This is a genomic window from Reyranella sp. (genome assembly GCF_052439685.1).
Lineage (GTDB): Bacteria > Pseudomonadota > Alphaproteobacteria > Reyranellales > Reyranellaceae > Reyranella.
The window spans coordinates 134,132-245,724 of sequence record NZ_JBQVQG010000006.1 but is presented as its reverse complement, the minus strand read 5'-3'; the positions used below and the strand labels follow the sequence as shown (position 1 = coordinate 245,724).

The window sequence follows — 111,593 nt, the reverse complement described above, 5'->3', positions numbered from 1 at the left end:
GTGGATGGGTTCGAGCGGCGTGAGGCCGGCGCTGCGCAGCCAGCCCTGCACCTGATTGTCGGCGAACCCCAGATGGACGTGGGCATGCTCGCGCTTCAGCTCGACCAGGTCGTGCGGCGAGAAGTCGACGACGAGGACCGAGCCGCCGGGCTTCACGACGCGCGCCGCCTCGGCCAGCGCCGCGGCGGGGTCGTCGGCATAGTGCAACACGTGGTGGATCGTCACGACGTCGAAACTGTCGGACTCGAAGGGCAGGGCGTACATGTCGCCCTGGCGGATATCGGCATTGTCGATGCCGGCACGCGCCAGGTTGGCACGGGCCAGTGCCAGCATCTCGCGGCTCTGGTCGACGCCGATCGCCTGCTCGACCTTGGGTGCCAGCACCTCCAGCAGCCGGCCGGTGCCGGTGCCGACGTCGAGCAGCCGGCGGGCGCCGAGCGGCAGGTGATGGCTGAGCGCCCGCTCGATCTCGCGGTCGGCGACGTGGAGGGCGCGCAGCTCGTCCCAGCGCTGGGCATTGTCGCGGAAGAAGCGGGCGGCCGCGGTCTGGCGGCGCTGCTGGACGGCATCGAGCCGAGCCCGGTCGGTCGCGATCCGGGGATGCTTGGGGTCGAGGCGGCGCACGAATTCGCGCACCAGGGCGGCATCCTCGCCGCCGCTGGTCAGGCGGAAGCGGGTGAACTGAGCCTCGCGGAAGCGCTCCAGCAGACCGGCCTCGACCAGCAGTTTCAGGTGCCGGGAGACGCGCGGCTGGCTCTGTCCCAGCACGTTCACATAGTCGCTGACCGTCAGATCCTCGCGTGCGGCCAGCGCCAGGATGCGCAGCCGCGTATCCTCGGCGGCGGCTCGCAGCAGGGTGAGGAGGTGTTCCATGGAAAGAATGATATAAGCATATCTTTATGTATGCAATGATTTGTTGTGGTGTGGGTTGTGGCGCCTGAAACACAAGAAACAAAGGAAAGCCGAGGCCGGCAGGAATGGGCCCGGAATTGCTTCAAACCACAGCGTCCCTGTGCAACACTCCGCGCGGTGCGACGAATGACCGTCGCGTCACGCTTTTTGGCCCGGCGTCCCGGGTCAGCGGAACGATCCGGGGTCGGCGTTGATGATCGGTGTGACGAGAGCCATTGCTGCCAGCCTTCGCCGCTCTGTGGTCGCGGTCGCCCTTGCCGGCACGGTGCTCGGAGGCTGCGCCTCCGGAGATACGGGCACCGCGGAGGTCTGGGATCCGATGGAGACCCCGAACCGCTTCATCTTCTCGATCAACCGCGCCGTCGACATTATCGCGTTGCGCCCGCTGGCGGTCATGTATCGCGATCTGGTGCCCGACCGGGCACAGACGGGCGTGCGCAACGTGCTCGACAATCTCGGCGAGCCGGTGACGGCCATTAACGAGGTCTTCCAGGGTGATCCCAATCGCGCCGCGACGACAATGGCGCGCTTTCTGGTGAATTCGACCATCGGCGTCGCCGGCATCTTCGACGTGGCCTCAAGCTTTGGCCTCGAGCGCACCAAGGAGGATTTCGGCAAGACGATCGGCCTGTGGGCCGGCGTCGAGCCGGAGAATGGCGGCTTCTATCTGATGCTGCCGGCCTATGGACCGTCCAATGCACGTGACGCCACCGGCCTGATGATGGATTACCTGGTCGATCCGTTCCGCATTCTGACTTTCAACCTCGCCATCGACTGGGACGTCTGGCAGATCGGTCGCTACGGCCTCAACGCCATCGATTACCGCTCCCGCACCATCTTCGCGCTCGACGATCTCGAGAAGAACAGCGTCGACTATTACGCGGCGCTGCGTTCGGCCTACACGCAGAATCGTGCCGACCAGATCCGCGAGAAGCGCGAGAAGACCAACGCCCGCGCCGAGCTGGAGCGTCGCGACAACCTGGCACTGGTCCGCTAGCGCAACGCACCCGGCGGAGGGTGCGTTGATCGGGCGTCCGCGCTAAAACGCTTCCCCCAAAATTCGTCAAAGGAGTGCACGGTGCCGAAGCTCGCCTCTCGTCGTGTCGTGTTGCAGCTTGCCGCCACTGCCGCGATGGTCGCCGCCGTTCCCATGGTTCGGCCGGCGCTCGCCGCGGACCCCGCACAGCTCGTGCAGAACACTGCGCAACAGGTCATCGAGATCGTGAAGACCAAGACCGGAGCCGATCGTCAGGCCGCGATCCTGAGCGTTCTCCAGACCAGCTTCGACATGCCGGCCATGGCGCGTTCGGCGCTGGGCACCCATTGGAACCAGGCGACCGAGAGCGAGCGCGCGCGCTTCCAGAAGGCCGTCGCCACCGCCGAGGCCAAGGCCTACAGCGAGCGCTTCGGCCAGTATGGCGGCCAGACCCTGACCATCGGCAAGCTAACGCCGCGCGCCAACGGCGTGACGATCGTCGACAGCCGTCTGAACCAGGCGACCGGCCAGCCGATCAAGCTTGAGTGGGAAGTCCGCAACGACCGCATCACCGACGTGAAGGTCGAGGGCGTCAGCATGGTCATGACTAGACGTTCGGATTTCAATTCCTACATCCAGAACAACGGCGGCAAGGTCGAGCCGCTGGTCCGGGAACTGGAAGCCCGCGCGGCTCGCTAGCCCGGATTGCACGCCTGAGGCGCGCGGCGTAGTCTTCCCTCAGGGAGGCGAGCAGCGCTCCGTAAGCGTCGCAGGGGCGGAAGCGGAGCGGAGGAGAGCGCCATGGACAGCGCAATTGCAAAGAACCCGGCTGAACTGCGGTCTGCCGATCTGAGGTCGGTCGACCCGGTGTGGGACCGGATTCGCGAGGCCGCGCAGTCGGCCGCCGCCGCCGAGCCTGTTCTCGCGGGAACCCTGCATGCCACGATCCTGAGCCAGCCGCGCTTCGAAAGCGCGCTCAGCTATCATCTGGCGCGGCTCGTCGGCACCACCGAGGTGCCGGCTGCGCTGATCCGCCAGACCTTCGACGAGGCCCTCGCGGCCGACCCCGACATTGGCCTTGCCGCCCGTGCAGACATCGTGGCCGTCGCCGACCGCGATCCGGCTTGCACCTCCCATCTCGATCCACTGCTCTGGTTCAAGGGCTATCACGCGCTGCAGACCTACCGGGCGTCGCACTGGCTGTGGGCGCAGGGGAGGCGCACGCTTGCCCACTTCCTGCAGAGCCGGTCGAGTTCGCTGTTCGCCCTCGACATCCATCCCGGCGCGGTGATCGGCAAGAGTATCTTCATCGACCACGGCACCGGTGTCGTCATCGGCGAGACCGCCGTCGTCGAGGATGGCGTCTCCATGCTGCATGGTGTGACCCTGGGCGGCACCGGCAAGGAGCGCGGCGATCGCCATCCCAAGGTGCGGCGCGGCGTGCTGCTGGGCGCTGGTGCCAAGGTACTGGGCAACATCGAGATCGGCGCCTGTGCAAAGATCGCCGCCGGCAGCGTCGTGCTCGACCCCGTCCCGGCCGGCTGCACCGCCGCCGGCGTCCCCGCCCGTATCATCGGCTGCGTCGACGTCCCGGAACCGGCGCTCGACATGGATCATCGTATCTAGTCATGGCCGCTTGAGCCTCTGTCCCCGCCGTCCATAATCAGACGGGGGGATCAGATCATGCATCACGAGTTCCGCGGCCTCGCGCTTCATCTCTGGACGGTCGACACGACGCCATTCGACGAGGCGCTGGCCGCTGCTAAAACCGGTGGCTTCGAGGCGGTCGAGTTGCGCCGCGTCGATTTCGAGCGGGCCGGAAAGAGCGGACTGTCGAACACCGAGATTCTGGGGCGTGTGCGGGCGAGCGGGCTTCGCGTCAGTGCCGTCGGCTGCGAGTATGGCTGGACCTTCGCGGCCGAGGCGGATCGCGAGCGGCTGTTCGCCTCGCTGGAGCAGGCCTGCGAGCGCGCGGTCATGCTCGATTGCCCGACGGTGATGAGCGGCATCGGGCCCGGTTCGGCGTCGCTGGAGGAGGGCGTCGCCAACATCCGGCGTGCCGGCGAGATCGTGGCACGCCACGGGCTTCGGCTCGCCCTCGAATACCAGTTCCAGCATCCGATCGTAAGCCGCCTCGAAATCCTGCGCGAGTTGATTGCCAAAACTGGACAGAAACACGTGGGGCTACTGCTCGACGCCTATCACCTGCAGCGGGGCGGCCGCCCCGGACGCGGCTTCGAGGACGTGCCGGGCGCGGAGATCTTCTACGTGCAGTACAGCGACGTGCCCGATGCGCCGCCCAATGCCGTGCCGCCGGTCGACCGCCTGCCGCCGGGGCAGGGCGTGGTGCGCTGGAGCGAGCTGTTCCAGCTTCTTGGCGAGAAAGGCTACGAAGGCTGGCTGAGCTACGAGGCACCCAATCCCGCGCACTGGACTTCACCGGCTGTGGAGGTCGCGCGCGAGGGCGCGACGGCGACGCGGCGCGCCCTCGCGGCGGCCTTCGCCTGATCCGCCTGCGACCAGTGGCGGGATGGATGGCGCGGGCCGGACGCGCTACGTGTTCGCTCGATGGCGCAGAAGAAGAAGTCCCCGAGCAAGCCGAGGAAGAGCGCTTCTTCAGGCGCGAAGCCCCCTTCTTCCGGCGTCAGGCCGCCCGCGTCAGGTCCGAAGCCGAGAACCCGTAAGCCGGCAACCCGGGCCTCGGCGCCGCGGCCGCTGCCGCCGCCGACCACGACCCTGCAGCAGGAATTGCGCATGATGGCGCACAGCGGTGTCGAAACCCTGCAGAGCCTGATCGTGTTCCTGGCGGTCGTGGTGGTGATCGTGGCGGCCGGGATCGGCGCCTGGGCGATCCGGCCGGTGCCGAGCTATGCATCGGAAGAGCAGAAGGCCGGCTCGCCCTTCGACGCGACCTTCACCGCCGAGAACCCCAGTCCCTGGTTTTCGATGAAGGGCCTGAAATTCTCCTGCGTGCTCGATTACGTGCGCGCCTCGGGCCGCGAGCCGACCCTGATCGAGGCGACGGACGTGCGCTTTCCCGCGGGCTCGGCCGGCGAACTGAAGCCCGGCGAGCAGGCGACCTTCAAGTGTCCGTTCCGCGCCCTGTTCGGCCTGCCGCCGCTCAACGAGGACTACGGCGTGGTGCAGCGCTCGCAGATCTACTTCCACGCCTCCTACGACCTGCCGTTCATCGGCACGATCCGGCTGAGCGACAACAGCGTGCCGTTCGTTCTCAACACGAGGCTCTTGCCGCCGCGCTGGACGAGCCGGCCGGAGGGTTAACGCAGCCCCGCGAAAGCCTTCATCCGACCCGGCGCGAAGTGCCTCAGTGGGATATGGCGCGTCGTGCCATCGAGAATCAGTTCGGCCATCGCCTCCCCGGTCGCGGGCGCGTTGAGCATGCCCCAGACGCTGTGGCCGCTCGCGACCCAGGCGTTGGCGACTCCGGGCACGGTGCCGATCAGCGGCAAGCCGTCCTCGGTGACGGGCCGGAAGCAGGCCTGGCGTGCCACGATGGGCGCCGCGGCGAGGGCCGGGGAGACGGCGCGGCACAGCGCTTCCAGCCGTTCATGTGCGCCCGCGTCGCCGGCGATGTCGGCCGGATCGACCGGTAGCGACGCGGTACTCGAGACCGCGCAGGCCCAGGCCGTGCCGTCGGCCCGCGCAAAGATCTCGGGCGTCAGCGTCTCGCCGCTCGCCTCCTCGTATTCGAGGAACAGCGCTTCGGCCGGGATCGCATCGCCGGTCCGGAAGACCAGACTGTGGCCCTTGAACCCGTACACGGCCGGCAGCGGCAGCCAGCGCGAGGCGAGGATCGACCACGGGCCCATCGCGATGACGACGCCGTCGCCTTCGACGGCTTCGCCGCTTTCGAGCGTGACCCCGCCGATCGTACCGGACGTGGTCTTCAGCAATCCCGCGACGGTGCCGCACCGCAGTTCGGCGCCGTTCGCTTCGGCAGCTCGCATCAAACCTGTCGTGAAGGCACGCGGCTCGACCAGGGCTGTCGTCTCGGGCGAACCGATCTGGCCCGTCAGTGTCACGTCGGCCGACAGCCACGGCCGTCCGGCAGTCCCGTGGGCGCGACGCCCCTCTGCGGCGTGTCCGGCAAAGGTCGTGAGCCGTCTGTAGCCCCACGGATTGCCAAGCTCGTCGGCCAGGCTCGCATGCAGGGCGAAGCTGCGGCGCGCCAGCCGGTCGAGTGCCGTGCCCTGGCACCAGTCGAGCGCCAGGAAGCCGCCCGATTTGCCCGAGGCGGCGCCGCCGACTTCGTGGCGCTCGACTACAACCGGTCGCGCCCCACGGCGGCTCAGGAAGTAGGCGATGGCGACACCGATGGCGCCGCCGCCGCAGATGACGATCCGTTTGTCGCTGTTCATGTCCGTTAAACCCGAGCCGCCTCTGGAGGCTGCGCCGCCGGTGCAATATGTTGCGGAGAAATTCAGGGGGGAACGTACATGAAATGTAAATCGTGGGGACTGGCCCTTCTGGCCGGCATCGCCGGCTGGCTGTCGCTTGTGGCCGGCGCGTCGGCGCAGGCGCCGGTCGGGCAGAAGCCGATCAAGGTGGCGGCGGTGGATTTCGTCCCGGCCTGGGGCGACCTCGACGGCAATGTCGCGCGCCTCGTCCAGGCAGCCGAGCAGGTTGCCCGGCAGGACGTCAACTACGCAGTGTTCCCCGAGACGGCCGTCAGCGGCTACCTGTTCAGTGGGCCGAAGCAACTCGCACCTTTCCTCGATACGATTCCCGGCAAGGCCACGGCCGCGCTGCTGCCCGTGCTTCAGCGCACCGGTATGTACATGAGCGTGGGGATCGCGGAGCGCGATGCCGCGACCGGCCTCGCCTACAACACCGCGGTGCTGCTGGGGCCGAACGGCATCGTCGGCAAGTATCGCAAGAACGGGCTGAACCCGCAGGACCAGAAGGTCTTCGCGCCCGGCACGACCGGCGTCGAGGTGTTCGAGACGCCGATCGGCCGCATCGCGCTGCTCATCTGCTACGACGATACCTACTGGCAGTATGGTCGTCTCGCGGCGCTGCGCGGCGCCCAGATCATCGCCTGGCATTCGGTGTCGGATCGCGTGATGCCTGGCACGCCGCCGGCCGAGGCGACGGGTAATCATTCGACCGTGTCCAACGTTCAGTATCTCAGCGCGCAGAACGGCGTGTGGGTGGTCGGTGCCACGCGTAGCGGCATCGAGACCAACCCGGTCACCGGCGGCAAGCTCTATTACAACGGCGGTTCGAGCATCTGGTCGCCGAAGGGCGAGAAGCTGGTGCAGGCGCCGGTCGTGCCGCCCGAGATCCTGCCGCCCGGCCTCGCCGGCGTTTTTGCCACGAGCATCGTTCCGGCCGAAGCCGATGCCGAGCGCACCGCCCGGCTGGCGCGCCGCCGTCCGGACCTCTACGTGCCGTTGCTGGCGCTGCATCGCAGCCCGACCGACGGCAACGCGACGATGTCGGTGCGCGCCGTCGCGCTGTCGGCCGCGCAATGGCCCGACGGACCGTCGCTGCTGTCGTCAGCCCGTCCCGAAGCGGGCGAACTGCTGGTCCTGCCGGAGCTCTCCGCCCTGCCGTCGGGGCTTTCCGCGGCCGACATCAAGGCGAAGGCCGAAGCGCGCGGCGGCGCCTTCGAGCAGGCCCTGTCGGCGTCGGCCAAGGGGGGCGGCGGCTTCGTGGTCGGCTCCTATCCCGAGCGCGACGGCGACAAGGTCTTTCACACGGTCGTGCTGGCCGGCCCGGCCGGAACGGTGCTCGGCCGCTATCGCGCCACGCACCTGTCGGCTGAGACCGCCGCCTGGGCGAGCGCGGGCGAGGAGCCGGTCGTGATCGACACGCCGCTCGGCCGCATCGGTCTCGCGACCGGCGAAGAGCTGCGCGTGCCGGAACTCGGCGGTCTCTACGGCGCGTTGCGGACCGACATCCTGGCCGTGCCGGCGGGACGGCCGGAGCCGCTCAAAGTGCAGATCGATGCCAAGCTCTTTGCGGTCAACGACCCGCCGACCGGCCGCGCCGATTTCTTCCCCTATGCCTCGGCCAAGCAGAACCAGCTGTGGCTGGTCAGCGGCGGACGCCGCGTCGGCAATGCGACGGCCGCCGGCATCTACGGGCCGGAACCGGTCGTCGACACGCCGACCGTGACGGCCCCGGCCGGCGAGAGCGTCGTGCGCTACCGTACGCGCGTGCCGGCGCCGGGCACCTGGATCAATCAGCAGCAGCTCATCGCCGGGCAGCAGTCCCTGCTGTTCGTGCCGCTGGTGATGAAGGACGACAGCGACTGCCTGAAGCTGTGGCGGACGCAGGGGACCGGCGCGCCGCCCTGCCGCTGATCGCTTCACCACGGGGTAAAGCCGCGGTGTTTGGGTTCGCACCTTGACGCTGCGGCTTCCGTTCGACTTGCCTAGAAATCCGCCTGAAGAGAGATCCACGCCATACGCGGCATGCCGCTGATGACATAGCCCGTCGGATTGGCGATCCAGTAATTGCTGTCGAGCAGGTTCGTCACGTTCGCCCGCAACACGATCGGCGTCCTCGCGACGGTCGTGCGATAGCGCGCACCGATGTCGAGCGTGGCCCAGGCTGGAACCTGCTGGGTATTGTCGGAACTCACGTAAGAGGCGCTCGTGTAGAGGCCGCGGGCAATGGCGGTGAGGCCCGGCACGAAAGGCAGGTCGTATTCGAGACCGAGATTGGCCTGGAAGGGAGGGGCGCCGACGGCATAATTTCCATTGAACCGGCCGCCCGCTGTCTGGGTCAGTCGCGCATCGAGCACCGCGAAGCCGCCGAGGACGCGGAAGTCGTTCCAGAGCTGGCCGAACATATTGAACTCGATGCCCTGGTTCCGCTGCTCGCCGTTGATCCCGTAGACATTGGTCACCGGGTTCACGATGCCGTTGGGCTGGTTGATCTGGAAGGCCGCCAGCGTCGCGCCGAACGTGCCGAAGTCGAGCTTCGCGCCGATCTCGAACTGCGTGGTCCGGAACGGCGGGAAAACCTGCCCCGGGTTGGCGACGCCGGGGGGCGGCGCGAAGCTCGGCGACAAACCCTGGATGTAGCTGCCGTAGAGGGTCAGTTCCTTGATCGGCTTGACCAGCAGCGCGACTGATGGGGTGAGGGCCGAGTCGGTGTAACGGAAAGTCGTTGCGCCGCTTGCGGCAAAGCTTGCCGACTCGATCTGCTGGCTGCGGCCGCCGAGGATGAGCTGAACCTTGCCATCGATCGCCTGGAGCGTATCGGCGACGGCGAAGCTGCCCAGCAGATTGGTGCTGGCCAGCGAAAACGGGGTGTAGGCCGTCTGGGTGAGCGGCACGCCCAACGTCGGCGCATAGATGTTGCTGAGATAGCTGGCGTTATTGGTTTGGCCGAGCCAGTACTGCTGGCGCATCAGGCTCGCCGACACAGCGACCTCGTGGCTGATCGGACCGGTGGTGAACCGGGTGCGGAAACCCGCCTCGCCGGTGAAGTTGCTCGACTGGCCGACCTGGAAGGTCGAGGTCGAACGCGCCGCGCCAGCGTAGCTCAGGATAGTGGCGCCCGGTGCTTCGCGCTTGTCGTAGTTGAAGAGGTTCCCGCCGAACGCTGCATAGGCCACCGTGGCCGGCGAGATGTCGTACTCGAAGCGTACGATGCCCGTCGTGCTCTGCTGGTGTGCGTAGTCGTAATACTGGGCAAGATTGATTCGCGGGTTGGGCGCCGCCGGGACCTGGATGCCGGTGATGGGAGTGTAGCCTCGAGCCGCTCCCGCCATATAGTCGTTTTGGTAGAGCACATCGGCGGACACCCGCAGGTTCTGGTCACGATAGTCGAAGCCCAGCGACAGGGACCCGTTCCGCACCCATTGCCGGTCGATCGGGGTGTCGCCGTCCGTGAACGTGCCGTTCACCCGTATTCCGTATTGCTTGTCGTCGCCGAAGCGGCGGGCCACGTCGGTGACCAGGGAGAATGTCGAGTTGGAGAAGTAGTCGATCGCCGCACGCGTCAGGGGCTCGTCCTCGGCGCGCTTGGTGACGATGTTGACGTTACCGCCGACGCCGCCTTGCGGTGCCATGCCATTCAGGAAGGCCGCCGGCCCTTTCAGGAGTTCGATGCGCTCCGCCGGTGCGGGATTGATGCGGAATTCCGGCACGAGGCCATAAAGACCGTTGATCGCGATATCGCCGTTGGCGACGCGGAAGCCGCGAATGGTCATCGCATCGTACCGGTTGCCGATGCCGATCGCGGCGCGGACCGACGGATCGTTGTTGGTCAGGACTTCGGCGACACTGCGCGCCTGCTGGTCGCGAACGGTCTTGGCCGTATAGCTCGAAATGCTGAACGGCGTGTCCATGTAATCCTTGTCGCCGAGCAGTCCGACGCTGCCGCCGCGAGCAACCTGCCCTCCGGCGAATACGGGCGGCAGGTTCTGTCCAAGTTGTGCGCCGACCATGACTGGCTGCAACTCCAGCGCACCGCTGGGGGATCCCGGCGTGGGTTCAGGAACCACGGTCACGATGCCGCCGGCACTCACGCTGCCGGCCAGGCCCGAGCCGGAAAGCAGGCGCCGCAGGGCTTCCTGGGGCGACATCGTTCCGCTCACGCCCGGCGTCGTCCGCCTGTCGAGCAGCGCGGCACTCACGGATACCTGCAGGCCGCTCTGCTGACCGAACAGGGTGAGGGCGTCCGCCAGAGGCTGGGCCGGGATGCTGAACGAACGCGCCGCCTGGGCGATGAGCGTGGCATCGGGTTGGCCCTGTGCCATCGCGCCGGAGATCGGACCGCCGAGCATCGCGCCCACACATGCCGCGACCTTTGCGAGCTTCATCGCCGACGCGCGTCTGCGCGCGCGCCAAGCCGTCGTGACCATTCGTATCTCCGCTTTTGTCGAGTGGCCGAAGGCTTCTCGAGATCAGTTCTTGCAAACGAAGACGAAATGAACGGCAGGCATTTCAGAAAAGAATCGTGACTTTGCTCAGCGGCTCGAAAGGATCAGGATCCACGGCGAGACCTGGACGACGCTCGCCCCTTGTGCTCGCGCAATGGCGTGTACGGCTTCGACGGGATTCGACAGGTCATACACGCCGGTAAGCCGTTCGCGCGCAATGGTCTCGTCCCTCACGAAGATGAAGCCGTCGAAGTACGGCCGCAGCGCATCGACGATCTCGGCCACCGGCTGGTTCTTCACGACGAGGCGCTTGCGGGTCCACGCGGCGACTTCCTCGACAGGCATGCGGCCGCGTTCGGCCGGTTTGTCGGCCACGGCGCGCATCCAGTCGCCGGCCTGCAGTCTCTCGCGAACCGGCGGCGTCGAGCTGGCGGACGTCACTTCGATCACGCCCTCCAGGACCGCAACGTCCATGCCGCCGGTCCTGCGGCGAACGTCGAAGGCGGTGCCGATGTCCACGACCTCGACGCCGTTGGCCTCGACCGAGAAGGGGCGCTCCGACTGGTGCAGGACGTTGAAGAGGGCCTCGCCCTTCAGAAGCCGGACGAGCCGATGCCGGTGGTCGAAGGCGACGTCGATGGCGGTCTCCGGTGCCAGCTGGACGCTGCTGCCATCGGGCAGCGTGACAGTCCGTTGTTCGGCCACGCTGGTCCAGTGGTCGGCCTGGATACGCGTCATGAGTCCCGGTGCTGCGAACGCGATGGCGGCAGCCATGGCCGTCATGACGCCCAGCGCTGCCCATCGTCCACGACGTCCGGGCGGAGGAACGTCGGCCTTGGTCCGATCGCTTCGCTCCTGCCGGAGGTCTTCGAGAGCCGTAATCGTCGTGGAGACCTCGTTCCAGTCGACGGCATGTGCCGGATCCGCCGACAGCCAGGCCTCGAAACGGCGCCGAAGATCCGGGTCGTCCGGCATCTCCAGCAACGCCACCATCCATTCGCTGGCCTTGCGCGGTTGCGGAAGCGCAGGACCGCCAGCTTCGTTCATTGCCATCCTCCGGACTGCGGCCTGCTCCGGGCGGAGGCGCGGCGGCTACGACGGTACACCCGTAGCCAACCGACGAATCAAACGCGTGGATTTTCAGTTCTGCCTAGTTTGGCCGCGGACGATGCAGTTTTGCCCGGCAGTGTTCGAGTCCTCCGATCACAAGCGTATGGGCCGTGCCCAGCGAGATCCCGAGACGTTCGGCAATCTGCTTCAGGGTAAAGCCGCCGAACCGATGCATCTCGAGCGCCGTCCGTGTGCGCTCCGGAAGATCGGCAATGGCCGCCTCCAGGGCGCGGAGGTCGGCTCGTCCGGTCGCCGCAACCTCCGGCGAGCGATTGTCGGGAACCGACTGGATGGCCAGTTCGCCATTTGCAACGAAGCGACCTGCCTGAACGACGACCCGGCGGCGACCATCGATCGCGAGGTTTCGGACGATGCGATAGAGGTACTTGACCGGCTCGTCGATCAATCTGCCTTTGGCAGCATCGGCGAAGCGCAGATAGGCTTCCTGAACGACGTCCTCTGCATCCGCATGATCGCCCACGATCCGGCGGGCATAGGCCAGCAAGTCTGTGCGGTGGTCCAGGAAAAGACCAAGATGACTCTGCTCGGAATGCACGAACCGAATTCCCTGAGCCGCGCCTGCGGCCGCCAACTGATCGGCCGGACCATTGCAGAAGTGCGAGTGACTCGCAATAGCATCCACGGAAGGCCTGACGACAGGATTGTCGGGACCGAGGGAGAGGACCGCGCCCCTTCGGTCCGGACCCCCGGCTCGGGGCCGTTCTTGCGACCGCCCCGCCCGGGCGGCACCATGGCTCCGGATCGCAGCGGGGACATGGACCATGGACGACTATTACGATCTCGGCGCCTACAAGCGGACCGTCACCACCTCGTCGCCGCGGACGCAGCTCTGGTTCGATCGCGGCCTGAACTGGCTCTACGGCTTCAACCACGCCGAGGCGATCAAGTGCTTCGAGAAGGCGCTGGAGACCGATCCCGGATGCGCCATGGCGCATTGGGGTATCTCCTACGCCGCCGGGCCGAACTACAATCTCCCCTGGCACCGCTACGATCCGGCCGGCAAGAAGCGCGCGCTCGAAGCCTCCTACGACGCCATGCAGCGCGCGCTGGCCGCCGCACCCGGCGCCTCGCCGATCGAGCAGGCGCTGATTCGCGCGCTGCCGGCGCGCTATCCGCAGCGTGAGGTGATCGAGGACCAGACCACCTGGGACAAGGCTTTCACCGTCGAGATGCGCAAACTGTTCCGTGCCCATCCGCACGATCTCGACCTGCGCTCGGTCTATGCCGAGGCGATCATGAACGAGACGCCGTGGCAGATGTGGGACCTCAAGACCGGTCAGCCGACGCCGGGCGCCGGCACGGAGGAGGCGGTCGAGGTGCTGGAAAGCGCCTTCCGCGACATGCCGGCGAGCTGGGACCATCCCGGCCTGCTGCACCTCTATGTCCATCTGATGGAGATGTCGCCGTTCCCGCAGCGCGCCCTGCGCGCCGGTGACCGGCTGCGCGATCTGGTGCCGGACTCCGGCCATCTCGTGCACATGCCGACCCATATCGACGTGCTGTGTGGCAACTATCGCGACGTCGTCGTCTATAACCAGAAGGCCGTCGTGGTCGACCGCAAGTACCTGGCGCGCGAGGGCGCCCTCAACGTCTATTCGATGTATCGCAGCCACGATCATCATTTCATCGTCTACGGCGCCATGTTCCTCGGCCAGTACACGCCGGCGATCACCGCCGCGCAGGAGCTGATCGACACCACGCCCGAAGAACTCCTGCGCATCCCGTCGCCGCCGATGGCCGACTTCGTCGAAGGCTATCTCTCGATGAAGCAGCACGTGCTGGTGCGCTTCGGCAAGTGGCGCGAGATCATCGCGCAGGAGCTGCCCAAGGATCCCGACCTCTACTGCTCGACCACGGCGATGACGCTCTATGCCAAGGGCGTGGCGCATTCGGTGCTGGGCGAGATCGAGCAGGCCGAGCAGGCGCGCGCCGCCTTCCGCGCCGCCAAGGCGCGCGTGCCCGAGAGCCGGCGCCTGCACAACAACACGATGGTCGACCTGCTGGCCATCGCCGAGGAGATGCTGACCGGCGAGCTGGAATATCGCCGCGGCAACTTCGATCTCGCCTTCGCCCATCTTCGCCGCGCCGTCGAACTCGACGATTCGCTGCCCTACGACGAGCCGTGGGGCTGGATGCAGCCGACGCGCCACGCGCTGGGCGCGCTCTTGCTGGAGCAGGGCCATCTCGCCGAGGCCGAAGCGGTCTACCGCGCCGATCTCGGCTTCGACGGCACGACCAACCGCGCCTGCTGGCATCCCGAGAATGTCTGGAGCCTGCACGGCCTGCACGAGTGTCTGGTCCGCCGTGGCGAGAAGGTCGAGGCGCCGCTGATCAAGGCGCGTCTGGATCTGGCCTCGGCGCGAACGGAGTTTCCGGTGCGGGCGTCATGCCTCTGCCGGCGGGAAGCGGCCTGAAGCGAAAGGTCCCTCGCTGCGCTCGGGATGACATCACTTTTTGAATCGGCGCACGGCGCGAATTCCAACAACGGTGTCATCCCGAACGAAGTGAGGGACCCTTATTAGTCCGTCAGCGCTTCGCCGTCGGCAGCACCCTCTGGATCATCGCAAAGAGAAACGCCGTCGTCAGGCCGAACAGCAGCATGCCGTTCACCGCTTCCAGCGCGCCCAGCATCTTCCACTGGTGGGCGAGGTGGATGGTCGTGTCGCCGTAGGTGGTCAGCGCGCCCAGCGAATAGAGCATGGCCGAGCGGTTGTCGGGGATGGCGCCGAGATAGCGGAAGGCCACCGCCCAGATGCCGCCTTCGAGGATGTGCAGCGTCGTCACCAGGGTCACCGCCATCACCATCACCAGGGAGAAGATGAGGGTGACGTGGCGGCCGCGGTCCCGCATCGTGTCGAGGAGGTGGTCGACCCGGGTAGAGAAGACCGCCAGGCAGAGAATGTGGATCACGCAGGTCAACGCGACCAGGGGCACGCCCCAAACCCAGTCGTGGCCCCACTGGACCTCGTCGATCGGGTTCATGCCGCGCTGCCGTTCCCGTGTCCGCCGGCCTAGCGGACCAGCGGCTTGTACTTGATGCGGTGCGGCTGGTCGGCGTCGGTGCCCATCCGCCGATGCTTGTCGAGTTCGTAGTCCTGGTAGTTGCCCTCGAACCACTCGACATGGCTGTCGCCCTCGAAGGCCAGCATGTGGGTGGCGGTGCGGTCGAGGAACCAGCGATCATGCGAGATCACGACGGCGCAGCCGGCGAACTCGAGCAGTGCTTCTTCGAGCGCGCGCAGCGTGTCGACGTCGAGATCGTTGGTCGGCTCGTCGAGCAGCAGCACGTTGGCGCCGCTCTTCAGCATCTTGGCGAGGTTGACGCGGTTGCGTTCGCCGCCCGAGAGCTGGCCGACCTTCTTCTGCTGGTCGGCGCCCTTGAAGTTGAACGAGCCGCAATAGGCGCGGCTGGACACTTCCTTGGTGCCGAGCTTGATGATGTCGAGGCCGCCCGAAAGCTCCTCCCACACGCTCTTGTTGGGATCGAGCGTCTCGCGGCTCTGGTCGACATAGCCCAGCTTCACCGTCGGGCCGACGGAGAAGGTGCCGGTGTCGGGCTTGTCCTGGCCGGTGATCATCTTGAACAGCGTGGTCTTGCCGGCGCCGTTGGGGCCGATGACGCCCACGATGCCACCCGGCGGCAGGCTGAAGGTGAGGTTGTCGATCAGCAGCCGGTCGCCGAAGCCCTTGGAGATGCCCTCGGCGCGGATGATGTGGTCGCCCAGTCGCGGGCCGGCGGGAATGACGATCTGCGCGCGGTCGAGCGTCTGCTGGCTGTCCTCCTCGACCATCTGCTCGTAGGCCGCGATTCGCGCCTTGCTCTTGGAGCGGCGGGCCGACGGGCTGGTGCCCATCCATTCGAGCTCGCGCTGCATGGTGCGGCGGCGGGCGTCGGCGGTCTTCTCTTCCAGCTCGAGGCGCTTGTCCTTCTGCTTCAGCCAGGACGAGTAGTTGCCTTCCCACGGGATGCCGGCGCCGCGATCGAGTTCGAGGATCCAGCCGGCGACGTTGTCGAGGAAGTAACGATCGTGGGTGACGGCCACGACGGTGCCGGGGAACTCCGCGAGATGGCGCTCCAGCCAGGCCACCGACTCGGCGTCGAGATGGTTGGTCGGCTCGTCGAGCAGCAGCATGTCGGGCTTGGAGAGCAGCAGGCGGCACAGCGCCACGCGGCGCTTCTCGCCGCCCGAGAGCTTCTCGACGTTGGCGTCCGACGGCGGGCAGCGCAGCGCGTCCATGGCGATCTCGACGGTGCGGCCGAGGTCCCAGCCGTTGCCGGCGTCGATCTTCTCCTGCAGTTCGCCCTGCTCGGCGATCAGCTTGTCCATGTCAGCGTCGGGGTCGGAGAAGGCGTTGGACACCTCCTCGAAGCGCGCCAGCATCCTGGCCATCTCGCCGGCGCCGTCCATGACGTTGCCCAGCACGTCCTTGGAGGGGTCGAGGCCGGGTTCCTGCTCCAGCAGGCCGACCTTCACGCCCTCGGCCGCCCAAGCCTCGCCGGTATAACTGTCGTCGCGCCCGGCCATGATCTTGAGCAGGGTCGACTTGCCCGAGCCGTTGAGGCCGAGCACGCCGATCTTGGCGCCGGGCAGGAACGAGAGCCAGATGTCCTTCAGGACCTGCTTGCCGCCGGGAAAGGTCTTGTTCAGACCCTTCATCACGTAGATGTACTGGTAGGATGCCATGGGGCGAGCTTTTAGCGGCCCCGTCCGGACGGTTCAATGACGCCCGGGGAAACCCGCCCACCCGCGGAATTGCCATTTCATACGCGATTGCGTATTGATGATTTAGATACGCGATACCGTATATTGCGTGTGAATACGCGTTCGCGTATGATGTCGTCATGGAAATCATCGCCAGGGATCCAAAGCAGCTCGGGATCGCCGTTCAGCGCCGTCGCAAGGAGCAGAAGCTCACGCAAGGCGAGCTGGGCGCCCGCATGAACGCCCGTCAGGCGACCGTCTCCAAGTTGGAGAAGGGAGAGCCGGCCACGCAGCTCCAGACCTTGATGAATTCACTGGCGGCGCTGGGGCTTGAGCTGGTGGTTCGACCCCGTACCACGAGCCGCCTGGAGGAGCTCGAGGCGCTGTTCTGATGGCTCGTTCCCGCGCCACGCCACCGCTCGACGTCTTTCTGAACGGAAAGCGCGTTGGACAGCTGCGCCGCGAACCGGGCGGCGCCATCGACTTCAAATACGCAGATGAGTGGCTCGGCTGGAACAATGCCATTCCGGTGTCGCTGTCCCTGCCGTTGAGCGAACGTCGCTATGCCGGCACTCCCGTCGTCGCGTTCTTCGACAATCTTCTTCCCGACGATGAGGACATTCGCCGCCGCGTCGCCGAGCGCACGCGGGCACAGGGATCCGATTTCTTCAGCCTGCTCGGCGCCATAGGCCGCGATTGTGTCGGTGCCCTGCAGTTCCTCGCCGAGGGCGAGGAGGCGGCTCCTCCCGACCGTCTGGACGCGCGGCGCATCAGCGATGCCGACATCGCGGACCTGCTCGGCAACCTCGCGCGCAACCCGCTGGGCATCGACGAAGCCGGCGACCTGCGGATCTCGTTGGCCGGGGTGCAGGAGAAAACCGCGCTCCTGTTCTGGAAGAAGCATTGGCACGTGCCTCATGGCACCACGCCGACGACGCACATTCTCAAGCCCCAGATCGGCGCGCTGCCGCAGGGTCTCGACCTGTCGGATAGCGTCGAGAACGAGCATTTCTGCCTCCGGCTGATGGAGGCGTTCGGCCTTCCCGTAGCGCACTCGCAGATCGCCGATTTCGAGGGACGGCGCACCCTGGTCGTCGAGCGCTTCGATCGCCTGTGGACCCGGGACAGGCGTCTGCTGCGGGTGCCTCAGGAGGATTGCTGCCAGGCCCTGTCGGTTCCTCCCAGCCTGAAGTACGAGCAGAGCGGCGGACCCGGCATGGTCGCCATCGCGCGCCTGCTGAAAGGGAGTGACACGCCCGACCTCGACCTGCGGCGCTTCTTCAAGACACAGCTCCTGTTCTGGCTGCTCGCGGCAACGGACGGACACGCAAAGAACTTCAGCATCCGCCTCGCGCCCGGCGGACGGTTCGCCCTTGCCCCGATCTATGACGTCCTTTCGGTGCAGCCGACCTTCGATGCGGGCCAGCTTCGCCGCACGCAGATGAAGCTTGCGATGGCGGTGGGAAGCAACCGCCACTATCGCCTCGACGAGATCACGCCGCGCCATTTCCTGCAGACCGCCAAGCTGTGCGACATTCCGCAGGCCACCGCGCTCGCCGTCCTCGACGAGGTCGCGCAGACCGCGGAAGCGGCCTTCGACAGGGCGCAGTCGGCAATGCCCAGGGAGTTCCCCGAGCCGCTGGTGGCCTCGATCGTCAACGGCGCAAAAAGTCGGTTGAAGTTGTTCGGTCCAGTCAGACAACGCTAGCGTCGTCGGCCTGGTGCGCCGCGCCGCTTGTCCGCGCCCGGCCAACACGGTTCAATGACGGCGGGGAGAAACGCGCACGCATGCTGGTCGAACCGGCTGTCCTGGCCCTGTCGCTGGCCTATCTGGGGCTGCTCTTCGCCGTGGCGTATTTCGGCGACCGCTATGCGCGTGACTGGTCAAAGAACTCGGTGGCGCCGGTGGTCTATGGCCTGTCGCTGGCCATCTACTGCACCTCCTGGACGTTCTACGGCGCGGTCGGGCGGGCGGCGACCTCGGGCATCGACTTCGTCCTGATCTATACCGGGCCGGTCCTGGTGGTGACCCTGGGCTATCCGGTGGTCGCCAAGATGGTGAGGCTGGCCAAGCAGCACAACGTCACCTCGATCGCCGATTTCCTGGCTTCGCGCTACGGCAAGAGCCGCGCCGTCGGCGTCACTGCTACCTTGTTCGCCACAGTGGGCGTGCTGCCCTACATCGCGCTGCAGCTGCAGGCCGTGTCCTCGTCGTTCCGCACCATCGCCGCACCCCTGCCGTGGAGCGGCGGGGCGCCCGGCGTCGTGCATGCCGACACGTCGCTGATCGTGGCGGCGCTGATGGCGCTGTTCACTATCCTGTTCGGCGTGCGCAACGTGCAGGCCTCCGAGCAGCATCGCGGCATGATGCTGGCCATCGCTTTCGAATCGGTAGTGAAGCTGCTGGCGCTGCTGGCGGTCGGTCCCTTCGTCGTCTGGTTCCTGTTCGACGGGCCGGCCGACATGGTGGGGCGCCTGGCCGAGGTGCCGGCGGTGGCGGAGCGGCTGACGCGCGAGGCCTCGCCGCTCACCTGGGTGGTGATGTCGCTGCTCTCGGGCATGGCCTTCCTCTGCCTGCCGCGCCAGTTCCACGTCGCCGTGGTCGAGCACGACCATCCCGCCAGCCTGCGGACGGCGCGCTGGCTGTTCCCGGCCTATCTCGTACTCATCAACCTGTTCGTCATCCCGATCGCGGCGGCCGGCCTGCTGCTGCTCGGGCCGAATGTCAGCCCCGACCTCTACGTGCTGCAGCTGCCGCTGATCGGCGGTGAGAGCTGGCTCTCGGCCTTCGTGTTCATCGGCGGTCTCTCCGCCGCGACCTCGATGGTGATCGTGGCCTGCATGGCGCTGTCGGGCATGATCGGCAACGAGCTGCTGATGCCCTACCTGCTGCGCCGGCAGGCCGGCGTGGTGCGCGACATGGGTCCGCTGGTGCTGCTGGTGCGCCGCGCCGCCGTCGTGCTGATCCTGATGGCGGGCTACGCCTACGAGCGCATCATCTCGGGCTATCTGCCGCTCGCCTCGATCGGCCTGATCTCCTTCTGCGCCGTCGCCAACTTCGCGCCCGGCCTCGTGCTCGGCCTCTACTGGCAGCGCGCCCACCGGTTCGGCGTGGTCGCAGGCCTGGTCGGCGGCTTCGTCGTCTGGCTCTACGCGCTGCTACTGCCGACCCTGCGCCAGGGGCTGGGAGCGAGCGAATCGCCGGCGGCGCCCTTCATGCCGTGGCTTCCGGAGTCCCTGGCGACCCTCGATCCGGTGTTGCAGGGCTTCCTGGTCTGTATTGCCGTCAACACTTCGCTGCTGGTCGGCGTCTCCCTGCTGGTGCGGCCGGTGGGCCGCGACCGCGAGCAGGCGGATGCCTTCGTGCTGGGCGCCGAACCCGCACCGCCGTCGCGCCGCACGCCGGCCGACGCCGCCCGCATCGAGGAGTTGCGCCAGCTGCTGGCGCGCTTCGTCGGTGTGGAGCGGGCGGCCCGCCTCCTGTCGGGCGAGCTGTCGATGGAGACCGCGCTCGCCCGTACCGAGCGCATGCTGTCCGGCACCCTGGGTGCGGCCTCCGCGCGCGTCATCGTGGCGGCCTCGGTGCGGCGCGGCCGGCTGCTGACGCGCAGCGCCCGTGCCATCATCGACGAGGCGTCCGAGGCGATCCGCTACAATTACGAGATCCTGCGCAATACGCTCGATCATGTCGGCATGGGCATCGCCGCCTTCGACCGCGAGGGGCGGCTGGAGATCTTCAACGACCGCTTCACGTCGCTGCTGGCGCTCGACGACGATGCCGTGGCGGTCGGCGCTGCACCGCGCGAGTTCGGCGCCACCGCCGATGTCGTCGAGCTGCTGCGCCGGCCCGACTCGCCACAGACGCACGAGATCGCCACGCGCGACGGCCGGGTGATCGAGCTGCGCCTCGATCCGCTGCCGGAGGATGGGTTCGTCGCCACCTGCAACGACGTGACGGCGCGGGTGCGTACCGCCGAGGCTCTGCGCGACAGCGACGGCCAGCTGCGCCGCGCGGCGGAGACGCTGGAGCAGCGCGTCGCCGAGCGCACGGCCGAACTGGAGGCGAGCCGCGCCGAGGCGGAGGCGGCCAATCTCGGCAAGACGCGCTTCATCGCGGCGGCGAGCCACGACCTGTTGCAGCCGCTGCATGCGGCGCGCCTGTTCACGGCGGCGATGATTGACCGCGATCCGCGCAACGATCTCGGCGGCAAGATCGATGCGAGCCTTGGCGCCGTCGAATCGCTGCTCGACGCGCTGCTCGACATCTCCAAGCTCGACGCCGGCGCCTTCAAGCCCGAGAAGCGGCCCTTCGCGCTGCAGCCGCTGTTCGACTCGCTGGCCACCGCCTTCGCCCCGACGGCCGCCCGGCATGGCGTCGAGCTCGCCGTCGCGCCGACGGGCGCCTTCGTCGACACCGATCCGGCGTTCCTGCGCCGAATCCTGCAGAACCTCCTCTCGAACGCGTTGCGCTACGGCCGCAGCGAGGGAAGGCCGGCGCGGGTGCTGCTGGGCTGCCGCCGAACAGGCGATTCATTGCGCATCGAAGTGCGTGACAACGGGCCGGGCATCCCTCCCGACAAGCAGGTGGTGATCTTCGACGAGTTCGTACGGCTGCAGCCCGAGGATGAAGGGCTGAGGGAGGAGCGGGGGCTGGGCCTCGGCCTCGCCATCGTCGACCGCATCGCGCGCATGCTCGATCTTCCGGTGGGCCTTGCCTCGGCGCCGGGGCGAGGCTCGACCTTCTCGGTCACCGTGCCGAGGGTGGCCGCGGTGGCGGCCGCGCCCAGTGCCGCGCCGGCGCCGCAGCCGATGCCCTCGATCGAGGCCGAGAGCTTCGTGCTCTGCCTCGACAACGAATCGCGCGTGCGCGAGGCGATGGCGGCGCTGCTCGGCGGCTGGGGCTGCAAGGTCGCGACGGCGGCCAGCGCGAGCGAGGCGCTCGAGGCCGTGGCCCGCGCCGGCCGTCTGCCGGACCTCGTGCTGGCCGACCTCCATCTCGATGAGGGCGCCGACGGTCTCGAGGCCGTGGTCTCGATGCGCGCCGCCTGGGGACGGATCGTGCCGGCGGCCCTGGTAACCGCCGACCGCGATCCCACGCTGCGTCCGAGGACGCGGGCGCTGCAGGTTGAACTGCTGCACAAGCCGGTCAAGCCGGCATCCCTGCGCGCGCTGCTCAGATTGCGCAGCGCGGCGGCAGGACGGATTACGGTCTGATCGTCTCCGGGATCGGCAGCGCCAGCCCACGGGCCTCGATGACGGCCTGGGTTCGAGAGCGTACGCCGAGCTTGCGCAGGATCACCGTCACATGCGCCTTCACGGTGGCTTCACCGACTCCGAGCTTGTGGGCGATCTGCTTGTTCTGGTCGCCGTGGATCATGAGCGCGAGCACGCGCCACTGCTGAGGCGTGAGCTGGGCCGCGCGCTGGGCGAAGCTGTCGCCGGGCACGGCGTCGGGGGGCGTGAAGATCTCGCCGTCGAGCACGGCGCGCACGATGGCGGCGATCTCCTCGAGCGGTGCGGACTTGTCGATATAGGCCGAGGCACCGAACTCGTAGGCGCGGCGCACCACCGAGGCGTCACGCGCGGCGGAGACGACGACGATCGGCGCGGTGGGATGTTCGGCGCGCAGGCGGGCGAGGCCGGTGAGCCCGTCCATGCCCGGCATGTCGAGGTCGAGCAGGACCGCGTCGGGCTCGCTCTCCCGGTCCAGCACCGCCTTCGCCTGGTCGAGCGTGCCGGCCATCTCGAACCGCGCACCGGCAAACGACTGGGCCAGCGCCGAGGCCAGCGCGTCGCGGACCATGGGATGGTCGTCGGCGATCAGGAAGGAGAGCGTTTCCCCGGACATCGATTCTATCTTTGTTGCGAAACGGTAGAAAATGCTGCGGTGCACTCTACGCGCCCTTGGACCTTGGTCGAATTGCAGCACACGGGACGTGCGATTTACACAAGAATCAAGAAGGGGTCCGTATCAGGAAACCCGCATTGGGAGAAACGCACATGGCCGTAGCAGGCAGAGTAGACGACCATTCGCGTCCGATGACGCGCGAGGAGAGGAAGGTGATCATCGCCTCCTCGGTCGGCACCGTCTTCGAATGGTACGACTTCTATCTCGCGGGCTCGCTGGCCGCGAACATCGCGGCGAACTTCTTCACCGGCGTCAACCCGACCGCCGCCTTCATCTTCACCCTGCTGGGCTTCGCGGCCGGCTTCGCGGTTCGTCCGTTCGGCGCGCTGTTCTTCGGCAGTCTCGGTGACCTGATCGGCCGCAAATACACCTTCCTCGTCACGATGACCCTGATGGGTCTCGCGACCTTCGTGGTCGGTCTGCTGCCCGGCTACGCCTCGATCGGCATCGCGGCGCCGATCCTGTTCATCGCCTGCCGCCTGCTGCAGGGTCTGGCGCTTGGCGGCGAGTATGGCGGCGCGGCGACTTATGTGGCCGAGCATGCGCCGCAGAATCGTCGCGGCTTCTACACCTCGTGGATTCAGACGACGGCGACCGTCGGCCTGTTCCTCTCGCTGCTCGTCATCCTGGCGCTTCGCCTGTCGCTGACGCCCGAGCAGTTCGCGGCCTGGGGCTGGCGCGTGCCGTTCCTCGTCTCGATCCTGCTGCTGGCGGTGTCGATCTGGATCCGGCTGCAGCTTCAGGAATCGCCGGCGTTCCAGCGCATGAAGGCCGAGGGCAAGGGCTCCAAGACCCCGCTGCGCGAGGCGTTCGGCGTCTGGAAGAACGCCAAGATCGCGCTCATCGCGCTGTTCGGCGGCACCGCCGGCCAGGCGGCCGTCTGGTACACGGGCCAGTTCTACGCCCTGTTCTTCCTCACCCAGACGCTGAAGCTCGACGGCACGACCTCGAACATCGTGATCGCGGTGGCCCTGGCCATCGGCACGCCGTTCTTCATCTTCTTCGGCTGGCTGTCGGACAAGATCGGTCGCAAGCCGATCATCCTGGCGGGCTGCGCGCTGGCCATGGTGACCTACTTCCCGCTGTTCCACGCGCTCACCAATGCGGTGAACCCGGCGCTCAATGCGGCGATCGAGAAGTCTCCGGTCACCGTGATCGCCGATCCGAACGAGTGCTCGTTCCAGTTCAATCCTACGGGTACAGCGTCGTTCACCAGCTCGTGCGACATCGCCAAGTCGTTCCTCGCGCGCAACTCGGTAAACTACGGCAATCAATCCGCTCCGGCTGGTACGCCGGCGCAGATCAAGATCGGCGACAAGGTCATCACCTCCTTCGACAAGACGAAGGCGGGTGCCGAGGGCGCCGCCAAGGAGCGGGCTTTCAACGCCGAGGCGACCGCGGCCATCCGCGCCGCCGGCTATCCGGCCTCGGCCGACAAGAACCAGATCAATATGACCATGGTCATCGTCATCCTGACGATCCTCGTGATCTACGTGACGATGGTCTACGGCCCAATCGCGGCCCTGCTGGTCGAGCTCTTCCCGACCCGTATCCGCTACTCCGGCATGTCGCTGCCGTACCATATCGGCAACGGCTGGTTCGGCGGCTTCCTGCCGCCGACCGCCTTCGCCATCGTGGCGGCGACCGGCAACATCTACTCGGGCCTCTGGTACCCCATCGTGGTGGCCGGCATGACCCTGGTGATCGGCCTGCTCTTCATGCCGGAGACCAAGAATCGCGACATCTATGCCGACGACTGACGCGGCCTCTGCGACAAAAAGGAACCGGCGGCCCGCAAGGGACGCCGGATTCTTTTTTGGATGTTTGGTGCGGCTCCGGTAAGTATCGCGCCATGAAACTCGAAGCGATTGCCATCGGCCACCAGCCGCCCGAAGACGTGAACGCCATCATCGAAGTGCCGATCGGCGGCGAGCCGATCAAGTACGAGATGGACAAGGAAGCCGGCACCCTCGTGGTCGACCGCTTCCTGTACACGCCCATGCGCTACCCCGGAAACTACGGGTTCGTGCCGCACACGCTTTCGGACGACGGCGACCCGATCGACGTGCTGGTCGCCAACACCCGCCCGATCATTCCCGGCGCCGTTATCAACGTGCGCCCGATCGGCGTCCTGCGCATGGAGGACGATGGCGGCGGCGACGAGAAGATCATCGCCGTGCCCTCGCCCAAGCTGACCAAGCGCTATGTGCACGTGAAGACCTACACCGACCTGCCCGAGATCACCCGCCAGCAGATCGAGCACTTCTTCATCCATTACAAGGATCTCGAGCCGGGCAAATGGGTGAAGCTGCTCGGCTGGGGCGACGTGGACGAGGCCAAGCGGCTCATCGTCGAAGCGATCGAACGCGCCAAGCAGAAGCGCTGACGTCGCGCGCCTTCCCGGCCCCTTGCCGGCCGCATCGTTTTTCCTATATCCAGCGCCGGAAAATCCAGCATGAGGACTGCAAGGCAATGAACGGAGACGGTTCGGCGGCCCAGGGCGGCCCGGAGAAGCACCAGTTCCAGGCCGAGGTGGCCGAGCTCCTCAACCTCATGATCCATTCGGTCTATTCCGAGACCGACGTCTTCCTGCGCGAGCTGGTGTCGAACGCCTCCGACGCCTGCGACAAGGTCCGCTACGAGGCCATCGCCCGGCCGGAGCTGCTGGCTGGCGACGAGCGCCTGGCGATCCGCATCAAGCCCGATGCGGCGGCCAAGACGCTGACCATTGCCGACAACGGCATCGGCATGGACCGGCAGGAGCTGATCGACAATCTCGGCACCCTGGCGCGCTCCGGCACCAAGGCGTTCCTGAAGGGATTGAAGGACGCCAAGGACGGGCTCGGCCTGATCGGCCAGTTCGGCGTGGGCTTCTACGCCGCCTTCATGGTGGCCGACCGCATCGAGGTGACGAGCCGCCGCGCCGGTTCGGCCGAGGCCTGGACCTGGACCTCGGCGAGCGGCGCCGGTTTCGAGGTGGCGCCCTCCACGGAAGAGCAGGCCGCCCGTGTCGCGCGCGGCACGGAGATCATGCTGCACCTCAAGGATGACGCGGCGCGCTATCTCCAGCCTTATGAGCTCGAGCGCATCGTGCGGACCTATTCCGATCACGTGCTGTTCCCGATCGAGCTGATCGACGACAAGGGCGAGGCCCGTCAGGTCAACGCCGCCAGCGCACTGTGGCAGCGCTCGAAGTCCGAAGTGACGGCGGAAGACTACACGCAGGCCTATCGCTCGCTCGCCATGGCCTTCGACGAGCCGGCGCTGACCTTGCACTACAAGGTCGAGGGGCGGCAGTCCTATGCGGTGCTGCTGTTCGTGCCCAGCACGCCGCCGTTCGACCTCACCGATCCGGCCCGCAAGGGGCGGGTGAAGCTCTACGTCCGCCGGGTCTACATCACCGACGATGCCGAGCTGCTGCCGGCCTATCTGCGTTTCGTGCGCGGCGTGGTCGACAGCGAGGATCTTCCGCTCAACCTGTCGCGCGAGATGCTGCAGAACAATCCGCAGGTCCGCCAGATTCGCTCGGGCCTGGTCGGCCGCGTCCTGTCGGAGCTGGAAAGCACCGCCACCAAGGACGCCGAGGCCTATGGCAGGATCTGGGAGACATTCGGCCCGATCCTCAAGGAGGGGCTGTACGAGGATCAGGAGCGCCGCGCCCAGCTGCTCGGCCTGGCGCGCTTCGCGTCGACCGCCGGCGATGCTCCGCGTTCGATCAAGGAGTACGTGGCCGAGCTGAAGCCCAACCAGACGGAGATCTACTATCTGGTGGGCGACAGTCTCGACCGGCTGAAGTCTAACCCCAAGCTGGAGGCGGCGAAGGCGCGCGGCGTCGAGGTGCTGCTGCTGACCGACCCGGTCGACGCGTTCTGGACGACCATGCCGCAGGAGTTCGAGGGCAAGCCGCTGAAGTCGCTGAGCCAGGGCGAGGTCGATTTCGGCCTGATCCCCATCGTCGACGAGGAGAAGGCCAAGGACGCCGGTGCCGATGACGTCGAGGACGATGCCGCCGTGCTGGAAGCCGCCAAGCAGGTGCTCGGTGACAAGGTTGCGGACGTCAAGGCCTCGACGCGCCTGACCGACAGCGCCTCCTGCCTGGTGGCGAGTGCGCAGGGCCGGGATCGCGAACTGGAGCGGCTGCTCGAACGCCAGAACCGCGGCAGCGGCACCAAGCCGATCCTCGAGCTCAACATGAAGCACGCGATGGTCAAGGCGCTCGGCGCCGCGAAGAAGGAAGACCGCACGCGCGACGTCGACGACCTCGCGAACCTGCTGCTCGACGAGGCCTGCATCCTCGACGGCGAGATCCCGTCCGATCCGGCGGCCTTCGCTCGGCGCCTCAACGACTATGTCGTGCGGGCGTTGCGGGGCACTGAAACGGTTTGAGGGCCAGCTTCACGTCCCGCCCATCGTCATCCTGGGAAGGAAGGTTACGATCCCGGGAAAGAGCGTGAACAGTCCGACGCAGGCGAAGTCCATCAGCACGAACGGCCAGACGTTACGGAAGATCGCCTGCAGCGGGATATCGGGCCGGACGCCGCCCACCACGTAGCAATTCAGACCGACCGGCGGCGTCAGCAGACCGACTTCGACCATCTTCACGACGATGATACCGAACCAGATCGGATCGAAGTCCAGCTTCATCATGACCGGGAAGATGACCGGCAACGTGAGAAGCAGCATGCCGATCCCGTCCATGAACATGCCCAGCACGGTGTAGAGCACGATCACGAACAGCAGCACGAGGTAGGGCGACACGCCGATGGCGACGATCCAGTCCGAGAAGGCGCTGGAAACGCCGGCGAAGGCGAGGAAGCGCACGAAGATCAGCACGCCCCAGATGATCGAGAAGATCATCACCGTGAGCTTGACCGTGTCGAGCAGCGAGTCGAGAAGGCCGCGGCCCGTCAGCGACCGCTTGAGAAGCGCCATGACGAAGACGATGAAGGCGCCCAGCGCTCCCACCTCGGTGGGGGTGGCCCAGCCGGTGTACATGCCGCCGATCACCGCGCCGATCACGAACACGATGGGCAACGCGTCGGGCAGCGTCACGAAGCGCTCGCGCCACGGGATTCCGTGCACCGATTGGCCGAGCGCCGGATTGATCTTGAAGCGTACGACGATGATCGAGGCGTACAGCGCGGCGGAGATGACGCCGGGAATGAAGCCGGCCAGAAGCAGGCCGCCGATCGAGGTCTCGGTGATGATGCCGTAGACGACCATGATCGCCGACGGCGGGATCAGGGACGCGAGGGTTCCGCCCGCAGCGACGACCGCGGCGGCAATGCCGGGCTGATATTTGTAGCGCAGCAGCTCGGGGATCGAGATGCGGGCGAACACGGCCGCTGTCGCCGTGCTGGCGCCCGAAACCGCGGCGAAGCCCGCCGCGGCGAAGATCGTCGCGACCGCCAGTCCGCCGGGCATCCATCCCAGCCAGGCGCGTGCGCAACGATAGGCGCCCTGCACGATCCCGGCATGGTGCGCGAGATGGCCGATCAGGATGAAAAGCGGCAGGACCGACAGCGCATAGTTCGTGGTGTCCGAGTAGGGGATGTGGCCGGCTATGCCGACCGCTTTGTCGAAGCCGCGCAGCGCCCACAATCCGAAGAAGCCGACGAGCCCGGCCGCCACGAAGATGCGAATGCCGGCCACGATCATGACGGTGAGGGCGATCATCCCGATGATGCCGATCGTGATGGGCTCCATCAGGCGTCCTCGGGCAGGTGCGATGCGACGGGTACGGCGATCGGTTCGGCCAGCGGATCGGCGACCAGCCGGACATAGGCCCAGATTTCGAGCGCGATCCGGCACGCGAGGACGCTGAAGCCGATGACGGGAACCAGCTTCGAAGGCCAGGTCGGCCACTGGGTGTTGATCGTGGAATCCCCGATGTAATAGGCGTTCTCGAAGAAATGCAGGACACCCGGCAGCAGCAGGACGACCAGGGCGAATGCCGCGATGGACGCCATCAGCTCGGCAATCCATTTGCGGCGTCCCTTGAAGTGGCCGACCAGGATGTCGACCCTGATGTGGCCCGCTTTCCGGTAGCAGTAGGAGATCGTGAGCAGGGTGTAGGTCGCCATGCTCTGCTCGATGAGGTCGAGCTGGCCATAGAGCGGCGCATTGAACGCCTTGCGCATGACCATCTCGGCGACGCCGACCCACATCACGCAGAAGATCACGGCGCCTCCGACCACGGCCGTCGCGAATTCGACGACCTGCAAGGCCCTGTCGAGGCGATCGAGCAACGCACCGCCCATCGCCCGTCCGGAGGGAGAGGCCATCGTGGCCATGTCGGTTGCCGCGTCAGCTCTTCTTGAGCTTGGCCTTGGCCTTCTGCGCTTCGTTCAGGATGAGATCGAGCAGTTCCTGCGCGGGCACGCCCTTCGCGGCATTCTCCGTAACCCATGCCTTCCAGACCGGTGCGGCGCCGACCTCCTGGAAGATCTTCAGTTCCGCCGGCGAATAGACGATCGCCTTGAGGCCCTTCTTCTCCCATTCGGCCAGGTTCTTCTTGTCGGTCTCGCTATGCGCCTTGATGAGGGCGGCGTAGGCGAGGGGCCGGGCCTTGTCGAACAGCTCCTTGTACTGAGGCGGCAGCTTGCCGAACGCATCGAGCGCAACGATGGTCGGGCAGTTGTTCGCGCCTGGCGACAGGTTCGTCGTGTACCACTTTGCAATGTCGGCAATCTTGTACGATGCAAAGGCGTAGGTGTAGGGGAATGCTGCGGCCCGGAACACGCCGCGCTCCATGGACGTGTAGACTTCCGGAGCGGGCACCGAGGTCGGCACGGCGCCGAGATTCTTCATGGCGGCACCCGTACCGCCCAGCGCGCGAACGCGCATTCCCTTGAAGTCGGCCATCTTGGTCGGCGCATCGCCGGTCCCCATGAACTCCGACTGCGGCTGCAGGACCGACATCAGCACCATGGCGTTCCAGCGCTTGAACTCGTTCACGATGTAGGGGTTCTTGTAGAAGACGTCATGCACCATCGCATGGACCTCGGGATCCGCCAGCGGCAGGCCGGGCAGGTCGAGCGCGTTGATGCCGAGATGCTTGCCCGGATGGTAACCGGTGCAGATCTGCGCCATCTCGAAGGCGCCGAGCTTGATGTTGTCGAGGTTGTCCGATGCCTTCGACAGCGCATCGCCGTAGTGAATCTTGATGGTGAACTTGCCGTCGGTTTCCTTGCTCACATAATTGGCGAGGGTCTCGATGCCGGCGGTGAACGCCCGGGGCGGTCCCCAGACCGAGAGGTTCCAGGAGACCTTTGGCCCATCCACGGCAAGAGCCGAAGTTGCACTGAGACCAAGGATTACGCCAGCAACGCCGAGACGGATCGACAGTACGCCCATCATCTTCCTCCCTGTACTTGCTTATGTATTGATTGAGGGAAGCATGGTCTTGGATGCAATCCCTGTCCACGGAGAATTTACATCCTAAGCTGAGGAATGCTCGGTCGGTGCTGCCATCGCGACGCTGCTGCCGATGACGGTCGCAGGCTCGACCGCAAGGTTTTGTCCGCTTTGGCGACGTCGGCCACGTCCCGATCGAGGGCTGACCTGGGCCAGCTTCGCGGCATCTCAGGAGCGTGAAAATGACAGCAGTTCGAGAAGTTGAAGGCCGCCCGCGCCGCCAAGAGGGACGAGTACGGCGCGGACGAGTGGCTGTTCGAAGAACGGCGCAAAGGCCCCTTTACGCAACTGCTCGACCTGCATGATCAAGGACGGGAATCGTTCCGCCAGCAATCTGTACTTCTCCCCCGACCCCTGGAGCCACATCAGATCGCTTCGCATCGCCTCGAGAGCAGTGCGACGGGCAATCTCGGCGGAGATATTGAGCATCGTGGCCATGGCGATGGTCCAGAGCAGATATGTGACCAGGACGACGATCACGACATTGGAGGAAGCCCAGTTGTCGAACAGCGGGCTACGGGCCAGGAACAGCAGGCCGAGGAGGATGAGTGGAAAGAAGATGAGGCGCGCAATTGCATCTGTGTGATCGGCCAGGAGACGGGCATCGATCCAGGGATCGATTATGGAATTGCGCTGCCGCCGGCTTCCGGCCGTGCGATCGCGAACGCGTGCCGCAATCGGGCAGGCGGCGCATTCCGCAAGCTCGGGGCCCAGTTCCGCGGCAAATCTCCGGATCGTCGTTTGCGGGTAGATCGTTCGCTTGTTGCGTAGGATCCGGATGAACCGCCAGGTGAGAATCGTGGCGTCGCTCACCAGGACCATCAGGATGATGGCGGCAATGACGGCCAGCACGGTCGTCCAGTAGAAGAGCGAACGGTCTCCGATCCCGCGGGCTGGTACCTCGGGAGTTTCGCCGCCAAACAGCTCCATCTCCAGCAGGGCGAAGCAGAAGACGGCGACCAGCCACATCGCCGTGCGCAGGAAGCGTGGGCCGCCGTGCAGCAGGCGGATGTAGCGCCGCCAGATGCTGGTTCCGTCGATGCCGCCGTCGTCCGAGGTCACGTCCGGTTGGGCGTCCTGGAGGGAACGCCGTGCCGCGGTCAAGTCGCTACGCTTGAGCATCTGCGGACGCCACATCCACAGAGTTGCATCCAGAAGCCCCTTAACCAAACGCCGCCAGACGAAGTGGGCAGCTCGCTTCGGGTTTCGCTGGAAATAGGCGACGACGCTTCCGAGTCGTGTTTTCGGGACCGTCTTGACGGCGAAGTACTTCGTGCCGATCTGCCGGGTCGTCTCTGCGGCGCCTCGCCAAGTATAGTCAACGAACCAGCCAAACAGGAGGATCGCCAGCGCGCGTAACAGTTCTGACGGCCAGCTGCTGACACCGCTGAAGAACGCAAGGGGCTCGTGGGTGCCGGCACTCTTCCCGGGTATGAGAAGATAGCCCCCGCCAACGACCAGAACGACCAGCGTTGTACGGAGGAGCCGCTGTCCCGTGACCCAATGCCCGGCGGTATCCGCTTGGCGCATGGTGCTGCAGGGATGCGGCCCACGATAGACGGTGATCCAGAAAAGCAGCGTGGCCCCTAGGGCGACGACGAATGCGCCGCCAAGACCGACGCGACCCGGCATTCCCAGTTCAGCCACGACGCCGGCCGTGAAGCCCCACGACGCGGCCGTGAGCCCGGAAATCGTCATCGTCGACAGGTCGAAGGGCATGTCGCCGGCGATGGCATCCCGTAGGGCTGGCCCGGGCTGTACGAGGATGATGAACCCGCCGAACGCGATCAGAAAAGCGAAGAGCAGGGTCGCATAGAACTTGCGAGCCTCCATCTGTTCGTGAAGCGGTTCGTCGAGGTCCATCCTGATGCCCTCGTCCGGATCGACGCGATAGTTGCGTGACGCGAGCTTCACGGCGGCGCCATGCCGCCCGATCTCGTAGAGGTAGGATTTCTGAAGCGACACGGAGGCGGCCGTCTCTAGCGGTCTGTGGCCTTCCGAGTTGGAGACGGCGTGGCGGGCGGCCAGGAAGATCGCCGTCTGGTAGATGTCCCGGAAGGGCGAGACCTTGACCGCCTGCTCGACCGGCGGATCGAGTTCCGAAACCGAGAGCGGCAGGGCGGAGGCGACGACCAGGTTTCGCGTGTATTTCGTGACTTCGGGATGCAAGAGTCGTGCATCCAGATCGGTCGTGAAGATCATGCGCTCGGGGAATGCGGGGCGTAGCGCTTGGGCGAGCACAAGCTTGTCGTGCACATCCAGCCCGATGATGCCGACTGCCCTCACTGTGTTGCGCCGGTCGGCTTCCGCTTCCCGCTGCAACTGGACGACCAGCCGCCGGACATAGTCGCGTTGGTCCCTGTTCTCCGGCCACTCGAGTTGCGGTTCCTTGCTTTCCTCGCGTTTCTTGTCGCCGTCGGCGCGCGGAACCAGGCGCTGCTGCTTCGAGACGCCCTCGAGCGTTATTCCGTCGATTCCGGCGAAGTACGAATAGAGATCGAACTTCGTTTTTTCGTGTCCCGGTGCCGACGTCTTTCCCGAGGCACATTCCAGCGCCTTTCCGAACTTGTCGGCCAGGCTGCGAGCATAGATCGAGTCCCATTCCCGCAGGATCACGATGCGTCCGCCGTGGCCATCATCCAGGCCGCGTGCGCACAGCTCTGCGTGAAGCTGCGCGATCTGCGCGGCATCGGGGCCTATGGTGCGCAGAAAGAACGGTTCGATGGGCGGACCCGGCCGCGAACTGAAGAGTTGCTGGAACTGCCTGTCGATGGGATCGGCGGCGCCGCGCATATGCTGCTGGATGTCGGGCGGGCTTGCACGCCCCTCACAGTCATTCGGGAGGGCAGCGATACGTGTTGTAGGCGGCGGAAGTCCTGCCGCGTTGATGAGTTGCCGGGCGTCTGCCGTGGAGTACGGGCTTATGAGATCAATACGCTGCAACCGCTGCCAGTTGGCGCAGAATTCTCCTGCGGTCTTCGCAACGAACGGCTTCTCGGTGAATCCACCACCGGGTTGCGCAAGTTCGGCAACATCCTTGATCGCGTCGACGAGCTTGTCCGATGTATAGGGGCCTATGACGCTGAGCTTCTCGGCTTCGACCTGTATGACCGTACCCAGCAAGATAACGACCTTGCGCAGCCACTTCGCGCCGAGCTTGGAATCGTCGAGCCACAGGATGGCAACCCGTCGGCGTGATCCCTGATCATCGGTCGTCAGAGTTTCATAAGGGATGTTCAGATCGGAACCCTTGCCGGCGACCTCGTCCGCCTGGCATCCATTGAACGACTCGCAAAGCGGGACGGTGACGAGGCCGATGCGCTCGCTGTTCTCGGGAACGAACCCGCGGGAGGCAAGCCCGGAGAGCAGGGCGTAGCGGATCCGGCGCCGCGCCTCCTCTACCCCGACGAAACTGGAACCGGGAAGAAGAGCGGCTATGACGGTAACGCGATCAGCCTTTGAAAAGACGGAAAGCGGCGGCCCGTACTTGTTGTTCGGCGGGCATTGGGGAGGCCGGTTATCGGAATTCGAGCAGAGGGTGTTCAGCCTGTCCTGATGCCGCATTGCCGCCGACAGCGGATCTTCCCACAGTCGCGCTTCGACCGGCGGCTGTGCCAGTGGACGCTCCTTGACCGTGTCGCCTTCGCTCAGTCTCAACAGGTCGAAAGCGTGCTGTGTGAGAAGGGCCGTCGAAAAGAAGAATGCCAGCACGCCCAGTGCCGCTACCGGCAACGATACGCCACGGTCTCCAGACATGGTCTTGGCTCCGGATCCGGATATCGTTGTTCACGCCCGCGAGGCGCCCATCCTCATGGCCGCTTCCAGCATGCTGTTCGTGCGATTGGTCCAGCCTGCTCCAAATACCTTGAAGTCGTCGAGGCTCCGATAGAAGTCGAGGCGGCAGGCCGAGAAATCGCGGATAATCTTGTCGGCGGGGCATGTGTTGAGGCCGTTCAGGGTCACGGGGCCGATCGACCCATCCTGCTCAACGCCAAGCACCTGCTGCAGAACACGAGCGGAGCGGCCCGTGCCGGCATTCACACCGAAATCGAAAACGAGAAGATCAACGCCTGGCGGGAGGTCCTCGCAGCGCAGGACATTCCAGTACCTCGACCTATAGATCTCCTTGGCCTCGTCAAGCGTCAGGGCACGCACATCGTCGATCGTGACAGTCGCATCCGGTGCGCGACTGCGGCGCCAGTCGGTGAGGGTGCCGATGGTGATGCCGTAGTTCGTGGCACCGCCCCGGTCGCGGGCATCGTTGGAGAATCCGCCCTCGGCCCCCAGGATCAGCGCGAGGCACGAGTCGAAGTTGGAGCCCTTGTGCACCGGCGGAGTGGCCGTTGCCGCGGGCCGATCGCGAACCTCGTCCTTGGCTCGGACGAGTTCCGTTGCTTGACGGGTGACGAATTCGATCTGCTGGGACGCTTGTGCAGCCTGCGTGACCTGCATCTGCTGCACAGCCGTATCCTTCTCACGCGAGCCTTGCGATGAGCCGAGCCAGAAACTGATGACGGTCGAGAAGGCTGCGACGAGCGCGCCGATGCAAATGTTTATGAGGTCGGAGTAGTTTGGAGGCGGCGGTGGCGTGCGGACCAACAGCATGAGCACCGCGCCTGCAAACAGCAGGGTCACTACGATCGAAACGCCAACCGGCGCCCACCTGATGGGACCGCCGGTCTTGATCAAGTCGAGTTGCAAGGCGCGGGCACCAGCCGTCTGCTCTATCGCGAGCTTCAGCTGTGCCTGCTGTTGCTCAAACTGCTGCTCCCGGACCTTCTGTTCATTCTCGAACTGCGCCCGCATGAGGTTGAGGGCGTCCTGTCGCTGCTTGTCCTCGGCTTGAGCGCGTGCCGTCCGTTCGGCAGCTTCCCGTTCATTCTCGAGCTGTGTCTGTTGCACCGCGATTTCTGCCAGCTTGATGCGCAACGCCGCCGCAATCGCCGGATCTTCCTCGATCATTCTTTGGGCGGCGCGTGGGTCGTCGGTGCCCGTCGCCGTCGCTACGGCGTCTGCGACCGAGGTCGCCACCTTGCCGGCCTTGTCACCGGCAATGATCCTTATGAGGTCTGGTATGATTGCAGTGGCGATGCCAACCAGTGGCAACATCGGACATCTCCCCCGTGGAGCGCGCATCTCGCTCGCAGCAAATCTCGTGGCTTGGCGCTGACACCGGACCCCAAGCGTTTTGCGGAATCCGGGTCCTGCGCAATTTCAAGAGTCCGAGGGGAGACAATTTTTATTTTTGCAACCTTGTGAAAATTAGCAGGTATTTGCATGGTGCGCAACGATATGCCTTTGCGTCAGGGTGGCCCCTTCAATGTGAGAACGCCCCGGCGAGAGCCGGCATGAGAGTTTTGATTCCGGCGTGCAGTGGATCGGCGCCGATTGCGCTTGTCCGGCAGCGCGCCGTGCCTGAAGGCTTTCGTCACAGTCGACAAGAACTGCCTGTGACGGAGGACTCAGATGACCAAGAACGCGATCATGCGACGCCGGATTTTCCTGGGTGCCGCGGTCGGGACACTGGCGGCGCCGGCGATCGGTCGTGCCCAGGCGTGGCCGAACAAGCCGGTGCGCGTGGTCAACGCCTACAGCGCCGGCGGAACCGCTGACGTCGTCTGCCGCATCTACTGCCAGGCGCTGGGTGAGAGACTGGGCCAGAGCTTCACCGTCGACAACAAGCCGGGTGCGGCGGGCACCATCGCCGCCCAGATCGTAGCGCGTGCACCCAACGACGGTTACACGATCCTCTACGATGCGACGGCGCAGTCGGTGAACCCGTCTCTGTTCGCGGGCAAGCTCTCCTACGACACGCAGCGCGACTTGCTGCCCATCGCGCAGACGATGCAGACGCCGGTCACGCTGATGCGCAATGCGCAGTTCCAGGCCAAGACGGTTCCCGAGCTGATCGCACTCGCCAAGAGCAAGCCTGGCGCCCTCGATTGCGCCTCGACCGGCGTCGGCACGGTGCAGCATGTGTCGCTCGAGCTGCTGAACCAGAAAGCCGGCATCAAGATCAATCACGTGCCCTACAAGGAAATGGGATCGGTCCGGAACGATCTCTTTGCCGGCCGCATCCCGCTGCTGTTCAGCAACGTCCCCGGTACCGTGGCGCTGCTGACCTCGAAGGATGTCAGCTGTATGGCGCATACCGGTCCCAAGCCGGTCGCGGTGCTGCCGGGCGTGCCGGCCATCTCCGAGGTCATTCCGGGCTTCGAGACCTGGGAATGGAACGGTCTGTTCGCGCCCGCCGGCACCGATCCCGCGCTGATCTCGCGCCTCAATGCCGAGGTCAACACCGTCATGAAGATGGAAAGTGTGGCGAAGCGCCTGGCCGAACTGGGCGCGCTGACGCAGCCCAACACGGTCGTCGAGTTCACGGCGTTCCGCGAGAAGCAGATCGCCTTCTTTGCCGAGATGGTGAAGAGCGCCGACATCCGCATCGAATAGGAGCAAGTCGATGGCCGAGAACGATCCGCTGCTGGGCCATGGCCGGCAGATCATCGTGCGCGAGGATTGGCTGCGCCTGACGGAGGAGCCGATCCTCGAGCCAGGCCTGCCGATCGTCGATCCGCATCACCATCTCTGGGAGCGCGACGGCGGCCATTCCTACCTGCTGCCGCAGTTGCTGGCCGACACGGCGAGCGGCCACGACGTGCGCGCCACCATCTTCGTGCAGTGCGGCGAGATGTATCGCGCCTCGGGGCCGGCCGACGAGCAGTCGCTCGGCGAGACCGAGTTCGTGACCGGCGCCGCCGCGGTGAGCGCGAGCGGCCGCCACGGGCCGACGCGTGCCTGCGCCGGCATCATCGGCATGGTCGACCTGACCCTGGGGGACCGGGTCGAGCCGTTGCTCGAGAAACATCGGGCCGCCGCGGGTGGCCGCTTCTGCGGCATCCGCAACCGCACCGCCTGGCATCCGTCGCCCGACGTCACGACGAACCTGGTGATGAAGCCACCGGGGCCGCTCGAACATCCGTCCTTCGCCGAGGGTGCGCGGCGACTGGCGAAGCAGGGGCTGCCGCTCGACGTCTGGGCCTATCACACGCAGCTCGCGCACGTCGTGACGCTGGCGCGGTCCGTGCCGGATTTGACGATCGTGGTTGATCACGTCGGAGGCCCGCTCGGCATCGGTCCGTTCCGCGGCAAGCACGCCGAAGTCTATCCCGAATGGAAGCAGCGCATGATGGAACTCGCGGCGCTGCCCAACGTGCGGGTGAAGCTCGGCGGCCTCACCATGTTCGTGAACGGCTTCGACTTCCACAAGAAGTCGAAGCCGCCGGGCTCGGAGGAGTTGGCAAAGACCTGGGCACCCTATATCGAGCCCTGCATCGAGGCGTTCGGCGCCGCCCGCTGCATGTTCGAAAGCAATTTCCCGGTCGACAAGGGCCAGTGCAGCTACCCGGTCCTGTGGAACGCCTTCAAGCGCCTGACGGCGAGCGCCGGTGCGGCCGAGAAGACGGCGCTGTACAGCGGCACGGCGATGCGCACCTACGGTCTCGACCGCCTGCCGGCGGCGCTGGCGGTCGATCTGCAGGCGAGGTGACGCCCGGACTCTTGCCCTCAGTCGGCGGTGATGTTCGCGGCCTGGATGACCGGCCGGTTCGTGTCGCTTTCCTTTTCAGGCTCTGCCCTGGCACGGCGCTGCACATCTCCCGCCGTGGTATAGACGGACATGTCCACCGCGCCGCCTCAAATGACCGCTTTGCCCATACGCTTTGGCCTCCGGGCCCCGTCCAGGGCAGCCGAGCCGCGCCACAGGACCCCAACGAGCCTCACGACGCTGATCGCGTCGCGGAAGTCCCAGCTCTTCGAGGCAGAAATGCGCCGCTTTGCGGAGCCCATCATGCCACGCGTGGATCATGCTTGATTCGATCGTGATCCTCGGCGGCGGCTTTGCAGGAGCCGCAGCCGCCATCAAACTGGTGGAGGCCGGATATCCGGCGACGCAAGTGACGATCGTCGAGCCTCAAAGCGAGCTCGGGCGTGGCATCGCCTACGGCACGCCGGATCTCGACCATCTCGTGAACGGGCCGGCGCGCATGTTCAGCCTGTATCCTGCCGATCCAGGACACCTGTCGCGATGGCTCGCCAGCCATTCGGACAGGCGGGGCTGGGCGGGGCCGGCCGACGGAAACTTCGACGCGAGTTTCCCGCCGCGCTACCTGTACGGCGACTACGTGCAGTCGGAGCTGGCAAAGACCGGGGTGCGGCACGTGGTCGATCGTGCCGTGGACATCTTGCCGGAAGGCGAGGTCCTGCTTGCCTCTGGACGCCGACTTCCGGCCGCCAGGATCGTATTGGCGACAGGTCTCGTGCGAAACGAATCGGGTTTTGCGATTTCCGGTCCGGTTCGCTCGCAAGCGAGATACATCGGCAATCCGTGGGCGACGAACGCCTATGATGCGATCGACGGCTCGGATGGCGAGGTGGCGATCATCGGTAGCAGCCTTACGATGCTGGACATCGTGATCAGCCTCGAGAAGCGCGGCTTTCGGGGGCGCTATTTCACCTTCTCGCGCCGTGGGCTGCTCGTGCAGTCCCGGCGTGAGGTCGAGGCGTGGCCTGCCTTTCTGCGCTTCGAGAAGCTTCCCGATACAGCGCTGGCCCTGGTGCGGGAAATCCAACGGGAACGGCGTGCCGTTGCGGCAGCTGGAGAGGATTGGCAGCGCCTCGTCCTCAGTTTGCGTCCGTTCATCGAGCCGCTATGGGCCAATGCGTCCGACATCGAGCGCCGGCGGTTCACCCGCCATCTAAGGACCTTCTGGGACATGGCGTTCCACCGCGCCGTGCCCGATTCGATGGCGTGGCTGGAGCGCGTCCTGAAGCAGGGTCGCTTCTTCAACGTGGCCGGGCGCGTGCAGGGACTTGCGCCGTCTGCGCAGCCCGGCGTCGAAGTGACCTGGCGTCCGCGCGGCGATGTTGAGAGCCAGACTCGTCGTTTCGATCATGTCGTGAACGCCGCAGGGTATGAGGCGAACTGGCGGCGCTTGCCCGACGCGCTGCCCCGCAACCTCCTGGCAAGAGGCGCAGTGAGGCCTCATCCGGTCGGATTTGGCATCGAAGCCGATGCCGCGACCGGCGCGGTGATCGGAAGCGACGGCCAGCCGTCGCGACGTCTGTATGCCGTCGGCCACCCGCTGCGCGGCGCAGCCTGGGAGGCAAGTTCCGTTCTCGAGCAGATCGAGGGTGCAACGCGCGTCGCGCGTGCCGTGTCGGCGGACAGGATGCGCGACGCGGCATGAGGGCTGCCAATCGGTAGCGTCACACCACCTTCGGCGTCACTTTCGCGACCTTGAACGGCCGCTGGATGCCGTCATGCTCGGTGACGGATACGTATTCGCCGGCCACGAACCGGTGGGTGTCGAAGCGGAAGATCGGCTCGTCGTCGTCGTCTCCGGGCTTGTAGGAGAAGGCCCACTTGCCGTCGCGGCGATGGATCAGATGGCCGGTCTCGTCGTCGGCGCCCTCCCAGAAGCGGCGCACGCTGCAGGCGGCCTTGTGCGTGGTCCAACCGTCTGGCTGCAGATGGCCCTGTGCATCGAGCGGCGCGACGAATTCGTAGCCATGATTCGAGCTGCCGTTCGGAAACTCGGGTGTCCGGGCCAGTTCGAGGACGATCTTCTTGAGGGGCATGAGTTCTCCTTGGGCGATGGCTCACTATGCCCCGCAGGATTCAACGGCCCATGATCCAGATCAATCCCGGCTAGTTGCCTTCGGCCTTGCGTTCGGCCTCGTCGAAGCTGGTCTTGATCATGAACCAGCAGAACAGGACGCCGAAGAGCGAGAGGCCGAGTCCGAAGGCGAGGATGCCGGAGTCCTTCGCGGCGCCTGCCATGAACAGCCCGACCAGGCCCATCAGGGCGGCCATCGTTCCCATGATCCAATAGGACATCATTTGCTCCTTGTGTCGTCGTCATCGAAAAGAATGCGTCCCGCCGCGCCATCGGGATCGTCGTACTGCCCGTTGCGCAGGGCCCAGAGGAAGGCGGCAAGGGCGAGCAGGCCCAGGATCAGGGCCGCCGGCACCAGGATGAGCAGGCTGTCCATCAGGGCCTCCGTCCTTTGGCTCCGCCGATGCCGAGGCGCAAGGCGTTGCCGATCACCAGCAGCGAAGAGGAGGACATGGCCACCGCGGCAATCAGGGGCGTCACGTTACCCATGATCGCGAGCGGCACGGCGCCGAGATTGTAGAGGAGTGCGAGGGCGAGGTTCTGGCGGACCAGCCGGTCGGCGCGGCGCGCCACGTCCAGGATCTCGGCGACGGGTCCCAGCGCGTCGCCCTGGAAGACGGCATCGGCGGCGGACTGGGTGGCCTCGGCCGCCGTGGTCGGCGAGAGGGAGGCGTGAGCGGCCGCGAGCGCCGGCGCATCGTTCAACCCGTCACCGACCATCAGAACGCGTTTACCCTCGGCGGCCAGCGCGGCCAGTCGCTGGGCCTTCTCCGACGGCATGACGCCGGACCGCCACTCGGCGATGCCGGCTGCTGCGGCGGCATCGGCCACTGCGGCCTGCCGGTCGCCCGATAGGACTTCCACGGCGAGGCCGCTCCGGCGCAGAGCGGCAACGGTCGCCGCTGCATCCGGCCGCAGCCGGTCGGCGAAAGCGAAGCGCAGCGGCGGTTGGTCGGGTTGCGAGAGCCACAGTTCGGACCGTCCGTCGTCCACCGGATCGGCGACGCCGCAGAAGGAAGCCGATCCCAGACGCACACCGTCACATTCCAGGCCCGCGCCCGGATGCTCGACGACACGCGCGGCCGGTGCTGTCTGCGGGACGGCCCGCACCAGGGCGCGCGCCAGCGGATGGCGGGAATTGAGCGCGAGCGAAGCGGCCAGCTGTTGGACCTCGCGATCGTCCGGCGCCGCCACCAGTTCGGGCCGGCCGAGGGTGAGCGTGCCGGTCTTGTCGAACACCACATGATCGACCTGCGCCAGGCGCTCCAGCGCCGTCGGCGACAGGAGAAGCATGCCCGAGCGCAGCAGTCGCGTGCTGGCGACGACCTGGACGACCGGCACCGCCAGGGCCAGCGCACAGGGACAGGTGATGATCAGGACGGCTGTCGAGATCAGCAGCGCGCGGTCCCAGGCAAGCCCGGCCAGCAAGGTCCAGCCCAGGAAGGTCAGCAGGGCGGTCAGATGGACGACGGGCGCATAGGCGCGCGCGACGCGGTCGGCGAGCGCCACGAAGCGCGACCGTCCGCGTTCGGCGGCTTCGACCAGACGCACGATCTCCGAGAGCAGCGTGTTGTCGCCGGCCGCAGTCACTTTCACGCGCAGGGCCGCGCCGAGATTGATCGTGCCGGCGAAAGCCTTGACGCCGGGAAAGGCGGCTTGCGGCAGGCTCTCGCCGGTGACCAGCGACGTGTCGAAAGAGGAAAGGCCCTCGCTCACGATGCCGTCGGCGCCCAGCCGCTCGCCGGCCGCGACCAGCAGCACGTCGCCGGGCACGAGAGCGTCGACGCGGCGCGAGGCCGTGCTGCCGTCGGCGCCGACCACCGTGGCGCTGCGGCTGGACAGCGCCAGCAGCGCATGCACGGCCTGCCGGGCGCGGCCGCGCGCACGGCGGTCGAGATAGCGGCCAATCAGGAGGAAGAAGAGCAGGGTGATGGCCGAATCGAAATAGGCGTGCTGTTCGCCGACCCAGGCCTCGTGCAGGCTGACGAGGCAGGCGAGCGTGATGCCGATCGAGATCGGCACGTCCATGTTGGTGCGCCCGGCGCGCAGCGCGATCAGGGCCGAGCGGAAGAACGGGCGGCCGGCATAGGCGACGGCCGGCAGGGCGATCGCCGCCGACAGCCAGTGGAAGAGCGTGCGCGTGGCCTCGCCCATCGAACCGTCATGGCCGGCCCAGACGGCGACGGAGAGCAGCATCACGTTGGCCGTTGCGAAGCCTGCCACGGCCATTGCGCGCAGCAGCTCGCGCGTCTCGCGATCGTCGCCGGCCGCGGCCGCGATGGTGTCGTAGGGCGCCAGCCGGAAGCCCAGCGCCGCGACCAGGCCGGCGTGGCCGTTGGCGTCGTCGACCGATCCCTGCCACGCGACCGACAGGCGCCGCGTGGAGAGATGGACCCGCGCGCGCATCACCGCGGGATTGCGCGCCAGAAGGCTCTCGATCAGCCAGACGCAGGCGGCGCAGTCGAGCCCGTCGACCAGCAGCTCGAGCGAGGCGCCGCCGTGCCCGTCGGACTTGGCATAGGCGGCAAAGTCGATGTCGAGCGGCTCGGGCCGGTGGGCATGCAGCTGTTCGAGCCGGCGATAGAAGGCGCCGAGTCCGGCGGCACCGATGATGGCGTGCGCGCTGGCGCAGCCTGGGCAACAGAACCCGGTGTCCGCCGCGCCCCGCAGTGTCTCGCCGCAATGCGCGCAGGTTCGCGCGGCCGCGGGAGCGGCGACGGCCGGCGCGTAGAGGACCGCGTCGGTCACCTCAGGAACATCCGGCGCGTCTGCGCGAATCGCTGGCCGCCCTGTTCGACGGCGATATCGATGTCCCAGTTGCCGCGCGCCGGCAGGGCGACGTGGCCGGCATGACGGCCGATATCAACGGCAGTCATCGCAACGCTCAGCACCCCGCCCTTTTCGGCCGGACGCACCAGCGCCACGGCGACCTGCGCGCCGGCGAGAGGCTGGCCAGCGCGATCGAACACGGCGATCTCGAGGTCGTCACGACCAGGCCGCCAGGTGGACTCGACCCGCCAGCCGAGCGCATCGCGAGCCTGCTGGGCGGCGATGACCTCGTTGTAGTGCAGGCCCCGGTCGCGCGGCTTCGGCGTGTAGAGGCCGGAAAAGGATCCGACCGCCACGCCGATCATCGCCCCATTGACGGCGAACACGATCGCGAACCCGGCAACGAAGAGCCAGGGAATGTATCGGCCGCGCACGACATCGGTGGTGTTCATGATCCTGTCCTCAGCGTCCCGGGCCGACGAAGACGGCGTCGTGCGACGCGCCCCCGCTGCCGGCCTCGTCGCGCACGGTGAAGGTGATGGGCTTCGCGCCCGCGGGGGCGGCCGCCGCCGGCACCGTCACGAACACCCGGAAGGTGCCTACGGTGTCGGGCTGAACGGTCAGCGTCGCCGTCCGACCGCTGCCCTCGACGTCGGCACCGACGAAGCCCAGTTGCGCCGATGGCAACCCGTCGATCTCCAGTCCGACATGCTGCGGCGTGCGGCGCTTGTTCAGCACCTTGACCGCGTAGGAGTTGCGGATGTCGCCATTGGACAGGCGCACGAAGTTCGGGTTGCGGTCGCGCTGGACCGTCAGCTCGGTGTCGGCGCGCAGCGCGAAGACCACCAGCATGACGGCGGCGACGACGCTGAGCAGGGCGGCGTAGAGCAGAGTGCGCGCCCGGACCGGCCGCCACGGCACGGCAGCGGCACCGGTTTCCTTCGCCTGCTGCGCGGCCAGCGTATCCCAGCGGATCAGGCCGGTCGGACGCCCGACCTTGTCCATCGTCTGCGTGCAGGCGTCGATGCACAGGCCGCAGCCGATGCACTCGATCTGCTGGCCGTCGCGAATGTCGATTCCGGTGGGGCAGACGGCGACGCAGAGATTGCAGTCGATGCAGTCGCCGCGGCCGGCCCAGCTGTCGCCGGACTTGTGCTTGCCCCGCTTTTCGCCCCGCCACTTCTGATAGGTGACGATCAGGCTCTGCTCGTCGAGCATCGCGGCCTGGAAGCGCGGCCACGGGCACATATACGTGCAGACCTGCTCGCGCGCCCAGCCGGCCAGGACATAGGTCGTGGCGGTGAACAGGCCGATGAAGGCATAGACTTCCATCGACGCCTCGCCGCGGAAGATCTTCACCAGCGTGGTCGGGGCGTCGACATAGTAGAACACCCAGGCGCCGCCGGTGGCCGCCGCGATGGCCAGCCATGCGGTATGTTTCAGGGTCTTGCGGACCGCCTTGCCGGCAGACATCGGCTGGCGATCGAGCCGCATGCGCTCGTTGCGGTCGCCCTCGATCAGCCGCTCGACCCACATGAAGAGGTCGGTCCAGACGGTCTGCGGACAGGTGAAGCCGCACCACACCCGGCCGAACAGGGACGAGGCGAAGAACAGGCCGAACGCGCCCAGGATCAGGAAGCCCGTTACGAAGTAGATTTCCTGAGGCCAGATGACGACGTCGAAGAACCAGCCGCGACGATGGTCGAGATCGATCAGGATCGCCTGCGACGGCGCGCCGGGTCCGCGATCCCAGCGCAGCCAGGGCACGAGATAGTAGAGGCCGAGAAGCAAAGCGAGCGTCGCCCACTTGATCTGCCGCCACTTCCCGGAGACCGCGCGCGGATAGACCCTGGCGCGCGGGGCATAGAGCGGCGGCGGCTCCGGCGTCGGTGGCCGTGGGGTGGCCCTGTCGGCCTGGCGGGCGGGGGAAGCCATGGTTCGACCTGCATCGACCCTAGCGGTCGCCGCCCAGCGCGTGGACGTAGACCGCCAGCATCTTCATGGTCGCCTCATCGAGGCGGCCGCTCCACGCCGGCATGCTGCCGTTGCGGGCATAGAAGATGGAGCGATAGATCGCGTCGCGGCTGCCGCCGTACAGCCAGATCCCGTCGGACAGGTTGGGCGCGCCCAGTTCCTGGTCGCCCTTGCCGCCCGCCTTGTGACAGGCGACGCACTGCTCCTCGAAGATCTTCGCGCCCTCGGGCGTGGCCTTCGCCTTGCCGGACAGGCTGAGCACGTAGTCGGTGACGGCCGCCACCTGCGCGCCGGTCAGCAGCCCATCGGCGCCGAAGCGCGGCATCATCGACTGGCGGGACTTGTCGTCGGTGTTGCGAATCCCGTGCTCGATGGTGGCGTAGATCTGGTCGATGCTGCCGCCCCAGATCCAGTCGTCGTCAACCAGGTTGGGGAAGCCCGTGCCGCCGCCGCCGCCGGCGCCATGGCACTGCATGCAGTTGGTCTGGAAGGCCGAACGGCCGCCCGCCATGGCGAAGTTGAACAGTTCCGGATCCTTGCGGATGTCGGCCAGCGAAGCGGTGCGGATCTTGTCGACGAAGGTGGCGCGTTCCTTCGCCTGGGCGCTCAACTCCTGGCGCAGCTCCGCCCGGCTCGAATAGCCGAGCAGACCCTGCGTGTGGCCGGTGAGCCACGGCCAGGACGGGTAGAGGGCGCAGTAGACGACGGCGAAGGCGATGCAGGCGTAGAAGGTATAGACCCACCATGTCGGCAGCGGCGTGTTCAGCTCCTTGACGCCGTCCCATTCATGGCCGGTCGTGTTCTGGCCCGACAGCGTGTCTTTTTCGATCTTGGTTGGCATGGCCAGTCCTTCAGCGGTCGTCGTCGAGGGGGATCCGGGCGTCTTTCTCGAAGCGCTTCCGGTTGCGCGGCCGCAGCGCCCAGAAGAGGATCACGAGGAAGATGATGACGGCCCAGACCGTCCAGAAAGAGGCGAGGAGTTCGTGCAGACTCTCGAGGGTCATGGCGGGATCCTCTCTATTGCTTGAGGCGGTCGGGTGGGATGTCGCCGAACTGCACCAGCGTCCCCAGCATCTGCAGGTAGGCGACCAGCGCATCCATCTCGGTGATCTTGTTCGTCTCACCGTTGAACTTGGCGACCGGCGCGCGCGGGTAGCGCTTCTGCATGGCCGTCGGATCGCGGTCCGGATCGACCTGCGCCTCGAGATCGGCGCGCGCGTTGGCGATCATCTCGTCGGTGTAGGGCGTGCCGACGCTGCGCAGCGTCCTGAGATGCTGGGCGATGTCGGAATACTCGAGCGGGGTGTCGGCCAAGAAGGGATAGGCCGGCATCACGCTCTCCGGCACCACGGCGCGCGGCGAGGCGAGATGGGCGACGTGCCAGTCGTTCGAGTAGCGGCCGCCGACGCGCGCGAGATCGGGTCCCGTGCGCTTGGAGCCCCACTGGAAGGGCTTGTCGTACATGCTCTCGGCCGCGAGGCTGTAATGGCCGTAGCGTTCGACCTCGTCCTTGAAGGGACGGATCTGCTGGCTGTGGCAGAGGTAGCAGCCCTCGCGGATGTAGATGTTGCGGCCCATCAGCTCGAGCGGCGTGTACGGGCGCATGCCGTCGATGCGCTCGATCGTCGTTTCGACGGTGAACAGCGGGATGATCTGCACCAGGCCGCCGATCGATACCGTGATCAGCGTCAGGACGAGCATCAGGATGACGTTCTTCTCGATCGTCTCGTGGCGGATAAACATTCGAAGACTCCTCTTACGCCGCGAGTGCCGGTTGGGTCTGGGTGGCGAGCGCCTCCGTTTCGGTGCGGATGGTTCGCCACATGTTGTAGGCCATGATCAGGCCGCCGCTCAGGAAGCAGAGGCCACCCAGCAGACGGATCAGATAGAAGGGATGCATGGCGGCGACGGTCTCGACGAACGAGTACTGGAGGAAGCCGAGCTCGTCGTAGGCACGCCACATCAGGCCCTGCATGATGCCGCTCACCCACATCGCCGTGATGTAGAGCACGATGCCGATGGTCGCGATCCAGTAGTGCCAGCTGATCAGGCGCGTGGACCACATGGCCGGGCGGTTCCACATCTTCGGGACCAGGTAGTAGAGCGTGCCGAAGACGATGAAGGCGACCCAGCCCAGCGCGCCGGAATGCACGTGACCGATCGTCCAGTCGGTGTAGTGGCTGAGCGAGTTGACGGCCTTGATGGACATGACCGGCCCCTCGAAGGTCGCCATGCCGTAGAAGCCGACCGCGGTCACGGAGAAGCGCAGGCCGGGATCGGTCCGAAGCTTGTCCCACGCGCCCGACAGCGTCATCAGGCCGTTGATCATGCCACCCCAGCTCGGCATCCAGAGCATCACCGAGAAGGCCATTCCCAGCGTCTGGGCCCAGTCGGGCAGCGACGTGTAGTGCAGATGATGCGGGCCGGCCCAGATGTACAGGAACACCAGGGACCAGAAATGGATGATCGACAGCCGGTAGGAGTAGACCGGCCGGTTCGCCGCCTTCGGGATGTAATAGTACATCATGCCGAGGAAGGCCGCGGTCAGGAAGAAGCCGACGGCGTTGTGGCCGTACCACCACTGGATCATCGCATCCTGGACGCCCGACCAGGCGCCGTAGCTCTTCGTCCCGGTGATCGATACCGGCAGGGCCAGGTTGTTGACGATGTGGAGCATCGCGATGGTGATGATGAAGGCCAGATAGAACCAGTTGGCCACGTAGATGTGTGGCTCCTCGCGCTTCATCACCGTGCCGAGATAGGCAATCAGGTAGGCCACCCACACGATGGTGAGCCACAGGTCGACGAACCATTCGGGCTCGGCGTACTCCTTGCTCTGCGTGATGCCGAACAGGTAACCGAGCGCCGCGGCGACGATGAAGAACTGGTAGCCCAGCAGCACGAACCAGCCGAGCGGCTCGCCGCCGAACAGCCGCGCGCGGCACGTCCTCTGCACGACGTGGAAGGCCGTGCCGATCAAAGCGGTGCCGCCGAAGGCGAAGATGGCGGCGGACGTATGGAGCGGCCGCAGACGGCCGAACGTGAGGTAGGGGCTGTCGAAGCTCAGCTGCGGCCAGACGAGTTGGGCTGCGATGACGACGCCGACCAGGAAGGCGGCGACGCCCCAGAACATCGTCAATATGACGGCCGCGCGTATAACGTCCTCGACATAACGCGGCGCCGGACGCTGGTCGGCTGTCAATACGGCTTGGCTCGGCATGCTCACTCCCCGAATGGTCGCGGGGACACTAGGAGTCCGTGCCGGTCGCTCCCTTGATTTGGGTCAAGGCCATCGCGCCGGGCGGCGGATCACAATGCCGCATGCAATCCGAATGCGAGGCGCCATGAGCGAGACCATTGCGGTGTTCCCGACGCCCCGGCCGCTCATCCGTCGTGTCCCGGTCGATCGTCCCTGGACATGGCTTGCCGCCGGCTGGCGCGACATGGTGGCCGCGCCCACCGCGAGCCTCGCCTACGGATTCGTGCCAGTCGCGGCAGGATGGCTGGCGATCGTACTGATGCTGCGTTTCGACCTGCCCTATCTCGTGCTGCCGCTCAGCGCCGGCTTCTTCTATGTCGGCCCCTTCATCGCGACCGGGTTGTACGAGATCAGCCGCCGTCTCGAGACCGGGCAGCCGGTGGACGGCAAGTCCACGCTGATGGCGTGGCGGCGAAATCCCGAGCAGATCGCGCTCATGGGCGTGCTTCTCCTCCTCTTCCATCTGGCCTGGATGAGATTGGCGCAGCTCCTCTTCGCCCTCTTCGAATTTCGCACCGTCCCCTCCTGGGATCGCTTTCTGGATCTCGTGTGGACGACCTCCAAGAGCCTGCCGTTCCTGGCGCTAGGCATCGGTCTGGGAGCCTTTCTGGCAGCCATCGCCTTCGCGATCGGCGCTTTCTCCATTCCCTACCTTCTGGATCGCCGAAACTCGAACATGTTCGAGGCGATCGCGACCTCGGTGGCAGCGGCCCGCCTGAATTTCCGGCCGATGTTCCTGTGGGCCGGCCTGATCGTGTTTCTGACCGGCCTTGGCATGATCCCGGGACTGCTGGGGCTGGTGGTGACGCTGCCGCTGGTCGCGCATGCGACCTGGCACGCCTACCGCGACGTCATCCGCTTCGAAGCGGAGCCCGTCGGGCGCGGCGATCGGAACGATGCGGATTCAGTTGGAGGAGGGTGACATGGTTAGAAGATCGAGAGGGATGACGCCCGACGAGTTCGTGCATGTCGTGGGCGGCATCGGCCTGTGGCTCCTCGCCGCCGTGTTGCTCGTGCTGGCACTGGCCACCTTTCTCGAGGTGCTCGCGGGCTTTTGAGGGCGTGGGCCGATCGCCCGGCAGGCCGTAGAAGGACCGGGGTTCTCGGCCAATAAACGAAACAAACGAAACAAACGAAATAAATGAAGCGAATGTCGCAGCCCCCTGATTTAGTGCTGTGGCGCCCGTTGACGAAACAATGTTGCTCGTCGGGGCTCGCGGGCGACCTATTCCGACGAGCTGCTAGAGGCGCTGGCTGGCGAGGGCGAGCATGACCAGCGCATTGCCGGCGAGGAGCGGCGGGCTCACCCACTTCGCGACTGTCCGCAGATGGCGCCGCATGATCAGCCCGCCCCAGCCGACGGCAACGAGTGCCGGCACGGTGCCCAGCGCGAAGCAGGCCATGGCGGTGGCGCCTGACAGGACGGAGCCGGTACCGGCGGCGGCGGCCAGCGCCGCATAGAGCAGGCCACAAGGAAGGAAGCCCAGAACCACACCCAGCCCGTATCGCGCACCGGCGGAGCGTGAGGCGGAGAGAGGGCCGGCCAGACGAGCCACGAGGTTCGTGGCGGGCGAGGCGGCGTTCATCACCAAGCCGAAAGCCTGCGCCGCGAGCAGGGCGGCCGCTGCGACCAGCAGGACGGCCGACAGCAGGCCGAACACTTCGAGCGAGGCAAAGACGGCCGTGGCCCCGCCGGCCACGGCTCCCAGCGCCGTATAGGTCGTGAAGCGGCCGAGATGGTAGGGCACGAGCAGGGCGCCGGCCAGCCGGTGCCATTCGCCATAGGAGCGATCGCCCGGCTGCTGATCGACCGAGGCCATCACCTGACCCAGCACGAATGGGCCGCACATGCCGACGCAATGCACGAGGCTGCCGGCAAGTCCGGCCAGGAACAGCGCCGCGGGCAGGCCGAGCGGCATCGATGCGGCTGCCATGAGGCCGTCGCCGCACATCGCGAAGAAACGGGAAATGATGTCCATCGGCGCCAATGGACCATGATTTTTCCGGATGACGATTGACCTGCGTCAAGGTCGCGTGCGTCGCGGCCGGGCACGATTGATGAACTTCAGGAGGATGCCCATGGCCTACAAGACGATTCTCGTTCACTGCGATGCGAGCCCCAAGGTGGGCCAGAGGCTGACCGTGGCGGCGGAACTGGCGGAGCGCTATGGCGCTCACCTGGTCGGCATGCACGCCCGTCCGCCGCTCGAAGCGCCGATCTTCTTCGAAGGCGGTGTTGCCATGGACTCGCTGTTCGCCAGCTACGAAGCCAGCGCCGATGCCGATCAGGCCGCCGCGCTCGCCTCTTTCCAGAAGGCGGTCAAGGAACGCCGCGTCCCGTCGCATGAATGGCGGGTGACCGACGGCTTCATCGATTCCGAGCTTGTCCTACAGGCGCGCTACACCGACCTCCTCGTCCTCGGTCAGACGGATCCGGACGCCCAGACACCCACGCCCTCGGACCTGCCTGAAGCCGTCGTTCTGGCCAGCGGCCGGCCGACCCTGGTCGTGCCGCATATCGGCGTGCGCGCCCCGATCGGCGAGTCGGTGCTGCTCTGCTGGAACGCCAGCCGTGAAAGCGCGAGGGCGGCGGCCGATGCGCTGCCATTCCTGCGCATGGCGAAGAAGGTCGTCATCCTCGTCGTCGACCCGCGGACCTCGCCGGACGGCCACGGCGCCGAACCGGGTGCCGACGTGGCGCTGTGGCTGACCCGCCACGGGGTGAAGGTGACCGTGCAACGCGACGTCGCCGCCGACAGCGACGTAGGCGCCGTCATCCTGTCGCGAGCCGCCGACATCGGCAGCGACCTCATCGTCATGGGCGTCTACGGCCATTCGCGGGTGCGCGAAATGGTGCTGGGTGGCGTCAGTCGCACGCTCCTGTCCAGCATGACGATTCCCGTACTGATCTCACACTGATGGACGCCACCACGATCGCGGCCTACGACCGGTCGGTTCCTCGTTATACGAGCTATCCGACGGCCGCCCAGTTCCACGGCGCCGTGGGTGCCGTGGAGCACAAAGCGTGGCTTGGAGACCTCGGCCGCGACTGCTCGACATTCTATCTCCATGTGCCCTTCTGCGCACGTCTGTGCTGGTACTGTGCCTGCCACACGGCCGCAATGAACCGCTCGGAGTCGCTTGGCGCCTATGCCCGCGCGCTCGCGAAGGAAATCGATCTCGTCGCCGAGGCCGTGCCCGGCATGATGGTCGGTCAGATCCAATGGGGCGGCGGCACGCCGTCGCAGCTCGGGTCGGCGAACCTCGTCGCGGTGGCGAAGCGGTTGGCCGCACGCTTCGATCGGCGCAGCGGCTCGGAAACCTCCATGGAGGCGGATCCGCGCTTCTGTGACGAGGAATTCGTGGCGACGATGCAGGAGATCGGCGTCGACCGCGTGAGTTTCGGCGTCCAGGATTTCGATCTGGACGTGCAGAAGGCGATCAACCGGCTCCAGTCGATCGAGGACACGGCCTCCGCGATCGCGAGGATCCGCGCCGCCGGCATCGCCCGCATCAATATCGATCTCGTCTACGGCCTGCCGAAGCAGACGCCCGAGACGCTCGCCCGCACACTCGACGCCGCGCTCGCGCTGGCACCCGACCGCTTCGCCGTCTTCGCCTATGCGCACGTCCCCTGGATGAAGGCGCGCCAGCGCCTGATCGACACGGAAAGCCTGCCGGGGGCGGAGGCGCGCGCCGCCATGGCCAATCTCGTGGCGGAACGCCTTGTCGAGGGCGGCTACAAGCGAATCGGGCTCGATCACTATGCGCGGCCCGGCGATGCGCTCTCCACCGCGGCGGACCGTGGCCGGCTGCGGCGCAGCTTCCAGGGGTATGTCGTGGTCGATCAGCCGTCGGTCGTCGGTCTGGGCGCTTCGGCAATATCGAGCCTGCCGCGCGGTTTCACGCAGAACATCGCCGATCCGGGGCGCTACCAGTCGATGATCGAGGCGGGATGTTTCGCCTCGGCCCGCGGACTGGAGCTGACCGGCGCCGACCGGCTTCGCGGCGAGATCATCGAGAAGCTGATGTGCAGCTTCTCGGTCGACCTCGATGACGTCTGCCGCCGTCACGGTGCCTCGGCCCAATCGTTCATCTCGGAGGTGGCGGCGCTTCCCCGGCTGGTCAGCGACGGGCTGGTGCAGCGCGACGGCGAGAAACTGCACGTCACCGATCGCGGGCGCCCGCTGGTGCGCTTCGTCTGCGCCGCATTCGACACCCATCTCGCCCATGCCGATGGCCGGCATTCGCGCGGAATTTGAAGAAGGGATTCTCATGAGCACTCATCAATTGGTATCTCGCCACGTCGAGGCGGCACTGGCCGAAGCGGGCGGAAAGGGCATCGCCGGCGACGTGGTCGCCCGGTGCCTGCTCTCCGAGGCGATCCGCATCTTCAGACTGGCCCGCTCGAACGACGACATCGCCGCGGAGCTCACGGCGGCCATCGACAATCTCGACGAGGATGCGCCCCTTTCCTTCATAAGGCCCTGAATGAGGTGACCTGGGCAATTCGGCGCGTGCTATAGGTCACCTGTCATGGTGATGCGCCGATGAGCCGGATGTCCCGATGAGCGACCCCTCGATCGCACTTGCGCTCGAGGCGGCGGAAGCGCGCCTGCGGTCCATCCTGCAGACCGTGCCCGACGCCATGATCATCATCGATGAGCGCGGCCGCATCGAATCCCTCAGCACGACCGCGGAGCGGCTGTTCGGCTACGACTCGGACGAAGCCTGCGGCCGCAACGTCAGCCTCCTGATGCCGTCGCCCTATCGCGAGCAGCACGACGCCTATATCGGGCGCTACCTCAAGACCGGGGAGCGCAGGATCATCGGCATCGGCCGCATCGTGGTGGGCCAGCGCAAGGACGGGACGACGTTCCCCATGCACCTCACGGTGGGCGAACTGCGCACCGGCGAGCGCCATCACTTCACCGGCTTCATCCGCGACCTGACCGACCAGCAGCTCACCGAGGACCGGCTGAAGGAGCTGCAGTCGGAAGTGACGCACATGTCGAGGTTCACGGCGCTGGGCGAGATGGCCTCGACGCTCGCGCACGAGATCAACCAGCCGCTGACGGCCATCAGCAACTATCTCAAGGGCTCGCGCCGCCTGCTTGAACGCATGGAAGGCGAGAATGTAGAGATGCTCAAGGACGCGGTCTCCAAGGCCGCCGACCAGGCCCTGCGGGCCGGGCAGATCATCCGTCGCCTGCGCGAGTTCGTGGCGCGCGGCGAGAGCGAGCGGCGGATCGAAAGCCTTCCCAAGCTGATCGAGGATGCAAGCACGCTCGCACTGGTCGGTGTGAGGGAGCACGGCATCGCGGTCACGTTCAGGCTCGATCCGGCGGCCGATCTCGTGCTGGCCGACCGCATCCAGATACAGCAGGTGCTGGTCAACCTGATGCGCAACGCCATAGATGTGATGAGCGAAGGCGGTGCGGTCCGCCGGCTCGACATCGCGACGGCCGCCGGACCGGAGGACCAGGTCGAGGTGACGGTCGCCGACTCCGGGTCGGGCCTCGCGCCGGAAGTGGTGAGGCAACTCTTCCAGCCCTTCGTGACGACCAAGCGCAAGGGCATGGGGCTCGGCCTGTCGATCTGCCGCACGATCGTCGAGGCGCATGGTGGCAAGATCTGGGTGAACTCGCCTCCGGAGGGCGGCACGATCTTCCACTTCACCTTACGCGCGGCCGCACACGACCGGGAGAACGAGGATGCCTAGCCAGGTCGTTCACGTGATCGACGACGATGTCGACGTGCGGCAGTCGCTCGCTTTTCTGCTCAGCACGGCCGGCTTCGCCGTGCGCGTGCACGAGTCCGCGGTCGCGTTCCTGAAGGTTCTGCCGGACGCCCAGCCGGGTTGCGTGGTCACCGATATCCGCATGCCGGAGATGGACGGGCTGGAACTGCAGCGCCGTCTGGTCGAACTGAAGGCCGGCTTTCCCGTGATCGTCATGACCGGCCACGGCGACGTGTCCATGGCGGTCGAGGCCATGAAGGCGGGGGCCGTCGATTTCATCGAGAAGCCGTTCGACGACGAGACCCTTCTCTCTGCGATCAGGTCGGCGCTGGACAGTCATTCCCGCAACCGCGAGCGCGAGGACCGCATCGTGGCGATCCGCAAGCGTCTCGACGCGCTGTCCGGGCGGGAACGCGACGTGCTGCGCGGGCTCGCGGCCGGCAAGGCGAACAAGGTGATCGCCTACGACCTCGGCATCAGCGCGCGCACCGTGGAGGTCTATCGCGCCAACGTGATGACCAAGATGCAGGCCGACAGTCTCTCTGAACTGGTGCGCATGGTCCTCATGGCCGAGGGAGAATCCTAGGATTTGCGCTGGATCAACGCGGCCCCGCCTGTGCTGGGTGACGGTGGTACATGTCGAAGGCTTCCGATTCCATCCTGCTCGTCGATGACGATGCCGCCGTGCGCCATGCGCTCAAATTCTCGCTCGAGATGGAGGGCTTCGACGTGCGGCTCTATCCGACTCCGGAGGCTCTGCTGGCGGAGGACCCCCTGCCGGCCGGCGGTTGCCTGGTCATCGATTACCGGATGCCCGAGATCGACGGGCTGGAACTCGTGGAGCGGCTGCGGAAGCGGGGTGTGACCTTGCCGATCTTCCTCATCAGCGGCCGGGTGACCCGCTCCCTGCGCGCCCGGGCATCGAGCCTGGGGATCGAGGGCGTGCTCGAGAAGCCGCTATCCGATCTGGCTGCCAGTATCAGGCCCGTGCTCGATGCCCGGCCGTGACGGTCATGCATCGATGCCGGCCACCATCCTTGTTTTCGTGCTCCGGTCGTCGGGGCGCCACCAGGCGGCGCTCGCCGTCCTGTCGGTGCTGGTCTTCCTGCTGAGTGCGGCGCCGCTGGAGCTGCAGCGGCGGGTGATCAACGTGCTGGTGGATCGCGGTGCTTTCGAGACCGTGCTGTGGCTCGCCGCGGCCTATGTCGGCGTGGTCCTGTCCGAGCAGAGCCTGAAGCTCTGCCTCAACGTCTATCGCGGCTGGGTCGCCGAGGATTCGGTGCGCCGTCTGCGCAGCCTGGTCGGGGAGTACGCCGATCGTGCCACCCGGGACGTGAGCGGCGAGGAAGCCGGCGTCGAGATATCGATGGTGCTCGAGGAGGCCGAGCCCATCGGCGGCTTCACCGGCGTCAGCCTGTCGGAACCGCTGCTCCAGGGAGGCGTGCTCACGAGCGTGATCATCTACATGCTCTATCTCGACTGGCGCATGGCGCTCCTGGGGCTTGCATTCTTCCTGCCGCAAGTCCTCTTCGTTCCTCTGCTTCAGCGTGCCATCAACCGTCGCGCCCAGTCGCGCATCCTGGTCAAGCGCGGCATCAGCGGCGGGCTGGTGAGTCGCATCTCGGGGCGCGGGGGCGGGGACGGACGCATCGGCTGGGGCTGGACGCAGGACCCGATCGAACGCGTGTTCACGCTCAACATGGGCATCTACAGGATCAAGTTCACGATGAACCTGCTGATGAACATGATGCATCATCTGGCCGTCGCCTCCGCGCTCTGCTTCGGCGGCTGGCAGGTCCTGCAGGGCAAGATCGAGGTGGGCACCGTCGTCGCGGTGGTGGCGGGGCTCGGCAAGCTCAACGACCCCTGGGGCGACATCGTGAACTGGGCCCGTGAGCTGGCCGTCGTGTCGGTCAAGTACCGGCTGTTCGCGGGCGTCCTGGAGGGCCTGGTGACCGCGCAGGGCGAGGGGCGGCCTACGTAGATTCCCTTAGTTCAAGACCCAAATGGTCGGCCGGCTGCCCGGGCCCTATCCCTGTGTCCGTCAAAGACACCCTGTCGGGAGCCAGCCATGCATACGAATTCAGCGATTTCTGCCCGTATTCCTGCTGCCGTCGCCCTGCGTGGAGCTGCCAACATGCAGCCTGCGGGTATCCCGACCGCCGGCCTGCCGCGGATCCTGGTGAAAGGCGAGGAGCTGTTCGCCGAAGGCGATTCGGCGGACTATTTCTACAAGGTGGTGTCGGGATCCATCCGGACCTGCAAGCTGCTGAGCGACGGCCGCCGGCAGATCGACGCCTTCCACCTTGCCGGCGACATCTTCGGGCTGGAAGCAGGCGCCGAATACCGCTTCACCGCCGAAGCGCTCGGCGATGCCACCCTCGTGGCCTTCCGCCGCTCGCGCCTGGCCGAGCTGACGGCCGCCGATCCGGCCTTTGCCAACCAGGTGCTGGCATCGATGATGAAGTGCCTCGGCCGCGCTCAGGACCACATGCTGCTGCTCGGGCGCAAGACCGCCCAGGAGAAGATCGCCACTTTCCTGCTCGACATGGCCAAGCGCATCTCCAGCGACGACGAGCATCTCGAACTGCCGATGCAGCGCTCCGACATCGCCGACCATCTCGGCCTCACGATCGAGACGGTGTCGCGCACCCTGACCCAGTTCGCGCGGCAGGGCCTGATCCGGCTCCAGGCCGGCAGCCGGTCGGTCGATCTCTGTAACCTGGCCGCTCTGCGCAAGCTCGACGCCTGATCCGCGCGACCGGGAATCGCGAGGCGACCGATCGCCCGCGATTCTCCGGATATTTCCACGCCATCTCCGTGTCCGGGAACCGCCGATACGCCGGTCAGCGACCCACAGGCCGCTTCACGATCATCACAGGCCGGGCCTGTTGCGACCGCAGGTATTGCGCGGTCGCCGAAGCCACGGAGATGCCCAGCAGCATGAACGAGCCGCAGGCGAGCAACAGGAAGTAGATCGGGATATCGTTCATCGAACTCTCCTTGTCTCCACGGCGCTCAGTGGGAAACGGCGCCGATCGGGGCGTTGGGCCGCAGTCGATCGATGGCCTTGAACGACTGCCGCGCATGGGCGAGCAACTCGCCGTCGGTCGGATGGTCCATCGCCTCGACGCCCACCAACGTCTTCTTGACGTGCGGCAGGTGCTTGTCGAGATGCCGGATGAGTTCCTGCTTGGCCTGTGCCGGGCCGACCAGAAGCCATTCCTGGGTGCCGCGGATGGCGTCGACGATGTGATCGAGGAAGCTCAGGTCGAGCGCCGCATGGCCCGCGCCGATGACGCCGGCCTTGTGATGGACCTTGCGAAACGGGCTGTGGGCCTTGATGTTCTCGCGCTCGACATCGTCGGCATTGAAGCGGAATACATGGGCTTCCTTGCTGTCCATCCAGACGATGGCGTGACTGTGGGTCATGGTTTCTCCCAATGGCAATATGGACATGGTGGATCGGCGGGCGCGGCGGTGCGTTGATTCAGGTCAATCGTCGGACGATGTCGGATCGACTGATTTCCGCGGCACGGCGACGGCGCGCAGTTCGCTCATTCCCTTGCCGGTTCGCGGATCGACGGCGTGTAGTCCGTTGCAGGCGAGGCAGTGCTGTCCGACGAATGCCGGAAGAGGTCCGTTGCCTTCTTCGTAGCGGCCCTGGACGTTGTAGCCCGTGGTCGGGCAGCGGAAGACGAAAGTACGCACGATGTCATCTTGTCTCCGCACCGTCGATGCGCCTTGATTCAGGTCAAGGCGGAGCCAGGCTTCACCGACGATCTTTTCCAGGAGAGGGGACTTTTCATGACTAAATGCGCTTCCAAGGACAGGTTCGGCTACCTCGGGACGGAGGCGGCTGCCCTGCGCGAACACCTCGATCAGGCATCCGCAGCCATCGCCCGCGCCGCGCAGAGCGAGGGTACCGAAGCCGCCACGGCGGCTGCCGAAGCGGCACGGGAACTGCTCGCCCGGGCAGCCTTGCTGGCCGACGAATGGGTCGACAAGGCCAAGGACGCGGCGAAAGCCGTCGATGCGGGTCAGGAAGGAATCGCCGACATCGTCCGGCGCAAGCCGCTCGCCGCCCTCGGTGTCGCTGCGGCTTCGGGCTTCGTGTTGGCGCTTCTCATGCGGCGCAAATGAGCGTTTCGTCGGAAACCGGATCCCTGCTCGTCGCGCTGGCCCGGTCGCTCGCGACGGTGGGCGCCGGTGTTCTCGTCGCGTCCGGGCGGCGCCTCGCGGCCATCGTGGCGGCCTATATCCTCGTCGGACTGCTGCTGGCGGTCAGCCTCGCCTTCCTGACCCTGTCGGTCTATCGCGCCATCGCCGCGTCCCTGGGCGATGTCTATGCTCCCCTGATCGTCGGCTGCCTCTACCTGGTGGCGGGACTGATTGCGGCGCTGATCGTCCTCATGCGCCGTCGCTAGCCTTCATGCTCAAGGTTCGAAGGCTCGGGATCGACGCCTGTCAGGAGACCGTCGCGTACCTCGCCCGCCGCTGCGAGCATTATCGGGCGCAGGAATTCGTGGCGCTCGCCCGGATCGAAATCTGGGGCGGCGGTCGCCGCATCGTCGCCACCCTGAACATCGTCGACGACGAGTCGATCATGGCGACCGACGAGCTCGGACTGTCGGAGCTCGCCTATCGCCAGCTCGGCCTGCCGGCGGGAGCGGCCGTCGAGATCGCCCAAGCGGGACCGCCGCCGAGCCTCGACCATGTCCGTGCCAAGATCGAGGGGGCAGAACTGGATCCTGTCGCCTACCAGGAGATCGCGCGCGATCTGGCGGCGCATCGCTACTCCAAGATGGAGATCGCCGCCTTCCTGATCGCCGGCGCCCGCTTCACGACGGCAGCCGAGGTCCTTTCGATGACCCGGGCGATGGCGGCTGTGGGAGGCCGGCTGTCCTGGAACAGCGACATGATCGTCGACAAGCATTGCATCGGCGGCATCCCGGGCAACCGGACCTCGATGATCGTCGTGCCGATCGTGGCAGCCCACGGCCTCACGATTCCCAAGACGTCTTCGCGCGCGATCACCTCGCCGGCGGGCACCGCGGACACGATGGAAGTGCTGGCGAGGGTCGATGTCGGCTCCGACGAGATGCACGAAATCGTCGCGGCCGAGAGCGGCTGCCTGGTATGGGGCGGCCATGCCAACCTCTCGCCGGCGGACGATGTCCTGATCTCCGTGGAGCGGCCGCTGTCGATCGATACGCCCGAGCAGATGGTCGCCTCGATCCTGTCGAAGAAGCTGGCAGCCGGGTCGACTCATCTCATTCTCGATCTGCCGGTCGGACCGACGGCCAAGCTGCGCGACCGCGAGCGCTTCCTGCGGCTGCGCAAGCTCTTCGAGTACGTTTCCGACCAGGTCGGCATCAGCACGACGGTGCTGGCGACCGATGGTAGCCAGCCCATCGGTCGCGGCATCGGCCCGTGGCTGGAAGCCCGCGACGTCATGCAGGTGCTGGAGCGACATCCGCAGGCACCTCGCGACCTCGAGGAGCGCGCCGTCCTGCTGGCCGGCCACGTCCTCGAGTTCGATCCTGCGTTGCGGGGCGGCCAGGGGATCGTGCGCGCCCGCGAACTCCTGCACAGCGGCGCGGCGCTGGCGAAGATGCGGCGGCTGATCGCGGCGCAGGGGGCGCCTCCGCAGCCGGCGACTCTCGGCGCGCTGACGCACGATGTTCCCGCCACCCAGGACGGCGTCGTGACGGCCATCGACTGCCTGCGCCTGGCGCGAGTAGCCCGCCTCGCGGGTGCACCTATCGACAAGGGGGCGGGTGTGGACCTGTTCAAGCGGATCGGAGATCCCGTGGAGCGGGGCGAGCCGCTCTATCGCATTCATGCTGCGTTCGAGGCCGACTTCCGCTTCGCCACCCAGCTGGCCGCTGCCGGCGACGGCATGACCGTCGGGCGACGCGCATGACACTCTCGCTCCATATCCATGGCGCCGCCGGCACCGTCACGGGCTCCTGCCATCGGCTGGTGACGCCGCGGGGGACGCTCTTGGTCGATTGCGGCATGTTCCAGGGACCGAAGTCGCTGCGCGCCTTGAACTACCGGGCCTTTCCCTTCGCACCGGCGGAGATCGCCGCGGTGCTGTTCACCCATGCCCACATCGATCACACCGGTCTCTTCCCCAAGCTGACTCTCGCAGGATTTCGGGGCAGGGCCTTCGCGACCGAAGCGACACGGGACCTGCTGCACTGGCTGCTGCCCGATGCCGGGGCCATCCAGGAATATGACGTCGAACGCCTGAACCGCCGCAACGCGCGCCGGGCCGAGCCCACGATCGTGCCGATCTACACGCGCGCCGATGCCGAGGCCTCGCTCTCCTTCATCGAGTCGCAGCCTTACGATCGCTGGTTCGAACCGCTACCCGGCGTGCGGGCGCGCATGCGCAACGCCGGCCATATTCTCGGCAGTGCCTTCTTCGAGGTCGAAGTCGACGCCGCGCCGCGCCCGCTGCGGCTCGTCTTCTCCGGCGATATCGGCCCGGGCGACAAGGCCCTGCAGCCCGATCCCGAGTTGCCAGGGCGCACCGATGTGGCCTTGGTCGAATCCACCTACGGCAGTCGTTCGCGCGAGCCGATGTCCGAAGTGGATCGCAGGGCCGTCCTGGGACACGAACTGGAGGTCGCGCTGGCCGCCGGCGGGAACGTCGTCGTGCCGGTCTTCGCCGTCGAGCGGACACAGGAGATCCTGGAAGACATCGCGGAACTGAAGCGCGGCGGGAAACTCAAGGGCGCGCAGGTCTTTCTCGATTCGCCGCTGGCGGGGCGAACGACCGAGGTATTCCGTGCCCACCGCATGTCTCTCAGCCGTTCCGGGGGCGGCCATGCCTTCAGCGGCGGCGAGTTCCGGCTGAGCGAGACCGTGGACCAGAGTCGGGCGATCGGGCGCATCCGTGCCGGTGCGATCATCCTGGCCGGCTCCGGCATGTGCGACGCCGGGCGGGTGAAACATCACCTGAAGGACAATCTCTGGCGGACGGACTCGACGATCCTCTTCGTTGGATACCAGGCGCCGGGCACCCTGGGTGCATTGATCCGCGGCGGCGCCGCTCAGGTCCGCATCCATGGCGAGGAGATCGGCGTGCGGGCGCGCATCCGGTCTATCGATACCTATACGGGCCATGCCGATCGCGAGGAACTGGTCGCCTGGTGCCGTCCGATGATGGACGAACTCGGCTCCCTCCTGCTCGTGCATGGCGAGCCGGAGGGAATCGACGGACTCTCCGACGCACTCGCCCTGGCGGGAGTCGAACGGGCACGGATCGCTGCCCCGACGCTCGACGAGAAGTTCGTCTTCGTCCATCGCGACGGAAGGTGGATGGCGACCTCCGAAATCGGCGGGGTGCCGCGTCTCTCGCCCGAAGTGGCGAACGCGCGGCGCGACTGGCACAACGACTATGCGCAGATGCTGCTCGATATCCGAGGGGCTCTGCAGGCCGCTCCCGACGACGCCGCGCGGCATCGGCTGCTGCAGCAATTGCGCCGTGCGCTCGGCAACGGCGGTCGATGACACGACGCAAAGGAACAGGATGCGACCCGACGAAGGGACGCATCCTGCATCATATCTGCCGGGTGGCTACTTGGCCGCCTTGAGCGTGACCTCAGCCAGTCCGGCGGCGACGTTCAGGCCGACATTGCCCTCGACGCTGACCGGCTGCAGGCTGACCTGCTTGTTGCCGCCACCGATCAGGACGTTGGCGCCTGCGCCCACACCTGCCGAGGCACTGGCCGTCGGGCCGACATAGTCGCCTGCGAGTGCACCCTTGGCGACCTGGCCGGGAGCGAAGACCAACCACACGACGTGCCCCTGCTTGGTGAAGCCGAGATCGACGCCGTACTTCTTGATGGTGCCCGTGTAGTGATCGGCCGTGCCGTCGGTCTTGGCGAGGATGCAATCGAGTTCCTTGGAGGACCCGAAGACGAATCCGACGCCCCCGGCGACCGTGCAGGTCAGCGACCCGACATTCACACCCTTGGGAGGGGTCTGCGCTTGCGCCGCAAGACCGAGGGGAAGAATGGACAGCGCCGCCGTGAGGGCCGCAGCATACATTTTCATCGCTTGTCTCCTGGGGGAGCGGAAAGGTTTCTCCGCAGGATTCAAGCTACGGCGTGGAAATCGAAGCAGCGTTGATCTGCATCAAGCTCGCACCAGGTTGATGCAGATCAACGGTCGGTGCTCTATGCGGGCCTACATTGTGTGCCGGAAGTGGAGGGTGAGATGAACGACATGCAGACGGACAAGCGGCCGAGCGTGGAGTCACTGCCGGCGAGCAAAATGGCGAATGCGGCACTTTCGACCTATGCCGATTTTTTCGAGGAATGGGCCTCTGTCGGCGCGGCCTGGCAGAGCGAACTGTCGCGGTTCGCGGAGCGTCGCATCAAGGACAACGTCTCGACGTACCTGACGCTGCTGTCCGCCCGGGACGCTGCGAGCGTCTGGCAGGCTCAGGGCGCTTGGGGCACTCGGGCCGTCGAAGACTATTCGGAAGAGGCCGGCCGTCTCGCCCAGCTCGTGACCAGCGTCACCGTATGCGGCGCAACGCCCGAGGCCCAGCAGACGACCCAGCTTCTCGGCTAGGCTCCGCTTGGCTCGGGCCGTTCAACGCGCGGCTAGCGAAGGCTCAGGATGTAGTCGACCAGCGCCTGGCGCTCCCGATTGCTGAGGGAGAAGTCGGGCATCCGCGTGTGCCCCGTCGACAGATAGGCTTTGAGCTGCTCGGCGTTCGTTGTCGGCTTGGCGGCTATGGCGGAAAAGCTCGGGATGCCATTTGCGCTCGCGGTCCTGGGCGCGGGCTCGACGATATGGCAAGCCATGCACCAGCGTTCGGCTAGAGCGGCCCCATAGCCGGGCGCCTGCGCCAGCGCGGGGAATGGCAAGAGCACCAGCAAGGCGATCAGTCTCTTCATCAGCTTCTCCTTTTTCCGATCGGGTTGGGAGGGATATCGCTGTCGCATCCCCTAGGAGCGGCGTAGCGCCCGGAAAAGGGCGATGCCGACGACGAGGATCAACGCCGAGGGGACGAGGCCCATCAGAGCGAGCTCGAACGGGTCCCGTGCCGTGCCGCGCAGGAACGGAAGCCATGCATCGTCCGCCTGACACCAGAGCCGGCCGTCGGACTGTCGGATGCACGACTGGTTGAGCATCAGCATCCATCCGACCCACGCGATGGCACTGCCAACCGCCCAAAGGGTGACCAAGGCGCGTCCCGAACCCATTGCTGCCGGTCCTTCTGCTCTGGGGCCGTTCAGGCGGCGAACGTGAGGTCGTTCGGCATCAAGCCGAGGGCGTGCTCGACGCGCCTGACGCCTGGAACGTTCTCGGCGGCCACGCGCATGGCATCTCGGGTCTCGGCGGACCGCACGTAGCCCCATAGATGCACGACCCCCTTGTCGACGACGACGTTCGTCGTCGGGCCGACGATCGCGCCGATGCGACGGATCTCCTTTTCGATCCTCTCCTTGATCTCTTCGTCGCTGGCCGTCGCGTCACCCAGCGGCTGTCGTGACAGCAGGCCCAGGAGCAGGTTGGACCGGCTGACGAGGCCGACAAGTTTGCCGTCCCGGAGGATGGGGACGCGCTTGATGTTGCGCTGCTTCATCAGCCTGGCGATCTCCCTGACTTCGGTGTGCTCGCCGGCCGTCACGACCTCCTTCGTCATGACGTCCGTCACGCGGCGTGAATGCGAGCGAACGTAGTCGCGGGCGATCACCGCATCATCGGCGAGCAGGCGTTGAAACCACGAGCGAGAGGGCATGGTGTCGGTCTCCGCGCGGAACATCAGATCGGCCTCGCTGACGATCCCGATCATCCGGCCGTCCGTGTCGACGACGGGCGCGGCGCTGATTCCGGATGTGAGCAGTTTCTCGGCGGCGTCGAAGATGGAGGCGCTGGCCTCGATCGTGATGACGGGCTTGCTCATGATCTGCTGGACGTACATGGCGACCTCGGATTCTGCGGGAAGTCTGCCGGGGAGTTCACCCGAAGGGGCGGTCGCGCGCCTTGTCCCAGATCAAGCGGCCGGCACGGCCCGGGCTTGATTTGGATCACGGCACTGCGGGACTTTTTGGCCCCTAGCTGGCACCATGACGGGGAAAGGAAGCCGACAGGATGGGCTTGTGACGGACGGGAAATCCGAGGCCGGGGATGCGCTGTTCGCGGCAGTTGCCGATCATCGCTCGTTGCTGGTGCTGCGCGGTGCGGCAGCGCTGCTCTTTGCCTTTTTCGTCTTCTTCTGGCCGAGGCTTACGGTCACGGGCCTTGCCGTCCTCTGGGGAGGCTATTCCCTCGTCGACGGTACCCTCGCCCTGACTGCCGCCAACTTCGCGCGCAGCGGCGCCTCACGGGTATGGCTGGCTCTCATCGGACTGGCGGGCCTCGCCTGTGCCGCCGGCGCCCTGTTCGCGATCGACCTGCTCGCCGGGCACCTGGTCGGGATCATTTCCATCTGGGCGATCTCGACAGGGGCGATGCAGCTCTGGGCCGCGATCAAGCTGCGCAAGATGGTCGATGGTGACTGGGTCCTGGTGCTGGACGGGCTCGGCGCGCTCCTGTTCGGCCTGGCGCTTGCTCTCTGGCCGGGCCCGGAAGAGCAGGCGCTGATCTGGATAACGGGCTGGTTTGCCCTCGCACTCGGGAGCTTGTTCACCAGCATGGGAATCTGGCTCGGTCGATCGAACTGAATCGCCGACAGACCTCGCCCGTTCTTGACGCAGGTCAAGGCTCGAACGCGCCGTGACCCCCTAGAGTGCCTCGCATTCTCCGAAGGCAGGAGCGGGCACAATGCAGGCCAGAGACATCATGACCGATAAGGTCGTTTGCGCCCGGCCGACGGACTCGCTGTTCGACGCCGCCGAACTCATGCTGGGGGCCCATGTCAGCGTACTCCTGGTGGTCAGCGACACGAACGAGATCGTCGGAATCATCAGCGAGGCGGATCTCATCCGTCGGGCGGAGATCGACACGGCCCCCGCGAAGAGCTGGCTCCTGCGTCTCCTCGAAGGCAAAGCCTCGGCAGACCGCGAACTCACCGCCACACGGACGCGAAAGATCGGCGACATCATGACGAAGGAGGTCGTGACGGCGAGCGAGGACACACCGCTGGTGGAACTCGTGGAGCGGCTGCAGCGGCATCGGGTGAAGTCCATTCCGATCGTTCGCGACGCCATCCCGGTCGGCATCATCAGTCGCGCCGACCTCGTGCGGGCAGTGCTGTCCCGCGAGCCCCATTGTCCCGCTGCCGGTGCCGACGATCGGAGCTTGCGCGAGGCGGTCGTAGCGAGCCTCGACCGGCAACCCTGGCCGATCCGGTCGCCACTGACCGTCGTCGTGCATGAGGGCGCGGTCCACCTCTGGGGGCTCGTGGATAGTGAGGCAGTGCGCGAAGCCTGCCGGTCGGCGGCCGAAAGCGTCCCGGGCGTGCGAGAAGTGAAGGATCACGTCCGGTTGGCGCCGGCACTTACGAGGGGCGGCTCATGACGGATTGGTCGACTGCACGGGTTCGCTGGTTTCGCGACATCCGTTCCACCGATCTGGCATCGGTCGGCGGCAAGAATGCCTCGCTGGGAGAGATGGTCTCGGCGCTCGGTGGCCAGGGGGTGAGGGTGCCGGACGGCTTTGCGTTGACGGCGGACGTCTATCGCGAGGCGCTCGCCGCAAGCGGCGCCTGGCCGAAGCTGGCGGCCCTGCTCGACGGAATCGGCGCCGACGACGTCGGTCGCCTGGCCAAAGCCGCTGCCGAGGCGCGAGCCCTCGTCTATGCCGCGACGGGGACGGACCGGATTCGAACGATGCTGGTGGAGAACTACCGGAAACTGGAGGCCATGTATGGCGCGCGGGTCGCCGTGGCCGTCCGCAGTTCGGCCACGGCCGAAGATCTGCCCACGGCGAGTTTTGCTGGCCAGCATGACAGCTTTCTCAACGTCCAAGGCATCACCCAACTCGAGGAAGCCTGCCGGAAGTGCTTTGCCTCTGCCTTCACCGACCGGGCGATCGTCTATCGCAACGCCAATGGCTTCGATCATCTGAAGGTCGGCCTCTCCGTCGGCATCATGAAGATGGTGCGCTCGGATCGGGCCGCGAGCGGCGTGGCCTTCACGCTTGATACCGAAAGCGGCTTCCGCGACGTCGTGCTGGTGACCGGGGTCTGGGGATTGGGTGAGAGCATCGTCCAGGGGAGGGTCGATCCCGACGAATTTCACGTCCACAAACCTACATTCCGGGCCGGGAAACGCTGCGTCCTGCGGCGGTCTCTGGGGCGTAAGCAGCAGGAGTTGATCTATGGGAAGGAGGCGGGCGCCGGCGCGACCGTGTATGTCGAGACGCCGGGCGAGAAGCGCGACCGCTTCTGCATCAGCGATGCCGAGGTGCTGGAGCTGACCGACTGCGCGCTGCGCATCGAGGCACATTACTCGCAGCTGGCCGGGGAGCCGCGTGCGATGGACATCGAATGGGCGAAGGACGGCCCCAATGGTGACCTCTTCATCGTCCAGGCCCGCCCCGAGACCGTGGTGTCGCGGCGTGCCGCCTCCGTCATCGAGACCTACCGGGTGCGCAGCAAGAGCCCGCCGCTGGTCGAGGGGCGCGCGGTGGGTGAGAGAGCGGCCAGCGGAGCCGTCTATCCGGTGTCGAGTGCCGCGGACCTGCCGGGCTTTCCGCCGGGCGCAGTGCTGGTCGCCACCTCGACCAGTCCCGATTGGGAGCCGGCGATGAAGCGGGCGGCGGCCATCGTGACGGACCGCGGCGGCAGGACCTGCCATGCCGCCATCGTGGCGCGCGAGCACGGGATTCCGGCCATCGTCGGCGCCGGAAATGCGACGACGGTCCTCGGCAAAGGTGCGCGGGTGACCGTCTCGTGCGCCGAGGGCGAGACCGGCCGCGTCTATCCCGGCGACCAGCCGATCGAGATCGTCACGAAGGACGTTGCGGACCTGCCCCGGCCCCGTACGCCCATCATGGTCAATCTGGGCAATCCGGACCTCGCCTTCCGGACCGCCATGCGACCGAACGAGGGTGTCGGGCTCGCCCGCATGGAGTTCATCGTCAATCAGCATATCGGCGTTCACCCGATGGCGCTGGCCCGTCCGGAGAAGGTGATCGATCGCACGGAACGCGAGCAGATCGCGCGGCTGACGCGACACTTCGACGATCCGAAGAATTTCTTCGTCGAGCGCCTGTCCGAAGGGATCGGCACGATCGCCGCCGCCTTCCATCCCAAGCCGGTCATCGTGCGGCTGTCGGACTTCAAGACGAACGAATATGCCAAGCTGCTGGGCGGGCGTGGCTTCGAGCCGCACGAGGAAAACCCGATGCTGGGGTTTCGTGGCGCCAGCCGGTATACGCATCCGGCCTATGCGGACGGCTTCGCGCTCGAATGCGCCGCGCTGCGGCGTGTTCGCGAGGACATGGGTCTGGAGAACGTCCGGATCATGGTGCCGTTCTGCCGCCGGGTGGAAGAAGCCGCACAGGTCATCGCCGCGCTCGAGAAGAACGGACTGAAACGCGGCGAGAAGGGGCTCGAGGTCTACGTGATGTGCGAGATCCCGAACAACGTCATCCAGATCGATGCCTTCGCTAAACTGTTCGATGGGTTCTCGATCGGCTCGAACGATCTCACGCAGCTCGTCCTGGGCGTCGACCGCGATTCGGACATGGTCTCGTTCGAGTTCGACGAGCGCGATCCGGGCGTGTTGGAGATGCTGCGGCTGGCGATCGAAGGCGCCCATCGCAATGGACGTCATGTCGGCATCTGCGGCGAAGCGCCGGCCAACTATCCGGAGGTCGCCCGTTTCCTCACCAAACTCGGCATCGATTCGATCAGCGTCAATCCCGAGAGCGTCGCCCAGACGATGGAAGTCGTGTTTCGCGCGGAAGCTTGAGGCATATCAATTCCCGCCCCCTCCTGCGCGCCTAGCGTGTCGGCGAACAACGGAGGAACCCATGCCGAAGATGATGGCGGCAGTCTTTGCCGAGCCGGGCCGGATCGTCCTCGAGTCGCGACCGGTGCCCGATGTCGGGCCTCTGGATGCGCTGGTGCGGATCAGCACGACGACGATCTGCGGCACCGACGTTCACATCCTTCGCGGAGAATACCCCGTCGCCAAGGGATTGATCGTCGGCCACGAGCCGGTCGGAATCATCGAGAAGCTCGGGTCGGAGGTCAAAGGCTACAAGGAAGGGCAGCGCGTGATCGCGGGCGCCATTACGCCGAGCGGTCACAGCTATGCCTGTCTCTGCGGTGCGCATTCGCAGGACGGGCCCGGCACGCGGCACGGCTTCAAGCCGGCGGGTGGCTGGCGTTTCGGCAACACGATCGACGGCTGCCAGGCGGAGTTCGTGCTGGTGCCGGATGCCATGACGAATCTCGCGCCGGTCCCGTCGAATCTCGCCGACGAGCAGGTGCTGATGTGTCCCGACATCATGTCGACCGGGTTCGCGGGCGCCGAAGGCGGCAGCGTCCGCATCGGGGACATCGTGGCGGTCTTCGCCCTGGGTCCGATCGGTCTCTGCGCGGCGCTGGGTGCGCGGTTGATGGGCGCCACCACGGTGATCGGCGTCGACACGGTTCCGGAGCGGCTCGCGGTCGCCCGGAAGCTCGGCGTCGACCATGTCGTCGATTTCAAGAAGTCCGATCCGGTGGCGGCGATTCGCGAGCTCACCGCAGGGCGCGGTGTCGACGTTGCGATCGAGGCGCTGGGAACGCAGCAGACTTTCGAGAGCGCGCTGCGCGTGCTGCGCCCGGGCGGAACGCTGTCGAGTCTCGGCGTCTATTCGTCGGACCTGCGCATTCCGCTCGACGCCTTCACGGCGGGCTTGGGTGACAACAAGATCGTCACGTCGCTTTGTCCGGGCGGCAAGGAGCGCATGCGGCGGCTGATGGACGTCATCGCTGCGGGACGAGCCGATCTGGGCGCCCTGGTGACACACCGCTTCAAGCTCGCCGATATCGAGAAGGCTTATGACCTTTTCGCGCATCAGCGGGACGGGGTTCTCAAGATCGCCCTCACACCCTGATGCGGAGCCGCCTCGATGGTCAGTCCTCCTTCCGGCTTCGACGGCCCGGCCGTACCCGTGTCGCCCGGCCGGCGTCTGCTGCGCCCCGATTTCCTATGGGGCGTCTCGACATCGTCGTATCAGATTGAAGGCGCCGCCCGGGACGAGGGGCGCGGTCCCAGCGTCTGGGATGGCTTTTCCCATCAGCCCGGACGGATCGCGAACGGCGACACCGGCGACGTCGCCTGCGATCATTACCATCGATACGCCGAAGACATCGCCTTGATGCGAGACATGGGCGTAGGGGCTTATCGCTTTTCGGTCGCCTGGCCGCGCGTGCTGCCGGACGGACGAGGGACCGCGAACGAGCGCGGGATCGCCTTCTACGACCGGTTGGTCGACGGGCTGCTCGCGGTGGGCATCGAGCCCTGGGTGTGCCTGTACCACTGGGACTTGCCGCAGGCGCTCCAGGATCGAGGGGGCTGGGCCAATAGAGAGAGTGTGAGCTGGTTCGCCGACTATGCCCGGCTGGTGGCGAGCCGTCTCGGCGACCGGGTGAAGCGCTTCGCGACCTTCAACGAGCCGGGCGTCTTCACACTGTTCGGCTATGCGTTCCGCTGGCATCCGCCCGCGGTCGACGATGCGGCGCAGCATCATGCCGCGATCCATCATGTGAACCTGGCGCATGGCGCGGCGATCGACGTGCTCCGGGCCTATCTCCCAGGCGCGTCGCTCGGGACCATCTGCAACATGCAGCCGGCGCGCCCTGTCGCTCCGACGGAAGCCGACCGTGCGGCGGCTGCTCTGCTGGACGACTATTGGAACCGCGCCTTCGCGGACCCGCAGATCCGGGGCGCCTATCCCCCCGTGCTGGCAGAGCGCGTCGCGCCGTTCGTCCAGGCGGGCGACATGGAACGGATCCGGCGTCCCATCGACTGGCTGGGCATCAACCACTATTCGCCGATCTATGCGCGCGCCGACGCGGGGTCCCGCCTGGGCTTCGCCTGGAGCGATGCGCCGGCCAACGTCCCCAGATCGCCGATCGGATGGCAGATCGATCCCGATGCCTTCAGGGACACGCTGCTCGACGCCTGCGACCGCTATCGTCTGCCGATCTACGTGACGGAGAACGGAGCCGGCGCGGAGGAAACCGGCGACGCGACGGGGGCCGTCAACGACGTCGAGCGCATCGACTTTCTCTCGCGCTACATCGATGCGCTCGAAGAGGCCGTCACGTACGGCGCCGACGTGCGCGGCTATTTCGTCTGGTCGCTGCTCGACAATTTCGAATGGGGGGCGGGTTACACCAACCGCTTCGGCCTCGTTCGCGTCGACTATCCGACGCAGCGCCGCATCCCCAAGGCCTCTGCCCGCTGGTACAAGGCAACCATCGCCGCCCAGCTCCGCGGCAGCGTGGCATGAGCTGCCTTCTCGCCGACGTCGGGGGCACGCGCACCCGCTTCGCCCTGTTCGCGGAAGGAGCGCTGGGGCCGATCGAATCGCTGCGCACCGGCGCCTACGCGAGCATGCACGATGCCGTGCATCACTTCCTAAACAGCCAGGTCGCGGGCACCGTCGTCGAGCATGCTGTGATCGCCGCGGCGGGGCCGGTCTCGGGCGGCCGCTGCAAGCTCACCAATGCCCGCTGGATCCTCGACGCCGAAAGCCTGCGGCAGTCGCTACATCTCCGGTCGGTTCATCTGGTCAACGACCTCGAAGCCCTGGCCTGGGCCGCGCCGCATTTCAGCACTGACGACCTGGTTGTCGTCGGCGACGGCAGCGCCGTTCACGGCGAGCCCGTTGCGGTCATCGCGGCGGGCACCGGGCTCGGCCTCTCCTGTTACCTTCCCGGTGCCCATGCGCGGGTGGTGGCCAGCGAAGCGGGGCACGCGACCTTGGCGGCAGCCGACGCGGGTGACGCCGCGATTCTGGACAGGCTGCGCCAGCGTTTCGGCCACGTCTCGGCGGAGCGTGTCCTGTCGGGTGGCGGATTGGTCAACCTGCGGGCCGCGCTGGCGGTCGAGGAAGGCCACGAACCAGCATCTCCGACACCGGAGGAGGTCGTCAGAGGGGCGATCTATGGTTCGGCCGGGGATGGCGCGGCTCTCGACTATTTCTGTGACTTCCTGGGATCGTTCGCGGGTGACATGGCGCTCACCTTCGCTGCCCGCGGAGGGGTACTGATCGGGGGAGGGATCGCGCCTCATATCCTCCCGGTCCTGGTGGGGTCGGCGTTCCGCGAGCGATTCGCCGCAAAGGGCCGCTTCGCCGACTATGTCGGGCAGATCCCCACCGCCGTCATCGTTCGGCCGGAGCCCACTTTCCTTGGCCTGGCGGCGCTGGCGTCGCGGGGAGACGGATGAGGACCGACGATGGCATCTCGGCCGTCGGGCCGGGGCCGCTCAGGCGCTTCTGGCACAGCGCGCTGGGGTTCGGCCGGGGCAAGGGCTCGTGGGTGCCGTGGACCCTGATGGGCCTGCTGATTGTCTGCGTCGTGGCGCAGCTTCTGGTGCAGTACCGGCTGAACGTCTGGAATCGCGATTTCTTCGATGCCCTGGAAAAACGCAACGGCGCCGGGATTCGTCACCAGACCTACCTGCTGCCTGGGCTTGCTGCCTGCAGCATCTTTCTCGCGGCCTTTGCCGTTTGGGCGCGCATGACCTTCCAGCGCCGGTGGCGCGGCTGGCTGACCACGCATCTGGTGGGTGAGTGGCTGGAGAACGGCAACTACCGGCGCCTCGAGGCTGCGAGCGACGAACCCCAGCTCGCGGAATATCGCATCGCCGAGGATGCGCGCATCGCGACCGACGCCCCGATAGACCTCGTGACCGGCCTGCTCTCCTCGGTGCTCACGGCCGCGACCTTCGTCGTGGTCCTCTGGACGGTGGGCGGCGCGATTGCGATCGGGCCGGCGCACCTCGGCCTCGAATTGCCGGGTTACCTCGTGTTCGCCAGCGTCGCCTACGCCATGCTGACGACCGGAGCCATGCTGTTCGTCGGGCGCCACATGGCGCATGTCATCGAACGGAAGAACCAAGCCGAGTCGGAACTCAAGTTTGCGATCGCCCGGCTGCGGACGGCACCGGTCGGCGCAATGGGAGGAAACGTGCCGGCGGGAACGGTGAGTTTCGCGCTGGACGAGGTGCTCCGGGCGTGGCGATGGTTGTGCGGCCAGCATGTGCGGACCACTCTGGTATCGTCCGGCAATACGCTGCTGGCGCCCATCATCGGTCTGATTCTGTCAGTCCCGAAGTATATCGATGGCTCCCTGTCGCTCGGCGAAGTGACCCAGGCCGCCGCCGCCTTCGCGGCGGTTCAGATCGCGTTCAACTGGCTCGTCGACAACTATCCACGTCTTGCGGAGTGGGCGTCGTCGGCGAGCCGGGTGGGCGTTCTGCTGCTGGCGGTTGACCAGCTGGCCGTGGCTCGCCAGCCTGCGGAGGCTGCAGCCGGGAGGTGATTCGTGCCTCGATCTGAAACCAGGGCCGCGGGAGCCGCGTGGCGGTCGGGCCTCTCGCAGGCGGATGCGCAAGCGCGCTTGCGGGAAGAGGGCTTCAACGAACTGCCCACGAGCGATGGCCGCGGCATCCTGCGTATCGTGGCCGATGTGCTTCGCGAGCCGATGTTCTCGCTGCTGCTTGCGGCAGGCGTCATCTACCTAATTCTCGGCGATCTCGGCGAGGCGATCGTGCTCCTCGCTTTCGCGACCCTGTCGGTCCTGATCACGGTGGTTCAGGAGACCCGCAGCGAGCGGGTACTCGCGGCGTTGCGCGATCAGGCGAGCCCCCGCGCGCTGGTGATCCGTGATGGCGAGCGGCGACGCATTCCGGGCCGCGAGGTCGTGCGCGGCGACACGATCGTGGTGCTGGAAGGCGATCGCATTCCCGCAGATGCGATCGTCGTGACGGCCAGCAGCCTCGTCGTCGACGAATCGCTGCTCACCGGTGAATCAGTTCCCGTGAGCAAACGCGCCAGTGACACGGATGACGCCATGGCGCGTCCGGGTGGCGAGAACACACCGTACCTCTATTCGGGAACGTTGGCCGTCCATGGCGAGGCCATTGCGGTGGTGCGTGCGACCGGACCCGACAGTGAGCTCGGTCGCATCGGCCAGTCGTTGAAGGCGATCTCCCCGGAGCCGCCGCGGTTGCAGGTGGAGACCCGCCGGCTCGTGCGGGTCTTCGCTGCCGTGGGCGCGGTCGCCACCGTGGCCGTCGTCCTGCTCATCGGTTTCACCCAGCATGACTGGCTGAAGGCCGTACTGGGTGGCATCGCACTCGGCATGTCGCTGTTGCCCGAGGAATTCCCCCTGGTGCTCACGGCCTTCATGGTCATGGGGGCATGGCGTCTGTCGCGTGTGCGGGTCCTGACGCGCCGCGCTTCCGCCATCGAGATGCTGGGCGCCGCGACGGTGCTGTGCTCGGACAAGACGGGCACCATGACCCAGAACCGCATGACCCTGGCGGAAGTGCGCACACCCGGGACGATGTGGCGGGCCGGACGGGGGGAGCCCGATGCCGAGGCGACGATCCTGATCGAAACCGCCCGGCGCGCCAGTTCGCCGGAGCCCTCCGACCCGATGGAGAAGGCCATCGCAGCCCAGGCCAGCAATCCGGCGGCGGGCGAGCTCCTCCGCCGTTACGGCCTCCAGCCGACGCTGCTGGCCATGAGCCATGTCTGGCAGGATTCGGGTGGCGATCGGCACGTGACGACGAAGGGCGCACCCGAAGCGGTTGGCACGCTCTGCCGGCTCGACGCGACGGGCCAGGCGTGGCTGCGCCGTGCGGTCGAGGACATGGCCGGCGAAGGCATGCGCGTTCTGGGTGTCGCCCGCGGACGAGTCTCGGACGGCCCCTTGCCGGACGAGCAGACCGGCTTCGATGTCGACTTCCTGGGGCTTGTGGGATTCGCCGATCCGCTGCGTGAGAACGTCCCGGCGGCCATTAGTGAATGCCATTCGGCCGGAATCAGGGTCGTCATGATCACCGGAGACTATCCGGCCACGGCGCAGGTGATCGCCGCCCGGGCCGGGCTCGATGCCGGCCAGACGATCGATGGACCTTCGTTACAGAGCCTGGACGATGCCGTCCTGCGCGAGTCCATCCGCACGACCAACGTGTTCGCCCGCATCATGCCGGAGCAGAAGCTGCGCCTGGTGCAGGCGCTGAAGGCCGATGGCGAGGTCGTGGCGATGACCGGCGACGGGGTCAACGATGCGCCGGCGCTGCGGGCCGCGCATATCGGCGTGGCGATGGGCGGCCGCGGCACCGACGTTGCGCGTGAGGCATCTTCCATCGTCCTTCTCGATGACGATTTCGGCTCGATCGTGCGGACCATCCGGTTGGGACGCCGCATCTACGACAATCTCCGGAAGGCGAGTGCGTACATCGTGGCGGTGCACATACCGATCGCCGGCCTGGCGCTGCTGCCGTTGCTGTTCGGCATGCCGTTCATGCTCAGTCCCGTCCACATCGCATTCCTCGAGATGGTCATCGATCCGGTCTGCTCGATCGCCTTCGAGGCAGAGACGGAAGAAAGCGACCTGATGCGGCGGCCGCCGCGCGCCGCAGACAGCCGCCTGCTGTCGAGACCGATGATGGTCTTCAGCCTGCTGCAGGGAGTGCTGGCCCTCGCTGCCCTCGCCATCGTCCTGCTGGTGGGGATCGGGCGGGACATGCCGACCGACGAACTGCGCGCCTTCATGTTCACCTCGCTCGTCCTGATCAATGTCGGCCTGATCGTCGTGAATCGTTCCTTCTCTTCGTCGCTGTCGGTGGCCCTGCGGCGTCCGAACGTCTTCTTGTGGTTTCTCATGTCCGTGGTTGCGACGGTGCTGACCGTCGCGCTCAATTGGCCGCCGGCGATGGCTCTCTTCCAGTTCGGTCCGCTGCATGTCGACGATCTCGGCGTGTCGATGATCGTGACCATCGGCCTCATCCTCTGCCTGGAGGCTCTGAAGCCGTGGTGGCGGCGCAGCCTGCACAGTTGAGGCGCCCGACGTTGAGATAGGTCAAGGCGCCGCACGGCCGGCGCCGGCATGGTCGCCTCGCTGCCATCAAACGGTCGAGACCGTCATGCTCTACCTCACCAACGCCAACCTGCCGATCTCGGTACGCCAACAGCTTCCGCTGCGGGCCCAGGACCTCTATCGGGAAGCCTTCAACGAGACCTGGGCCCTGCATGCCGGCGATGCCGGTCGCGAGGAACATGCGAACCGTGTCGCCTGGGCGGCCGTGAGGCAGCGCTATCACGCGATGCCGGGCGGCCAATGGCAGCCGAACGTGCCTCCCGGTCTGCCGGGGCCGGAAGAGGGCGGAAGATGACATACAAGGTCGTGATGGCGGCGCTGTCGCCCGGTCGCGATTGCCTGGGTGTGGCGGGCGCCGCGATCGCGCTCGCCCGGCAGTCCGACGCCATGCTGCTGGCGCGCGCCTATTGCCGTCCGATCCATTGCATCTGCGGTGACTACTCGGTTCCCGCGGCGCTGTTCCAGGAGGACCGCCGGCAGATCGAGCGGCACCTCAAGGCGTCGGAAGCGGACTTCAGGGCGATCGCTGCGAAGCTCGACCATGCCGGAGACTGGCAGGGCGAGAGCAGTATCGAGCCGCTTTCCGAGCGGTTTGCGCGCGAGTCCGCCGCGGCCGACATCGTCGTGGCAGGTATCCCGAAAGCCGGCGACGCGCCCGACGCGACGCGACAGCCCGACCTGTGCGATCTGGTGATGCAGGCGGGGCGCCCGGTCATGCTGGTGCCGGAATCTTCCCGCACCGCGAAGTTCGACCGGATCCTCGTCGCCTGGAAGGATACACGCGAGGCGCGGCGGGCCGTCTGCGATGCGCTGCCGTTGCTCGCCAAGGCCAGGAACGTCGTCGTCGTCGAAATTCATGCGGCGGACGAACATGCCGCGGCCTGGCGCAGCGTCGCGCGGGTGTCCGGCTGGCTCGCACGCCACGGCATCGCTGCGGAGGAGAAAGTGGTCGCGGCCGAGCTGGCCAACGCGGCCCAGCTTTCGGGTCTCGCGCGGATCCACGATGCCGACGTGATCGTGGCGGGCGCCTACGGGCACAATCGCCAGGGGCGCTGGACGCTCGGCGGAATCACCAGCGAGCTCCTCTCGGGCGGCCGATGCGTTCTTCTCTCGCACTAGCAAGGTTCGTGGCCGTCCTCGCCTTGTCGCTGATCGCAGGCTGCGTCACCGATCCGGCACCGGGCTCCTCTTCCGTGGCGCCGTCTCCACCGGCGCCGCCGGTCTCGGAACTGGCGGGGGCGCTGCAGCGGATCGGGATCGCCGTGCCGTCGCGCGGCAAGCTGGTCGTCGTCAACATTCCGTCGTTCGAACTCGTGGCGCTCGAAGACGGGAAGCCGGTCCTGCGCAGCCGCGTCGTCGTCGGCCGTCCGTCGACTCCCACGCCCGAACTTTCGACGGCGATCTGGGCGGTCACCTTCAACCCCTCCTGGACACCGACGCCCGCCATGATGCGCTGGGAAGGCGCGCGTCACATGCCGCCCGGTCCGCAGAATCCACTCGGGCGGATTCTGTTCGAGCTCGACAACGATCAGCTGATCTTTCTCCACGACACCAACGACCGAAGGTACTTCGAGCGCCCGGTGCGCGCGTTCAGCCATGGATGCGTGCGCGTGGAGAAGGCGCGCGCCATGGCGGCCTGGGCGCTCGGCGTCACCGAGGCCGAGATCGAGCGGTCGATCGCGCGCGGCGGCACCCATCGGGAACTGCTGGGGGCAATCATCCCGGTGATGCTGGTGTACCGCACGCGGTTCCCTGACGATGACGGGCGCCTGACGGACCATCCTGATGTCTACAGGCAGCAGAGCGCGGCCGCTGGCGCCGCCATAGAGGGCTCGTCGGGAGACTGCTTGGGGGCGCTTTAGCCCGACAAGGCTTGCGCAGGATCGATTCGGCGTATTGAGCGAGCGCTGCACGGCTGCGGCGCCGGAGGGAGCCATGCCCGATTCGAAGATCATCGACATCCGGATCACCCACATCCGCCAGCTCTTCAACTCTCTCGATCCATCGCCCTTTCATGAACGGGACCTCGACCGCGAGGCCGAAGAGTTCATCGTGGGATGGGCGGACGAGTATCCACTGCAGAGCCCGCTCGAACTGGTCATCCGTGTCCCGGAGGAGCAGCTCGACCAGGCCCGGCAATTGAACATCCCGCAGGCGGTCCACAACTACTTCTCCTATCGCGCGATGGCGAGCGCGAGGCGCATACGGTTCCAGTTCCGCGAAGGCCGCTTTGCGCTGTTGATGGGCCTTGGCTTCCTCGCGATCTGCGTCGTGCTACGCCAACTGGCCGGTTCGATCATGCCGCCACCCTTCCAGCAGGTCTTTCAGGAGGGGCTGCTGATCCTGGGGTGGGTTGCGATGTGGCGCCCGCTGCAGCTCTTCCTCTACGACTGGTGGCCGGTGCGCCACCATGGCCGGCTCTATCGCAAGCTCGCCACCATGAAGGTGACGGTCCTCGCCGTTCAGGCGAGCGTCTAGGCTCGGGGTTTGATCTCCATCAAGTGCTGGCGGCCGAGCGACCGGTAGTCTGGTTCTGCAAGCACAGCGAGCCGGAACGAAGGTTCTATGACAGATGCCAAGTCTCTGACGCCGCCGCGTAGCGCACTGCCGTTCGGCGGCGAGGCGGCCTGAATCGCCGGTCCGAAGCAAGAGGGAGTCCATCCTTGAAGGCCATGGTTCTCTCTTCCGCGGGCGGGTTGCTACGGCTCGAGGAGCGGCCCGACCCCCGTCCCGGCCTGGGCGATCTGCTGATCAGGGTCGAGGCCTGCGGCGTGTGCCGCACCGATGTCCATATTCTCGACGGCGATCTGCCGGAAATCCGATATCCCATCGTGCCCGGCCACGAGGTCGTCGGCGTCGTCGAGGCAGTGGGCTCGGGTGTGCCGGCCGCTCGGCTGGGCACGCGCGTCGGCGTGCCGTGGCTCGGCGGGACATGCGGCCGTTGTCCGTATTGCGCGTCGGAGCGGGAGAATCTCTGTGACCATCCGGTCTTTACCGGCATGACGCGCGACGGTGGCTTTGCGACCCATGTCGTCGCGAATGCAGACTTTTCCTTCCCGCTGAAGGGGTTCGCCGATCCGGTGGCCGCCGCGCCGCTGCTGTGTGCCGGCCTGATCGGCTGGCGGTCCCTCAAGCTCTGCGGTGATGCACACAGGATCGGTCTCTATGGCTTCGGCGCCGCCGCGCACATCATCGCCCAGGTGTGCCGATGGCAGGGCCGCGAGGTCCACGCCTTCACACGACCCGGCGATTCTGCGGCGCAGGCGCATGCACGTTCGCTAGGGGCTGTCTGGGCGGGTGGCTCGGACGAGAGCCCGCCGCACCTTCTTGATGCTGCCATCCTGTTCGCGCCGGTTGGCGATCTCGTGCCGGCAGCACTGAAGGTCGTCCGGAAGGGTGGGCGCGTGGTCTGCGGCGGCATCCACATGAGCGACATCCCGGCGTTTCCCTACAGGCTGCTCTGGGAGGAGCGGCAGATTCTTTCGGTCGCCAACCTCACCCGCGAGGACGCGCGGGAGTTTCTGGCCCTGGCGCCGATGGTGCCGGTGAAGACCACGACGACGGTCTACCCGCTGTCGGCCGCCAACGAAGCCATCGCCGACCTGCGCTCGGGTGCCTTCCAGGGCGCAGCTGTGCTGGTGCCCTAATCTGCCCTGACATGCGTCGTGGCGCCTTTGACATGGCGCAATGCATCCGGGCACGCCCCGGCTGATCCTTTCTCATCAGATCGAGCGAAAGGAACCGGGAAATGCGCGCCAAGGACATCATGACCGAGAGCATCGTCTGCGTGAACGTGAAGGAGACCGTGTTCGATGCTGCCGAACTGCTACTGGGCGCCGGCGTGAGCGCCGCCCCGGTCGTCAACGACAAGGGCAACGTCGTCGGAATCGTAAGCGAGGCCGATCTCATCCATCGCGCCGAGATCGAAACCGCACCGCGCAAGTCCTGGTTGTTGCGCCTGCTGGACAGCGAGGCGACGGCCGCCCGCGATTACGTCACGTCACACGCCCGCAAGGTCGCCGATGTCATGACCCGCGAGGTCGTCACGGCCAGCGACGAAGCCACCCTGGGCGAACTGGTCGAGCTCATCGAGAAGCACCGCGTCAAACGCATCCCGATCGTGCGGGACGAGAAGATCGTCGGCATCGTCAGCCGGGCCAACCTACTCGGGGCGCTGCTGTCGCGCGAGCCGGATGGCGCCGTCGGACTGCCCGACGACAAGAAGCTGCGCCACGCGGTGGTGGAAGCGCTCGACAGGCAGGCCTGGAAGTCGCGGTGGCCGGTCAACGTCGTCGTCAGTGATGGGGTGGTCCATCTCTGGGGCTTCGTCGAGGGCGAGGAAGTGCGGAAAGCCTACCGCGTGGCCGCCGAGAACGTTCCCGGTGTAAGGAAGGTCAAGAGCCATCTGCGTTCGATACCCGCCGCCGTCGGCATGGGTGTCTAGGGCAGGGCTCAGGGATTCTTTAATTTGGCTTCTCGAGCATGAGGACGACCGGGCCGGGGATCTCCCGGTCGGTCAGGAGGCGAAGAGCAGGCAGCCGGTACTGTATCTGATGGGCGGCGACCAGACGCGCCGTGAGGGCCAGCTTGCGGCCCTCGGCTGAAAAGTTGCCCGGCAGGCGCAATGCAAAAGGAATTGGTATCTGCCAGCCGCTGCGCACCACCTGCTCCGCGAGCAACTCGCCCTCGGCCGAACGAGCGATGTCGAACAACTGGATCTGCAACTCCACGCCGCGCGGCATGGCGGTCTTCTCGGCAAGCGTGGCTGTGCCGGAGATGACCGTCGCCGGCGGCAGGGTGTCGCCCAGCTTGGGCATCAGAAGGCTGGCGTGGAACATCAGCGCCTGTCCGTTGGCGTCCAACACGCAGGTGAAGCGGAACGGAACCGAGGTGCCGTTACGGCGGTGCCGCGATCCCGTCCCCGTGACGGTGGTCATGATTGGCTGGATCCCGACTGCTTCGTCCGTGCGCTCGATCGAGAGCCAGGGAACGCCATCGAGCGTGAGGAGGCCGAAGGCCGCATCCGACTGCCGCGTCTCGAGGCCCGCCTTCCCGGCGCAGCGGGAGAGCATCGGGGTGGAGATGCCGCCATCGGGCGCCGCGAGGGCAGGGGCGGCGATGCAGGCAGCCAGCAGGACGGGAAGAAGTCGATGGATCGTGGTCATCTGGCGCCCCTTCGCCGGCGAAGGCCAGCGTTCGACGGGGTAGCCTGCCCGGATTTGCCGCCGCTTCATTGACCTGCATCAACGGGTGTTGGCCGGCGCTGGTTTGATCTGGATCAGTCCTGGCCCCGCCATTCCCAGTTACCGTGACACGGAAGGCGGGAAGGATTTTCCATCATGCAGATTCTGCGGCAGATTATGCGAACGGCCCTGGTAGCCGGCATTCTCACCGGGCTCTGCTTCACCCCGGTCCTCGCGGGCGACATCGACGCCCCTGCCGGCTGGACCTTGGAACAGGGTGTCGACCTGCCCAGTTACGCCCTGATCGAGCCGCGCAGCCGCACCCTCAATCTCGACGTCGTCGTGCTGGCCTGTGAACTGGCGGACGATCACCGCGTGCTGCAACTCCAGCTCTATCTGACGAACGACGGCCCGCTGATGCCCGATGGCGTGGCGGCGGCCCGCGCAAAGCGTGATCCGCGTGCCGAGATCGTCATCGACGATCATGTCTTTCCGGTCGGCCTTCTGTTTGCCGAAGACCATGTCGTGCTGAGCGATGAGACTCGCGAGATGTTTCCGCGTCTTTCGGACCGGCTCCTCAATGCGATCGAGCAGGGCACGACGATGCGGCTTCGCTTCGACCTCGTTGGGGAACCGGCGGGCCAGCCCGCTGCCTTCGACGGGGAGGCGGTGGTCGACCTACAGGCCGGTCCTGCTGCAACGCGGGGCGCGGCTGTCGCCGCGGTGCGCCGCTGCGCCACGGATGCGGCACCGCAGAGCGTGGCGCTTGCCAGCCCGCGCCGTTGAAGCGTCCTCCGTTACGGAAGATCGACCCGGCTGGTTCGAATAGGCCGACCGGCGGCGCGCATCGGGCACGAAGGCCTCACGCTGCCCGTAAGCAGGATGTCGGCTTGATTGAGGCCGGTCCCACCAAAGAAGTCGTGCGCATTGCTCTGGAGGCGACCATGGCCGAGACCGGCGAGCCGAAGAAGGAACCTGAACGCGAGGCCGAGGCGGTGCTGCTGTGAGTGTCGGGACGGAAGAGGAGCCGACGGGCGACATCGTCGTAAGCGGAGGTGGGCTGCGCGTTCGTTTCCGTCCGGCGCCACCACTCACTCTGCACGGCCACAGCTGCTGGCGCACCGATGGCAACAGCCCGATCAGGATCGGCCGGGACTCTGCCGTTGCCTTCTTCTCCTGGTACGACCCGATCGGACACACGCTGAGGCGGGTCGGACGGCCCGATCTCCTGTTCGATGCGCCGCCGGTGCCGGTGAAGTTCCTCGACGATCCCGAGCCGGCGATCGGCAAATGGATCGAAGCGGTCTGGCAGGAGCCTGGCGGCGCGCTGCACGGCTGGTTCCATGCGGAGACGCCGGTCGCCGGTGCTGGCAAGCTCTTCATGCCTCATATGGGGCGGGCGGTCTCCGAGGATGACGGGCTGACCTGGCGTCATCGCGGCGACCTTCTGCGCCTGCCGATCGACCGCACGGATCCATCCTGGCGCAACGGGTTCTTTGCCGGAGGGTTTGGCGATCTCAGCGCTCTTCCGGATCGGGAGGGCCGTTGGATCTACGTCTTCTTCTCCAGCTACCATCCCGATGAGCGGGCGCAGGGCGTAACGGTGCTGCGCCTGTCGACCGCGGATCCTTCGGCGGCGCCTGCCCTCTGGACGGGAGAGGGGTGGTCGATCGAGGGCAGCCAGCCGCCTCGGCCGATCTGGCCGATGCGGCGGGGGTGGCGGCACGCCGACCCCGACGGCTTCTGGGGGCCTGCCGTGCACTACAATCACGCGCTGAGCGCCTTCGTCATGCTGCTGAACCGGACTGCCGGCGGGACCGGCGATCTGGTGCAGGAAGGCATCTACGCGAGCGTCAATCGTGACCTGGCGAATCCCGAAGCCTGGAGCGCACCGCTCCGCATTGTTCGGGGCGGCGCCTGGTATCCGCAGGCGGTGGGGCTGGAGGAAGGCTGTGGCGATGCCGAGGTGGGAACCGCCGGCCGCTTCTTCATGGCCGGCTTCTCCGCCTGGACGATCGAGTTCACGCGTGTCACGGACGAGGCTGGAGCCGGCCAGCCGCTCGCCTGCACCGCGCCGCAGTTCGAGGCGTTGTTCGGCGCCGATCGCCGATGCCCGTGGTGAGCCGCACGCATCGGTGATCGAGGCAGATCGAGTCCATCTGTCCGCATCGGGCCTCTAACATGCTCGCTCATCCGATGTTCACTCCAAGGCAAATGACCGCCGCAGAACTGAGGCGAGGGTGACGATCGGTTCTATGTCGGACAGATAGCGCTTCGTCGCCGTTGATGCGATCCTGAGACGGCTCATCCCGGCGGTCGTCCTTGCTGATTCTCGATTCTGATCGATGGAACATTCTGTGAAAGCGCGACGGCTCAGCCTGCGGGTCGAGCCGGGAACCACCGTTTCGGCGCTCTATCGAGCGGCTCCGCACGCCGTGGCACTGCTCGTCCTGGCCCATGGGGCAGGCGCTGGCATGACACATCCGTTCATGGCCGCCATAGCCGAGCTTCTGGCGGAAGCGGGTGTGAGCACCCTCCGGTTCCAGTTTCCCTATATGGAGGCCGGTTCGAAGCGGCCCGACCGGCCGGCCGTGGCGCATGCCGCGATACGGGCGGCCGTCAGGAAGGCCGCGAAGCTCGCGCCGGCGCTTCCCCTGTTTGCGGGAGGCAAGTCGTTCGGCGGCCGCATGACGTCCCAGGTGCAGTCGGTGGAACCCCTGCCGAACGTTCGCGGCCTGGTATTCCTGGGGTTTCCGCTGCACCCGCCTGAAAAACCCTCCGTCGAGCGCGCGGCGCATTTGTCCGATATTCGCATTCCCATGTTGTTCATCCAAGGGACACGGGATGCGCTCGCGCAGCCCGCGCTCCTGCAAGAGGTGTTGAAAAACTTGGGAAAACGGGCCACCTCCCGGCCCGTGAAGGACGCCGACCACTCGTTCGGCGTGCTCGTTCGGTCGGGCCGCAGCGACCGGGAAGTCCTTTCCGAGGTCGCCGGAAGCGCTGCGAAGTGGATCGGCAAGCGCATAGCCGCGCCACGATCCGTCGTCTCCCGCACCCCGATCCGTCCTTCCGGCAATGCACGCAAGAATGTGTAAGTGACGGGCAATTCATAGTATCCCGCCTGCTCACCTGCCGAACGGACACGTGCTCCGGGCCGCAGAACGACAAGACTGAATGGAGCGGAGGAAACCATGGAAGTATCTCGCAGGACGCTGCTTGGAGCGTCTGCTCTGGGGACTGCTGCCATTGCGGCCCCCTGGGTCGCGCGGGCTCAGAGCGCGGAATTCACCTACAAGTATGCCAACAACCTGCCGGTCGCCCACCCGATGAACCAGCGGGCGAAGGAGATGGCGGACGCGATCAAGGCCGAGACCAATGGCCGGGTCGAGATCCAGATTTTCCCGTCGAACCAGCTCGGTTCGGATACCGACATGCTGAGCCAGCTTCGCTCCGGCGGCATCGAGTTCTTTACTCTTTCCGGCCTGATCCTCTCGACGCTGGTGCCGGCGGCGTCGATCAACGGCATCGGCTTCGCCTTCCCGGACTACCCGTCGGTGTGGAAGGCGATGGACGGCGATCTCGGCCAGTACGTGCGCAACCAGATCGCCAAGGCCAACCTCGTCGCCATGGAGAAGATCTGGGACAACGGTTTCCGCCAGACGACATCCTCGACCAAGCCGATCCAGGGGCCGGAAGACCTGAAGGGCTTCAAGATCCGCGTGCCGGTCTCGCCGCTGTGGACGTCGATGTACAAGGCGTTCGACTCGGCGCCGGCCAGCATCAACTTCTCCGAGGTCTATACCGCGCTGCAGACCAAGGTCGTCGACGGCCAGGAGAATCCGCTGGCGATCATCGCGACGGCGAAGCTCTACGAGGTCCAGAAATACTGCTCCCTCACCAACCACATGTGGGACGGCTTCTGGTTCCTGGCCAACCGTCGCGCCTGGGAGCGGCTGCCTGAGACTCTGCGTACCGTGGTCGCCAAGCATGTGAATGCCGCGGGCGTGAAGGAGCGCGAGGACGTGGCTCAGCTCAACGCGGGCCTGCAGAAGGAGCTGACCGACAAGGGCATGGTCATCAACCAGCCCAAGCCGGACGCTTTCCGCGACAAGCTGCGGACCGCCGGCTTCTACGCGGAGTGGAAGGGCAAATACGGCGACGAGGCCTGGTCCATCCTGGAAAAGTACACCGGCAAACTGAGCTGAGTGCGATGCACCCCGGCCCGGCAGGGCCGGGGTGCCTTCCTTCTGCGGATCTGTTCGGAAAATCGTCATGAGCGCGACTGCTGAAGAACTTGCCATGTCCGAGTCGCTTGGTAACCCGAGTCCCGGCGGACGCTGGAAGTGGCTCGAGCCCATCAACGCGGTCGCGGCCGCGCTCATGCTGGGCATTGTCCTGCTCCTGCTGGCGGGCGTGGCCTCGCGCTATCTGTTCAATTTTCCGGTCGTGTGGATCGACGAAGTCTGCTCGATCAGCTTCATCTGGATGGCGATGCTCGGGTCAGCGATGGCACTCGACCGCAACGAGCATCTTCGTCTGACCCTGTTCGTGAACCTTTTCTCCGAGCGGCCCCGGATTTTCATCGATGCCTTCGGTCTTGTCGTGGTCGCGACCGTCCTCGTCGCGTTGCTGCCGCACGCGGTCGAGTACACGATGGACGAGTGGTTCATCACCACGCCCGCGCTCGGCATCCCCAACAGCTTCCGCGTGGCGGCGCTCCCGTTCGGCATCGTCCTGATGCTCGTGCTGGTGATCCGCTACGCCTTGCGGTCGCCCGACCTGCGCTATCTGCTGGTGGCGGCCGTCGTCGTGGGCGCGATCGCCGGCCTGCTGTGGCATTTCTCGCCGCAGCTGGTCCGCGCCGGAAACTCGAAGCTGCTGCTGTTTCTGGTCCTCTTCGTATCAGTCAGCCTCGCCTGTGGCGTGCCCATCGCCTTCTGCTTCGCCATCGGGACGATTAGCTACCTGGCGTTCGGCACCAATGCGCCCCTCTCGGTCGTGATCGGCCGCATGGACGAGGGCATGTCGAGCATCATCCTGCTGTCGGTGCCGGTGTTCCTTCTGCTCGGCTGCATCCTTGACGCCACCGGCATGGGCAAGGCCATCGTCGATTTCCTCGCCTCGTGGCTGGGGCACATCCGCGCTGGCATGTCCTATGTCCTGCTAGGATCGCTCTTCGTCGTCTCCGGCATCTCCGGCTCCAAGGTTTCGGACATGGCAACGGTGGCGCCCGCCCTGTTCCCCGAGATGAAACGGCGCGGCAACAAGCCCCGGGAAATGATCGCCCTGCTGGCGACCGGCGCCGCCATGGCCGACACGGTGCCGCCCAGCATCGTCCTGATCGTCCTTGGCTCCGTCGCCGGCGTTTCGATCGCGGCCCTGTTCACCAGCGGTTTCGCCATCGCCATGGTCCTGCTGCTCGGCCTCGCCATCCTCGCCCGCTGGAAGGCGCGCCACGAGGACATGTCGGGCGTGCGGCGGCCCAGCCTGCGTGTGATCGGCCGCACCGCGCTGATCGCGGCGCCGGCGCTGGTGCTCCCGTTCCTCATCCGCAGCACGGTTTCGGGCGGCGTCGCGACGGCCACCGAGGTCTCGACTATCGCGGTCCTGTATGCGGCCTTTGTCGGGGTTGTTCTCTACGGCGGCATAAGCCTGAGGAAATCCTACGCCATGCTGGTCGAGACGGCAGCTCTGACCGGCTCGATCCTGCTGATCCTGGGAACCGCCTCGGCCATGGCCTGGGCCATCACGCAGGCGGGCATCGCGCGCGACGTGACCCAGTTCATGGCCGCGATGCCAGGCGGCACCATCGTCTTCATGATCCTCAGCATCATGGTCTTCCTCATCCTAGGCTGCGTGCTCGAGGGGCTGCCGGCGATCGTCCTGATGGCGCCGCTGATGTTTCCGATCGCCAAGAATCTCGGGGTGAACGACATCCACTACGCCATGACCATCGTGACCGCGATGAACATCGGCCTGATGACGCCGCCGATCGGGATCGGCTTCTACCTGGCATGCCGGATCGGTAACGTCTCACCGGACGAGGCGATCGGGGCGATATGGTCGTACCTGCTGGCCTTGATGGCCGGCCTAGCGGTGATCGCCGCCGTGCCCTGGTTCTCGGTCGCCTTCCTGTAGAGGGGCCGGCCGGGGCGTGCGTCCAGCGGCGGCGAGGGGTGGGTAGTGGGGCCAGTCGACCGTTAACCAGTCTCAGGTCAAATTCCCTGCCAACAGGTAAAATAACAGGGAAACTCCAGGCGGCCCGGCGGGCGAGGCGCAAAAAGTCCCCGCCCGGCAGCGATTTCCGGCCTCGGCTCGCTGCAACGTGGCCGATCGGAACAGGGAATTTAGGCGCGATAACAGGGAATTTTGGCGCCCTGAACAGGGAAGTAGTGCCAGACTATTTGTTGCGCCAGACGTACCGCGCTCGTGGTGGATCGAGCACGATGAGGTATGTCCACCCTTCGACAGTCCCCGCAGCAAGGCATACGGGCCAGCGGGATGCGGTGGAAGGAAATCTGCTGGAAGTTCGGCCTTGCACGTGCCGCGGCGCATGAGCACCGGCTATACGTGCACTGCGTCATTGCGTGGCGGCTGAACGGTAGGGGCGGGCTAAAGCAAATCGGCAAGCGGCGGTTGATCGCGCGGGTCCGCTTTGGAGCCGTCAGCGGGGCCTCCTGCGTGTGGGTCGGACTTCCGAAAAGTGTCGCATGAGCTGGGTGCGTGACGAGGATATTCAGGGTTACGCCACGGTTCCGAAAAATCTGGTAGTAGGGCCGGTGTCAGGACAGGAGACTTTGGCGCGGCCGTGCGCGACAGTCGGCGCCGGCATGGGCGAGAATAACAAGAACACGGCGAGTTCGTTCCAGCAGGTGCTGCGCACCAGTCCGATGGATTTCTGGCGCCTGTGGTACGTCGGCTTCGTCGTCACCACCGTGCGCTGGCTGGAAACGGTCGCCATGGGCATCGTCGTCTATCAGCAGACCGGCTCCGCCTTGGTCGTCGCCATGATCACCATGCTCCGCCTGGTGCCGATGGGCCTGTTCGGCGCCTTGCTCGGGGCCTTCGCCGAACGGTTCGACCGCCGCCTGACCCTAGCCGGCATCGTCGGCCTCATGATGGTCACCTCGGCTCTGCTCTCCGTCGTCGCTTTCAGGGGATCCTTGGAAGTCTGGCACCTCGCTGTCGCCAGTTTCATCAACGGCTGCGGCTGGGCCACCGACAATCCGCTCCGGCGCGTGATGATGGGCGAAGTCATGGGCCGCGATCGCATGGCCATCGCCATGGCGCTCGATGTCGGCGCCGGCAATGTGAGCCGTATGGTAGGGCCCGCCGTCGGCGGCCTGCTGCTGGCGGGTGTCGGCATCGAAGGCGCCTTCCTGCTGAGCGTGGCACTGTACGCGTCGGCCGTCGCCGCCACCTTGATGGTGCAGAGCCACATCCCGTCCTCGCCCGGTGCGGGGGCTGTGCTCGCCCGCACCTGGGAGGGCGTGGCGCTCATCTTCTCCGACCGCCGCCTCGGCGCGATCATGGCGGTTACCGTCATCTACAATGTCTTCGCCTGGCCCTTCACCAGTATGATCCCGGTGATCGGCACCGACCGGCTGCTGCTCGGCCCCAAAGGCGTCGGCCTTCTCACCAGCATCGACGGCGTCGGCGCCTTCGCCGGCTGCTTCCTGCTGGCGCTGTGGCTGACGCCGGGCTGGCATGCCCGCGCCTATGTCGGCGGGACGGCCGCCTACCTGGTCGGGCTGATCGGCTTTGCGGCGGCGCCCACGCCGCTGCTGGCGGGTGTGGCGCTGCTGGTGACCGGCCTTGCCGGCGCCACCTTCGCCACCTTGCAGGCCACGCTTGTCTATCTCGCGGCGCCGATAGAAATGCGCTCGCGCATCCTGGGTGTGCTCTCGGTCTGCATCGGCACCGGCCCGATCGGCTTTGTCTGGCTGGGCTGGCTCGCCGATCTCATCGGAGCGCCCGAGGCCACGGCGATCACCGGCGCGATGGGCCTGCTGGCGCTCGCCGCGACCTGGCCGCTCTGGCGGAGGATCTGAGAAGGATTTTTCGTCAGATCGTGATGGCCACCTTGAGTACGCCGCCGCGCTGATGGGAAGGAGTTCGTAGGTACACTCGAGATCGACCCGGCCCGAGGCCAGCACGTCCATCCAACGCTGCCGATGTCCGGTTCGTGGTCAGTTCCGGACCAATGACTGGCCGTTGCCTGTGTTTTGTCGTGTGCCGCTGACGGTGGAAGGGAGATCTGCTGGAAGGTCGGTCTGGCACGTGCTGCAGTGCACGAGCACTGGCTCTACGCTCTCTGCGTCATCGCGTGGCCGGCGAATGTCAGGGAACAGGTAAAGCATATCGGCAGGCGTCGGCTGATTGCGCGGGTCCGAGGCGAGCAGCTCCCAGCGGTGTCGCTGTAGTACGCAGCCACAGCCTGCTAATACCCGATCGCGGCGCCATCGCTTCGCGGATCCGAGCCGCCGACGCGCAGGCCGCTGACCGGGTCCACGGTGATGCCGTGGGCATGGCCTGCAAGTTCGTTCCAGGCGCCCCAGCGATTGACCATGTGGCCGCGTCGTTCGAGCTCGGCAATGGCCTCGGCCGAAATGCGTCCCTCAACGTGCAGCGTGTCGCGTGGCTCACCGATGGCGAAGCGGCCGGACAGGAAGCGTGGCATCTCCAGCGCCTCCTGGATGTCCTGACCGTGGTCGATCAGGGCGAGATAGGTTTGCAGGTGGATCTGGGGCTGGCCGTCGGCGCCCATGCAGCCCACCACGGCCCACAGCCTCTCGTCGCGGAACGCCATCGAGGCGATTAGCGTGTGCAATGGCGTCTTGCCGGGCTCGACCCGGTTGGGGCTCTTGGGATCGAGCGAGAAATAGGCTGAGCGGTTCTGCAAGACAATTCCGGTGCGACCCGCCACGACTGCGGCGCCGAAGCCACCATAAAGGGAATGGATCATCGACACCGCATTGCCCTCGGCGTCGACGACGGCGATGTAGACCGTGTCACCGGCTAGGCTGCCGTAGGAGGGGATCTTGTCCCACGGCAAGGCTCGGGCCGGGTCCATCAGAGCACGCCGCTCATCAGCATATTTCTTTGATATCAGGCGCTCCATCGGTACAGACGCGAAGCGTGGATCGGCGAGATGACGGTCGCGGTCGTGATAGGCAAGCTGCTTGGCCTGGACCATCAAGTGCACATAGTCGGGGCCCAGAAAGGACTTCTTGTGCATCTCCATTGGCTCGAGCAGGTTCAGCATCTCCAGCACAGCGAAGCCCTGCGTGGGCGCCGGCGTTTCGTAGATCGTGACGTCGCGGTAGCTGCCTTTCAGCGGTTCGCCCCAGTGCGCGTTCTGCGTCTTTAGGTCGTCGAGAGTAAAGAAGCCGTCGTTGGCTTTCGACCAACGCGCCAATTCGCCCGCTACTTCACCCTCATAGAACCCGTGCCAGCCGTCACTGGCGATCGCCTCCAGGGTCCTTGCGAGATCGAGGTTGGTGAGGATCGCGCCGTCCTTCAGGAAGATGGCCGCCGCTTCGGGGCTTTTCGCCAATTCCTCACGCGCCAGTTCGCGCCAGTAGGCCAGCCGCGCCGTCACCGGGAAGCCATTGCGGGCGTAGCCGATGGCGCTCTCCAGGCAGCGCTTCAAAGGCAAGCGACCATAGGCGGCGTGAGCCATGCCCCAGCTCGCGACCGCGCCTGGAACAGTGAGGGTGCCGGGCAGTACGCCGCGATAGGGTATCTCGGCTAGGCCGCGCCGGGCGAAGGCGTCGATCGTGCCGGCCGCGGTAGCACGTCCGCCGCCGTCGATGTAGCGTACGGCACCGGTCTTGGCTTCATGGACAAGCAAGAACGCGTCACCGCCTACGCCCGTCATATGCGGATAGAGCACCGAAAGCGCGGCGCTGGTGGCGATGGCGGCATCGACCGCCGATCCGCCTGCTCTCAACACATCGACGCCGGCCTGTGACGCCAGTGAATGCGGGGATGTAACCATACCGTTGGGCGCGAGGGTGGCCGGACGGCCGGTGCGTATATCAACCATGAAGATTTATTAGCCGACTGGTCTGCTCCCCCGCAACGGTACCAATCCGAGAGTTGGATTTCTGGCTGTTTTGGGCTTTGAAGAGAGGACGGGATGGCACGGAAGGACTACATGCTTGGCGTTCCGAAGGTACCCCAGTTGGAGTGCTATGCATGCAGTGCCAGCTTTAAAGAAGCGCGGCGTCAATGTCTTCTGCAAGCCTGGTTACCTGCTCCTTGAGTGCCTTCAGGCTCTCACGGCTTACAACTGGCCTTCGGCCGGTTCGAACCATCAATCGCTCATAGACCAGGTCGGACGACCGCATAAGACATCCTACCTGGAACGCGCGCAGAGCGGTCGAGCCGGCCAGCCAATCCTTGACCGTTCGCTCGCCGGCGCCCGTCCAGGCCATGATGGTCTTGATCGAGGTGCCGCGTGTCTGCTCGTCCTTGAGGGCCTTTGCGATTGCCTGGGCATATTCCCGGGCTCGTTCCCGGCGAATTCTCGCGGAGGGCAACTCTTCGCTCTTTTTTGGCAACTTCTCGCCCTTCGGTGGCACAGACACTCATCGAGGAATCGTACGGGCCCGACCACCTCGATCTTGTGCTCGCTAAGGGATACATCGGCCGGCTAGTTGGGAATGAACGGGTTTCTCGGTACCTCCAACAGCGTCACCAAAGACATTCTGCCGTCACTCATTCAGATCAAAGAGTAACAGGCGACGGCCGCCTGATCCGGACGGTGATCCGTCCGCGGGGACCTGGACCCAATAAGCGCGGGAACCACAGGAGACGCCGCACTGTGAGGCGGATCGAGCGTGTGGCGAAGAAGGCGGCGAACCCGCGCTGAGTCCGCCATGCTGGAAATCATACACCAGCCGCGCTTCTGCACATGGGTGCAGGCAGCAATCTAGAACGACGTGTCGGTTGCAAGCTAAGCCGTGTCAGCATGCACCGGCACGTCGCCGCCACCTACATCAAGGTATCGCTCGTCCTATCCCCAGACCCAATCGATCGCAAAGACGCCTGACTTTAGCGTCGTCGATGCCGTGTGTAGAGCGGCGGTCAAAAGGAGATAGACATGAGCTTGCAAATTGCACCACGCCCCGGCAGGCCGGGCCCTGACGAACTGGTTCCGTCGCGTTACGCCCTGAGGATCGGTGAGGTGGACGTCATGGTGATCAGCGATGGCGTGTTACCGCTTCCGACCGAGATGTTGGGACACAATGTCGGCTCGAGCGTGCGCACGGCCTGGCTGAACGACATGTTCCTGCCGGCCGACGCCTTCGACTGGGCGCTCAATGTGATGGTCGTGCGCAGCGGCGATCAGACCGTCCTGGTCGATACCGGGCTGGGGTCCGATCCGAACCTCAACCTGCCGCGAGCCGGCAAGCTGATCCACCGGCTGGCGGCTGCCGGGATCGACTTGGCGTCCGTGACCGATGTGGTGCTGACCCACATGCACATGGACCATATTGGTGGACTCCTCGAGGACGGATTCAAGGACCAGCTGCGTCCGGACGTGCGGATCCACGTGGCAGCTGCCGAGGTGAAGTTCTGGGAGTCGCCCGACTTCACCCGTGTCCACATGCCGCCGGGTTTCCCGGACGCGCTTCGGTCCGCGGCCGATCGCTTCGCGAAGGCGTATAGCAACCAGCTGCGACAGTTCGATGAGGAGCACGAGGTAGCGCCGGGAGTGGTCGTCCGTCGCACCGGCGGTCATACCCCCGGTCACAGCATCGTCCGCGTGGTATCCGGTGGCGAGGGGTTGATGTTCGCCGGCGACGCCGTGTTCACGGTCGGGTTCGAGCACCCTGGCTGGTACAACGGCTTCGAACACGATCCTGAGGAGGCCGCCCGCGTTCGCATTCGACTGCTGCGCGACCTCGCCGCGTCGGGCGACCAGTTGGTGGCCACCCACCTGCCGTTTCCGTCGGTCGGTCGAGTGGCGGCTGACGGCGATGCATTCCGCTGGGTGCCGGCTTTCTGGGACTACTGAGCGGCAGGCGTCAACGGAGCCGTCCCGCGGTCAGAGAGAGTGATCCTGTAGGCAGACATTTGGCGGCCGATGGTGCACGGGCACTGTCGGCCGCCTTTGGCGTAGAGGCATGTGAGCCCGTCCACGGCTTCGTGAGTCCGTTGGCAGCTTACACTCTCAAGTCTTTGCCAGACGCGCGAGAACGAACTTGACGGCAATCACGACAGGCGCGGCCACGACGAAGAACAGGGCAACCGAGAAGAAGCCCGTGTCGAAGGCGATCACCGTGGACTGGCTTGCGATGGCCTTTCCCAGCAGACTGGCGGCGGCCTTGCCGGCCGCGACCGCATCCAGTCCTCTCGCGACCAACAGAGCCGTCGTCGTCGTCAGGCGATCTGCAACTGCCGGAATACCTCCGGTGACGTTTGCGTTGAGGACAGCGATGTTGGCCGCAATGTCGTGATCGATCAGCGTCTGTAGTCCCGCGACGCCCAGCAGACCGCCAACCTGCCGTCCGGTGTTGAAGAGCCCGATGCCAGCGGCCAGGCCGCGGTCCGGAAGAGAGTTGAAGGCGACCAGAGTGATCGACAGGAACAGGCAACCGAGGCCTAGCCCGCGGACAAGTATCGCCGGCATCATGTCTCCGGCGCCGCTTTGTCCGTTGGTGCGGGAGAGCATCCACATTGCAAGCATGATGGCCAGGATACCGAATGGCACCGTGGCAATGGGCGGCACACGGCGATACTGCATGACGAGCGCTGCGAGAAGGAGCGCGGCGACGAACACCACGCTGCTCGGCAGCAGAAGGAGGCCAGCCTCGGTCGGGGTGAAGCCGAGGACTGACGCAGCAAAGCCCAGGATCAGGAATCCGCTGCCAAACAGTGCGGCACCGGCCACGAAGCTGACGATGAAGGCGAACGTAAAGTCCTGAGACGAGAACAGCGTCCTGTCGAGAACACCTCTCCCCTTGGAGACGATCTGCTGCACCAGGAACAGTGCGAGGACCAAGGCCCCGATTGCCGTCAGCCACGCGATACGGGGCGCCTCGAACCAGTCCCATCTGGACCCTTGACCCAGGACATAGGTGGCGCAGAAGAGCGCGACGGAGAGGAGGACAAATCCGAGCAGGTCTGCTTTGCGCCGGACAGGAGGAGTTGGGATCTCCCGGCCCGCGAGCACCAGGAGCGACACGGATGCCAGCGCGACCGGCACGACGCCGAAGAAGATCCATGTCCAGGACTGGCGATCGAGAAGCCATCCTTGCATGGTTGGCGCGATGGTAGCGGCGGCCACGACTGCCGCCATGGCAAATGCGGCCTGGACGAGAGGCTGTCGGTTTCGCGTGAAACTCAGGAACAGAATGGTCTGCCCCGTGACCAGCAGAATCCCTCCCGAGAAGCCTTGAAGCGCCCGAAGAGCTACCAGGAGGTCCAGGCGCGTCGTGACGACGGCGAGCGCACAGCTTGCCCCCATGGTCAGCGTTGAAACGATCATGAGCGTGCGGGGACCGAATCGATCCATTGCCCAGGAGGCCGCCAGGAAGCCGCTGAGCTTCAGCGTCGTGTACGAGACTTCAAGCCACGCGAACTCATCGGCGGTGGCATGGGTGTCGCCGATGATGTCTGCGCGTCCAAGTGACAGAATTGTCCCCGCAATGGCCTCAGTCAGTGCGGCGAGACAGATCCCGGCGATCAGAAGCACGCCGGCGAAGAAGGAACCTTTCGCGACGGCCGGGTGCGCAGGGACTGGCGTCGTCGTCATGGATCGACGGCTGGTTGCGCCTCGACACGCGCGGAGAGGCCAGGGACGAGGTGGACGGAAGCGCGCGCGCGCGAGCCTTTGTCCGCGAACCGGATCTTGACGGGGACGCGTTGGACGACCCGAACGAAATTGCCGGTCGCGTTGTCTGCCGGCAGGAGGCTGAAGGCAGAGCCGCTGCCCGGGGCGAAGCTTTCCACCTCGCCTTCGAAAGATTCGTCGGGGTAGCTATCGACGATGATCCGGACACGCTGGCCGGCGTGCAGGTGCTTGATCTGGGTTTCCTTGAAGTTCGCCACGACCCACAAATCGTCGATCGGCACGATGTCGAGCACGGCGACGCCAGGGGCGACAAGCCGTCCGACCCGGACCTGGCGATTGCCGACGACACCGGCCACGGGTGCATGGACGACCGTGCTGTTGAGGTCGATCCGGGCGAGATCACGGGCGGCCTCGGCTTGAGCGACGGCGGCGACAGCGGCCTCCCTTTGGGCGCCGAACACCGCGATACGCTGGTTCTGGGCCTCGACTGTTGCGGAGGCGGCAGACAGGCCCGACTCGGCACGCGAACGCGCGGCGTCGCTCTCGTCGACTTGCGCCTGGCTGACCGTGCTGCTGCGGATGAGCTGGCGGCGACGGTCGGACACCCGCGTCGCCAGGTCCAGTTCCGCCATCGTTGATCGCTGCTGGGCTTCCGCTTGCCTGATCAGGGAATGCTGAAGTTGCGTTTCGGCCTCGACGTTGGCGAGGCGGGCTCTCGCGGCAACCACGTTCGCCTCGGCCTGCGCCAGCTTGGCGCGGTAATCCCGATCGTCGATCCGGAAGAGGATATCGCCTGCCTTGACGGGCTGGTTGTCCTCGACTTCGACCGAGGTCACATAGCCCGACACCCTTGGCGCAACGGACGTGACGTCACCCCGGATGTAGGCGTTGTCCGTATAGGTCTCGGCGCTCGATTGGAGCCACTGCCATCCGGCGATGGACGTGACCACGGCCGACACTCCGAGAAGCGCGCCGATGATCTTCTTCAGCTTAGGAGGCGGCATGATCTAGATTCCGGTAATGCGCGTTACCATTGACATATATGGTAACGATGATTACCAGTCAATGAGGGGGGGCGTTCAGCGATGGGGAAAGCGCGGTGCAGGTAAAGTCGCGAAGGTCCCAGGACCGCCGGGAAGCCCTTCTGCAGTCCGCAGCAAAGGTTTTCCTGGAACTGGGCTACGAGGCGACGAGCATCGATGCCATCATCGGCGCCGCCGGTGGATCGAAGCGGAGCATCTATAGCGAGTTCGGCAACAAGCAGGGCCTCTTCTCGGCCATCGTCACGCAGAGTGCCGATCGGGCGCTCTCGGCGCTCGTGCTCGAGGAGATCGAAGGCAGCGACCTGCCGACGACGCTGCGAGCGTTCGGTCGAAATCTCATGGAAGTCTATATGTCGCCGACCCTGATCGCCATTTATCGGATTGCCGTGACCGAAGCGAACCGATTTCCCGAGCTGGTGAAGTCGTTCTACGACCAGGGGCCTGGCCGTGCCACGTCCCGGCTTTCCAGGGTTCTCAAGCAGGCGGCCGATCGCGGGGAGATCCGGGCGGGCGATTATGAGCGTGCAGCGGGGCATTTCGTTGCCATGATCCGCGACAACCTTCATTTGCAGGTCGTACTCGGACTCCGGTCGGCACCTTCGAATAAGGAGATGCATGTGGCTGTAGACTCCGCCGTCGATCTCTTCCTGCATGGAGTTGGGGCGCATGAGCCTGGTAAGGTCCGCCAGCGCCGCTGACATCCTCTCTGCCCGTAACTCCCGGCAGCGGATTGCACTGCGACGCGGCACGGCATCGAGGGACGATCACCCCGTCTCCGGGACATGCTTTCTTTCGTCCCTCGATCCGCTGCTGCAGGCTTTACGAAGAAGCGTTCAGGTCGTCGTGCGCGTGCGACCGTTGCGGCCGCCGGCGATCTGCATCGCGGCGATGAACGCAACGGAGCTGCCGACCAGAATCAGCGACCAGGTCGCTGCAGGTGCATTTGTGAAGCCTAGTGCGAAGGGCGAGATCGCCGCCCAGCATCCGAGGGCGATGTTGGACCATTCGGCCCAGGCGCCGTAGCGATAGAGCGCAACGGCCGCGCAGCACGCGATCAGCGTGCCCACGATGCCTGCATTCCAGGCAGCGACAGTCTCACCTGCAAACGCAAACGCTGCGAGAGCCAACCCTGAGCCGAGGAGTAGATTGAGCCACTCCAGGCCCTTGCTCGGTGTTTGATTGTTCAACGTATTCTCCTTTCTGAATCCGGCCATGCCGACGCCGGTACAGGGAGAATGGGAGCCGCTGATGCTCCCAGCCATTGTGCGCAGGTACGCGTCGATTGATGGCAAGGCATAGGCGGTCCGACGCTTGTTCCAGGCGAGCTGCGCCCCGCACCACGCGCGCCTGCGTGCTAGCCGCGCGGCACTTCCTCCTTCGAGAGTGATGAGATCGCGTCGCTTCCGAGCATCCACCTGTCCCATTCGGGATCCGGCGTTGCGCCGACACCGCGGTAGAATGCCTGAGCGCGCGCATTGTCCTTCAGCACGAACCAGCAGACCTTGTCGTGGCCCGTCTCGCGTGCATGGCGGGCCACGCACCGAATCAGCAGGCGACCCACGCCCGCGCTGCGCAGGTCCGGGTCCACGAACAGCCATTTCATCATCAGCAGTGGCTGCAATGTGTGCATGAACGGAATTTCGTAGTGTACGGCCATGCCGCCGAGCCGCCCATCGCCACGATCGGCGACGAAGGCCCCGAACTCCGGTCGCTCACCAAATCCGCGACGTACCAACTCGGCTTCGGTCAGGCGGAATCCCATCCCTCGCTCGTAGCTCACGATGCCCTCCATCAACCGCAGCAGTTCCGGCAAATCCGAGCGCGTCATGGGTCTGATCTGCAATTCGTCACTCATCGTTCGCCTCGCGAGAAGGGGGTCATTCTGTCGGCACTTTCCATGGTGTAGCCGACGGACGCTGCGATAGAGTTGCTAAAATCTGCTAACTGGATCGAGTTCATGGGGAAGCCGTCGAGTTTCGCCTTCGGCCCGTTCGTCTTCCATACGCTCAGCCGCCGTCTCGAGCGACAGGGTGACCTGATCGTCCTGAATTCCCGGGCGACGGACCTGCTGCTGCTGCTGCTCGGGCGTGCGGGCGAACTGGTCACGAAGGACGATCTCCTGCAGGCAGCCTGGGGGAACCGGGTCGTTGCGGAGAATAATCTCACCGTACACATGGCCGCGCTTCGTCGTGTGCTGCGGACGGACGACGACGCCGACCGCTACATCCTCACCGAGCATGGGCGCGGGTACCGCTTCGTCATGCCGGTCGAGACAACGCAGGCCGAGCCAGGCGGCCTGATCGATACCCCGGCGCCGGCGGGCCGCTCCGGCATGCCTGGCCTGTCTGTGCTCGTAATGCCGGTGCAGTGCTTGCCCAATGACGACAAGTCGCGGGCATTTGCGGCCGAGGTTCGTAGGCACCTCGCCGTCCACCTGTCCCGAGTTCCGGGTGTCGCCGTGGTCGGGATGCCGGCCGGTCCCAACAGCCTGGACGACGCGATAATGACATCGGCGGCGGTCGAGCCGATCGCCCGCTATGTGCTCCGGACAGCGGTCCGGCCGGGCCGGCGCGATGCGCAGCTCGTCGTGATGATCGATGACTCCTCGAGCGGCGCTACCCTCTGGGCGGATCGGTTCGAGCACCGGCATGTCGGGCTGGCCGCAATCGAGAGCGAGATCGCGAGCCGGCTGAGCCACGGCGTCATTACGGAACTGATCGACCGTGAGGCCACCGGGCCGCTCGAGCAGGAAGGCTCCGCCCGCGTTGCCCAATCGGTCTTTCGCGGGTGGAGCGCCCTCAACCGGGGTCTGCTGGTCCATCACGATCTCGACGAGGCGAGGCAGTGGTTCGAGCGCGTGCTGGTTGACGATCCGCTCAACGCGTCAGCGATGGCGGGGCTGGCCTACGCGATCGTCGCGGGCAACATCCGGGCGACCACCGATCTTCGAGCCTCACGCTCCAATGCGGCCATGGGCTCCGAGGTGCGCCGTGCCGACGAACTGTCGATGCAGGCCGTCGCACGGGCACCGGACTGGCCGCGAGCCTGGTTTTGCCGGGGATATGTCAGGTTGCGCCAGGGGCGGTTCGAGGCGGCCCTGACTGCGTTTCAGCGCGGTCTGTCGCTGGACCCCTGCGATGCGGAGTGCCTGGCCTATGTTGGCCATGTTCAATTCCTGGCCGGGCGGCTCGAGGAGATGCGGGCGCCGCTAGAGCATGCGCTGACGCTCTGCCCGCGCGATCGCGGCGTCGGCCTGTGGCACCATTTCCTGGGGCAGTATCATTTCTGCCATGCTCTCGACGAGCAGGCGATCCCGTATTTCGTGCAGGGAACGGACCTTTGCCCCGGTCTGGTCTACCCCATGGCATTCCTGGTCGCGGCGCTCGCTCACGCTGGCCGCCTGACGGAGGCGCGCCGGACACTGGTTTCATGGTGCGAAGCAATGGGCGGCTTCGATCTCACCATCGATCACCTGCGCGCGCAGGTCTTCTCGGACGATCCAATCTATCTCGCCTGTCATGATCGCATGCACCGCGGACTGGGATTGCTCGGAGTGCCGCAGGGGTGAGAAGTCGCGGGCGACCGGTTAGCAAGTCTTAGCGATCTCCTTAGCGACCTCGTTGCGCGGTTCCCCTAGGGTTCGACTTCAGCTCGCATGACCGGGCGCACAATTCCGGTCAATGCCAGGCCACCCAAGGTGAGGACGTGCCATGCCCGGGACCACGCAAACTCCGTCGAATAGCCGGCCAATCTCGTCGTGGAAGCCCAATCCGGGATCGCCTCGCGTCCTGCGGATGCAGGGCGGCGTCAGGGTGCGGCCCACATCCAGGGAGCTGCCTTCTGGCGCCGAGACGCCGCTCGTCATCGTCGTCGACGATGACGAGGCGGTGCGACTGGCTCTCGTCGAGTTGATGGAATCGGTCGGGCTCGATGCGGTCAGTTTCGGCTCCACCAGCGAGTTGCTGGAGGCGGATCTGACCGATCGGCCTGGCTGTCTTGTCCTGGACGTGCGCATGCCCGGCCTGAGTGGACTTGATCTCCAAACTCAGCTCTCTTCGAGCGGCGATGGCAAGCCGGTCGTGTTCGTGAGTGGCCACGGCGACATTCCCATGACCGTCCAGGCAATGAAGGCCGGAGCAATCGACTTCCTGACTAAGCCCGTTCGTGGCCAGGCACTGCTGGACGCGGTCAAGCTCGGGATCGAGCGTGACATCGCCCAGCGCGCCGTGGCCCGCATCGCCAGGCTGCAGGCCGGCCGTTTCGGCACGCTGACGGCGCGCGAGCGCCAGGTCATGGAGGAGGTGGCGCGTGGTCGCCTCAACAAGCAGATCGCGTTCGATCTGGGGATCTCCCAGATCACGGTGAAGGTCCATCGCGCCAACATGATGCGGAAGATGCAGGCAACCTCGGTCGGCGAACTCGTCCGTGCCTGGGAGGCTTTGCCGGCCCATCTCCGCGCCGGTCGCAACGCCGATCATCCCATCTGAACACTGGAAACCGCTCAGGCGGCATCAATCGGGTTCGCGTGAGCCCCAGCAACGAGGAAAATCGTTTGTCCAGTCCGCCCGTGATTGCGGTCGTCGACGATGACGAAGCAATGCGTGATGCCCTGTCGGAGCTGCTTCAGGTGCTGTCCATGGAATGCCGCACCTTCGAGCGGGCGGAGGCGTTTCTTGCGGCTTACTCGCCGGATTCCTTCGACTGCCTGATCACCGATCTGCGCATGCCGGGGATGAGTGGCATGGAACTCATCCGGGAACTGAAGGCGCTTGGATCGCGGCTCCCCGTCATCGTCATCACGTCATCGATGGAGGTGGAAAGCCGGTCGGAAGCGATTGCGGGTGGCGCTCTCGCCTATCTCACAAAGCCGGTCGGCGAGGAGCTTCTGACCCGGACTCTGAACGAGGCGCTGGCGCGGTAGTGCCAGCTGCCTGAGGGCTCCGTGCCTGTGTGCGTGAACGGATTCATTAAGCGATCGCGACACGGAGGTTTTCCCGTCGCGAGCAGGGGGTGGCGACATGTTGCACAATCGGGGGATCCCTTTTCAACGCGACACGACGGACCTCTCGGGCGAAGGCACCATGGGTGCCGGTGCCCAGACCGGGCTTGCCGATCTGGCGTCGGAGAGCGTCATCGTTTGCGATGCCCAAGGTATTGTCCGGTACTGGAACCCTGCCTCCGAAGCGCTGTATGGCTGGCCGGCGCTCGCCGTCGTCGGTCATCGACTGGACGAATTCTTCCCGGGCCATGATCTCGATGAGGGGCATTGGCGTCAGTTACTTCGGGAAGGAACTTGGCAGGGCGCCGTGCGACGGCACACCGCAACCGGATCGCCGATTGCCGCGTCGATCACGCAGACGGTCCGATACAAGGCGTCGGGCCTGCCGCATGACATCGTGGAGTACGGCAAGGGTATCAGTTCGGGCGCAGCAACGTCCGGCGATGCCGAATACGCGGCGCCCCATCGCGCGACTGCGGCATGCTGGGAACTCGATGTCTCCGAGGTGCGAGATGACCTGGAGCGCATCGCGCTGGCGGACGGTGATACGGGCGCGCTGCTCGCCAGCGATCCCGATGGGCTGGAACGACTGCTCGCTCGTTGCCGGATCGTCAACGTCAACGAGAAGGCGGTTCGTATATTTGGTGGCACTGCGGACCGCCTGAAGCTGATTGCGCGTCCGATCCTGGATTTCTGGCCGTCGCAGTGCCGTCCGATGCTGGTCGAGCTGCTGGCGATGGTCCTCGCTCAGCAGTCATGGCGGATCACCCAGACACGCGCCATGCATTCGGACGGCCCTCTTCGAAATGCCTCCGCCGCCGCCTGGCGTTCGCTGGATCAAAGCCGAGCCAACACGATCTATCTGATGATAAGCGGCATCCTGAGCGACGATCGCTCTGCCCGCGAGCTGCATGCCGGTGAGGATCGCTATCGCAAGCTGATCCACCATATGCCGACCGCCCTCTGGCAGGTCGACGCGCGCGCATCCGGCGAGGTTTTCGACCGCTTGCGGTCGGAAGGCGTGACTGACATCGCTGGCTTCCTAGATGCGCATCAGGAATTGATCGAGCTTGCCAACGACGTCGTTCGGGTGACGGAAGTCAATCGCGAGGCCGTCGCGCTTTTTCGTGGAAAAGGTACAGCGGACCTGATTCGCCCAGTCCGATATCTGTTCGCCGCGACACCCGACATGGCAAAGCGGGTCATGGTCGCCCACTTCGAAGGCCGGCGAAACTTCAGCGAGCAGGCGAAGATCCTCACCTTCGATGGCCAACTCCGGGACGTGATTCTTTCGGTGACCTTTTCCACCCCGCCCGAGCAACTGGATACGACCTTCCTCACCATGCTCGACATCACCGAGCGGTTGCGTATCGAAGCGCAACTGCAGCGCCTGGAGGCGGACTATGCCCATGCAGCCCGGATATCGACTCTCGGCGAGCTCGCCACTTCGATCGCCCATGAAGTCAAACAGCCGCTTGCGGCGATCGTGACGAATGCCGAGACGAGTCTGCGGTGGCTGGAACGCGACAATCTCAATGCGGAGAAGGTCAAGCAGCTCACGAATCGAATCGTGACGAGTGCTTACCGGGCAAACGAGATCATTCAACGCATCCGAGGTCTGGCGGCCCGCAAGGAGCCGGAACGAAAGGCTCTCGACCTTCACGAGGTAGCGGAGGAGGCCCTGACTTTTGTCCGCCATGACATCGAGTTCCGGCGCATTGCCTGGTCCATCGATGCGGCGCCTGGTCCAGCGATGGTGCTTGGAGACCGCGTCCAGCTTCAGCAAGTCATAGTGAACCTGCTCGTCAATAGCATCCAGGCGGTTTCGCAGGGAGACGGTGCGGCCCGGCGGATCGGCATTGCCGTCGCGGTGGTCCAAGGCGGTCTGATCGAACTCTCGGTCCGTGATACCGGGCCCGGCATCGCGGGAGAGGCCATGGGCCGCCTCTTCGAGAGCTTCTTCACCACCAAGCCGGGTGGTGTAGGCATAGGACTGGCGATCTGCCAGTCGATCATCAGATCGCACGGTGGATCGGTTCGCGCCGACAATGAGCCTGGCGGGGGCGCGTGCTTCTCCTTCACGCTTCCGGCCTTCGGGGGCTAGCGAGCCGGTCCGCCGAGGAAGCTCCGTGGCTCGTGTCGTGCACCTGACGACGTAGTGTCCGAGGGGGTGGGCCGCTTCGCCCGCAAAGTGCGGTGGCTATACCTTGGGATTAGGCAACCGAATCCCCGGATGAATGGGCGCCCGGTACTTCCTCGACCATTCTCCGTCTCGACGGCCAGTCGAGCCGTCGAGAGGGCGAAATGCGAAAGCCGGAGACCAGCTCATGTCAGCCTTGACCGACAAAGTCGTTGTCATCACCGGCGGAAGCTCGGGCATCGGTCATGCCGCGGCGCTCGATTTTGCCAGGGGAGGCGCCAGGGTGCTCGTCACGGGTCGACGTCGCGCGCTTCTCGATGAGGCGGCCGCGTTGCATTCCAATATCGAAGGGCTGGTGGCTGACGTTGCGGTGCCCGAGGACGCTTCTCGAACGATTGCGGCGGCGGTCAAGAAATGGGGCCGGCTCGACGTCCTGGTCAACAATGCCGGCGCAGGCGCGATCCTTCCCCTGGCCGACGCGACTGATGCTGCCATCGCGAACATCTTCGCGGTGAATGTCTTTGGTCCCAGCCTCCTGACTACCGCCGCGCTGCCCTATCTCGGAGCGGCGAAGGGCGCGGTCATCAATGTCTCGAGCACCTTCGGCCAGAAGTCGGGTGCCCGTCTCTCACACTACGCGGCGAGCAAGGCGGCGCTGGAGCACCTGACGCGCTGCTGGGCACTCGAACTGGCGCCGCGAGGCATTCGCGTGAACGCTGTCGCGGCGGGCCCGACGGAGTCGGGTGCACTGACCGGGATGATGGGCATGTCGCCGGAGCAGGCGGCGGCGGTCGAAGAGCAGGAGCGCCAGCAGATTCCGCTCGGACGACGTGGCCAGCCCGAAGACGTCGCGCGGTGGATCGTCCGGCTTGCCGATCCCGCCTCGGACTGGATCACCGGGCAGGTGATTGGCGTCGACGGCGGCCTCGCACTCACCTGAACCGCAAACGCATCAACACATCGAAGGAGAATCACCATGAAGATCGTCGTCATAGGGGGAACCGGCCTCATCGGTTCGAAGGTCGTCGACATCCTGAAGGCCAGGGGACACGAGACGATTGCCGCCTCCCCGAACACGGGTGTGAATACGATCACGGGGGAAGGCCTGGATTCGGCGCTTGCCGGTGCGCAGGTGGTGATCGACGTCGCGAACTCCCCATCCTTCGAGGACAAGGCGGCGATGGACTTCTTCCGGACCGCTGGAAAGAACCTGACGGCGGCCGAAGTGAGGGCCGGCGTCTTGCATCACGTAGCGCTTTCCGTCGTCGGGACCGACCGTCTGCAGGCCAGTGGCTACTTCCGCGCCAAGCAGGCGCAGGAAAGCCAGATCAAGGCCTCTCCCATCCCCTACACGCTGCTTCATGCGACCCAATTCTTCGAATTCCTGCGCAGCATCGCGCACTCCGGGAGCAGCGGTCGCGAGGTGCGGCTGCCGCATGCCCTGTTCCAGCCCATGGCCGCCCAGGATGTCGCAGGCGCCGTGGCCGAGGCCGCTCTGGCGGCGCCCCTCAATAGCACGATCGAGATCGCCGGGCCCAAGCCGTTCCCGATCGACGAACTGGTCGGTCGCGTCCTCGCGTTCGACAAGGATCCCCGCCGCATCGTCGTGGACCCTGAAGCGCTCTATTTCGGCGTGAGGGTCGACGATCGCTCGCTCATGCCCGGCCCGAAGGCGCAGCTCGGCAGTATCTCGTTCGACTGGTGGCTGACCCACGTTCCGCCACCGCCGAACAAGTGACGAGGAGTCGAATGATGCTGAAGATAACCTGTCTCGGCGTTGCAGCCGTTCTCGGTGTCGCCGCAGAGGCGAACGGAGTCTTCATGCTCTGGTCGCCGGAGGCCTGGTATCTGGCGGTCCCGGGCGTGACGACAACGGGGCCGTTCAACCAGCATTTCGTCCGCGATATAGGGCTGATCTTCCTGTTCGTCGGGACGGCGTTCTTGGTCGGAGCCTTCGCGCCCAGGCATCGCGTCATCCTCTGGGCGACGCCGACGCTCTGGCTCTCCGGACATGCCCTGTTCCACTTTTGGGAAGTCGCCGTCGGTATCTGCGGTCCGTCGGCGCTTGCGCGGGATTTTCCCGCCGTTTCTCTCCCAGCGCTCATCGGTGCGGCCCTGACGTACTGGGCCATTTACGAAGGCCGTACCGCCCCCGCCGTTCGTCTCAACCAACTGCAAGGAGAAGTCTGATGGAACCCCGCATGAACATCTTCCAGGTCGCACCCGATGCCATCAAGGGCATGGTCGCCGTGGAAACTGCCATCGGCAAGAGCGGCCTCGAGCACGGCCTGCTCGAGCTCGTGAGGCTGCGTGCGTCGCAGATCAATGGCTGCGGCTTCTGCGTCTACATGCATGTGAAGGATGCCCTGAAGCAGGGCGAGACGGACATCCGTCTTCACCTGCTGAGCGCCTGGCGGGAATCGCCCCTGTTCACTGCCCGGGAGCGCGCCGCGCTCAACTGGACCGAAACGCTGACGCGGGTCGCGGACTCCGGAGCGCCTGACGAAGACTACGAGCAGCTCAAGCAGCACTTCAACGAGACCGAGATTGCCTATCTCACGGTGCTGATCGGCGCGATCAACGTCTGGAACCGCGTGCAGATCGGCCTGCGCGCGATCCACCCGGTCGAGGACACCAAGGCCGCCGCTTGATTCAGCCAAGACCGACTCGTGGTGCGGCGTTTGGGCCGCACTTTCGGGCATCATCGTGAATCAGCCTCTCATCCCGGGCCGTCCCCGTGGGTATCTCTTGCCGTGGACCTGGAGTTCGTCCCGGCAGGCCGCGCTGAAAGCGAAGAGAGGGTCGAGCTCGCCGGCAGGAGCAATCTCGGCAAACAGGTGGACATCCTTGTTCGGTGCAAAGTAAGCCGCGCCGATCTGCGACATGACTTTCTCAGCTTGCCGCAGGGCTCCTGGTCCGCCGAAGAGGCGAATGGTGCTCACAATCGCATAGAGCGACACCGGGTCCGTCAGGTCTCCATCCCTGGCTCGATGTCCTCGTCCGGATCTCCCGGGTCCCGCCGTCTCGATCGCCGAGATCCGGGGGCGCGCTCGGGGGGCGGGCAGCGAGTTTGCACTGGCCTGCGACATGCGCTTCTCCAGCCTCGAGCGCGCGATCCTCGGCCAGTTCGAGGTCCGCGGCGGCGCCGTCCCTGGCGGCAATCCCATGGTACGGCTCGCCGGCCTGATGGGGCGCGGGCGCGCGATGGAAGTCGTGCTGGGCGCGGATGATTTTTCGGACGCGGTCGCGGAGCGCTACGGGTACGTCAATCGTGCCCTGCCCGATGCTGAGCTGTCCGCGTTCGTCGATGGCCTCGCCCAATGCCTGGCCGGCTTCGAGAAGCCTGCGATCATCCACGCCAAGTCGCTGCTCGACCTTGCGACGCTGCCGCCAGATGCAGTCTTTCCGCCGGCCCTGGCGGCCTTCTTCCAGTCGGTCGCCCGTCCCGGCGCGCAGGCGCGCATGGCAAGGTTGCTGGCCCAGGGTCTTCTGCGGCGAACTGTCGTCGAGCTCTCCCTCGGGAAAGCAGTGGCCGAGTGACAGGGGGGCGACCGGTCGCCTGCGGGCGAGAACCGTTTCTCCGCTCAACGTGCTCTGGCCGGGCCGGAAGCCAGGGTGTCGTTCGGCGTACCGCATCGACGCAGCACGGCGATGGCCGTGCCGCCGATGCCCGCCCGGAGGTCGGCGGTGATCTCGAACGCCGGCGTCGCGCTGGAGGAGGGAGAGGTCTCCAACCTATGCAGCCTCATCGTGAAGTGCCTCCCGTTCTGCAAAGAGGTGACAAGCGACGCCGACAGGACCGGCACCGGCCCGTCGGCGGCGTTCGCCACCACCACGAAGTCATCGGCAAAAAGGAGGCGAGCGGCATACCGCCTTCCGTCGATGTCGATCACGACATCGGGGGCCAGCTCGACGGGACTCGACTGCGCCGACCGGAAAGGGCCGGGTTCCGGAGGATAGAGTCTTAGCTGCAAGCCGCCTTTCCGCTCGGTCGGCTCGCACGACAACACCATGACGTCGACGTCGAGGTCGGTGATCGCGGGTTCGATGAAGGCATAGGTCGGCGAATCGACGTCGCGCTCGAGCTGCCAACCCCTTCCCGGCTCATCGGCGCTGGCGTGGCCTGCGGAGAGGCAAGACAGGGCGGCCCACAGCGCGACCATGGGGAAGACGGGGCGCATGGATTAGCGCAAGCCGGTCGGCTTGTCTGGCGTGGGCTGCAGGAACGAAACCGCGTCGCTTCCGGGGAAGCTGTCGGACAGGGCGGAATCGAGCTTGCGATCCATCGTTTCGGCGGGCGTTTCGCCAGTGGCAGCGGGCTCGTCCCGGCCGGAGATATGATCGCGCCGCTGCTTCAGCGCCTGCAGCGTCCTCTCTCGGTCGCGAATCTCGGTCCGGAGTCTTTCAGCCTCGGTCATCGATAGCCTCCTGAATGGTCGATGCTGTAGAGCTAGACGATCATCGTGGCGATGCCGATTTTGCCCTTCAATGCCTTCGAGTACGGGCAGACCTCGTGGGCGCCATCCACCAACTCCTGCGCAAGCTTGCGATCGATGTCCGGCAGGCTGACGTTGAGGCGCGCGCCTAGCGAATAGCCGTCGCTCCCCAGGTTGAGGTCGATCTCGGCGTCGATCGCGAGATGCTCGATCCGCACCTTCTTCTCGCGGGCCACGAGCATGATGGCGCCCTCGAAACAGGCGGACCAACCGGCGGCCATAAGCTGCTCGGGGTTGGTCCCGGTACCGGGACCCCCCGGCACCGAGAGCCTGATGTCGAGGCGACCGTCGCTGCTGCGCGTCTCGCCCTTTTCGCGGCCGCCGACGGTGTGGACCTTCGCCGTGTAGACGGTCTTCGTGGTGGACTGGGTCATCGGATGCTCCTTGAAGGCTGGTGATCGAGCCGGTCACGTCCCGCCCCCTGAAGACTGGGGCATCGCCGGAGCGTGATCCATTATGCGAAGGTATGGACCGGCTCCTTACTTGGTGTGAGAAGAGGGAAGGGGCGAAGCGCGTCCTCCTGGTCGGCCCTCAACGTCGGCGGTGCGCCAGCGTGCACCCGAGGAATCCGAGCATCAGTGCGCCGATTTTCGCCGCATGCGTGTCCAGCGCAAAGTGGCCGGCATCGACGAAGTGGATCTCGGCGTCGGGCAGGTCGGTGCGAAAGGCGAGCGCCCCCGCCGGTATGAAGTGTGCGTCGTTGCGGCCCCACACCGCCAGCAGAGGCGGCCGATGCTCGCGGAGATAGGCCTGGAAGGCCGGATAGAGTGCCACGTTGCTGCGATAGTCGAGGATCAGGTCGAGCTGGATCTCCGACCGGCCGGGACGGGCCATGTAGGCGATATCGAGCGTGTAACCGTCGGGAGATACGCCCGTCCGGTCGGAACCGTCGAAGTACTGCCAGTTCCGGATCATGTCCGGGCTCAGGGACACGCGGCAGGCTTCACGATGCGCAGCGGTTGGCTCGCGCCAGTAAGCCTGCCAGAGGCCCCACGAGTTGCCGAACCCTTCGAGGTAGGCGTTGCCGTTTTGGCTGATGAGGGCCGTCACGCGTTCGGGGTGCTTTGACGCGACCCGCAGGCCGACCGGTGCGCCATAGTCGAAGATGTACAGGGCGTAGCGATCGAGCTGCAACGCCTCCAGGAAGCGATCGATCACGCCGGCCAGATTGTCGAACGTGTAGTCGAACTGGCCACGCGGAGGCGCCGAAGTGTTGCCGAAGCCGGGCAGGTCGGGCGCGATGACGCGATAGTCGCGCGCCAAAATGGGAATCAGATCGCGGAACATGTGGCTTGCCGTCGGAAATCCGTGAAGCAGGACGACAACCGGGCCGTCGGGAGGGCCGGCTTCCCGATAGAAGATCTCGACGTCGCCGATCTGCCGGGTGCGATACGCTGTGCTCATGGATCGAACCTCATGACGGCCGCTGCCTTTGGGGACGATCGTGGCGCGTCCACTAGGCGTGACCGAAGGCAGCGACGAGCTCGTCGGTCGTCAGGATCGCGTGGGCAAAGCTCGGGCCGTTGATCGCATGGGCCGCGTCCATGGCTTCCCGGCTGTAGGCCGCGGTCGCATCGCGCACCAAGGTGACGTGGTAGCCGAGCTCGGTGCCGAAGCGGCCGGTGCATTCGACGCAGGTATTGGCGATCATGCCGATCACCACGATGCGCTCGATGGCGAACTGCTTCAGCATGTAGTCGAGGTCGGTGTTGGCGAAGCCGCTCGAGTTCCAGTGCTCCTTGATCAGGATGTCGCCGGGCTGGATCTGGAAATCGTCGTGGAACGTTCCGCCCCAGGTCCCCTTGGCAAAGCCCTGGCGCTTGGCCGTGCGGAGCTGCGTGTGCGTGGGGTGACGAAACCCTTCATAGTCGCCAAGCTGCCACCGGCGATGCGGCACGAAGAAAATCCTGATGCCGGCCTTCCGGGCCGCGGCAACGACGGCGCGCAGATGATCGAGCAGCTGCACTTCCTCAGCCACCTTCTGGGCCATGGGCCAGTACTTGCCGCCCTCCGACAGGAAGTCGTTGTAGGGATCGACGAGCAGCACTGCGGTCGATGCCGATGGATAGGCATTGGCGGTTTCCTGGGTCATGCTCCGGCTTTCCTGGTGAAGAGTTGGCACCAGCCATCAGGGCTGATCTCGCCCTGCACGAACCTGCAACCGTGCGGCGGCTGGAAGTGAAGGCAGCTCACGCAATTCTGACTGCCCTTGGCCGTGCCTTGGTAACGGGCATCGGCCTGGCTGAGTTTCTGGAACGCGAGGCCAGGGCGGTCGACGCCCGCGACCACAATCGACAGGCCGATCGATGCGTTGCCGAGAAGGGCACGCCGCGAGAGTCGGTGCTTGGTCATGGCCGAACCTTCAGCGCCGGCCGTACGCCGTGAACACGGAGTCCTTGGCCTCCACGAGCTTGTGGCAGGCAGCGCCGCAATCCGTGCCACGCCCGTCGGGCTGGAAGGAGCCGGAGGCGGTCTCGTAGTTGAACTGGGCGTAGCCCCAGCCCGCCGTCGCGGCGAAGCGCCGGCTGTCCTTAACCATGAAGTCGATGAATTGGAGCGCTCCCGCGACCTGCGCCGGGGTGGGAGAGTCCGGGTTCCGGACCGACTTCCACATGATCTTCGCCATCCGGGCACCATCGGGAAAAGCGCGGCCATTGGCCGGCGCACCCGCCCGGTAGGCGTCGATCATGGCGCGGTCGCCAACGACGACCTTGAGCAGGTCATCGACCTGGCTGACCGAGATGACCTGCCAGTCCTCGTATCCCTTGAACTCGTCGAAACGCAGACCATCGGGAACCTGCAGGCTGTATTTCTGTGCCCCTGTGTCCTGTGCGATGGGGCTGCGGCCTTCAAAGGCGAGCAGCCCGACCGCGGTGATCGACAAGGTCAGCGCCAGCAGCTTCTTCATGGCCCGCTCCCGTTGTGGTGTTGGTGGCCAGAAGATGCGGCGGAGACGAGTGGCGGGCTATTGCACAATGGTATTGCGGCGGAGGGGGCTGCTCGATTTAACAACTTTTGACGACGATTAATTCGCTGTTCGGCCTCGGGAGTCGCAGGCTGCGCAGACACCGTGCAAGAGCCAAAGTCCCGGCCCGTCGTGGTTATCGGGGGTTCGGGATGGCCGAGAGACGGTGCTGCGTAACCCAGGAGAATCCATCATGCGACCCTCGTCCTATCCGGCGCCCAGTGCGGGCCGCCCGTCGGCCATGGCAGGCAGTATCCGGTCCGTCGCGCCGTGCATCGTCTTCATCGTCGCAGAGGACCCCTCTGCCTGCCGGGGCATGGCCGCCACGCTCGACGACATGGGCTGGCGGGTTCGGGAGATTGCCTCTGCCGAAGCCCTGCTCTCGGAGCCGGAATGCAGCGTGCCAAGTTGCCTCGTGCTCTACGAGCTGGCCATGCCGCAGCATCTCGCTGACGAGCGTGCAGAAACGCCGGTCATCTGCGTTACCGGTCACGCGGACGTCCTGGGCACGGTTCAAGCCATGCGGGCAGGCGCCGTCGACGTCCTGGCCAAGCCCCTCCGCCAGGACGCGCTGATCGCGTCGGTCGAGCTGGCGCTGGAACGGAGCAAGGACCTGCTGGTGCAGCACAGGGAGGAAAAGGCGCTGCGAGGCCGCTACGCTTTGCTCAGCCAGCGCGAACGTCAGGTCATGTCGCTGGTCGTGACGGGCCTCTTGAACAAGCAGATCGGTGGCGAGCTGGGGATCAGTGAAATCACGGTGAAGGCGCATCGCGGCAAGGTGATGCGCAAGATGAACGTCCGAACCCTGGTGGCTCTCGTGAACAGCGCTGGCAGGCTTAAGCTCGAGCCGTACACGGGGCAGGGCCGCATGAAACAGGCTCAGTCGGCGTCGCCCACCGCGAGTTCCTCGATCAGCGCCTTGGCCTGGCGCAGGTCGGACGTTTCGAATCCCTCGATGAACCGGCCGTAGATCGGCGAGAGAAGCACACGAGCCTCGCGCCGAAGTCCGTCGCGATGGTACCGACGGCATAGGCTGAGAGCCGTCCGCAACTCCCACGATAGGGCTTCCTGTCGACGGGCCCAGTCGAGCGATTCCAGGAACAGTTCCTGGGCGGTGCGGTCCTCAGTTGGACCGCCTTTGGCCTGGAGAAGTTCACCCTTGATCCGCAGGACCTCGGGGATGCACCAGTATTCCTCATCCCGCCGGCACATGCCGAGAGCCTTCTCGATCACATCGAGGCCTTCGTCGATTCGGCCTGCGATACGCAAACCGTCGGCATACTCGGCGAACACCCAGGTGTGCCGGAGTGAGAAGCGGTTCTCGGGCAAACCAGCGAGGGTCGCCTTCAGCAAGTCGAGCCCGTCGGCGACATTGCCCTGCTTGATGTGCAGGATTCCCTGGAAGCACTTGCCCCAGGCGTGCCAGATCGGCAGGCCATCGCGCGCCGAGCGCTTTAGCAGCAGGTCGATATACTGCTGGGCGCCGTGCAGGTCGCTTGCCAGCAACGACAGCAGGCAGGCGCCTTTGGTCAGCGAATTGCACAGCGTCATCGTGTGGTCGAAGGCCTGGGCCTCCTCGACATTCGTCGCGTTCATAGCCAGCGCCTGGCTGGCGTAGCCTTGCAGCCACAGGATCGAGACCAGAAAATTGCGGGCCGTTATCTTCTGGTCGAACTGGAAGCGGATGATATGGGCGCGATGGACGGGTGCCACGTAGTTGTCGAGCATGTACTCGATCTGCCGGCGGGCCGTGCCCTGGTCGCCGAGAAAGTGGATCGTGAAGCCCCGCATGCGTTCGCCCGTCAGGGGATCGACAGGATCGCGAGACTCCTTCGAGACTTCGCAGAACCGGTTGGCAAGGGCCAAGGCTTCGCGGAAGGCGCCGCAATTGTGGGCGAGGCACCATAGGCACCACAGGACACGGAGCTTGTAGTCGGTATCGTTGAGATCCTCGGCGATCCTCAGCGCTTCGTTCAGTGCGGTCTCGATCTCCGGACCGGACGCCTCGATGTTGAGGAGCACGGCACCTAGCGCATGCTGGAACTGTAGTTCCAGGCGGGGATTGCGCTGTGCGCGCGAAGTCAACACCGACAACGACTGGGCGACGCGTGAGCGGCACTCGTTCATCAGCGACAGGTGCATCCAGAGCGGCAGGGCGGCCTCGGTAAGCGCCACGCCCAGCATCGGGTCGCCGTCGACCGAGAAGGCCCAGTCGAGGGCTCTTCGCACGTTGTCGATCTGGCGCGCGTAGGTCGAGAGCCAGTCCCTGAGCTCCATGGTCTCGGCATCGCCGCCGGCGCGCACCAGGACCACGCAATAGCGCTCGGCGTGGCAACGGGCCGTCGCCGCGAGTTCTCCGCTTTCGACGAGCTTCTCCATCGCATAGGCACGCGTGGTATCGAGCAGGCGATAGATCGGCGTTCGTTCCTTGGAATTCACCGAGATCAGTGACTTGGCGACCAGGTCGGCCAGGGCACGGATGATATCCGAGGCCATGTCCTTGTCCCTGATGGCGATGGCCTGGGCGGCCTCGAGTGTGAAACCGCCGACGAATATGGCGAGCCGTTGCAGCACGGCCTGCTCCGTGTCGTCCAGGTACTGGTAACTCCA

The 111,593-nt window shown here is 66.0% G+C and carries 108 protein-coding genes and 1 pseudogene (2 of these 109 running past the window's edge); 63 read left to right on the top strand and 46 right to left on the bottom strand.

Features of this window, described 5'->3' with window-relative positions:
- Nucleotides 1-873, bottom strand: partial view of an ArsR/SmtB family transcription factor gene (locus ACT6UX_RS11115; protein ID WP_444775215.1) — the 5' portion only. It extends 108 nt beyond the left edge of the window; the window shows 873 of its 981 coding nt (coding positions 1-873); its start codon is at nucleotides 871-873; its stop codon lies off the left edge, out of view.
- A gap of 241 nt (nucleotides 874-1,114) precedes the next feature.
- On the opposite strand from ACT6UX_RS11115, the gene ACT6UX_RS11110 reads away from it, so the two are divergent.
- The 5 genes from ACT6UX_RS11110 to ACT6UX_RS11090 all read left to right on the top strand — a co-directional run bounded on the left by ACT6UX_RS11110 (nucleotide 1,115) and on the right by ACT6UX_RS11090 (nucleotide 5,170).
- Nucleotides 1,115-1,909, top strand: coding sequence for an MlaA family lipoprotein (locus ACT6UX_RS11110; protein ID WP_444775214.1), 795 nt, complete (start codon nucleotides 1,115-1,117; stop codon nucleotides 1,907-1,909).
- Nucleotides 1,910-1,990: 81 nt separating this feature from the next.
- Nucleotides 1,991-2,587, top strand: coding sequence for an MlaC/ttg2D family ABC transporter substrate-binding protein (locus tag ACT6UX_RS11105; RefSeq protein ID WP_444775213.1), 597 nt, complete (start codon nucleotides 1,991-1,993; stop codon nucleotides 2,585-2,587).
- Between the two features lie 102 nt (nucleotides 2,588-2,689).
- Nucleotides 2,690-3,514, top strand: coding sequence for a serine O-acetyltransferase (gene cysE / locus ACT6UX_RS11100; RefSeq protein ID WP_444775212.1), 825 nt, complete (start codon nucleotides 2,690-2,692; stop codon nucleotides 3,512-3,514).
- 57 nt (nucleotides 3,515-3,571) lie between these two features.
- Entirely contained in the window at nucleotides 3,572-4,396 is an 825-nt protein-coding gene (locus ACT6UX_RS11095; protein WP_444775211.1) for a sugar phosphate isomerase/epimerase family protein, read from the top strand.
- Nucleotides 4,397-4,642: 246 nt separating this feature from the next.
- The gene (locus tag ACT6UX_RS11090) at nucleotides 4,643-5,170 is read left to right on the top strand and encodes a hypothetical protein (RefSeq protein WP_444775210.1); all 528 of its coding nucleotides are present in this window, start codon (nucleotides 4,643-4,645) and stop codon (nucleotides 5,168-5,170) included.
- Here the strand turns inward: ACT6UX_RS11090 and ACT6UX_RS11085 are convergent.
- Complete coding sequence (locus ACT6UX_RS11085; RefSeq protein WP_444775209.1) at nucleotides 5,167-6,267, bottom strand: NAD(P)/FAD-dependent oxidoreductase; 1,101 nt, start codon at nucleotides 6,265-6,267, stop codon at nucleotides 5,167-5,169. The genes ACT6UX_RS11090 and ACT6UX_RS11085 overlap by 4 nt on opposite strands.
- Before the next feature lie 78 nt (nucleotides 6,268-6,345).
- Between ACT6UX_RS11085 and ACT6UX_RS11080 the strand changes: the two genes are divergently transcribed.
- Nucleotides 6,346-8,217 carry a nitrilase-related carbon-nitrogen hydrolase gene (locus ACT6UX_RS11080; RefSeq protein ID WP_444775208.1) on the top strand — a complete coding sequence of 624 codons (1,872 nt, stop codon included), beginning with the start codon at nucleotides 6,346-6,348 and terminating at the stop codon, nucleotides 8,215-8,217.
- A gap of 71 nt (nucleotides 8,218-8,288) precedes the next feature.
- Here the strand turns inward: ACT6UX_RS11080 and ACT6UX_RS11075 are convergent, their stop codons facing one another.
- From ACT6UX_RS11075 to ACT6UX_RS11065, 3 genes are all read right to left on the bottom strand, one after another.
- Nucleotides 8,289-10,730, bottom strand: a complete 2,442-nt coding sequence (locus tag ACT6UX_RS11075) for a TonB-dependent siderophore receptor (RefSeq protein ID WP_444775207.1) — start codon at nucleotides 10,728-10,730, stop codon at nucleotides 8,289-8,291.
- Between the two features lie 105 nt (nucleotides 10,731-10,835).
- On the bottom strand, nucleotides 10,836-11,795 hold the full coding sequence (locus ACT6UX_RS11070; protein WP_444775206.1) for a FecR family protein: 960 nt from the start codon (nucleotides 11,793-11,795) through the stop codon (nucleotides 10,836-10,838).
- Nucleotides 11,796-11,898: 103 nt separating this feature from the next.
- Nucleotides 11,899-12,414 (bottom strand): sigma-70 family RNA polymerase sigma factor, encoded by a 516-nt coding sequence (locus tag ACT6UX_RS11065; RefSeq protein WP_444775205.1) that lies wholly within the window; start codon nucleotides 12,412-12,414, stop codon nucleotides 11,899-11,901.
- Nucleotides 12,415-12,640: 226 nt separating this feature from the next.
- Here ACT6UX_RS11065 and ACT6UX_RS11060 point away from each other — a divergent pair, with 226 nt between their 5' ends.
- Nucleotides 12,641-14,293 (top strand): tetratricopeptide repeat protein, encoded by a 1,653-nt coding sequence (locus tag ACT6UX_RS11060; protein ID WP_444775204.1) that lies wholly within the window; start codon nucleotides 12,641-12,643, stop codon nucleotides 14,291-14,293.
- A gap of 112 nt (nucleotides 14,294-14,405) precedes the next feature.
- Here ACT6UX_RS11060 and ACT6UX_RS11055 read toward each other — a convergent pair whose 3' ends face one another.
- Both ACT6UX_RS11055 and ettA read right to left on the bottom strand, forming a co-directional pair.
- The gene (locus tag ACT6UX_RS11055; RefSeq protein ID WP_444775203.1) at nucleotides 14,406-14,861 is read right to left on the bottom strand and encodes a hypothetical protein; all 456 of its coding nucleotides are present in this window, start codon (nucleotides 14,859-14,861) and stop codon (nucleotides 14,406-14,408) included.
- Between the two features lie 29 nt (nucleotides 14,862-14,890).
- Nucleotides 14,891-16,564 (bottom strand): energy-dependent translational throttle protein EttA, encoded by a 1,674-nt coding sequence (ettA, locus tag ACT6UX_RS11050; RefSeq protein ID WP_444775202.1) that lies wholly within the window; start codon nucleotides 16,562-16,564, stop codon nucleotides 14,891-14,893.
- A gap of 158 nt (nucleotides 16,565-16,722) precedes the next feature.
- On the opposite strand from ettA, the gene ACT6UX_RS11045 reads away from it, so the two are divergent.
- The 3 genes from ACT6UX_RS11045 (at nucleotide 16,723) to ACT6UX_RS11035 (ending at nucleotide 21,796) form a co-directional block, all read left to right on the top strand.
- A complete protein-coding gene (locus ACT6UX_RS11045; RefSeq protein WP_444775201.1) occupies nucleotides 16,723-16,974 on the top strand; it encodes an XRE family transcriptional regulator in 252 nt (83 codons plus the stop codon).
- Complete coding sequence (locus ACT6UX_RS11040; protein ID WP_444775200.1) at nucleotides 16,974-18,290, top strand: type II toxin-antitoxin system HipA family toxin; 1,317 nt, start codon at nucleotides 16,974-16,976, stop codon at nucleotides 18,288-18,290. The genes ACT6UX_RS11045 and ACT6UX_RS11040 overlap by 1 nt, the downstream gene beginning before the upstream one ends.
- Nucleotides 18,291-18,370: 80 nt before the next feature.
- Nucleotides 18,371-21,796, top strand: coding sequence for a NahK/ErcS family hybrid sensor histidine kinase/response regulator (locus ACT6UX_RS11035; RefSeq protein WP_444775199.1), 3,426 nt, complete (start codon nucleotides 18,371-18,373; stop codon nucleotides 21,794-21,796).
- Here ACT6UX_RS11035 and ACT6UX_RS11030 read toward each other — a convergent pair.
- Nucleotides 21,786-22,430 (bottom strand): response regulator transcription factor, encoded by a 645-nt coding sequence (locus ACT6UX_RS11030; RefSeq protein ID WP_444775198.1) that lies wholly within the window; start codon nucleotides 22,428-22,430, stop codon nucleotides 21,786-21,788. The genes ACT6UX_RS11035 and ACT6UX_RS11030 overlap by 11 nt on opposite strands.
- Nucleotides 22,431-22,582: 152 nt before the next feature.
- Between ACT6UX_RS11030 and ACT6UX_RS11025 the strand changes: the two genes are divergently transcribed.
- The 3 genes from ACT6UX_RS11025 to htpG all read left to right on the top strand — a co-directional run bounded on the left by ACT6UX_RS11025 (nucleotide 22,583) and on the right by htpG (nucleotide 26,876).
- Nucleotides 22,583-24,250, top strand: a complete 1,668-nt coding sequence (locus tag ACT6UX_RS11025) for an MFS transporter (protein ID WP_444775197.1) — start codon at nucleotides 22,583-22,585, stop codon at nucleotides 24,248-24,250.
- A 92-nt stretch (nucleotides 24,251-24,342) separates the two neighbouring features.
- Complete coding sequence (ppa, locus tag ACT6UX_RS11020) at nucleotides 24,343-24,876, top strand: inorganic diphosphatase (protein WP_444775196.1); 534 nt, start codon at nucleotides 24,343-24,345, stop codon at nucleotides 24,874-24,876.
- A gap of 86 nt (nucleotides 24,877-24,962) precedes the next feature.
- Nucleotides 24,963-26,876: a molecular chaperone HtpG gene (htpG, locus tag ACT6UX_RS11015; RefSeq protein ID WP_444775195.1), complete on the top strand. Its 1,914-nt coding sequence runs from the start codon at nucleotides 24,963-24,965 to the stop codon at nucleotides 26,874-26,876.
- A 9-nt stretch (nucleotides 26,877-26,885) separates the two neighbouring features.
- Here htpG and ACT6UX_RS11010 read toward each other — a convergent pair whose 3' ends face one another.
- The 5 genes from ACT6UX_RS11010 to ACT6UX_RS10990 all read right to left on the bottom strand — a co-directional run bounded on the left by ACT6UX_RS11010 (nucleotide 26,886) and on the right by ACT6UX_RS10990 (nucleotide 35,015).
- A complete protein-coding gene (locus tag ACT6UX_RS11010; RefSeq protein ID WP_444775194.1) occupies nucleotides 26,886-28,196 on the bottom strand; it encodes a TRAP transporter large permease in 1,311 nt (436 codons plus the stop codon).
- Nucleotides 28,196-28,783, bottom strand: coding sequence for a TRAP transporter small permease subunit (locus tag ACT6UX_RS11005; protein WP_444775193.1), 588 nt, complete (start codon nucleotides 28,781-28,783; stop codon nucleotides 28,196-28,198). The genes ACT6UX_RS11010 and ACT6UX_RS11005 overlap by 1 nt, the downstream gene beginning before the upstream one ends.
- Nucleotides 28,784-28,796: 13 nt before the next feature.
- Complete coding sequence (gene dctP, locus ACT6UX_RS11000) at nucleotides 28,797-29,774, bottom strand: TRAP transporter substrate-binding protein DctP (RefSeq protein WP_444775192.1); 978 nt, start codon at nucleotides 29,772-29,774, stop codon at nucleotides 28,797-28,799.
- 300 nt (nucleotides 29,775-30,074) lie between these two features.
- Entirely contained in the window at nucleotides 30,075-33,662 is a 3,588-nt protein-coding gene (locus ACT6UX_RS10995) for a hypothetical protein (RefSeq protein WP_444775191.1), read from the bottom strand.
- A gap of 30 nt (nucleotides 33,663-33,692) precedes the next feature.
- Nucleotides 33,693-35,015 carry a glycoside hydrolase family 108 protein gene (locus ACT6UX_RS10990; protein ID WP_444775190.1) on the bottom strand — a complete coding sequence of 441 codons (1,323 nt, stop codon included), beginning with the start codon at nucleotides 35,013-35,015 and terminating at the stop codon, nucleotides 33,693-33,695.
- Between the two features lie 357 nt (nucleotides 35,016-35,372).
- Between ACT6UX_RS10990 and ACT6UX_RS10985 the strand changes: the two genes are divergently transcribed.
- The 3 genes from ACT6UX_RS10985 to ACT6UX_RS10975 all read left to right on the top strand — a co-directional run bounded on the left by ACT6UX_RS10985 (nucleotide 35,373) and on the right by ACT6UX_RS10975 (nucleotide 39,151).
- A complete protein-coding gene (locus ACT6UX_RS10985; protein WP_444775189.1) occupies nucleotides 35,373-36,356 on the top strand; it encodes a Bug family tripartite tricarboxylate transporter substrate binding protein in 984 nt (327 codons plus the stop codon).
- A 10-nt stretch (nucleotides 36,357-36,366) separates the two neighbouring features.
- Complete coding sequence (locus tag ACT6UX_RS10980; protein WP_444775188.1) at nucleotides 36,367-37,452, top strand: amidohydrolase family protein; 1,086 nt, start codon at nucleotides 36,367-36,369, stop codon at nucleotides 37,450-37,452.
- Between the two features lie 331 nt (nucleotides 37,453-37,783).
- Nucleotides 37,784-39,151: an FAD/NAD(P)-binding protein gene (locus tag ACT6UX_RS10975; protein ID WP_444775187.1), complete on the top strand. Its 1,368-nt coding sequence runs from the start codon at nucleotides 37,784-37,786 to the stop codon at nucleotides 39,149-39,151.
- Nucleotides 39,152-39,170: 19 nt separating this feature from the next.
- On the opposite strand, the gene ACT6UX_RS10970 is transcribed toward ACT6UX_RS10975, so the two are convergent.
- The 10 genes from ACT6UX_RS10970 to ccoN all read right to left on the bottom strand — a co-directional run bounded on the left by ACT6UX_RS10970 (nucleotide 39,171) and on the right by ccoN (nucleotide 47,543).
- A complete protein-coding gene (locus ACT6UX_RS10970) occupies nucleotides 39,171-39,542 on the bottom strand; it encodes a hypothetical protein (protein ID WP_444775186.1) in 372 nt (123 codons plus the stop codon).
- Nucleotides 39,543-39,612: 70 nt separating this feature from the next.
- Nucleotides 39,613-39,801 (bottom strand): hypothetical protein, encoded by a 189-nt coding sequence (locus ACT6UX_RS10965; RefSeq protein ID WP_444775185.1) that lies wholly within the window; start codon nucleotides 39,799-39,801, stop codon nucleotides 39,613-39,615.
- Nucleotides 39,801-39,956, bottom strand: coding sequence for a cbb3-type cytochrome oxidase assembly protein CcoS (gene ccoS / locus ACT6UX_RS10960; protein ID WP_304846365.1), 156 nt, complete (start codon nucleotides 39,954-39,956; stop codon nucleotides 39,801-39,803). The genes ACT6UX_RS10965 and ccoS overlap by 1 nt, the downstream gene beginning before the upstream one ends.
- Nucleotides 39,956-42,328 (bottom strand): copper-translocating P-type ATPase, encoded by a 2,373-nt coding sequence (locus tag ACT6UX_RS10955; protein ID WP_444775184.1) that lies wholly within the window; start codon nucleotides 42,326-42,328, stop codon nucleotides 39,956-39,958. Before ACT6UX_RS10955 ends, ccoS begins: the two co-directional genes overlap by 1 nt.
- Nucleotides 42,325-42,801 carry a FixH family protein gene (locus ACT6UX_RS10950; RefSeq protein ID WP_444775183.1) on the bottom strand — a complete coding sequence of 159 codons (477 nt, stop codon included), beginning with the start codon at nucleotides 42,799-42,801 and terminating at the stop codon, nucleotides 42,325-42,327. The genes ACT6UX_RS10955 and ACT6UX_RS10950 overlap by 4 nt, the downstream gene beginning before the upstream one ends.
- A 10-nt stretch (nucleotides 42,802-42,811) precedes the next feature.
- On the bottom strand, nucleotides 42,812-44,284 hold the full coding sequence (gene ccoG, locus ACT6UX_RS10945) for a cytochrome c oxidase accessory protein CcoG (RefSeq protein WP_444775182.1): 1,473 nt from the start codon (nucleotides 44,282-44,284) through the stop codon (nucleotides 42,812-42,814).
- A gap of 19 nt (nucleotides 44,285-44,303) precedes the next feature.
- Nucleotides 44,304-45,164 (bottom strand): cytochrome-c oxidase, cbb3-type subunit III, encoded by an 861-nt coding sequence (gene ccoP / locus ACT6UX_RS10940; protein ID WP_444775181.1) that lies wholly within the window; start codon nucleotides 45,162-45,164, stop codon nucleotides 44,304-44,306.
- A gap of 10 nt (nucleotides 45,165-45,174) precedes the next feature.
- Complete coding sequence (locus ACT6UX_RS10935; RefSeq protein ID WP_444775180.1) at nucleotides 45,175-45,327, bottom strand: cbb3-type cytochrome oxidase subunit 3; 153 nt, start codon at nucleotides 45,325-45,327, stop codon at nucleotides 45,175-45,177.
- 13 nt (nucleotides 45,328-45,340) lie between these two features.
- Entirely contained in the window at nucleotides 45,341-46,066 is a 726-nt protein-coding gene (ccoO, locus tag ACT6UX_RS10930) for a cytochrome-c oxidase, cbb3-type subunit II (protein WP_444775179.1), read from the bottom strand.
- Between the two features lie 13 nt (nucleotides 46,067-46,079).
- Nucleotides 46,080-47,543, bottom strand: a complete 1,464-nt coding sequence (ccoN, locus tag ACT6UX_RS10925; RefSeq protein ID WP_444775178.1) for a cytochrome-c oxidase, cbb3-type subunit I — start codon at nucleotides 47,541-47,543, stop codon at nucleotides 46,080-46,082.
- 124 nt (nucleotides 47,544-47,667) lie between these two features.
- On the opposite strand from ccoN, the gene ACT6UX_RS10920 reads away from it, so the two are divergent.
- Both ACT6UX_RS10920 and ACT6UX_RS10915 read left to right on the top strand, forming a co-directional pair.
- On the top strand, nucleotides 47,668-48,504 hold the full coding sequence (locus tag ACT6UX_RS10920) for a DUF2189 domain-containing protein (RefSeq protein WP_444775177.1): 837 nt from the start codon (nucleotides 47,668-47,670) through the stop codon (nucleotides 48,502-48,504).
- A 1-nt stretch (nucleotide 48,505) separates the two neighbouring features.
- The gene (locus ACT6UX_RS10915; RefSeq protein ID WP_444775176.1) at nucleotides 48,506-48,640 is read left to right on the top strand and encodes a hypothetical protein; all 135 of its coding nucleotides are present in this window, start codon (nucleotides 48,506-48,508) and stop codon (nucleotides 48,638-48,640) included.
- A gap of 183 nt (nucleotides 48,641-48,823) precedes the next feature.
- Here the strand turns inward: ACT6UX_RS10915 and ACT6UX_RS10910 are convergent, their stop codons facing one another.
- Nucleotides 48,824-49,561 carry a sulfite exporter TauE/SafE family protein gene (locus tag ACT6UX_RS10910; RefSeq protein WP_444775175.1) on the bottom strand — a complete coding sequence of 246 codons (738 nt, stop codon included), beginning with the start codon at nucleotides 49,559-49,561 and terminating at the stop codon, nucleotides 48,824-48,826.
- A gap of 100 nt (nucleotides 49,562-49,661) precedes the next feature.
- Between ACT6UX_RS10910 and ACT6UX_RS10905 the strand changes: the two genes are divergently transcribed.
- The 8 genes and pseudogenes from ACT6UX_RS10905 to ACT6UX_RS10870 all read left to right on the top strand — a co-directional run bounded on the left by ACT6UX_RS10905 (nucleotide 49,662) and on the right by ACT6UX_RS10870 (nucleotide 56,074).
- Entirely contained in the window at nucleotides 49,662-50,501 is an 840-nt protein-coding gene (locus ACT6UX_RS10905) for a universal stress protein (protein ID WP_444775174.1), read from the top strand.
- Nucleotides 50,501-51,844: an oxygen-independent coproporphyrinogen III oxidase gene (hemN, locus tag ACT6UX_RS10900; protein WP_444775173.1), complete on the top strand. Its 1,344-nt coding sequence runs from the start codon at nucleotides 50,501-50,503 to the stop codon at nucleotides 51,842-51,844. The genes ACT6UX_RS10905 and hemN overlap by 1 nt, the downstream gene beginning before the upstream one ends.
- A 13-nt stretch (nucleotides 51,845-51,857) precedes the next feature.
- A complete protein-coding gene (locus tag ACT6UX_RS10895) occupies nucleotides 51,858-52,073 on the top strand; it encodes a hypothetical protein (RefSeq protein WP_444775172.1) in 216 nt (71 codons plus the stop codon).
- Between the two features lie 100 nt (nucleotides 52,074-52,173).
- Nucleotides 52,174-53,304: pseudogene (locus tag ACT6UX_RS10890) on the top strand (sensor histidine kinase); the annotation flags it as partial.
- Complete coding sequence (gene fixJ / locus ACT6UX_RS10885; RefSeq protein ID WP_444775171.1) at nucleotides 53,297-53,908, top strand: response regulator FixJ; 612 nt, start codon at nucleotides 53,297-53,299, stop codon at nucleotides 53,906-53,908. The pseudogene ACT6UX_RS10890 and the gene fixJ, both read left to right, overlap by 8 nt.
- Before the next feature lie 50 nt (nucleotides 53,909-53,958).
- The gene (locus ACT6UX_RS10880) at nucleotides 53,959-54,330 is read left to right on the top strand and encodes a response regulator transcription factor (RefSeq protein WP_444775170.1); all 372 of its coding nucleotides are present in this window, start codon (nucleotides 53,959-53,961) and stop codon (nucleotides 54,328-54,330) included.
- 13 nt (nucleotides 54,331-54,343) lie between these two features.
- Nucleotides 54,344-55,306, top strand: a complete 963-nt coding sequence (locus ACT6UX_RS10875; protein ID WP_444775169.1) for an ABC transporter transmembrane domain-containing protein — start codon at nucleotides 54,344-54,346, stop codon at nucleotides 55,304-55,306.
- Between the two features lie 87 nt (nucleotides 55,307-55,393).
- Entirely contained in the window at nucleotides 55,394-56,074 is a 681-nt protein-coding gene (locus ACT6UX_RS10870) for a helix-turn-helix domain-containing protein (RefSeq protein WP_444775168.1), read from the top strand.
- 94 nt (nucleotides 56,075-56,168) lie between these two features.
- On the opposite strand, the gene ACT6UX_RS10865 is transcribed toward ACT6UX_RS10870, so the two are convergent.
- The 3 genes from ACT6UX_RS10865 to ACT6UX_RS10855 form a co-directional block, all read right to left on the bottom strand.
- The gene (locus ACT6UX_RS10865) at nucleotides 56,169-56,315 is read right to left on the bottom strand and encodes a hypothetical protein (protein WP_444775167.1); all 147 of its coding nucleotides are present in this window, start codon (nucleotides 56,313-56,315) and stop codon (nucleotides 56,169-56,171) included.
- Nucleotides 56,316-56,340: 25 nt separating this feature from the next.
- Nucleotides 56,341-56,754 (bottom strand): translational machinery protein, encoded by a 414-nt coding sequence (locus ACT6UX_RS10860; protein ID WP_444775166.1) that lies wholly within the window; start codon nucleotides 56,752-56,754, stop codon nucleotides 56,341-56,343.
- A 63-nt stretch (nucleotides 56,755-56,817) separates the two neighbouring features.
- Entirely contained in the window at nucleotides 56,818-57,033 is a 216-nt protein-coding gene (locus tag ACT6UX_RS10855; protein WP_444775165.1) for a hypothetical protein, read from the bottom strand.
- A 96-nt stretch (nucleotides 57,034-57,129) separates the two neighbouring features.
- Between ACT6UX_RS10855 and ACT6UX_RS10850 the strand changes: the two genes are divergently transcribed.
- The 4 genes from ACT6UX_RS10850 to ACT6UX_RS10835 are packed head-to-tail and all read left to right on the top strand — an operon-like array spanning nucleotide 57,130 to nucleotide 60,846.
- Nucleotides 57,130-57,465 (top strand): hypothetical protein, encoded by a 336-nt coding sequence (locus ACT6UX_RS10850; RefSeq protein WP_444775164.1) that lies wholly within the window; start codon nucleotides 57,130-57,132, stop codon nucleotides 57,463-57,465.
- Nucleotides 57,462-57,749, top strand: coding sequence for a hypothetical protein (locus ACT6UX_RS10845; RefSeq protein WP_444775163.1), 288 nt, complete (start codon nucleotides 57,462-57,464; stop codon nucleotides 57,747-57,749). Before ACT6UX_RS10850 ends, ACT6UX_RS10845 begins: the two co-directional genes overlap by 4 nt.
- Nucleotides 57,750-57,754: 5 nt before the next feature.
- Nucleotides 57,755-59,248, top strand: coding sequence for a thymidine phosphorylase family protein (locus ACT6UX_RS10840; RefSeq protein ID WP_444775162.1), 1,494 nt, complete (start codon nucleotides 57,755-57,757; stop codon nucleotides 59,246-59,248).
- Nucleotides 59,245-60,846, top strand: coding sequence for an MBL fold metallo-hydrolase RNA specificity domain-containing protein (locus tag ACT6UX_RS10835; RefSeq protein WP_444775161.1), 1,602 nt, complete (start codon nucleotides 59,245-59,247; stop codon nucleotides 60,844-60,846). The genes ACT6UX_RS10840 and ACT6UX_RS10835 overlap by 4 nt, the downstream gene beginning before the upstream one ends.
- A 66-nt stretch (nucleotides 60,847-60,912) precedes the next feature.
- Here the strand turns inward: ACT6UX_RS10835 and ACT6UX_RS10830 are convergent, their stop codons facing one another.
- Nucleotides 60,913-61,392, bottom strand: a complete 480-nt coding sequence (locus tag ACT6UX_RS10830; protein ID WP_444775160.1) for a DUF992 domain-containing protein — start codon at nucleotides 61,390-61,392, stop codon at nucleotides 60,913-60,915.
- 162 nt (nucleotides 61,393-61,554) lie between these two features.
- On the opposite strand from ACT6UX_RS10830, the gene ACT6UX_RS10825 reads away from it, so the two are divergent.
- Nucleotides 61,555-61,914: a hypothetical protein gene (locus ACT6UX_RS10825; protein ID WP_444775159.1), complete on the top strand. Its 360-nt coding sequence runs from the start codon at nucleotides 61,555-61,557 to the stop codon at nucleotides 61,912-61,914.
- A gap of 32 nt (nucleotides 61,915-61,946) precedes the next feature.
- Here ACT6UX_RS10825 and ACT6UX_RS10820 read toward each other — a convergent pair whose 3' ends face one another.
- The 3 genes from ACT6UX_RS10820 to ACT6UX_RS10810 form a co-directional block, all read right to left on the bottom strand.
- Nucleotides 61,947-62,243 (bottom strand): c-type cytochrome, encoded by a 297-nt coding sequence (locus tag ACT6UX_RS10820; RefSeq protein ID WP_444775158.1) that lies wholly within the window; start codon nucleotides 62,241-62,243, stop codon nucleotides 61,947-61,949.
- A gap of 51 nt (nucleotides 62,244-62,294) precedes the next feature.
- On the bottom strand, nucleotides 62,295-62,486 hold the full coding sequence (locus tag ACT6UX_RS10815; RefSeq protein WP_444775157.1) for a hypothetical protein: 192 nt from the start codon (nucleotides 62,484-62,486) through the stop codon (nucleotides 62,295-62,297).
- 95 nt (nucleotides 62,487-62,581) lie between these two features.
- On the bottom strand, nucleotides 62,582-63,274 hold the full coding sequence (locus ACT6UX_RS10810) for a CBS domain-containing protein (protein ID WP_444775156.1): 693 nt from the start codon (nucleotides 63,272-63,274) through the stop codon (nucleotides 62,582-62,584).
- Nucleotides 63,275-63,452: 178 nt separating this feature from the next.
- On the opposite strand from ACT6UX_RS10810, the gene ACT6UX_RS10805 reads away from it, so the two are divergent.
- The 14 genes from ACT6UX_RS10805 (at nucleotide 63,453) to ACT6UX_RS10740 (ending at nucleotide 78,797) form a co-directional block, all read left to right on the top strand.
- Entirely contained in the window at nucleotides 63,453-64,016 is a 564-nt protein-coding gene (locus ACT6UX_RS10805; protein ID WP_444775155.1) for a DUF308 domain-containing protein, read from the top strand.
- A gap of 118 nt (nucleotides 64,017-64,134) precedes the next feature.
- Nucleotides 64,135-64,812 (top strand): CBS domain-containing protein, encoded by a 678-nt coding sequence (locus ACT6UX_RS10800; protein ID WP_444775154.1) that lies wholly within the window; start codon nucleotides 64,135-64,137, stop codon nucleotides 64,810-64,812.
- Nucleotides 64,809-67,211 (top strand): phosphoenolpyruvate synthase, encoded by a 2,403-nt coding sequence (gene ppsA, locus ACT6UX_RS10795; protein ID WP_444775153.1) that lies wholly within the window; start codon nucleotides 64,809-64,811, stop codon nucleotides 67,209-67,211. The genes ACT6UX_RS10800 and ppsA overlap by 4 nt, the downstream gene beginning before the upstream one ends.
- A gap of 61 nt (nucleotides 67,212-67,272) precedes the next feature.
- Nucleotides 67,273-68,346 carry a zinc-binding dehydrogenase gene (locus ACT6UX_RS10790; RefSeq protein WP_444775152.1) on the top strand — a complete coding sequence of 358 codons (1,074 nt, stop codon included), beginning with the start codon at nucleotides 67,273-67,275 and terminating at the stop codon, nucleotides 68,344-68,346.
- A gap of 15 nt (nucleotides 68,347-68,361) precedes the next feature.
- The gene (locus tag ACT6UX_RS10785) at nucleotides 68,362-69,747 is read left to right on the top strand and encodes a GH1 family beta-glucosidase (RefSeq protein ID WP_444775151.1); all 1,386 of its coding nucleotides are present in this window, start codon (nucleotides 68,362-68,364) and stop codon (nucleotides 69,745-69,747) included.
- Entirely contained in the window at nucleotides 69,744-70,688 is a 945-nt protein-coding gene (gene glk / locus ACT6UX_RS10780; protein WP_444775150.1) for a glucokinase, read from the top strand. The genes ACT6UX_RS10785 and glk overlap by 4 nt, the downstream gene beginning before the upstream one ends.
- A complete protein-coding gene (locus tag ACT6UX_RS10775) occupies nucleotides 70,685-71,785 on the top strand; it encodes an SbmA/BacA-like family transporter (protein WP_444775149.1) in 1,101 nt (366 codons plus the stop codon). The genes glk and ACT6UX_RS10775 overlap by 4 nt, the downstream gene beginning before the upstream one ends.
- A gap of 3 nt (nucleotides 71,786-71,788) precedes the next feature.
- Nucleotides 71,789-74,314, top strand: a complete 2,526-nt coding sequence (locus ACT6UX_RS10770) for a cation-translocating P-type ATPase (RefSeq protein ID WP_444775148.1) — start codon at nucleotides 71,789-71,791, stop codon at nucleotides 74,312-74,314.
- An 85-nt stretch (nucleotides 74,315-74,399) separates the two neighbouring features.
- Nucleotides 74,400-74,648, top strand: a complete 249-nt coding sequence (locus ACT6UX_RS10765; RefSeq protein WP_444775147.1) for a ChaB family protein — start codon at nucleotides 74,400-74,402, stop codon at nucleotides 74,646-74,648.
- Nucleotides 74,645-75,472 (top strand): universal stress protein, encoded by an 828-nt coding sequence (locus ACT6UX_RS10760; RefSeq protein WP_444775146.1) that lies wholly within the window; start codon nucleotides 74,645-74,647, stop codon nucleotides 75,470-75,472. The genes ACT6UX_RS10765 and ACT6UX_RS10760 overlap by 4 nt, the downstream gene beginning before the upstream one ends.
- 8 nt (nucleotides 75,473-75,480) lie before the next feature.
- Nucleotides 75,481-76,215, top strand: a complete 735-nt coding sequence (locus tag ACT6UX_RS10755) for a L,D-transpeptidase family protein (RefSeq protein ID WP_444775145.1) — start codon at nucleotides 75,481-75,483, stop codon at nucleotides 76,213-76,215.
- 73 nt (nucleotides 76,216-76,288) lie between these two features.
- Nucleotides 76,289-76,831 (top strand): hypothetical protein, encoded by a 543-nt coding sequence (locus tag ACT6UX_RS10750; protein WP_444775144.1) that lies wholly within the window; start codon nucleotides 76,289-76,291, stop codon nucleotides 76,829-76,831.
- 185 nt (nucleotides 76,832-77,016) lie between these two features.
- Nucleotides 77,017-78,000 carry a zinc-dependent alcohol dehydrogenase family protein gene (locus ACT6UX_RS10745; RefSeq protein WP_444775143.1) on the top strand — a complete coding sequence of 328 codons (984 nt, stop codon included), beginning with the start codon at nucleotides 77,017-77,019 and terminating at the stop codon, nucleotides 77,998-78,000.
- 101 nt (nucleotides 78,001-78,101) lie between these two features.
- The gene (locus ACT6UX_RS10740; RefSeq protein ID WP_444775142.1) at nucleotides 78,102-78,797 is read left to right on the top strand and encodes a CBS domain-containing protein; all 696 of its coding nucleotides are present in this window, start codon (nucleotides 78,102-78,104) and stop codon (nucleotides 78,795-78,797) included.
- A gap of 19 nt (nucleotides 78,798-78,816) precedes the next feature.
- Here the strand turns inward: ACT6UX_RS10740 and ACT6UX_RS10735 are convergent, their stop codons facing one another.
- Nucleotides 78,817-79,518 carry a YbaY family lipoprotein gene (locus tag ACT6UX_RS10735; RefSeq protein ID WP_444775141.1) on the bottom strand — a complete coding sequence of 234 codons (702 nt, stop codon included), beginning with the start codon at nucleotides 79,516-79,518 and terminating at the stop codon, nucleotides 78,817-78,819.
- A gap of 174 nt (nucleotides 79,519-79,692) precedes the next feature.
- Between ACT6UX_RS10735 and ACT6UX_RS10730 the strand changes: the two genes are divergently transcribed.
- The 6 genes from ACT6UX_RS10730 (at nucleotide 79,693) to ACT6UX_RS10705 (ending at nucleotide 87,587) form a co-directional block, all read left to right on the top strand.
- The gene (locus ACT6UX_RS10730) at nucleotides 79,693-80,322 is read left to right on the top strand and encodes a hypothetical protein (RefSeq protein WP_444775140.1); all 630 of its coding nucleotides are present in this window, start codon (nucleotides 79,693-79,695) and stop codon (nucleotides 80,320-80,322) included.
- Nucleotides 80,323-80,539: 217 nt separating this feature from the next.
- Entirely contained in the window at nucleotides 80,540-81,658 is a 1,119-nt protein-coding gene (locus ACT6UX_RS10725; protein WP_444775139.1) for a hypothetical protein, read from the top strand.
- 223 nt (nucleotides 81,659-81,881) lie between these two features.
- Nucleotides 81,882-82,631: an alpha/beta hydrolase family protein gene (locus ACT6UX_RS10720; RefSeq protein WP_444775138.1), complete on the top strand. Its 750-nt coding sequence runs from the start codon at nucleotides 81,882-81,884 to the stop codon at nucleotides 82,629-82,631.
- A 96-nt stretch (nucleotides 82,632-82,727) separates the two neighbouring features.
- Complete coding sequence (locus ACT6UX_RS10715) at nucleotides 82,728-83,741, top strand: TRAP transporter substrate-binding protein (protein WP_444775137.1); 1,014 nt, start codon at nucleotides 82,728-82,730, stop codon at nucleotides 83,739-83,741.
- A gap of 94 nt (nucleotides 83,742-83,835) precedes the next feature.
- Nucleotides 83,836-85,674 (top strand): TRAP transporter large permease subunit, encoded by a 1,839-nt coding sequence (locus ACT6UX_RS10710; RefSeq protein ID WP_444775136.1) that lies wholly within the window; start codon nucleotides 83,836-83,838, stop codon nucleotides 85,672-85,674.
- Nucleotides 85,675-86,366: 692 nt separating this feature from the next.
- A complete protein-coding gene (locus ACT6UX_RS10705; RefSeq protein ID WP_444775135.1) occupies nucleotides 86,367-87,587 on the top strand; it encodes an MFS transporter in 1,221 nt (406 codons plus the stop codon).
- A 389-nt stretch (nucleotides 87,588-87,976) separates the two neighbouring features.
- Here the strand turns inward: ACT6UX_RS10705 and ggt are convergent, their stop codons facing one another.
- Together ggt and ACT6UX_RS10695 are read right to left on the bottom strand one after the other, a co-directional pair.
- On the bottom strand, nucleotides 87,977-89,584 hold the full coding sequence (ggt, locus tag ACT6UX_RS10700) for a gamma-glutamyltransferase (RefSeq protein ID WP_444775134.1): 1,608 nt from the start codon (nucleotides 89,582-89,584) through the stop codon (nucleotides 87,977-87,979).
- Nucleotides 89,585-89,750: 166 nt separating this feature from the next.
- Nucleotides 89,751-90,122: a hypothetical protein gene (locus ACT6UX_RS10695; protein ID WP_444775133.1), complete on the bottom strand. Its 372-nt coding sequence runs from the start codon at nucleotides 90,120-90,122 to the stop codon at nucleotides 89,751-89,753.
- Nucleotides 90,123-90,643: 521 nt separating this feature from the next.
- On the opposite strand from ACT6UX_RS10695, the gene ACT6UX_RS10690 reads away from it, so the two are divergent.
- Nucleotides 90,644-91,561: an MBL fold metallo-hydrolase gene (locus tag ACT6UX_RS10690; protein ID WP_444775132.1), complete on the top strand. Its 918-nt coding sequence runs from the start codon at nucleotides 90,644-90,646 to the stop codon at nucleotides 91,559-91,561.
- Between the two features lie 156 nt (nucleotides 91,562-91,717).
- Here ACT6UX_RS10690 and ACT6UX_RS10685 read toward each other — a convergent pair whose 3' ends face one another.
- Both ACT6UX_RS10685 and ACT6UX_RS10680 read right to left on the bottom strand, forming a co-directional pair.
- Nucleotides 91,718-93,301, bottom strand: a complete 1,584-nt coding sequence (locus tag ACT6UX_RS10685) for a DHA2 family efflux MFS transporter permease subunit (protein ID WP_444775131.1) — start codon at nucleotides 93,299-93,301, stop codon at nucleotides 91,718-91,720.
- Complete coding sequence (locus ACT6UX_RS10680) at nucleotides 93,298-94,344, bottom strand: HlyD family secretion protein (protein ID WP_444775130.1); 1,047 nt, start codon at nucleotides 94,342-94,344, stop codon at nucleotides 93,298-93,300. The genes ACT6UX_RS10685 and ACT6UX_RS10680 overlap by 4 nt, the downstream gene beginning before the upstream one ends.
- Before the next feature lie 95 nt (nucleotides 94,345-94,439).
- Between ACT6UX_RS10680 and ACT6UX_RS10675 the strand changes: the two genes are divergently transcribed.
- Complete coding sequence (locus tag ACT6UX_RS10675) at nucleotides 94,440-95,081, top strand: TetR/AcrR family transcriptional regulator (protein WP_444775129.1); 642 nt, start codon at nucleotides 94,440-94,442, stop codon at nucleotides 95,079-95,081.
- A gap of 135 nt (nucleotides 95,082-95,216) precedes the next feature.
- Here ACT6UX_RS10675 and ACT6UX_RS10670 read toward each other — a convergent pair whose 3' ends face one another.
- Together ACT6UX_RS10670 and ACT6UX_RS10665 are read right to left on the bottom strand one after the other, a co-directional pair.
- Complete coding sequence (locus tag ACT6UX_RS10670; protein ID WP_444775128.1) at nucleotides 95,217-95,570, bottom strand: SPW repeat protein; 354 nt, start codon at nucleotides 95,568-95,570, stop codon at nucleotides 95,217-95,219.
- A 167-nt stretch (nucleotides 95,571-95,737) separates the two neighbouring features.
- A complete protein-coding gene (locus ACT6UX_RS10665; RefSeq protein ID WP_444775127.1) occupies nucleotides 95,738-96,238 on the bottom strand; it encodes a GNAT family N-acetyltransferase in 501 nt (166 codons plus the stop codon).
- Between the two features lie 102 nt (nucleotides 96,239-96,340).
- Here ACT6UX_RS10665 and ACT6UX_RS10660 point away from each other — a divergent pair, with 102 nt between their 5' ends.
- The 9 genes from ACT6UX_RS10660 to ACT6UX_RS10620 all read left to right on the top strand — a co-directional run bounded on the left by ACT6UX_RS10660 (nucleotide 96,341) and on the right by ACT6UX_RS10620 (nucleotide 105,062).
- Nucleotides 96,341-97,951: a winged helix-turn-helix domain-containing protein gene (locus ACT6UX_RS10660; protein WP_444775126.1), complete on the top strand. Its 1,611-nt coding sequence runs from the start codon at nucleotides 96,341-96,343 to the stop codon at nucleotides 97,949-97,951.
- Between the two features lie 226 nt (nucleotides 97,952-98,177).
- Nucleotides 98,178-98,870, top strand: coding sequence for a response regulator transcription factor (locus tag ACT6UX_RS10655; protein WP_444775236.1), 693 nt, complete (start codon nucleotides 98,178-98,180; stop codon nucleotides 98,868-98,870).
- A 38-nt stretch (nucleotides 98,871-98,908) separates the two neighbouring features.
- Nucleotides 98,909-99,304 (top strand): response regulator transcription factor, encoded by a 396-nt coding sequence (locus tag ACT6UX_RS10650; RefSeq protein WP_444775125.1) that lies wholly within the window; start codon nucleotides 98,909-98,911, stop codon nucleotides 99,302-99,304.
- A 97-nt stretch (nucleotides 99,305-99,401) separates the two neighbouring features.
- Complete coding sequence (locus ACT6UX_RS10645) at nucleotides 99,402-101,486, top strand: ATP-binding protein (RefSeq protein WP_444775124.1); 2,085 nt, start codon at nucleotides 99,402-99,404, stop codon at nucleotides 101,484-101,486.
- A gap of 223 nt (nucleotides 101,487-101,709) precedes the next feature.
- On the top strand, nucleotides 101,710-102,462 hold the full coding sequence (locus ACT6UX_RS10640) for an SDR family NAD(P)-dependent oxidoreductase (RefSeq protein WP_444775123.1): 753 nt from the start codon (nucleotides 101,710-101,712) through the stop codon (nucleotides 102,460-102,462).
- Nucleotides 102,463-102,498: 36 nt separating this feature from the next.
- A complete protein-coding gene (locus ACT6UX_RS10635) occupies nucleotides 102,499-103,260 on the top strand; it encodes an SDR family oxidoreductase (RefSeq protein WP_444775122.1) in 762 nt (253 codons plus the stop codon).
- 14 nt (nucleotides 103,261-103,274) lie between these two features.
- Complete coding sequence (locus tag ACT6UX_RS10630; protein WP_444775121.1) at nucleotides 103,275-103,712, top strand: hypothetical protein; 438 nt, start codon at nucleotides 103,275-103,277, stop codon at nucleotides 103,710-103,712.
- Nucleotides 103,712-104,173: a carboxymuconolactone decarboxylase family protein gene (locus ACT6UX_RS10625; RefSeq protein WP_444775120.1), complete on the top strand. Its 462-nt coding sequence runs from the start codon at nucleotides 103,712-103,714 to the stop codon at nucleotides 104,171-104,173. Before ACT6UX_RS10630 ends, ACT6UX_RS10625 begins: the two co-directional genes overlap by 1 nt.
- A gap of 331 nt (nucleotides 104,174-104,504) precedes the next feature.
- Nucleotides 104,505-105,062: an enoyl-CoA hydratase/isomerase family protein gene (locus ACT6UX_RS10620; protein ID WP_444775235.1), complete on the top strand. Its 558-nt coding sequence runs from the start codon at nucleotides 104,505-104,507 to the stop codon at nucleotides 105,060-105,062.
- Between the two features lie 44 nt (nucleotides 105,063-105,106).
- On the opposite strand, the gene ACT6UX_RS10615 is transcribed toward ACT6UX_RS10620, so the two are convergent.
- The 7 genes from ACT6UX_RS10615 to ACT6UX_RS10585 all read right to left on the bottom strand — a co-directional run bounded on the left by ACT6UX_RS10615 (nucleotide 105,107) and on the right by ACT6UX_RS10585 (nucleotide 108,926).
- Nucleotides 105,107-105,703, bottom strand: a complete 597-nt coding sequence (locus tag ACT6UX_RS10615; RefSeq protein WP_444775119.1) for a hypothetical protein — start codon at nucleotides 105,701-105,703, stop codon at nucleotides 105,107-105,109.
- A gap of 3 nt (nucleotides 105,704-105,706) precedes the next feature.
- On the bottom strand, nucleotides 105,707-105,940 hold the full coding sequence (locus ACT6UX_RS10610; protein WP_444775118.1) for a hypothetical protein: 234 nt from the start codon (nucleotides 105,938-105,940) through the stop codon (nucleotides 105,707-105,709).
- A 32-nt stretch (nucleotides 105,941-105,972) separates the two neighbouring features.
- The gene (locus tag ACT6UX_RS10605; RefSeq protein WP_444775117.1) at nucleotides 105,973-106,392 is read right to left on the bottom strand and encodes an organic hydroperoxide resistance protein; all 420 of its coding nucleotides are present in this window, start codon (nucleotides 106,390-106,392) and stop codon (nucleotides 105,973-105,975) included.
- Between the two features lie 157 nt (nucleotides 106,393-106,549).
- Nucleotides 106,550-107,422, bottom strand: a complete 873-nt coding sequence (locus ACT6UX_RS10600) for an alpha/beta fold hydrolase (RefSeq protein ID WP_444775116.1) — start codon at nucleotides 107,420-107,422, stop codon at nucleotides 106,550-106,552.
- 52 nt (nucleotides 107,423-107,474) lie between these two features.
- On the bottom strand, nucleotides 107,475-108,110 hold the full coding sequence (locus ACT6UX_RS10595; protein ID WP_444775115.1) for a cysteine hydrolase family protein: 636 nt from the start codon (nucleotides 108,108-108,110) through the stop codon (nucleotides 107,475-107,477).
- Nucleotides 108,107-108,370, bottom strand: coding sequence for a high-potential iron-sulfur protein (locus tag ACT6UX_RS10590; protein ID WP_444775114.1), 264 nt, complete (start codon nucleotides 108,368-108,370; stop codon nucleotides 108,107-108,109). Before ACT6UX_RS10590 ends, ACT6UX_RS10595 begins: the two co-directional genes overlap by 4 nt.
- A 10-nt stretch (nucleotides 108,371-108,380) precedes the next feature.
- Entirely contained in the window at nucleotides 108,381-108,926 is a 546-nt protein-coding gene (locus ACT6UX_RS10585; RefSeq protein ID WP_444775113.1) for a cytochrome P460 family protein, read from the bottom strand.
- 250 nt (nucleotides 108,927-109,176) lie between these two features.
- On the opposite strand from ACT6UX_RS10585, the gene ACT6UX_RS10580 reads away from it, so the two are divergent.
- Nucleotides 109,177-109,953, top strand: coding sequence for a response regulator transcription factor (locus ACT6UX_RS10580; protein WP_444775112.1), 777 nt, complete (start codon nucleotides 109,177-109,179; stop codon nucleotides 109,951-109,953).
- Here the strand turns inward: ACT6UX_RS10580 and ACT6UX_RS10575 are convergent.
- Nucleotides 109,863-111,593 carry the 3' portion of an ATP-binding protein gene (locus tag ACT6UX_RS10575; RefSeq protein ID WP_444775111.1) on the bottom strand. 1,158 nt of this gene lie beyond the right edge of the window, so only the last 1,731 of its 2,889 coding nucleotides appear in the window; the start codon falls outside the window, past its right edge; the stop codon is at nucleotides 109,863-109,865. The two genes, ACT6UX_RS10580 and ACT6UX_RS10575, sit on opposite strands and share 91 nt — an antisense overlap.

Coding starts and splice junctions, on each gene's coding strand:
- ACT6UX_RS10985 (WP_444775189.1), top strand. CDS start 35,373: ATGACCAAGAACGCGATCATGCGACGCCGGATTTTCCTGGGTGCCGCG.
- ACT6UX_RS11080 (WP_444775208.1), top strand. CDS start 6,346: ATGAAATGTAAATCGTGGGGACTGGCCCTTCTGGCCGGCATCGCCGGC.
- ACT6UX_RS10825 (WP_444775159.1), top strand. CDS start 61,555: ATGAACGACATGCAGACGGACAAGCGGCCGAGCGTGGAGTCACTGCCG.
- ACT6UX_RS10735 (WP_444775141.1), bottom strand. CDS start 79,518: ATGACCACGATCCATCGACTTCTTCCCGTCCTGCTGGCTGCCTGCATC.
- ACT6UX_RS11075 (WP_444775207.1), bottom strand. CDS start 10,730: ATGGTCACGACGGCTTGGCGCGCGCGCAGACGCGCGTCGGCGATGAAG.
- ACT6UX_RS10615 (WP_444775119.1), bottom strand. CDS start 105,703: ATGCGCCCCGTCTTCCCCATGGTCGCGCTGTGGGCCGCCCTGTCTTGC.
- ccoP (WP_444775181.1), bottom strand. CDS start 45,164: ATGCCAACCAAGATCGAAAAAGACACGCTGTCGGGCCAGAACACGACC.
- ACT6UX_RS10905 (WP_444775174.1), top strand. CDS start 49,662: ATGGCCTACAAGACGATTCTCGTTCACTGCGATGCGAGCCCCAAGGTG.
- ACT6UX_RS10640 (WP_444775123.1), top strand. CDS start 101,710: ATGTCAGCCTTGACCGACAAAGTCGTTGTCATCACCGGCGGAAGCTCG.
- ACT6UX_RS10980 (WP_444775188.1), top strand. CDS start 36,367: ATGGCCGAGAACGATCCGCTGCTGGGCCATGGCCGGCAGATCATCGTG.
- ACT6UX_RS11095 (WP_444775211.1), top strand. CDS start 3,572: ATGCATCACGAGTTCCGCGGCCTCGCGCTTCATCTCTGGACGGTCGAC.
- ACT6UX_RS10970 (WP_444775186.1), bottom strand. CDS start 39,542: ATGCCCCTCAAGAAGATCGTCCTCGAACTGGCCCGGACACCCGAGTTT.
- ACT6UX_RS11060 (WP_444775204.1), top strand. CDS start 12,641: ATGGACGACTATTACGATCTCGGCGCCTACAAGCGGACCGTCACCACC.
- ACT6UX_RS10690 (WP_444775132.1), top strand. CDS start 90,644: ATGAGCTTGCAAATTGCACCACGCCCCGGCAGGCCGGGCCCTGACGAA.
- ccoN (WP_444775178.1), bottom strand. CDS start 47,543: ATGCCGAGCCAAGCCGTATTGACAGCCGACCAGCGTCCGGCGCCGCGT.
- ccoO (WP_444775179.1), bottom strand. CDS start 46,066: ATGTTTATCCGCCACGAGACGATCGAGAAGAACGTCATCCTGATGCTC.
- ccoG (WP_444775182.1), bottom strand. CDS start 44,284: ATGGCTTCCCCCGCCCGCCAGGCCGACAGGGCCACCCCACGGCCACCG.
- ACT6UX_RS10860 (WP_444775166.1), bottom strand. CDS start 56,754: ATGACCCACAGTCACGCCATCGTCTGGATGGACAGCAAGGAAGCCCAT.
- ACT6UX_RS10915 (WP_444775176.1), top strand. CDS start 48,506: ATGGTTAGAAGATCGAGAGGGATGACGCCCGACGAGTTCGTGCATGTC.
- ACT6UX_RS10660 (WP_444775126.1), top strand. CDS start 96,341: ATGGGGAAGCCGTCGAGTTTCGCCTTCGGCCCGTTCGTCTTCCATACG.
- glk (WP_444775150.1), top strand. CDS start 69,744: ATGAGCTGCCTTCTCGCCGACGTCGGGGGCACGCGCACCCGCTTCGCC.
- ACT6UX_RS11010 (WP_444775194.1), bottom strand. CDS start 28,196: ATGGAGCCCATCACGATCGGCATCATCGGGATGATCGCCCTCACCGTC.
- ACT6UX_RS10625 (WP_444775120.1), top strand. CDS start 103,712: ATGGAACCCCGCATGAACATCTTCCAGGTCGCACCCGATGCCATCAAG.
- ettA (WP_444775202.1), bottom strand. CDS start 16,564: ATGGCATCCTACCAGTACATCTACGTGATGAAGGGTCTGAACAAGACC.
- ACT6UX_RS10800 (WP_444775154.1), top strand. CDS start 64,135: ATGACCGATAAGGTCGTTTGCGCCCGGCCGACGGACTCGCTGTTCGAC.
- cysE (WP_444775212.1), top strand. CDS start 2,690: ATGGACAGCGCAATTGCAAAGAACCCGGCTGAACTGCGGTCTGCCGAT.
- ACT6UX_RS10815 (WP_444775157.1), bottom strand. CDS start 62,486: ATGCTGATGCTCAACCAGTCGTGCATCCGACAGTCCGACGGCCGGCTC.
- ACT6UX_RS10710 (WP_444775136.1), top strand. CDS start 83,836: ATGTCCGAGTCGCTTGGTAACCCGAGTCCCGGCGGACGCTGGAAGTGG.
- ACT6UX_RS10705 (WP_444775135.1), top strand. CDS start 86,367: ATGGGCGAGAATAACAAGAACACGGCGAGTTCGTTCCAGCAGGTGCTG.
- ACT6UX_RS10630 (WP_444775121.1), top strand. CDS start 103,275: ATGCTGAAGATAACCTGTCTCGGCGTTGCAGCCGTTCTCGGTGTCGCC.
- ACT6UX_RS10870 (WP_444775168.1), top strand. CDS start 55,394: ATGCATACGAATTCAGCGATTTCTGCCCGTATTCCTGCTGCCGTCGCC.
- ACT6UX_RS10600 (WP_444775116.1), bottom strand. CDS start 107,422: ATGAGCACAGCGTATCGCACCCGGCAGATCGGCGACGTCGAGATCTTC.
- ACT6UX_RS10920 (WP_444775177.1), top strand. CDS start 47,668: ATGAGCGAGACCATTGCGGTGTTCCCGACGCCCCGGCCGCTCATCCGT.
- ACT6UX_RS10590 (WP_444775114.1), bottom strand. CDS start 108,370: ATGACCAAGCACCGACTCTCGCGGCGTGCCCTTCTCGGCAACGCATCG.
- ACT6UX_RS10895 (WP_444775172.1), top strand. CDS start 51,858: ATGAGCACTCATCAATTGGTATCTCGCCACGTCGAGGCGGCACTGGCC.
- ACT6UX_RS10595 (WP_444775115.1), bottom strand. CDS start 108,110: ATGACCCAGGAAACCGCCAATGCCTATCCATCGGCATCGACCGCAGTG.
- ACT6UX_RS11040 (WP_444775200.1), top strand. CDS start 16,974: ATGGCTCGTTCCCGCGCCACGCCACCGCTCGACGTCTTTCTGAACGGA.
- ACT6UX_RS10680 (WP_444775130.1), bottom strand. CDS start 94,344: ATGCCGCCTCCTAAGCTGAAGAAGATCATCGGCGCGCTTCTCGGAGTG.
- ccoS (WP_304846365.1), bottom strand. CDS start 39,956: ATGGACAGCCTGCTCATCCTGGTGCCGGCGGCCCTGATCCTGGGCCTG.
- ACT6UX_RS10965 (WP_444775185.1), bottom strand. CDS start 39,801: ATGTCCTATTGGATCATGGGAACGATGGCCGCCCTGATGGGCCTGGTC.
- ACT6UX_RS10655 (WP_444775236.1), top strand. CDS start 98,178: ATGCAGGGCGGCGTCAGGGTGCGGCCCACATCCAGGGAGCTGCCTTCT.
- ACT6UX_RS11090 (WP_444775210.1), top strand. CDS start 4,643: ATGATGGCGCACAGCGGTGTCGAAACCCTGCAGAGCCTGATCGTGTTC.
- htpG (WP_444775195.1), top strand. CDS start 24,963: ATGAACGGAGACGGTTCGGCGGCCCAGGGCGGCCCGGAGAAGCACCAG.
- ACT6UX_RS10845 (WP_444775163.1), top strand. CDS start 57,462: ATGAGCGTTTCGTCGGAAACCGGATCCCTGCTCGTCGCGCTGGCCCGG.
- ACT6UX_RS10810 (WP_444775156.1), bottom strand. CDS start 63,274: ATGTACGTCCAGCAGATCATGAGCAAGCCCGTCATCACGATCGAGGCC.
- ACT6UX_RS10880 (WP_444775170.1), top strand. CDS start 53,959: ATGTCGAAGGCTTCCGATTCCATCCTGCTCGTCGATGACGATGCCGCC.
- ACT6UX_RS10950 (WP_444775183.1), bottom strand. CDS start 42,801: ATGAACACCACCGATGTCGTGCGCGGCCGATACATTCCCTGGCTCTTC.
- ACT6UX_RS10990 (WP_444775190.1), bottom strand. CDS start 35,015: ATGTTGCCACTGGTTGGCATCGCCACTGCAATCATACCAGACCTCATA.
- ACT6UX_RS11085 (WP_444775209.1), bottom strand. CDS start 6,267: ATGAACAGCGACAAACGGATCGTCATCTGCGGCGGCGGCGCCATCGGT.
- ACT6UX_RS10840 (WP_444775162.1), top strand. CDS start 57,755: ATGCTCAAGGTTCGAAGGCTCGGGATCGACGCCTGTCAGGAGACCGTC.
- ACT6UX_RS10875 (WP_444775169.1), top strand. CDS start 54,344: ATGCCGGCCACCATCCTTGTTTTCGTGCTCCGGTCGTCGGGGCGCCAC.
- ACT6UX_RS10785 (WP_444775151.1), top strand. CDS start 68,362: ATGGTCAGTCCTCCTTCCGGCTTCGACGGCCCGGCCGTACCCGTGTCG.
- ACT6UX_RS11025 (WP_444775197.1), top strand. CDS start 22,583: ATGGCCGTAGCAGGCAGAGTAGACGACCATTCGCGTCCGATGACGCGC.
- ACT6UX_RS11055 (WP_444775203.1), bottom strand. CDS start 14,861: ATGAACCCGATCGACGAGGTCCAGTGGGGCCACGACTGGGTTTGGGGC.
- ACT6UX_RS10765 (WP_444775147.1), top strand. CDS start 74,400: ATGCTCTACCTCACCAACGCCAACCTGCCGATCTCGGTACGCCAACAG.
- ACT6UX_RS10935 (WP_444775180.1), bottom strand. CDS start 45,327: ATGACCCTCGAGAGTCTGCACGAACTCCTCGCCTCTTTCTGGACGGTC.
- ACT6UX_RS10820 (WP_444775158.1), bottom strand. CDS start 62,243: ATGAAGAGACTGATCGCCTTGCTGGTGCTCTTGCCATTCCCCGCGCTG.
- ggt (WP_444775134.1), bottom strand. CDS start 89,584: ATGGTTGATATACGCACCGGCCGTCCGGCCACCCTCGCGCCCAACGGT.
- ACT6UX_RS10740 (WP_444775142.1), top strand. CDS start 78,102: ATGCGCGCCAAGGACATCATGACCGAGAGCATCGTCTGCGTGAACGTG.
- ACT6UX_RS10790 (WP_444775152.1), top strand. CDS start 67,273: ATGCCGAAGATGATGGCGGCAGTCTTTGCCGAGCCGGGCCGGATCGTC.
- ACT6UX_RS10775 (WP_444775149.1), top strand. CDS start 70,685: ATGAGGACCGACGATGGCATCTCGGCCGTCGGGCCGGGGCCGCTCAGG.
- ACT6UX_RS10720 (WP_444775138.1), top strand. CDS start 81,882: ATGGAACATTCTGTGAAAGCGCGACGGCTCAGCCTGCGGGTCGAGCCG.
- ACT6UX_RS10835 (WP_444775161.1), top strand. CDS start 59,245: ATGACACTCTCGCTCCATATCCATGGCGCCGCCGGCACCGTCACGGGC.
- ACT6UX_RS11070 (WP_444775206.1), bottom strand. CDS start 11,795: ATGAACGAAGCTGGCGGTCCTGCGCTTCCGCAACCGCGCAAGGCCAGC.
- ACT6UX_RS10715 (WP_444775137.1), top strand. CDS start 82,728: ATGGAAGTATCTCGCAGGACGCTGCTTGGAGCGTCTGCTCTGGGGACT.
- ACT6UX_RS10685 (WP_444775131.1), bottom strand. CDS start 93,301: ATGACGACGACGCCAGTCCCTGCGCACCCGGCCGTCGCGAAAGGTTCC.
- ACT6UX_RS10610 (WP_444775118.1), bottom strand. CDS start 105,940: ATGACCGAGGCTGAAAGACTCCGGACCGAGATTCGCGACCGAGAGAGG.
- fixJ (WP_444775171.1), top strand. CDS start 53,297: ATGCCTAGCCAGGTCGTTCACGTGATCGACGACGATGTCGACGTGCGG.
- ACT6UX_RS10850 (WP_444775164.1), top strand. CDS start 57,130: ATGACTAAATGCGCTTCCAAGGACAGGTTCGGCTACCTCGGGACGGAG.
- ACT6UX_RS10830 (WP_444775160.1), bottom strand. CDS start 61,392: ATGAAAATGTATGCTGCGGCCCTCACGGCGGCGCTGTCCATTCTTCCC.
- ACT6UX_RS10995 (WP_444775191.1), bottom strand. CDS start 33,662: ATGTCTGGAGACCGTGGCGTATCGTTGCCGGTAGCGGCACTGGGCGTG.
- ACT6UX_RS10635 (WP_444775122.1), top strand. CDS start 102,499: ATGAAGATCGTCGTCATAGGGGGAACCGGCCTCATCGGTTCGAAGGTC.
- ACT6UX_RS11045 (WP_444775201.1), top strand. CDS start 16,723: ATGGAAATCATCGCCAGGGATCCAAAGCAGCTCGGGATCGCCGTTCAG.
- ACT6UX_RS10750 (WP_444775144.1), top strand. CDS start 76,289: ATGCCCGATTCGAAGATCATCGACATCCGGATCACCCACATCCGCCAG.
- ACT6UX_RS11035 (WP_444775199.1), top strand. CDS start 18,371: ATGCTGGTCGAACCGGCTGTCCTGGCCCTGTCGCTGGCCTATCTGGGG.
- ACT6UX_RS10580 (WP_444775112.1), top strand. CDS start 109,177: ATGCGACCCTCGTCCTATCCGGCGCCCAGTGCGGGCCGCCCGTCGGCC.
- ppsA (WP_444775153.1), top strand. CDS start 64,809: ATGACGGATTGGTCGACTGCACGGGTTCGCTGGTTTCGCGACATCCGT.
- ACT6UX_RS10665 (WP_444775127.1), bottom strand. CDS start 96,238: ATGAGTGACGAATTGCAGATCAGACCCATGACGCGCTCGGATTTGCCG.
- ACT6UX_RS11005 (WP_444775193.1), bottom strand. CDS start 28,783: ATGGCCACGATGGCCTCTCCCTCCGGACGGGCGATGGGCGGTGCGTTG.
- ACT6UX_RS10865 (WP_444775167.1), bottom strand. CDS start 56,315: ATGAACGATATCCCGATCTACTTCCTGTTGCTCGCCTGCGGCTCGTTC.
- ACT6UX_RS10605 (WP_444775117.1), bottom strand. CDS start 106,392: ATGACCCAGTCCACCACGAAGACCGTCTACACGGCGAAGGTCCACACC.
- ACT6UX_RS10585 (WP_444775113.1), bottom strand. CDS start 108,926: ATGAAGAAGCTGCTGGCGCTGACCTTGTCGATCACCGCGGTCGGGCTG.
- ACT6UX_RS10730 (WP_444775140.1), top strand. CDS start 79,693: ATGCAGATTCTGCGGCAGATTATGCGAACGGCCCTGGTAGCCGGCATT.
- ppa (WP_444775196.1), top strand. CDS start 24,343: ATGAAACTCGAAGCGATTGCCATCGGCCACCAGCCGCCCGAAGACGTG.
- ACT6UX_RS11030 (WP_444775198.1), bottom strand. CDS start 22,430: ATGTCCGGGGAAACGCTCTCCTTCCTGATCGCCGACGACCATCCCATG.
- ACT6UX_RS10645 (WP_444775124.1), top strand. CDS start 99,402: ATGTTGCACAATCGGGGGATCCCTTTTCAACGCGACACGACGGACCTC.
- hemN (WP_444775173.1), top strand. CDS start 50,501: ATGGACGCCACCACGATCGCGGCCTACGACCGGTCGGTTCCTCGTTAT.
- ACT6UX_RS10910 (WP_444775175.1), bottom strand. CDS start 49,561: ATGGACATCATTTCCCGTTTCTTCGCGATGTGCGGCGACGGCCTCATG.
- ACT6UX_RS10760 (WP_444775146.1), top strand. CDS start 74,645: ATGACATACAAGGTCGTGATGGCGGCGCTGTCGCCCGGTCGCGATTGC.